Genomic DNA, 112,642 nt, shown 5'->3' with positions numbered 1-112,642 from the left:
TTGTAGTGACCCCCTTGAGTTGGACTGAAAGTCCAACTCAAGGGGGTTTTTTATATGGTTAAGTTTTCAAGTGAATTTAGGGCAAAAGTAGTTTTGGAGTATTTGGATGGAGGGGGAGGAACGCACGAACTAGCAAAGAAATATGGGATTGGTAGTCATACAACAATTCTTAATTGGGTAAATCAATACGAGAAATATGGGGCTAAAGCGTTCGAAATACGTAGTCCTAAGGTTGTTTATGATGGTAAGTTTAAATTAGAAGTATTAGAATGGATGTGGAGAAACAGAGCATCATTACCTGAGACTGCACTTCATTTTAATATATCTACACCCAGTACAATCTGGTTTTGGAAGAGGACTTATGAAGAGGAAGGTGTTGAAGCTCTGTATAAACGGAGAGGAAGACCAACTCAAATGACAGCTAAAGATAAGCACCAAAGAGGAGGAAATGAGGATTCCTCTGAACTTGAAAAACTACAACGTGAAAATCGCCTATTAAGGATTGAAAATGAATACCTAAAAAAGTTAAGAGCCTTAATTCAGGAGTCCGAGGATACCGACAAAAACAAGCGAAGGTAGTCACTGAATTAAGGGGGAAATATCGTTTAACTGAGATTTTGAAGGTCGTCGACCTTCCTAAAAGTGTATATTTTTACTATCAAAATCATGAAGAAACCAAACATGGTGACCAAAAATTAATAAAAGAAATCAAATCAATCAAAAGGGATAATCCAGCTTATGGGTATAGACGCGTTCAACTTGAATTAAGAAATCGTGGATGTAAAGTTAACCATAAAAAAGTTCAACGCATTATGCAGGATGAGCACTTACAGTCACAGGCATATATGAAAAAGAGTCGGAAATACAACTCATATAAAGGGACTGTTGGTAAAATTGCCCCTAATCGGCTAAACCGCAGGTTTAAAACAGACCGACCTTATCAAAAGCTTACAGTAGATGTCACAGAGTTACGCTGGGGAGATAAGTCCACAGAACACCGCTGTTATCTGGAACCTGTCATGGACCTTTATTCTGGTGAAATTCTGTCCTTTAACATTGATCTTCATCCTACTGTAAAATTTGCCTTAAAACCATTACATGAAGCCCTGGAGGCACTTCCCGAACTTCCTTATAGGACTACTGTTCATTCAGACCAAGGGTTTCAATACCAACATCGCAGCTAGGTAAAGGAGCTTAGGGAACATCATGTATTTCAAAGTATGTCACGGAAAGCAACTTGTCTTGATAATGCAGCAATGGAGAGTTTCTTCCACCTTTTAAAATCTGAAACAGTCCACCTTTACGACTATCAATCTTTTGAGGAGGTCGCAAAGGCAGCATCTGAATGGATTAGTTACTATAATAATTATCGAATTAAAGAAAAACTCGGTGGCAAGAGCCCTGTTCAGTACAGGCTTCTTACCACCGAGAAATCAGCGTAATATTTTTGTCCAACTTTATGGGGTCAGATCNTGGCAAGAGCCCTGTTCAGTACAGGCTTCTTACCACCGAGAAATCAGCGTAATATTTTTGTCCAACTTTATGGGGTCAGATCGTCGTTGGCGGGTTTTTTTATATCTTTTCTAAAGCCTGCTCCAGATCGGTCAGCAAGTCCTCATACGCTTCCAAGCCCACGGAAAGACGCAGCAGTGTCTCGGCAATACCCATTTTTAATCGCTCTTCCTTTGGAATTACAGCATGGGTCATCGTTGCTGGATGCTGGATTAAAGTTTCACACTCACCCAAACTAACTGCTATTTTAATTAACTGCAATTGATTCATGAATCGCTGCGCGGTATCCTTTGTCCCCTTAATCGAAAAGGAAATCATCCCGCCAGGCTGCTTCATTTGTTTTTTCATAATGTGAAAGTCGGGATGTTCCGGATCGCCTGGGTAAAAAATCGATTCAACCTTTGGATGGCTTCGAAAGAATTCAAATAATTTTTGGGCATTTTCGGAATGCCGATCCATTCGAACAGGCAATGTTTTAATGCCTCGAAGCAAGAGCCAGGCATCAAACGGGGATATAATCCCGCCGATATCTTTCTGGATACTTTTTGCCAGGTGGGAAATAAACGCCTTTCTACCAATCACCAAACCGGCAATCACATCACCATGGCCGCAAATATATTTTGTCGCACTGTGAATCACAACATCGCAACCCAGAGATATCGGTGTCTGCAAATATGGGGAGCAGAACGTATTATCGACGACGACTGGTATCCCCCTTTCCTTCGCCACCTGGGCCGCCATTTCCAAATCGATGAGCTTCATCGTTGGGTTAATTGGCGTTTCAATATAAATGCATGCGGTATTGGGGCGAAGTTCAAGTTCAAACGTATTGCGAGTATCCATATGGGAAAAACTGTGATCAATATTGTATTTCTCCTTTAATAACTGCAGCAGCCCAAAGGTACAGCCATATACCCCTTGGGAACAGAGAATATGGTCACCTGACTTGGTTAATTCGATCAGCACTGCACTGACTGCTGCCATTCCGGAAGAAAAGGCTAGCGCGGCTTCCCCTTTTTCAAGGATGGCGATTCTCTCCTGTAACATTTGGACTGTGGGATTGCCCAACCGTGAATAAATATGGCCCTCTTCCTGTCCAGAGAATCGTTTTTCTCCTTGTTCGGCAGTTTGAAAGGTAAAAGTAGAGGTTTGATATAATGGCGGCACTAAACTTCCTTGATGCTCCCGATTCCGATAACCAGCATGAATTGCTTCTGTTTCAAACCGCACATCCTCTTTTTCCAAAATTAGCCTCCTCCTTATGAAAACGATCTCAAATTTCTATAATATATGATCATGACATAATCAAAGACACCCGCTTTATGATTGGTATGTTTTGAAAACCGAAAATGTCCTTGACTTATTGGCTATTAAAATTATATAATATTCTTTGTGTAAAATATTGCAGCCTATGTGAATATCTTTAATGGTTCATTTTGTTCCTCATAAGGATATATGGACAAGCGCTTATGATGGTGCATCGCGTAACCCTCTGCTGCTAGGGCGATGGTGCATGAAAACAAAATGGCTATTTTGGAAGGTTCATAACGGTTTTTATTTTACAAATAAAAACAATAGAGGAGGAGTCTTTCATGGCTCGTTATACCGGCCCTAGCTGGAAATTATCCCGTCGTCTTGGAATTTCTCTAAGCGGCACAGGCAAAGAATTAGAAAAGCGTCCTTACGCTCCTGGACAACATGGTCCAAACCAACGCAAGAAGCTTTCTGAATACGCATTGCAATTGCAAGAAAAGCAAAAGCTTCGTCATATGTACGGAGTAACTGAGCGTCAGTTCCGCAACCTGTTTGTTAAAGCAGGCAAAATGGGCGGCGTTCACGGCGAAAACTTCATGATCCTTCTTGAATCTCGCCTTGACAACCTTGTATACCGTTTAGGTCTTGCACGCACTCGTCGTGCAGCTCGCCAGTTAGTAAACCACGGCCACATTTTAGTTGACGGTTCACGCGTGGATATCCCATCATACCGTTTAGCTCCTGGCCAAACAATCAGCGTTCGTGAAAAGTCACGCAATCTTGATGTAATCAAGGAAGCAATTGATGTAACCAACTTCATTCCTGATTATTTAACTTTCGATGCTGACAAGTTAGAAGGTACTTTCACTCGCTTGCCAGAGCGTTCTGAATTGGCTGCTGAAATCAACGAAACATTCATCGTTGAGTTCTACTCAAGATAATTGATTTGCTTATTAAATAGCAACCGCAAAAGCCCTAGAAACCGCGTTATATCAACGCTTCTAGGGTTTTTTATTTGTTCCTGCTTTGTAGACTTTTGTATTCTCCCCCAACCATTTGGGGGAGGTTTTGGGGGATATTTTTATAAAAATATACGTGGACAGACGCATCTGCTATATACAAATCCTACTAAAAATAAACTCACAGGCGTTTTTACCGACGAAATGAAAAAAAGAACTGGTAATATCAGAACCTAAATTCGATGTTCTACGAAAAGGTCTAGCTTGTGACATTAAGCCTGATAAGACAGGACTTCAAAAATCGCGGCCAATGGAAGTAGCAGCGGACATTAAATCAAGTTATCAAGAACTTTTTTTCTTTATTGATAGGATTTTAACTAGTTATTTATACATTATTTGTTGAATACACTAGCCAAAGGGACCATGGGAAATGGTACCAATTTCCTCCGGAATGGAGTGGTAATTGAATGGCTAACCAGCTTCAGCCAGGGCTAGAACTCCTGGCTAACCAGAAGATCACCGCAAACAATGGGCGGGCATTCCTGATTATGCAGGGCGATGGAAACTTCGTACTCTATGAAGTACATCGAGGCAAAAACATCTCTGTCTGGGCGTCCGGCACTAACGGCAGAGGCGGCGTGAAAGCAATCATGCGGGATAATGGCAGCCTTGTCATCTGCAATGCGAATGGCCAAACAGTCTGGGACTCAGGCACCGCTGGGAACCCCGGAGCATATCTCATCCTTCAAGACGATGGAAACGCGGTGATCTACACCAAACAGGGAAAAGCACTCTGGGATTCGGGAACATGGCGCCATAGTCGTAAGCTTGGTTTCGACCCAGCGGTTCACGGGTTTTTGTTTAGCAACAGTTTCGTCAATGCTGTGGCTAAAATTCCGGGCTATGGGCAGGTGACAACATATGGAAGGTGCGGCGGAATGACTTTTGCAGCACTCGACTACTTTCTCAAGGGCATTCCGGTTCCGAAATACACCCGGAATCTTTTCAACGCAAATGTTCCCCCGGATGGACACTGGCTTGCGGATTACATTTACAGCCGGCTTATGGACAGTTTCCTTGTGGTTTCCTCCATCAATTATGTTCGTTGGACCTTAGCGTCTGATCATTCTACCGTCCTTGGAGGAAAAGGAGTCACCCGATGGACGAAAGAGGATGAATTTCCAAAGCTGCGAGCGATTATCGACGCCGGTAAGCCGGTCGCCCTTGGTCTCATAGGCGCAACCAGCCTTGAGGAAATCGGATCGAAGAATCACCAGGTGCTAGCCTATGGGTATGAGTGGCACCCGAAGGCCGAAATTATGAAAGTGTTCGTGTACGATAACAACACGATCAGTCAGGAGGTGGTTTTGTCCTCCGAACCGGGCAACCCCCACTTTGACGCCACGAATACCAGCCCTTGGCGGGGCTTTTTCGTAGTTGACTACCAGCAAAAGAACCCTCCCGTGTTCACATCCAAGCCTCCTGCAGCCAATGCTGCGGTCCGGTACGGTCAGACCATCAAAGTAAGTCACCTTATGACAGGACTGACTCTCCATTCGCACGCACTGAACTACGGCCACAAGGGAAGTTCAGGTCAGCAGCAGGTCACCTGCTTCAAAGGAGCCGATGACAATGACTTTTGGAAGATCAAGGGGGCCAACGGAACACCAGCGAACCACAGGATCAATGAAGTAGTCCAACACGGCGATGTAATCCGGCTCGAGCATATGCCCACACAACGCAATCTGCACAGCCACCGCGGACACCCTTCCCCCGTCACAGGTCAGCAGGAGGTAACCGGCTTTGGCACCGGAGGCCAGGGAGACGACAACGATAACTGGCGGGTCGAGATTGACGGCGGTGGTCAGTGGACCGCACAGCGACGGGTGCGACTTGTTCACTTGCTCACCAACCATACACTTCACTCCCACCGAGGGTTCAGCGATGCCCGCTGGACGGCCGGCCAACAAGAGGTAACCGGCTTCGGCAACCGGGATGATAATGATTGGTGGTGGCTCCTCGAAATCCGCTGAGTGCAGCTTTGTTTCAAGATTTCCATACTTTGACCGTGAATTTCAACATCAGCTTGCCAGGATGATTAAGCTTGCAGTGTCTACGGCAAATTATTGAACGGCAAAACAGTCGCCAAGAGTGATCCGGTTCAGCTTAAGAATCAGGTAAAATCACCTAGCAGACTCATAAACAAACAGGTGAGGCAGCCCCAAGCTTTAAATCCATTACATTGGGGAAGGTTTTAAAAAATCCCACTTCACACCCCATAAAGAGTAGTGTTTTGGGAGCCGTTGAGTATCCCTCACGTTAATCGTTATCAAAACCTTGGAAACCTTGTTTCCAAGGTTTTTTTATTAAAAGGCTCTGTCATAGCTAGAGGTTGAATTCCCATATCTACACGAAATATCAACAATGAATAATAACAGAGCCTATTAAAAAGTAAAGCCGCACCGAATTTTTCGGTGCGGCTTCTATTTATTGCGCTTCGAATCCCCCAACCTCAACGACGTTGGATGGTGCAGATTCGTTACCGGCAATGTCTACTGCAGTTACATAATAAGATCCATTTATGGCGTTAAATGAAAGACTTGAACCGGCTGTAATGCTGGCTACTTTATTGGAAATGAAGCTTCCCTGGTAGACACGATAGCCGACGACATCATTATCAGGAGATGCTGTCCATGTCAATGTATTACCGGAAACTGTCAGGTAGACGCCATCCGGTTTCTTGCCATTGTCCCCCATTTTGGCACTTGAGACAAGAACTTTTCCCCAGCGGTCCCGATCCGGAATTAACTGATCAATGTTTTTGAAATCTTTTCCAACCATTCTTTCAACAAAGTCAGGGTTTAAGATTAAACCGGATTGTACAAACTCTTTCGGGGTAGAATCCAGGGCCAAATATCTTTTGCCGCCGATCGTTACAAACTGACCTTCAATCAAACTGTCATCGACCTTCGTTGGTACATCCTTCACGTTAAAATAATCACTTTCAATTAGGCCCGCTTTTGAACAGGCATCGGACGGAAGCAGTCCCGAAACGGCGCAATAACTGCGCTTAACAATGCCCTCCGGAGTCGGGAAGGTATCTTTTGGTGCGACTAGCTCTGGTTTAATTTTATAAGCGGCATTAATAAGCTGAGCCCAAAGATTATTTGTCCGCTGGCTGTAAGAGACAGGACCGCCTCGCAATGATTTCGGCGTATCATAGCCGGTCCAGATTCCAAAGGTAATGTTCGGATTCATCGCCACAAACCAGGAATCTACATACTCATTCCCTGTACCCGTTTTGCCTGCCCAATCAGCACTGAAAGCCAGCTTGCCCTTGATGCCGGCTGCTGTCCCCGAATTGATGACATCGCGCATCATATCAAGCGTCAAGAAAGCGGTCTGCGGTTTGAAAACATCTACTGGCTTAACCTCATGCTGATAAACAATTTTGCCGCTCTTATCGACAATTTTTTCAATCATATAGGCATCAATAAATTTCCCGCCGTTTGCATAAGTTGCAAATGCGTTCGTATTTTCCTCAACAGTAACGCCGTTTTTCATTGAACCGAGTGCGGTCGCCAGGTTCGTATAATCATCATTTCGAAGAGAGGTGAATCCCATCTTTTCGAGATATTTTGCCGGTTTCTGATCAAGGATTTCCGAGTATAACTTTACTGCCGGCACGTTATATGACTTCGCAAGGGCATATCGTGCGGAAACCAAGCCACTATAGCGGAAATCATAGTTTTGCGGCCACGGCTTTGCTCTTCCGGGAATAAAATTCAACGCCACGTTTGGCAACGGAGTTCCTGGAGACGCTTTGCCCAGTTCAATGGCCGGTCCATATACAAGCAGCGGCTTCATTGTCGAAGCATTTGGCCGGACTGCGCTAGTAGCATGGTTTAGCTGCTGTTTATTATAATCTCTCCCGCCGACAAAGCTGATGATTCTTCCTGTCTTATTTTCAATCAGCTGGGCGCCAACCTCTACAGGCTCCATTACGGTAATTTTTTCACCCGTATCTGGGTCTTCCTTTTCTTGCGGTTTATCCGGACCGTAGTCTCTATAATTATCCTTGATTACCTGCATGGCATCGTAAATTTCTTTGTCAATCGTTGTATGAATTTCATAGCCATTTTGGCGTAAATTTTGGCTGGCCAACCCTTTATACTTGTAAAACAGGCTTTCATCCTTTTGCAGGTCCTTTTCAGAATAGCCATCCTTTTCCGCTAATACTGTCGTGAGAACGTCAATGGCCCGCTTTTCAATCTCAAACGTCACCCACGGATAATTATCAATCGGATTGGCAGTTGGCTGCGTAAAATCCTGGGTAATATCGTAGGCCAATGCCTCTTGGTATTGGGTCTCGTTAATATAACCGCCATCCAGCATTCGTTTCAGCACGGTTTTCATTCGAGAAATTCCAGGTTCAAGATTCGTTTTTCTTTGCCCATCCCTTGTAAACGGGGTGTACCCGAAAGGACTTTGCGGCAATCCGGCAATGAAAGCTGCTTGCGGCAGCGAAAGTTCTGCAGCCGTTTTGCCAAATATTCCTTTGGCGGCGGCCTGAACTCCGGCAATATTCCGTCCGGAAGCGTTCCGGCCAAAGGTTGAGACATTTAAGTACGCTTCAAGAATTTCTTTTTTATCAAAAAATTTCTCCAGGCGGAGCGCCAGCAAAATTTCATTTGCCTTGCGCTGGAACGATACCTCGTTGGTGAGAATTTGGTTTTTGATCAATTGCTGGGTCAAGGTACTGCCGCCCGATTGAATCGGAGAGTTGGTTACCTCCTGGAAAAGCGCGCGGAATACCGCTTTTGGCACAACCCCTTGGTGCTGGTAAAAGTACTCATCTTCTGTGGCAACGACCGCATTAATGAGGTTTTCTGATACCTGATCAAGTTTGACCTCTTCCCGCTCCAAATCTGTCCTCAGTTTTCCCAAATAAACATTATCAGCAAAATATAATTCCGATGTTTCCGTATAATTATAAATATCTTTTTTCATGCTATCATAGGAACGGACAGGTTCGTCTTTTACCAGAGAAGCAAAATAACCGGCACCCACCCCTGTCGCAAAGGCGCCGCCTATAATAACAACCGACAAAATAAGCAGAAATAAATTCCAGAAGACCGAATAGGTAATTCGGACTCCTTTAACCGTTTTTTTATGAGTCAACAAATTTATGACGGATTGGGCCTTTTCCATCCAAACTTTCCATTTTTCATTCATAGCATCACCTCTAATAAAATCACCTACAATTATAGCATATGAAGCCTGTAAATATTGACAACGTTCTACAATTTTCTAAATTTTCCATTTGGCGTTTGACATTAGGATGAATATATGATAGAAATATTATTAATTTAATTTTTATAAAAAGCTTTGAAGGGAACCAATCGTAGTTCTTCTATCCCTGTTTTTAGAGAGGCAGCGGCCGGTGCAAGCTGTCACATATAGGAGAATGAATTACATCCTTGAGCTTTCTCTGTGAAGTTAGTAGCGGAGACCGGTTTAAACCGTTATTTTTTTGAGTTGGAGGAATTTTCCTCAAGCTGGGTGGTACCGCGTATATATACGTCCCTGCAATTTGCAGGGGCGTTTTTATTTTTATTTTGGAGGTCTTGTATAGTGAATTTATTAGAGGATTTGAAGTGGCGTGGCATTATTTATCAGCAAACGGATGAAGAAGGATTGAAAAACCTTTTGGATAACGAAAAAATTTCTCTGTATTGCGGAACGGATCCGACGGCAGACAGTTTGCATATCGGCCACTTAGTGCCATTTTTGACGCTGCGCAGATTCCAACAGCATGGACATCGCCCAATCGTTTTGGTCGGCGGCGCAACCGGCATGATTGGCGACCCAAGCGGAAAAAGCGAAGAGCGAAAGCTGCAAACAATCGAAGTTATTTTGAAAAATTCCGAGGGGATTAAAAAGCAACTGGAAGCCATCTTTGAGTTTGAAGGCGATAATGGCGCCATCATGGTCAATAACTATGATTGGACCAATTCCATGAATGTAATTGCGTTCCTGCGTGATGTCGGTAAGCACATCGGCGTGAACTACCTGTTGGCAAAGGATACAATTGCCTCGAGGCTCGAAACGGGAATATCCTTTACCGAGTTCACCTACACGATTTTGCAGGCGATGGATTTTAATCATTTATATGATCATTTTAATTGCAAATTGCAAATCGGCGGCAGTGACCAGTGGGGCAACATTACCTCGGGGCTTGAATTAATTCGCAAGATGCACGTGGAAGAAACAAAAGCATTCGGGATGACAATACCGCTTGTCACCAAATCTGATGGAACCAAGTTTGGCAAAAGCGAAGGCGGCGCGGTATGGCTCGATCCGGAAAAAACAACTCCATACGAGTTTTACCAGTTCTGGATTAACACGGCTGATGCCGATGTTGTGAAGTACCTGAAGCTTTTCACGTTCCTTTCTAAGGAAGAGATCGAAGCGTTAGAGGTGAGTGTACAAGAAGAGCCGCACCTCCGTAAGGCCCAAAAGGCTTTGGCTGAAGAGATGACTCGTTTGATTCATTCTGATGAAGCCTTACAGCAGGCAATCAAAATTTCACAGGCGCTATTCAGTGGCGATGTCCGCAGTTTATCGGCTAGTGAGATAGAGCAAGGTTTTAAGGATGTACCATCTTATACTGCGCAGGGGGAATCAGACCTTGTTGAACTGCTGGTTGCCGCCAAAATTTCTCCTTCGAAGCGCCAGGCCCGAGAGGATATTGGGAATGGTGCGGTAACAGTAAATGGAGAGAAGATTACTGATACTGCTTATGTTCTTCAAGATGCGGACAAAATTGAAGGTCGGTTTACGATTATTAGACGAGGGAAAAAGAAGTATACGTTAATTAAGTACTAATAACAAAAACCCAAACCGAGAATGAGGTTTGGGTTTTGTTTATATATTAGTCTTCCATCGTAGACAAATCACCGGTCGGCAAGTTCAATTCCCATGCTTTTAACACACGTCTCATGATTTTACCGGAGCGGGTTTTTGGCAACTTGTCGCGGAAGTCGATTTCGCGAGGCGCCGCGTGGGCAGCCAAGCCTTTTTTGACAAATGTTCTAATTTCTTCCTTTAACTCATCAGTTGCCTCATAGCCATCACGGAGGGCAACAAACGCCTTAATGATTTCTCCGCGGACAGGGTCCGGTTTACCGATAACGCCGGCTTCTGCAACTGCCGGATGTTCAACGAGCTTGCTCTCCACTTCGAACGGTCCCACACGCTCGCCGGATGTCATGATAACATCATCGACACGTCCCTGGAACCAGAAGTAGCCATCCTCATCCATGTAAGCAGAGTCACCGGATACATACCAGCCATTTGGCATAAAGTAGGATTCATATTTTTCAGGGTTATTCCAAATCTTATGCATCATCGATGGCCAACCCTTTTTAATTGCCAGGTTGCCCATCCGATATGGCGGAAGTTCATTGCCTTGGTTATCGACAATCGCCGCAACGACACCAGGAATTGGTTTGCCCATTGAACCTGGCTTGATTTCCATGCAAGGGTAGTTGCTGATTAACTGGGCTCCGGTTTCCGTCATCCACCAGTTATCGTGAATCCGTTTGTTGAATACCTTGGCGCCCCATTTGACAACCTCTGGGTTCAATGGCTCACCGACACTCAATACATGTCGAAGACTGCTCAAGTCGAACTTTTTAACAAGCTCATCCCCTGCACCCATCAGCATCCGGAACGCAGTCGGGGCGCTGTACCATACGGTTACGCCAAAGTCCTCTATCATTTGATACCAGGCTTCAGGGCTGAAGCGGCCGCCAATAATAACGTTAGAGGTTCCGGTTAACCACGGTCCAAAAATCCCGTACGAAGTCCCTGTAACCCACCCTGGGTCAGCCGTACACCAGTAAACATCCTCTTCTTTCAAATCGAGTACCCATTTCGCCGTTTGATAATGCTGAATCATCGCATTATGTACATGCAGTACTCCTTTAGGCTTTCCGGTTGAACCGGAGGTATAGTGAAGGATTAGGCCGTCAGTCCGGTCAACCCATTCAATTTTAAGATCCTTGCTGGCTGCTACAAATTTTTCTAGGAAGTTCACAAATGGACCCTGCTCGTCGACGTTTTTCCCAACGAGGAAAATAGTCTTTAAAGCAGGCAGTTCATTAACTGGGACACGCTCCAACAATTCAGGAGTCGTGACTAAAACCTTTGCTTCGCTGTCTTGCAAACGATCCCTTACAGCACCTTCCATGAATGCTTCAAATAAAGGGCCGACAATTGCTCCAAGCTTGATCGCACCCAAAACAGTGAAGTAAAGCTCAGGAGAACGCGGCATGAAAATAAACACGCGGTCACCCTTCTCCACATCCCCATAATTCTTTAACACATTCCCTGCTTTGTTGGAAAGCTCCTTCATTTCCTTAAAGGTATACTTCTCATTTCTTGAAGCATCACGATAATATAGGGCCACCTTATTTTTTCGGAACGTGTTGACATGGCGGTCAATGGCTTCGTATGCCATGTTAACAAGCCCGGTTTCACTCCAGGAAAAAGCCTTTTCGGTCTCCTTCCAGTCAAAGCTCTGGTAGGTCTCTTCATAATTCCGCAAGTTGTGCTCCCCTTGCACAACTGGTAACGCTTCCACTTTCATTGAATCTCCCCCTTTGAAGTATTGTAAGATTATTATAGTACAATTGATAACTATTCACAATTTTAAAAATATATTTATTTTTGAAAAACTACAAGTCTGCAGCAACACGCTAAATTTTAAGAAAATTTAGTGAAAACGCTTTTAAGCTGGTAAATTCATGTATAATAGACTTGATATTACTATAGATTTTTTTCCAGGGGTGACCAAATGGAGCATAAAAAAACCTATAATGCCAAGGAATTAAAGACTCCTCACGGGAAATTAATAATCGAAGGACCAGTTTCCTCTGAAAAACTGGCAGGCTACGATTTTCATGAAGACCTTGTTGCCTTTCGCCCGCCGGTACAACAGCATCAGGCGCTAATTGGAATTGCCGACTTGGAAGAAGGAAGAATTATTATTGCCCGCCATCAAAATACCATCGTAGGCTATGTTACATTCCTATATCCGGATCCGCTCGAACGCTGGTCGGAAGGAAAAATGGATAATTTAATAGAGCTAGGTGCGATTGAAGTAATCCCAAAATTCAGAGGGTGCGCCGTTGGAAAAAACCTGCTGATTGTGTCCATGATGGATGATGCCATGGAGGATTACATAATCATTACCACTGAGTATTATTGGCATTGGGATTTAAAAGGCACTAAATTAAATGTTTGGGAATATCGAAAAGTTATGGAAAAGATGATGAATGCCGGGGGATTAGAATGGTATGCAACCGATGATCCCGAAATTTGCTCACACCCGGCAAACTGCCTGATGGCCAAAATCGGTAAGCGCATTGACACCGAATCGATTCAGCGATTCGACCGCCTCCGTTTTATGAACCGCTTTATGTATTAATCTTAAGAACCGAGGGGATGGCTAATGATTGTTGAAGAAATCATGAAAACGGATGTAGCTACGCTCCATCCAACAGATACAATCGCAGATGCGATGGCTTTAATGGAAGTAAGGAAAATCCGTCATATTCCGATTGTCGATCATGACAAGCATCTAGTCGGACTGGTAACAGTTGCAAAAATTAGAGAAGCAACTCCATCCATTTTTCATGCAAATGAACATCCTGAAATTTTAAAAAAGACACTAGATACCATAATGGAGCGTGACGTTATTACCGGACACCCGCTGGATTTTGTCGAAGAGACTGCCGCTCTTTTCTATGAACATAAAATCAGCTGTATCCCTATTTTAAATGATAGAAAACTAGCAGGGATTGTCACGGAAACTGATTTATTGCGGACGATGATTGAACTGACAGGTGTTCATCAACCAGGATCCCAAATCGAAGTAAGGGTACCGAACATTTCAGGCGCCCTTAGCGATGTAGCTGGCATTATCCGCAAACGAAATGCCAACATTCTTAGTGTTCTTGTTTACCCGGATAAGCAAGATGGGGCATTCAAAATTCTCGTCCTCAGGGTTCAACTGATGAATCCGACCGGACTAATCCAAGACCTTAAACAGGCAGGACATCAAGTACTATGGCCAAATCTGCCGGGGATGAACATATGAAAGACAGCTGTTCCTTTATCTATTCGGAAGAATTGTTGAAATATAAATTCAGCAGCCATCATCCGTTTAATCAATTCCGGCTTAAACTGACAGTGGACTTATTAAATAAAATCAATGCACTGGACCCGCAACAGGTGATTCCACCGCGTATGGCAACAGAGGAAGAATTAACATTAATCCATGACCCAAGCTACATCGATGCAGTGAAAAAGGCTGGACAAGGTGCTCTGCCACAGGGCATTGCTGAAAACTATGGCCTTGGCACTGAAGATACCCCTATTTTCCCCAACATGCACAAAGCTAGTGCCTTATTGGTAGGCGGCACATTGACCGCTGTCGACCAGGTCATGACCGGAAAGGCACTTCATGCGCTGCATCTTGGGGGCGGCCTGCATCACGGCTTTCGGGGGAAAGCCTCCGGGTTTTGCATTTATAATGATAGTTCTGTCGCAATTAAATATCTTCAGGAAAAGTATAATGCCCGGGTGTTATATGTCGATACGGATGCCCACCATGGCGACGGCGTGCAGTGGTCCTTTTATGACGATCCCAATGTCTGTACTCTTTCGATTCATGAAACGGGCCGTTATTTATTTCCCGGAACAGGAAATATTAATGAGCGCGGCCAAGGGGCTGGTTATGGATATTCATTTAATATTCCTGTCGATGCCTTTACCGAGGATGAATCTTGGCTCTATGCTTACAAAAATGCCTTTAAAGAGGTGGCAGAATTTTTTAAGCCTGATGTGATTTTGACGCAGAACGGCGCCGACTCACATTACTATGACCCGTTAACCCATTTATCGGCTACAATGAAGATTTATCGGGAAATTCCGAAACTTGCCCATGAAATTGCCCATCAATACTGCGGCGGCAAATGGATTGCGGTTGGCGGCGGCGGTTATGATATCTGGCGTGTTGTCCCTAGGGCGTGGGCGCTTATTTGGCTTGAAATGACCGGAAATCCAAATTGTTACGGCAACTTGCCCGCCGACTGGGTAAGTCAATGGCAAAAGCAAGCTCCCGTCAATCTGCCCCTGGAGTGGGACGACCCGGAAAGCTTGTATCCTCCGATACCAAGGAAACCGGAAATCACCGAAAAGAATCTACTCACCCTCGAAAAAGCAATGTATCCAATTCGCAGCCATCCAAGAAGTGAATCGAGTTAATAGAAAAAGGCCAACCAACCTTGCCCCAAAAATTGTCGAGGAAGTTATTCTTCGGCAATTTTTTTGTCATGAGATGCAGTCCCATGACGCGTTCGGTTTGTTTTTTCCCTCAGACACGTCATGAGATGTAGTCCCATGACGCGTTAGGCTAGATGTTTCCCTCACACACGTCATGAGAAGCAGTCCCATGACGCGTTAGGCTGGTTTTTTCCCTCAGACACGTCATGAGATGCAGTCCCATGACACGTTCGGCTGGTTTTTTCCCTCGGACACGTCATGAGATGCAGTCCCATGACGTGTTCGGCTAGATTTTTCCTTCAGACACGTCATGAGATGCAGTCCCATGACGCGTTCGGCTAGATTTTTCCCTCAGACACGTCATGAGAAGCAGTCCCATGACGCGTTCGGCTGGTTTTTTCCCTAAGACACGTCATGAGAAGCAGTCCCATGACGCGTTCGGTTAGATTTTTCCTTCAGACACGTCATGCGAAGCAGTCCCATGACGTGTTCGGTTGGTTTTTCCCCTCAGATACGTCATGAGTGGCACCCATGACGTATTGAGCTAGATTTTCCCCTCAGACTTGTCATGAGAGATGACTTATCCAAGTTTAATTAGTCTTCCCTCAATTTTCGTCATTAGAGCTGTTCTTAGTAATCTTGTCATTGGTTGTATGGAGGATTCTTTTATTATAAAAACTCTGTTGGTTTGTGCGGAAGGCACGAAGACTCCTGCGGGAGTGCGGGGCAGTGGGAGACCCCGCAGGCGCATGCGCTGAGGAGGCTCCCCGGCACGCCCGCGGAAAGCGAAGTGCCTCCTCCTAAAAGCTATCGCTTTTAGTCGTGCGATGCTAATGCTGCCGAAGCTTTCCTTGTGGAGCACAAATCAACAGACAAGTTGTATCTGCTATGTATAAATTAGTAAGGAGAATAATAAAAGGATGTAAAAATTTTTTATATGTCTAAGGCCAACAGCAAGCTGTTGGCCTCTTTCAATTTTATTCTCTTGTCGATTGTCGATGTTCAATTCTATGAGGGAGCACGACAGTCTGTTCCTCTACCTTTTCCTTGTTCATCAGCTTGGTCAACAGACGCATCGCCACCGCACCGATATCATATAACGGCTGAACGATCGTGGTCAGCTGTGGGCGTACCATCAGTGACAACCGAGTGTTGTCGGAAGTAATCACTTCGAAATCCTCAGGGATGTGATAGCCTTTATCTTCTGCCCCATGAACAACACCAAGGGCCATTTCATCCGCCCCGACAAAAATGGCAGTCGGTTTGACCGGAGCTTCCAACAGTTTCTCGAAGGCTTCAATTCCGGAGTCGTAAGTATATTCTCCTTCAATAATCAGTTCCTCATTAACAGGAATATTTGCCTCCGCTAATGCCCGCTTATAGCCGTTTAGTTTCTTTACGGAAATATCCGGTTCGTAAAGAGGACTTATGACAAAAGCAATCTGCTGGTGGCCTCTATCGATAAATTCCTTTACAGAATCATAAGCAGCCTGTTCATAATCAATATTGACTGACGGGATTTGTTTTGATTCTTCAATGGATCCGGCCAGGACAATCGGAACTTGTGATCTTTCAAATTCTTCAACATGGTCTGGAGTAATATGTCCGCCCATAAATACGATGCCATCAACTTGCTTGCCGAGCATGGTATTTAATAAATGCAGCTCTTTGTCCTTATTTTGATCAGAATTGCTTAAGATGATATTGTACTTATACATGGTCGCAATATCTTCAATCCCACGTGCCAGTTCAGCAAAAAAGATATTCGAGATATCTGGAATGATGACCCCGACGGTAGTTGTCTTTTTACTGGCCAATCCTCTTGCCACAGCATTAGGACGATACCCTAATCGATCAATGACTTCCATAACTTTTTTTCTTGTAACCGGTTTTACATTCGGGTTTCCGTTCACAACACGTGAAACCGTGGCCATCGATACATTTGCTTCACGGGCCACATCATAAATCGTAATATTATTCACTAGTAACACTCCCCTAAAACGAGCATTGTTTACTTTATTTTACAACAACAACAAGGATTCTAGTCATGACTGCTTTTTGTGAGAAAGTAAACAAACTTAATTTATGTATTTAATGATACGACAAGAAGGTCAAAGCCGCAATTGCCTTTGTCAACATTTTTCGCAATAATGCCAAAAAACCTCCCGCACATAATTAAGATGCAGAAGGTTTTTTTGCAGCTTGGTTTAAAGTTTAACAAAGTTGGAAGCTAGCAGTTCATTATAGAAATGATCAAACTGCTCCAAATTCATTTGCTGCTGGGCATCAGATAGGGCCACTGCAGGATCCGGATGGACTTCGGCCATTACGCCGTCTGCTCCGATCGCAATTGCCGCCTTTGCCGCAGGAAGCAATAAATCTCTTCTTCCGGTTGAGTGGGTAACATCGACCATTACAGGTAAATGAGTTTCTTGCTTTAAGATTGGCACGGCAGAAATATCGAGCGTATTTCTTGTTGCCCGCTCGTATGTTCTAATGCCGCGTTCACAAAGAATGATTTGCCCATTTCCCTGTGCCATGATGTATTCGGCGGCATTAATAAATTCCTCAATGGTTGCCGCAAGACCGCGCTTCAATAGAACTGGTTTATTGACTGCGCCGGCAGCTTTCAACAATTCGAAGTTTTGCATATTGCGGGCGCCGATTTGAATGACATCAAGGTAATCGACAGCCATCTCGATATCGGCTGGATTGACAATTTCACTGATAACAGCCATATCGTATTCGTTAGCCACACGTTTTAATATTTTTAAACCTTCAACACCTAGCCCTTGGAAATCGTATGGAGAGGTTCTTGGCTTATACGCACCTCCGCGCAGAAGCTTAAGTCCTTTTTGCTTCATCGCTTTTGCTACGGTAGCTACTTGTTCATATGATTCAACAGCACATGGGCCGAACACAAAGTGCGGTTTACCATCGCCAATCGTTTCACCTTTTAACGTTACGATGGTATCTTCAGGCTTTTTCTTTCTCGATACTAGCAATGCCTTCTCATGATCATCTTTTTGCAGATTTAAACCTGCCTTGAAAATTTCCTTAAAAAGGTGATCGATGGTTGAATTATCAAACGGTCCGTCGTTATGTTCCTTGATGACTTCTAGCATTTTTCTTTCACGGACTGGATCGTAACGGTATACCCCCTGATTCCCTTTTACCCGTCCAATCTCTTGGACGAGGAGAGCTCTTTCATTAATCAGCCTCAATAACTCCACGTTTAATTCGTCCATACGTTCTCTTAATTGATCTAATTCATTTTTGCCCATCATCTTCCCCGTCCTTTCGTTTGTAATTCAGCTTTGTTCCCCATCATTATGAGCTAAGCATGGGAGTAAGTTACTGCCTCACAAATTGAAATTTTTCAAAAATATAATTTCTTTAATAATTAGGGTTTATTATAACGAAAATATTTATGTTTGTCACTCTTTTTTCTTTAATAATTAAACGCTTTTAAGCGTTAAAGCGTTTAAAGGAGTGATAATATATTAGTGTATGCTCTTCGTTTTAATTTGTGCCATTTTTACTGGTTATCATTTACAGCATTTTGTAATGCACGATTGGTAATCTTCCAATGGGAAGCATTCCATAGCGCTTGACCATTCAAAAATAAGATTGCCTGCGGGGACTCATGTTTGATGGCGAATTTTTCTGCTATTTGATTTGATAATGGGCGTGATTCCTGAACTGCTAGGTAGTATGTCGGAATGCCCGCGTTTTCGGAAGAAAATTTTTCGTATTCGTTATAGGCGGCCTGGCTGATTGGGCAAGTTAAACTATGTTTCAGAAAATAGAACTTATCTTCTTTGTTCAGTATTTCCTCAAATTGTTGGGCTGTTTCAATTTTTACAAGCATTGTTATAACCTCCAAAAAAATAAACGGTGAAGTAATTTTATCACTTCACCGTTGCTATCACAAATAATGTGTTTTAGTCTGCTAAAGCTTTACCTTGCTCTCTTCTTCATCGAAGGCTTTTTGAGCTTCCGCCAATTTTCTTCTGATTTCATCGCTTTTTGAAGTGCCCGCAGCTTTATTGCTGCCTGAATTGGAATTTGGGCCTTGGATGGAAATATACGCCTGTTCCGATTCCTCCAAAGCGGCATCTTGAACGTGAGGTTTTCCTTTTACCTTATTGAGCAAGTCCGTTGATTGCTGGGCAAGTCCTTGGGAAAGAGTAATGGTCTTGGCCTTCACGTTTTCCGTTAAATCCAAAATCGAATCCTTTCTGACTGAATCGCGCAGTTCCTTCCCCGTTTTGGTTGAAAAAAGTAAAGTGGCCGCCGCCCCAATCACCCCGCCAACAATCGCACCCAGCAAAAAGCTGCTTGATGAGTCCTCCTCGTTCCGGCTTTGGTTTGTTTCACGCAGTTCGTATTCCCTTTTGGTCATATTCACTCCAACCTCCTTGAAAAAATTATTGCGAACGAACTCTTTGTTTCTCTTTTACATTTTCTTCGACTTTAGCCTGTTTTCGTGCCTGCCACTTATCCTTCAATTCCAGAAATACATTGGTCCATTGGACGATTTGTGATACAGTTTCTTTGCTGTCCTCTACCTGCTGGTCGATGGAATTTGTGATATTTTTTAACGACCCATTAAACTTTTTTACGGATGTGCCGACGTCTTTGACCGCATCAACGACACTATTCAACTGCTCCGATTTTTGCTGCAAATCGTCAGCCAGAGCATTTGTTTTTTGCAATAAAGAGGTCGTTTCACTCGTCACGCCTTCAAGCTGCTTTTCCAACCCTTTCAGGGTGTCTGAGACACTGTTCAGCGTAACCTTCAGGGATTTTAATGTTGCCGATAAATAAATCACGAGCACAAAAAATGCGATCGCGACCAAGGCCGCGCTTAAGTATAAAATAATTTCCACCAATAAAACCTCCGTCAAATTCCTATCATTATGTATAACCCATCATGCCAATGATTAAACCATGACAATATCTTATACTACTTCCATTCTTTTGTCCTATTTTCCTGCCATTTGTTATAAAAATTTCCTCATAACAAAAAAGGATGCCAGCTTTTTGCTGGTATCCCCTGTTTACTATTAAACAATTTGTTTTTCATAGGATTCCTGGAACTTCTGTATGTCCCCTGCTCCCATAAAGATGATGACACTGTTTCGATGTTCTTTTAACACAGAAGTGTTATCTTCAGAAAGAATTTCCGAACCAGGAATTTTCTCCTGCAAATCCTCGATTGACAGCTTCCCATGTTTTTCCCTAGCAGAGCCAAAAATCTCGCATAAATAGGTTTTATCCGCCAAGCGCAGGCTTTCGGCAAAATCGTCCAAAAACGCCTGTGTTCTTGTGAATGTATGCGGCTGGAACACGGCCACGATTTGGCTGTCAGGATATTTTTGCTTGGCAGCATCAATGGTAGCCTTGATTTCTGTTGGGTGATGGGCATAATCGTCAATTAAGATTTGACCGCCGAGTTTTTTCTCAGTAAATCTTCTTTTTACACCTTGGAACGTTGTGAGCCGATCTTTCACAATCGCAACGTCAATTCCTTCATAATGGCAGACGCCAATGACCGCAAGAGCATTTAGCACGCTATGGTCACCAAAGGTGGGAATGGAAAACGTATCATAATAGGTATTACGGATAAACACATCGAAGCTTGTTCCTTCAGTGGTTTTTACAATATTGGCCGCCTGATAATCATTTTCCTCTTGGAATCCGTAGAACAAGACAGGAACCTTTGCTTGGATTTTTTGAAGCTGTTCATCATCTCCATAGGCAAATATCCCTTTTTTCACTTGAACGGCCAATTCCTGAAATGCCGAAAAGACATCGTCAATATTGGCAAAATAATCAGGATGGTCAAAATCGATATTTGTCATGATCGCATAATCAGGAAAATAGGATAGGAAATGCCTTCTATATTCACAAGCTTCAAAAACAAAATATTCAGCGCCTTCTTCCCCTTTTCCGGTCCCATCACCGATTAAAAAGGAAGTAGGTTTTGCCCCGGCGATCACATGCGCCAGAAGCCCTGTCGTTGATGTTTTCCCATGAGCGCCCGTAACCGCAACGCTCGTAAAATTTTGCATAAAATCTCCCAAAAATCGATGGTACCGTACAATAGGAAGTCCAAGCTTCATCGCTTCTTGAATTTCTTCATGGGTATCAGGAAAAGCATTCCCTGCAATAATCGTCATACCTGGCTGAATATTTTCCTTTTGAAACGGGAGCATTTTAATTCCCGATTGCTCAAGGGCAGCCTGAGTAAAAAAGCGCTTTTCGACATCGGAGCCTTGCACTTGAAATTTCATATCGTGCAGCACTTGTGCAAGTGCACTCATTCCAGACCCCTTTATACCTACAAAATGGTAAATTGTCATAGAAGAACCTCCAACCAACGTATCTGTAAAACAGTATATGACATCTGTCTTTATTTGTTATTCGGAATAACAACGGGTGCAGATGTACTGCCTTTAGTTAAAACATATTTCACTATTATAGCACTGTTCTTTTATAAAAACTATTTTTCATGTTCAATCCAATTCTTTTGCACTATATATTATTTGTCCACATCTATATATTTAGACTTGATCTTGAATCGACTCTAGGTCAGCTTCAGTGATTAATACTTCGCGCGGCTTACTGCCGTTTGCCCCGGTAATATAACCGTTCTGCTCGAGGATATCCATCAGTCTGGCGGCACGGTTGTAGCCAATTTTAAAGCGGCGCTGCAGGCTCGAGGTAGAGGCACCGCCCTGCTCAATAATAAATTCGCACGCTTCATAAAATAATTCGTCTTCCTCTTCGGATATTTGCGCCTTCTTTAAAAGTTCCTCTTGGTGAAACAAATAATCCGGCTCGCGTTCCGCTTTGACATGGTCCACTACATGGTCAATTTCTTCGTCAGAGACAAACGTCCCCTGCAGACGGACGGGCTTTGAAGAACCATTTTCTAAAAATAACATGTCCCCGCGGCCGAGCAGTTTCTCCGCACCGCTGATGTCGATAATCGTCCGCGAATCCACCTGTGATGAAACAGAGAACGCCACCCTGGTAGGAATATTGGCCTTAATTAATCCGGTTATGACATCGACCGACGGGCGCTGTGTTGCGATAATCAAATGGATTCCGCACGCTCTTGCCTTTTGGGCAATCCGGCAAATCGCTTCCTCGACATCTGCCGGTGACATCATCATTAAGTCTGCTAACTCATCAATTATAATGACAATGTACGGAAGTTTATCAGAGTATCGTTTATGTTCTATTGCCAATTCATTAAATCGATTGATATCACGGACACCAGTATGGGCAAACAGTTCATAGCGCCGTTCCATTTCATCCACAGCCCATTTCAAGGCAGCGGTGGCAGCCTTTACATCGGTGATCACCGGGCTGACCAAATGTGGGATTCGATTGTACGGGGCAAGTTCAACCATTTTCGGGTCAATCAAGAGGAGCTTTAAATCCTCCGGACTTGCTTTATACAGCAGACTGACCAAAATCGAGTTGATGCAAACACTTTTACCGGACCCGGTTGCCCCGGCAATTAATCCGTGCGGCATTTTCTTTAAGTCCGTGACAATCGGCTTGCCGGCAATATCGAGCCCGAGCACCGCCGTCAGTGGAGAACTTGACTCGATGAAAACACGGCTGCGAATAATTTCGCTGATCCTTACCGGCCGTGATTTTTGATTCGGGACCTCTATTCCAATCGTATGCTTGCCCGGAATCGGCGCTTCAATCCTGATATCCCTTGCGGCCAGGCTCAACTTGATATCATCACTTAAGTTCGTAATTTTATTGACCTTTACCCCTGGCTCAGGCTGGACTTCAAATCGGGTAACGGATGGGCCTTGTGTGAGATTGACAACACTGGCTCCAACATTAAAGTTTACCAGAGTTTGATTTAGCAGTTCCTCCTGGTAATGCAGCCATTCCATATCCTTTTCTTCGGAAATTGGCGGGTTAAGCAAACCTAGTTCCGGAAATTTATAGTCCCCTATCTGATCGAGACTGGGTAGATTGGTCGTTTGCTCCACTCTCAACTGTTTGCTTTCTGGAGCCTCAGCAGGCGATTGGACTAATGATCTTACCGCAGCGTTAGCAGGGGATTGGACCAATGCTCTTTCCGCAGCGTCAGCAGGCGGTTGGACCAATGATGGTTCCGGCTTATGACTTTGTTCTTGGTGTTTTTTTCGTGCTTCCCATTTTTCCCGGTCCTGCTTTAACATCATGACATTAAATGGCAAATGGGAACGCTTCGGCCGATCGGGTTTAAGCAGCGTTTCCGGTTCGTCCTGCTGGTCGGCAGCCGAAACCTCATTATGATCAGATTCCTCGAGAATTAGGTTTAATTCTTCCGAGCTTTCAGCGTCCTCGCTCTTAAGTTCTTCGGGAATCAACTCTTCTTGAATTACCTCTTCAATAATGGAGCTATTTTCTGCATGTACTGGTTCAAATTGAATCGAATCCTTTAACGGTTCTAGCTTTACCTCAGTCTGTACTAATTGACTGGCGGCATCCTCCTCAAGAAAATGGGACAATTCATGCTCCACTGCGGTACTGGGCTTTTCCGGCCTTTTAAAACCAAACACCGGAGAAGGAATTTCAGTTGGTTGAAAGGGGCGCCGGGATCTTGTTGGCTTCTCCTTTTCTGGAATCACTGCTTCCTTTTTTACTGGTTGGGTTAGCGGGAGAGCTTGTGCTTGTTTACTGACATGCCTCTCTTTTCTTTTTTGCGGAAGCTTTTCAACGGATGGTTTGATTTTATCTTTCGGGACAGGAACTGCATTTTTCGGGTATTGGTAGGAAATTCGTGTCTCTACATCCTTTACGCTTTCTTTTTGTTTAACTAGGAAAGAAACATCCGTTTTAAGATTATGTACGAACGACTCGTCAAATGCGTTTGCATCATCTCTTTTTAATTTTTGAAAAAAGTTTTGGATCCAGCTCAAAACTATCACTCTTTCTTGTTCTACTATCATTCTATTTTATCAGCATTTTGGATTTTTTCGACATAATTCTTTAGAATCGGTCAAATTCTCCCCAAATCTGGAGGTAAGTGGGAAAGAATCATGAAAAAAGACCACTATACATAGTGATCTCCCCCGTTTCCGGTTATTTGTTTTTCCCAAGAATAAAAATCGGTTCCAACTGTCCATTTTCATATAAAAACGATAACGCCGTAATCGGAACCCGGCCACTAGCAAAAAAGCTCATCGCCATTTGTGCCAAAATATCATAGCCTCTGTCATTTCTCACATCCGCCATAATTAGCACATCCTGATGCGGGACGGCCAAAACAAAAGTTCCTTCGATTCTGGTTTCCATTTCGTTTAGGAACCCTTTATTTAAGATTCTGCTTGCATCATAGCCATCGTTTGTATTTAAAAAGTAAAAAATATTCCCGGCTACCTGATCCTCTTTTACCGATGTTGATAACGAGCGTGCATTAAATAAGGCAATTTCCCTTATCCTTGAAGGATCCCATTTTTCCATTTCGATGATTTTTGAGTCAATTAACCGGTATGTCTTCCCCATATCATATGCATAATAAATTTTTGTTTCGGCAGTATGGTCATCGATGAGGAACGGTACGCCTTCTTCTGCTTCCTTTGGAAATGATGACGAGCGAATTACCGGAAAAATCCGTTTTTCATGGTCCTCGAGCTGAACAGGCTCAACCATGGCCCGCAAACCTTCTTCGACATAATAGACGATTTCATCAATAGCTTTTTCCTTTTCATTATGCCATTTAGCAACAACACCGCCCAAAGAAATGGTAATTCCTTTTCCCGCCAGCTTGCTTTCTATCCGGAGCTGGTCCTTTTCACGGTCATATGAAATCATTCTGTCCTCTCTGCTGAGTCGTGCTTCGAGTTCACGCTTCATTTTATTGCTGTCCATTTTCATTTGCTTCCCACCCGATAAGGAGTTTTATTTATTGTACACTAAAAAACCTCCAGCCCCAAAAGGAGCGGAGGCAAAGATCATTTTAAACCTGAGATAAATGCTTCAATTTCCTCTTGTGTCTTGCGGTCTTTACTTACAAACCGGCCAAGCTCTTTGCCATTTTCAAAGGCGACAAAGCTCGGGATGCCATACACATCAAGCTGCTGGCATATATCAATAAAATCGTCGCGATCGACATGGATGAATGTAAACTCGGAAAATTCGGCTTCAATTTCCGGTAAAACTGGGTCGATAAAACGGCAATCCGGGCACCAGTTAGCCGAAAACATAAAAATAGTCCTGCCATTATCCCGCAATTGTGTAAATTCCTCGATAGACTCTAAATGTTTCATGTTGCATACCTCCGTTCATAAACTCCATAAAAATAATAGCAGTCCATCCGCGGCTATGTCTAATAATCTGTTTGATCGTTTCCGGAAAAGAACTCCTTTATTGGTGAACCGACTTGGCGATTTGCATCATCACTTTTGCTTCTGATTCCAAATTGCTTGTTTTTACTTGTGATGTGAGTTTAACGCCGCCAATACCAACAGTCACTTCGTTTAAGTTATCTTCCAATTGTTTAATCGTTAGGAATCCAAGTTCCTGCCTGCCGGTGAATTTCTCATTTACATCAAGCTTCTCATATTGTTCGACTGTTGATTTATATACAACCTCACTGGCGGCTTTTTCTTGTGGATTGACAAACAGAATATAGGTCTTTGAGCCATTTTTTAAAATGATATTATTAGGAGCGGTTTCATCGATTTCATAGCCAAATGGAATGTAAAAGTGGATATTGCCGCTCTTTTTATTCGGTTTTTTTGCTTTTTCCTGAAATGTGGTTCTTACTGTCTTTATCGTTGTTTTGCTTTCTTGCGAAAATGATGGCCCGCTGCAGGCAGTCAAGAATATGGCAATTATAATCAGGATGAAGATGGCATTCATGCGTTTCATTTCTTCGCCTCCAAAAATAAGAAAATAGTCCCACCACTATCATAACTGCCAGAATATTCAAATGACAAGATTTTTGTCGATTTTTAATGTCGAAAAACAAAAAAACCAGTACCTTATCCCGGTACTGGAGAATAAATTATTTATTTGCGTGCTCCCTTTGGTAAGTAAATTGACCTACAAGAAGATTCATTACATGGGTAAACATTGCCGAACGATTGACCAGGCCGTTTGTAAAAATGCCAACCGCTCCTTCTTGCTTACTGACGTTTTTCTTCTTGGCGTAATCGTCCATAACCGGGCCAAGTTCTTCACCTGCTCTTAGTCTGGCGGCAACTTCTTCCGGCAGCAGGAATCTGGCGCCTCCAGCAATAATCGGTTCCATATCTTTGGTGGCCAGTGCCCCCCAATTGCAAAGCAGCAAGCCATGGCTTGTTTCATGGACGCCTCCTTCAAGGCCGATTCCAATATCGCCATCCCCCTGCTGCAGCGCCCTTACAGCCCGATTGACTGCCCCTTTTATCGTTTCTTCATCCGAGAAAGGTTGCTCACTTACACCGGATGGAACATCCAATGCGTGGAATTCGGCACCATGATGGCCACGAAAGCTATTCTTAACTGCGGCTATCTTTGTTGGGTTTTTCGAGCCAATAATAATTCTCATAGATGTTCACTCCTTATCGAAAAAGGGGCATGACCCTCCATGCCCCTTGAAAAATCAGCTGTTTGCTTTTATAGTATCGACTGTCGTCTTGTCGCAAGCCTTTACAAGCTTGACTAATAGTTCTTTTGCCGCAGCATAATCGTCCACATGAATGATGGAAGCATGGGTGTGGATGTAACGTGAACAAATCCCGATCACCGCACTTGGAACGCCTTCATTCGATAGATGGACGCGGCCGGCGTCGGTTCCGCCTTGAGAAACAAAATATTGATATGGAATATGGTGCGTTTCCGCCATATCGAGGACAAACTCCCGCATTCCGCGATGTGTCACCATCGACTTATCAAGAATACGAAGCAAGGTGCCTTTGCCTAATTGGCCAAATTCATTTTTATCCCCTGTCATATCATTGGCCGGGCTTGCATCAAGCGCAAAGAAGAGATCAGGTTTAATCATGTTCGATGCCGTTTGTGCCCCGCGCAGGCCCACTTCTTCCTGAACAGTAGCACCGGAATAAAGGATATTTGGCAATGTTTCGCCGTTAACCTCTTGCAGCAGTTCAATTGCCAAACCACAGCCATAACGATTATCCCATGCCTTCGCTAAAATCTTCTTCTCATTGGCCATTGGTGTGAACGGACAAATCGGCAAGATTGCCTGACCAGGCCTAATACCGATTCTTTCGGCATCCGTACGGTTATCCGCTCCAATATCAATCAACATATTTTTGATGTCCATTGGTTTATTTTTCTTCGACTCGTCTAATAAATGAGGCGGAATCGAACCCACAACTCCGATCACCGGGCCGTTATTCGTCATGACCTGAACGCGTTGGGCAAGCAGCACCTGGCTCCACCAGCCTCCAAGCGGTTGAAAACGAAGCATGCCGTTTTCGGTAATGGCTGTCACCATAAAGCCAACCTCATCCATGTGACCTGCAACCATGATGGTCGGGCCATTCTCATTCCCTTTTTTGACACCAAAGATACTTCCAAGCCGATCTTGAACAATCTCGTCAGCGTAAAGCGATAGCTGCTCTTTCATAAATTTGCGGACCTGATGCTCATTGCCAGGTGCCCCTGGAAGCTCTGTCAGTGTTTGAAACAGTTTTAATGTTTGTTCGTTCATTATGAATGCTCCTTTGGAAAATCTCTTTTATTATGTATAGTACTTATTCTACAGAAATTTTAGACGGCTTACCAATATTTGTTGTAATAATACCGGTTTATTTAAAAATACGATATACTAAAAGAAAGATTATATCGCCCATTTTTTCATTCAAATAGGGGGTTGGGTTATGAATTGGAAGTCGTTTGCACTGGGGGTTTCAGTAGGCATACTTGCGGGGTTTGCGGCAAAAACCGTTATTTCTAGCACTACAAATGTATCACCAGAAAAGGTATTGGAAAACGTGAAAGACCATTTTAAGCAAAACGGACCAATCAGCGGCTCTTGGATACATATGAAAGCAGAACCATTTGAAAAGCACCAGGTTCAATATCAAGTCTACAAGGGCGGCATATCGAAAAATAATAACGGAAAGACGGAACAATTTGAATTTATTGCAGACGCTTCAACCGGAGCCCTGCTTGACGTCCGCCTTCTTAACGAAGAAAGGGTATCTTAACCTAAAACGGCAATCGTTCAGTTACGATTGCCGTCATTTCTTCAGCGGCTTCTTTTAACGCTTTCAATGATTTCCCGTCCTTGGTCCCCCCATTTGACTGCCCGATAATAAGCATCATGGTAAAAGGTGAACCAGGCGTTTTTTTCCATCGCATACGGCACCCATTTTTCCTTTGCCGCGATAGAATCCATCGGATAGTCATCATAGGCCATCACCCATAAACTATTTTGATGTGCATGGGTTCCCATAAGGTCTCCCATGTGGATTGACATTTCACCAGCATCCTCAATCATGACAATTGAGTGGCCATTGCTGTGCCCGCCAGTGTGGACCATGGTGATTGGCCCAAGCGTCCAAGCTTCTTCAAATGGAACGACCTGTGTCTCAATCGGTTGCCAATTTTCTTTAAAGTATGTAGCTTTTGACCGGATATTGGGATTTCTCATTTCGTCCCACTCAACCTGGGAAGTGATAATTTTCGCCTTTGAAAAAGTCGACTTAAAGACACCATCCACTATTTTCGTCAATCCCGCTGCATGGTCGTTATGCATATGTGTCATGAGGATATAATTGATGTCTAACGGAGTTAACCCGAGCTTCATTAAGGATTCTTCCACGTTGGATTCCGCCGTTACGCCAAAGTTTCTTAATTGCTTTTCCGAAAGTTTCCCTTTTCCAAGCCCTGATTCCAACAAAATATTGTGACTTCCGGTTTGGATAAGAATCGGATCTGTTGGCAATTCGATTTGGTTTTTTTCATTTGCCGGATACTTACGGGACCATAGCGCCCGTGGCACAACACCAAACATTGCTCCGCCGTCGAGGTTGGTCACCCCGCCGGACAGCCATGTCAGCATAACATTTCCTACCTTTAATGTCTCCATTATGTAATCCCCCTTTCCCCTAGTTTACCATTGACAGATAATTAAAAAAACAAAAAAAGACAGCCCTAAAAGGAACTGTCCCGTTGTTCATTTTGATATTTGACTTCGCAGCGATAAATCCGATTCCCTTTTTCAGAGAATTTCTGCTCGTATTCGGTCATGATGTTTCCTTCAAAACCACTTTTATGAAGGTCAAGGCTGATAAATTTCAGCAGCAGCCCATATTCCGAAAAACTCATTAACGAGTATTCAAATAAGCCTTGATTATCAGTTTTAAAATGAATTTCTCCGCCGTCGACCATGATGTCCTCGTATAATTTCAAAAAATCCTTATAGGTCAAGCGTCTTTTTTCATGGCGAGTTTTCGGCCAAGGGTCAGAGAAGTTTAAATATACCCGTGAGATATCGCTTTTGCCAAAATATTTAGCTAAATCTGCCGCGTTAATGTGAAGCAGCCTTAGATTAGGCAAGTTGGCCTCAATCAGCCGGTCTAAGGCAGAAACAATGACACTATCATACAGTTCGACTCCAAAGTAATTAATCTCCGGATGCGCCTTGGCCATTTCTGTAATAAAGTTCCCTTTGCCGGTGCCAACCTCTATATGAATCGGGTTATTGTTGCCGAACACCTCATGCCATTTACCGCGGTACTGCTCAGGGTTTTGTACAACATATTGCGGATTTTGCTCTATTTTATCCTTTGCCCAGGGTTTGTTCCTAAGTCTCATGTTTGCCACTCCTAAAAAAATCATTCATTACAAAACTGGTAGGGTGCTCCACTCCATGATTAACATTGATAATTCCTCCGGAGTACCGCACCTTGCCAATAAAGGTGGTTTGAGCAGAGCTGTACTATACATTTTCTGAGCGGAAATATATATATTTTCCACACAGATTGTTTAAAATAAAAGCCCTATGCGGCGCTCCGCCCCTTTACCATACAACATATCACGGCACCATTTTGCATGCAAGTGTTAATAAATATAGCCTGTGAATAAATAAAAAAAGAATTCACAACCTAACTGTGAATTCTTTTTTAATCCAATGGAAAGGGTGTGCATTATGCCATTAAGTCATAATGACCAAGTTACCTTGCTAAAAGATATATTAAGCAACCACCAAACCGATTGCTGCGGTTCTGTTGCCGAGTGTGAGCAATTGGAACGATTGGTAAAATCACTAATGGTAAACACCAAGGTAGACCAAAATGTTAAGAGCATTTTGCAGGACGTTTACTCCTATAGCCAGACTGGAGCGCAAACTGCTGATTTGGATCAGCATATTTTATCCAACCAGGAAAATTTGTCGCAATGGGTAAATGATATCGATCAGTTTTCCTGACGAATAATTTCTGCTAAAAATTTTATCCATTTATCCATTTCGTCAAAACGGGCTTTGTTTTTATGCCACTGAATGGACGATAGCGTATGGAGAGCGACATACCATTTCATTCTGAGGCGCAGATTGTCGGTTAATTCGACTCCGTACATGTCCAACCAATCCTGCCAGTTCTCCTCCGGAATGTACCAGTAAAGCAACATGCCGAGGTCAATGGCCGGGTCGGCAATCATGGCCCCATCCCAATCAATTAGATACAACTGGTTGTCTTCTGTAAGCAGCCAGTTGTTATGATTCACATCACCATGGCAAACCACTTTTTCCTCACTTATAACATTTTTCGCCTCTTTTTTTAAAAGGCTTAATGTCTTTTGCACTTCAGGTAATTGGAGAACCTCTTCATCCAATTCATTGGTTACTGCCTGAAAAATTGGTTCCGGGTTCAGGGGTGATTTTTCAAGCCTTCCTAACATCCCAAGCATCGGCTCAGAACGGTGAATTTTTTTTAAAAGCTTGGCAACAGGCTCCTGATTCATTTCAGAGGGTTTAAGTTCCCGGCCTTCTAGCCACTGCTGGGCTGTTATGACATCTCCGTTTTCCAGGCGTTTGGTCCAAACAAGCTTTGGAACAATACCCTCAGCCGATAAAACCGCCAAAAAGGGAGACGAATTCCGCTTTAAAAAAAGTCTTTGATCTTCATATTGTGCAAAAAACGCTTCTCCAGTTGCGCCTCCGGCAGGGACTATTTCCCATTCTTGTCCTAATATATGTTCCAAAACAGTTCACCTTCAACTTATACCGTTCTAATAGTACAGGACGCACATTAAAGCGCCCAATCTATTTGAGAGGTAAAACCCATGCTGCTCCGAAGGTTTTACATAAACATTCATTATAATAAAAAAAAGCTATTGAACCATTTCTGCAATAGCCATCTTTATAAATTTTATCTCCAATAACCTTTTTTCGTCAAGTAATCTCGAGCAACTATTTTTTCACCAAAACATTAAGAGTAATAGGTGCGAGTTCAATTTCGCCGCTATCAATGACACATTCACGAGTAAGGCCGGCACGATTTCCATCGGCCAAAACACCCCAACTCCCCGCTGGTAATACAACTTTTTGTGTTGCAGAAGATGGATTTATCAATAAGATCATTGCGGGTGATTCCGAATGGAATAGTAATCCGATTATGGGTACTTCCACAGGCAACAAGCCGATCCTGCTACGGATTTCCTCTCCAGTTCGCATGCGGAAACAAGGATATTGCTTGCGGATTTGAATCAATCCTTTTACATACTCAACAGTTTCTTCATAAAAACTCCTTCTCTCCCAATCGAGTTGGTTTACAGAATCAGGCGACCGGTAGCTGTTTCCTTCACCTTGTTTCGTGCGAAAAAACTCCTGCCCGCTATGGATAAAAGGAATCCCCTGCGATAATAAGACCAATCCTGTTGCGAGACGGTGATACTTTTTCCGTTTCTCGTCATCGGCATTCGGAAGGCAGGCCTGGAGTTTATCCCACAGCGTATGATTATCGTGGCACTCGACATAATTGACTGACTGGCTAGGTTCATTAAATAATCCCGTGCCTTTTTTCTTAAATCCAATGCTTCCGGTTATGGCTTCCAATGCAGCCGTGAAATAATGACGGTTGCCTAATGCATACCCCTTATCATACATATTAAAGGTGCTGCCCTTAATAGAGTCACGAAATTTATCATTAAATTGGCCAATTTTTGGCAATTGGCTCTGATTTTGAATGATGGCTTTCTGTTCAAGTGGCAGTGGAGTGTTTAGATTCCAGCCTTCCCCGATGATCAAAGTATCCTCCGCAAGACCGTCGCAAACACTTCTGACTTCGTTCATCGTTTCTACATCAAGGATCCCCATTAAGTCAAAGCGAAAACCATCGATATGATACTCCTCCACCCAAAATCGGATAGAATCCGTAATAAACTTCCTTACCATTCTTCTTTCAGAAGCAATATCATTTCCTACCCCCGTCCCATTCGATGGAAGTCCTAGTTCATTATGGCGGAAATAATATCCAGGAACAATTTTTTCAAAAGGGGAATTCTCGCGAATATAAACATGGTTATAAACAACATCCATGATCATCCGGAGGCCGGCATGATGGAGTTGATCAATTAATTGCTTTAATTCGGTTATCCGTGAATATGGATTGGAGGGGTCAGTGGAATAACTGCCTTCGGGAGCATTAAAGTGAAGCGGATTATAACCCCAATTATACTCATTTTTATCGGCTAGCTCATTAACACCAGCAAAATCATGAAAAGGGAGAAATTGAACATGGGTAATCCCAAGCTCCTTTACATACGATAACCCTGTGGACTTGCCGTTTTTTTCAGTCGTGTTTAGTTCCCCAGCTCCAAGATATAATCCTTTATGAACAACACCGCTATCACAATGGATCGTAAAATCGCGAAGATGTGTTTCATAAATAATCGCATCAACAGCATCTTCAAGCGGTGGGAGCGGTATCTTAGCCCGGTTTGTCTTTTCAAAATTAACAATGACCCCAAGTTCACCATTGGCAGTAACCGCTTTTGTATACGGATCTACAGCCTCCCGCCATTCCCGATTTACCTGAACAAGGTAACTGTATTGAGATAATTCTAAATCTCCTTTAACCGATATAGCCCAAACCCCTCGTTCCTCCCGCTTCATTTTAATGATTTCCGAATGGTGACTGCTTGGTTTGCGTAATTTTAATTTTACCTTCAGTGCCGTCGGTGCCCATAACCTAAATTGGGTCTCTTCCTTTTTATAGGTTACGCCGAGATCCTCGCCATCGTAAAAAAATTGCTGATCGAAGGCTTCTGTTCGAATTACCGCACCAATTTGAAGATCGGTTTTGCCGCCGTGCTCATCGAAGATCCAGTATTGCTTTTCAAAAGAAAACTTTGAAGATAGTTCACAAATATATTTTTGATAATTTTCTATTGGCAAGCTTTTAATGATTTTTAAAGGCTGCTTTTCATCGTCACCCATGATGCAAAAAGAAGATGATTCCCCGTGGTGATAAGAAAAGGGAAGAAGGACCGTAATGATGTTCATATCATCCAAATAGGCAAGAAAAATCCTGTCAGCGGATATCATTCGATTCCCCCTCTTTCAGTTCTGCATCTTCTTTGTTTCGCAGTCTTGTAAACATCTCTAAAGCTTTTACTTGTATCTCAATATATAAAGGCGTATAACCGATATGTTCCCCATCTCCATGGACAAACATATTGGCACTCGATTGAATAGAAATTGTTTTGCCTTTAAAGGTTTTTACCTCTTTGAAATAAATGTGTTTCCCCTTAAAAACGCTCAGAAACACCAGAAGCAATTTCAAACGAGACAACTGATGAACGACGGTAACATCAAACAAACCGTCATCGGGTTGTGCTGTAGGGGCAATCATCATCCCACCGCCATAATAAGGTTGATTGGAAACCGTGACAAACCATGTTTGCTCAAACCTATGTCTTTTCCCATCAATGGATAATTCAATAACTGAGGTTTTGTAGGTAAATAATTCTTTTATTAAAAAGTAAACATAGACCAACCGCCCGAGCGAAAGTTTATTTAACATTGCCTTGACCCGAGAGTGATTTACTTTGTAAGCAATTAAAGCATCAAAACCGGCACCCATATTATTAATAAAATAATGTTCGGACTCATCCTGCATTGTCATTTTCCCGGCATCAATCATTGTGGGCTTCTGCTTCATCAGCCGAAGGAGCACTTTTAAGGCATCATCCGGAACGGAAGGGATCTGAAAACCGCGGGAAAAATCATTTCCAGAGCCGCCGGGAATAAACCCAAGTGTTATATAATTATGCTTAATCGTCCCGTTCATGACTTCATGCATTGTTCCATCGCCGCCAACGGCAACGACCAGCTTTTCTTGATTATTTCTGGAGGCGATATGGTCAGCCAGCTTTATCGCGTGCCCGGGATACTCAGTGAAAAACGCCAGAAAAGAAACGTGCTGAGCCTGAAGTATGGCTTCAATTCTTTGCCAGACTTTTAGGCAGTGGCCGTTGCCTGCTTTTGGATTGATAATAAAGTATATTTGTCTCATTGAATCAACCTTTGCTGTTTTTTATGTTTGCAGAGGGTATACGGATATTGCTTCATATTTCGGCGTTTTTGTAAGATGGGTTTGGTATAGCACGACCTCTTTTGCTGTAAAAGCTAACGTCTCTGGCTGAAGCTCTGTCCATTTTTCCAGCCATTTCATTTGAAAAGGCTGATCGCCGCTCCACTTTCTCGCCAAGGTAATATGTGCCTTAAATGGCCTAGTCTCCAACTGAAACCCGGCTCGTTCACAAGCTGTGAAAACCTTTTTTCGGATATCCTGCAGTTCATGGTTTTCCTCAGTATCCGCCCAAAATACACGTGGTGATTCTTTCATGCCAAAGATTCCAAGCTTGTTGATTTTTAATGTAAATGGTTTCTCGCCATTTAAAATTTCTGCCACATTTTTTTCCGCTTGTTGTAACTTGTCTTGCTGTGCTGCCCCCAAAAACGCCAGTGTAATGTGCAAGTCCTGATGGTGTACCCAACGTTTGAAAGGGAATAATTCCTTTAATCGATCCATTTGTTCTTTCATGTTCATTTTTGTTGTTTCCGGAATTCGAATTGCATAGAAAAAATGTGTTTGGTTGTTCAATTATATGTCAGCCCTTTACATAATTTTAGTCTATTTTAGCTAATATGAAATAATAAAATTTTATTAAATTTTATTATTTCCTAACGCATAAATTCAACTACGCCTCTGTCTTCGTCCTTACGGCCTCGCACAAAAAAAACGTGGAAACTATGAGTTCCACGTCTTTCTTAGGGATTATAGTGTTCCGCACTGATTTTCGACTTCAGCGACAAACAGCTCCTGCAATTTTCTTGTGACTGGACCTGGTGCCCCATTGCCTACTTTTTTACCATCGAGCTCGACAATCGGCATCACTTCACTCGTTGTGCTAGATAAGAATACTTCATCGGCTGCAGCCAGTTCATCTAGTGTAAATGTCCGCTCCTCAACAGGTATATTATTCGCCGAGCATAATTGCAAGATAACATCCTTTGTAATTCCTTTTAAAATCAGATTATCTGACTGGTGTGTGGTGATAATACCATTTTTCACAATGAAGATATTAGATGAGCTACCTTCCGTCACATCCTGGCCGCGATGCTGAATCGCTTCATAGCAGCTTTGTTCCGCCGCTTTTTGTTTCGCGAGAATATTCCCCAGCAAATTCAGGCTTTTGATGTCACAGCGGAGCCAGCGAATGTCCTCTGTCAAAATGGTTTTTACACCATTCGCCAAGCCTGCCAGCGGTCTTGGCATTTCCCTTGTAAAGGCCGTAAGAGCCGGGGTTACATTCTGATCTGGGAAGGCATGAACCCGGGGTGCAGCTCCCCTTGTAACTTGCATATAAACGATTCCAAGCTGCAAATTATTTTTTTCAACAAGCTCCTCCAGCATGCCCGTTATTTGTTCTACATCATAGGGAAGATGGATCCCGATATTGGCGGAACTTCTTTCAAATCGCTCCAAGTGTTCCTTTACAGTGAACATTTTCCCGTTGTAAACGCGAATGACTTCATAAACACCATCACCAAATACATAGCCGCGGTCTTCAATATCTACTTTAGCTTCCGCCCGGTTGACAATGTCCCCATTTAAGATCGCAAATGTCATCTTTCTTTCCCCCTATAAAATATGTATGCATTAATTTAACAATACCATTATTGCAAATGAGTTATCAATTTCTACCATCGAGCCATATGCTTAATAAGGATAATCCTATTTCACTAAAAATTCAAATAATTATCATAATTTTGATTCCACGCCTTATAATCTATAGTAAGAAACTTAAAGGGAAGGTGGTAAACCAGTTTTTTACCGAGCGGGCAAGATAATTTGTAAATTTTTAGTATAGTGGTAGAAATTTTCTGAAAGTATGGGTAAAATAAAATTAGATGTATGACATCTAAGTGCCTGCTTCTACATCTAGGAAAAGGAGATGTCAGCGCGGAAAAGAAAACTACATATTCTTGAAGATTTTCTTCAAAGAGGCTGTTGAGAAGGATATTCGCCAAAGGTTTGAAAAAAGGATAGGGAGTGGTTCTTTGAAACCTTCAACTAACCGAATGTTAAACCGCATCAAATGTATCTACATGTTTATTCGCGATCACGGCACAGTCACTACGCAAGAACTTGTAGAGGAATTTGGCATCACTCCTCGCACAATACAACGAGATTTAAATGTTTTGGCCTATAATGACTTGGTCATCAGCCCAAGCCGCGGAAAATGGACAACGACCCAAAAGAAAGTGAAGTTGTCATCTTAATAGAATGTCATGTGAAATAGCACGTGCAAATGCGCGTGCTATTTTTTGCTTTCATTTATTGGCCTGATTGGTTATTGTACAGCAACGCTTGAGCAATTCCAGTAAAGTATTCTGATTCACGGATAATATGAACTAGCACCACTTTGGCGGTTGGATTGCTGCTGACTGCCGCGCTTTCATTTTTAATTTGTTCGCAAAGTTTGATAAACTGGTCACTTTGCTGCAAACAAAAGGTAACGAGTTGCATAACATGCTGATACAATTCCTGAGTAACCTGGGCACCTGAACGAATCACAGTTTCAATATACCGTACAACCTGCTGATGTGTTTCAGCAAGCGCTGCCTCCCATTTTTTCAATGCATCGACAAACTCCTGTTCCAGTCCCTTGACGAGTTCGCGAATAACGACCGTATGCTCTTCTTCCTGATGCTTCCAAAATTCCGCTTCATCCAATATCCGTAACGGCATTTGATTTCCATAATAAAATTGCATGGACATCCCCCTAATTTAGACTCAGTTCAATGTATGGGATGAGCTATGAAAATATTCGTTTGTTTATCCCAAATAGGTTTTCGGGAGTGGTACAATAGTGGAAAAATGGTTAGAGGTCATATTTATGGACTTGATGAGAAATCGATATTTAAGAGGCTTTCACATTAAAAGAAATGAGATTCCTTCCTTTAAAAAATATCCATTTAACCTGCCATGTTTAAAAGAATTGGAGGATCTGAATTTTCATCCAAAGGTGACATTTTTAATAGGTGAAAATGGAATGGGAAAATCCACTTTATTGGAGGCGATTGCCGTTGCACTGGGATTTAACCCGGAGGGCGGCTCATTAAACTTCAATTTTTCTACCTTTGATTCACATTCATCGCTGAGCGATTATATACAAATTATCAAGGGGATTGATAGACCCAGGGATGGATTTTTCCTTCGGGCTGAAAGCTTTTACAATGTTGCTTCCAATATTGAAGAAATGGACAGTCAGGGAGGACTCGGTCGACCTGTCATTGATTCATTCGGCGGGGTATCCCTTCATGAACAGTCACATGGCGAGGCGTTTTTCGCTACGTTTATCCATCGGTTTGGCGGCGGTGGCATTTATATCTTGGACGAGCCGGAGGCTGCCTTATCCCCGCTCCGTCAAATGTCGATGCTAACAAGGATCCATGATTTGGTCGAGGCGGATTCGCAGTTTATTATTGCAACTCATTCGCCGATTATTATGGCCTATCCGGATGCAAAAATTTTTGAATTTACTGAGGAGGGTATCAAGGAAAACAGGCTTGAGGACACGAACCATTATCGGATCATGAAACAGTTTTTTGAGGATAAAAATCGGATGATTCACCATTTGTTAAATGGGTAAATAACTGAGCTCAGGTCAACTGAGCTCTGTTGTTTTGTTAAATGATGTTTTTACCGTAAAAAATCTCATCCATCTCGAACTTGATTCTTTCAGTAATTTCAATATGCTCTTCCGGTGTAAGTTTATCTTTTGTATAGCCAAACAGGTAATTGTTCAAATCAAATTCCCGCAGTTTGCATTTTGTGTGAAAGATGTTCTCCTGATACACATTAACGTCAATCATATCAAACATTTCAATCAAATCGTCTGGGATGTAGTTTTGGATTGAGCTGATTTCATGGTCAATAAATAGCTTATACCCATCCTTGTTCCTAGTAAAACCGCGAACCCGGTAATCAATCGTCATGACGTCGGTTTCAAACGAGCGAATCAAATAATGAAGCGCCTTAAGCGGTGAAATTTCGCCACAGGTAGAAACATCGATATCCGCCCGAAACGTACTGATCCCCTCATCCGGATGATATTCAGGATATGTATGAACAGTTATATGGCTTTTATCCAACTGGAGCACTACAGACTCCATTAGAGGACCCGGCGATTCTTCAAAAATTTCAGAAGGCGGATTCTCGACAGGAGCTTCTGAAACTAACAGCGTTACACTTGCCCCAGCAGGTTCAAAATCTTGGCTTGCGATATTTAGAACATGGGCCCCAATAATATCGGCCACATTTTTTAAAATTTTGGTCAACCTATCTGCGCTGTATTGCTCATCAATATATTGCAAATAGGCTTCCCGCTCTTCCCTTGTCCTTGTAAAACAAATATCATACATATTAAAACTCAACGATTTCGTCAGGTTATTGAAGCCATGCAGTTCAAGTGCCTTTTCATGTGTTAATTTCATAAACACTTCCCCCTATTTTCCAAAAATAAAAATTGCTTTTTCGTCTGTAAATATTATTAATTTACCCATATCCCCCCATTTTTATGGAAGCTTTTTTGGAAAACAGGAGAAACTTCCTGTTTTTCTTTCATATTCGGCGGCAATGAAGAGAAAAATAATTGGAGGTCTGACAATGAGGTGACATGATGAAAAAACAACTTGCATTATTTCTTATGTGTTTGCTTCTATTACCTGCTTACACAAAAGCAGAAACACCTATGGACAAAGTAAAGGTGGCTTTTGTCAGGGACGGCTTCCTCTGGACGAAAATCAACGGAAAGGAAGAAAAAATTACAAAAGAGCCATACAAAATGATGGACCCGCCGCAATGGTCCCGTGACGGGAAATGGATCCTGTATCAGTTTGAGCCAAAGGAAAAAATCAGCCCGAATCTGGAATCCCAAACGGAAATTTGGGTCTATAACACTGAAACAAAACAGCATAAACGGATTACCTATGATGGTTCAAACCCCAAATGGTCACCAGTTGAAAACATTGTTGCCTTTAAAAGCGGCGGGGTGTTGAATGTCTCGAACCTTGATCATTTTTATAATATTGCGCTAGGTGTAGGCGATTACAATTGGTTCCCGAACGGACAAGCCTTTATTACTTCCTCCGGCGCAACCTTAAGGCCTGACGGATGGACCAACCCAGTTCTTTATAAAATAAGGCTTGAAAAGGATTTAGATAAAATCAAGAGTCTGACGGAAAATGTTGAAAAGTTTTACACTATCCCGAGCGAGCTCAAAAAAGGAAATATAAGCCTTTTGTCAATTGACGCCACCGGGTTCAAATTTTCACCTGATGGAAAATGGATATCGTTTATGGTCAGCCCGACCGCTTCCTGGTCGATGGACAGCAATTTTGTTTGCGTTGTTTCATCCGACGGGAAAACCTTCGAGGTCCTCGACGAAATCATTTGGGAAGTCGGCGCGCCCAAATGGGCATATCAACAAAATCGCATCGGCTACATAGCCGGCGGCGGCAGAATTGTTTCCGGTTTTAAAAATAAGGATATGAAAGTAACCGACTTGCCGGCGTTTCAGACTATCAGCCTGACACCAGCCCATTTTGCGGAATTAGGATTCACTTGGAAGGATGATCAGTCTCTTTTTGTCTCACGGGTCAGGGAAAGCGAATGGTCCAACAATGAAAAACTAAGGCCAGACCCGTCATTGGTTTATATAAAAATTGGTGACCAAAAGCAAACTCAAATTACCCATCCGCCTAAGGAATATGGTGATTACAACCCGATCTTTCTTGTGTCAGTCAATAAATTAACCTGGCTGAGGTACAAAGATATTGCTGACTTAAAAAGAGATTTATGGATCGCCGATGCAAATGGGAAAAATTCAAAGCTTTGGATTAAGGATGTCGATGGATATGATTTTTTTGAAATGAAATGAGTAACCTTATTTATAATTATTATAATTTAATATAGATTTTAAAATTATATATGTTATAATTAATGCAGATGATAAATAGGAGGAAATATAAATGACAATAGAACAAGCTCTAAACCAACAAATCGCGAACTGGAATGTATTATATACAAAGCTGCACCATTTCCACTGGTACGTAAAAGGCCCTCACTTCTTTACGTTACATGCGAAATTTGAAGAATTATATGAGGGAGCTGCACAAACAATTGATGAATTTGCTGAACAATTGCTGACCATTGGCGGCAGCCCGGTTTCCACTTTAAAAGAATATCTTGAAATTGCAACAATCGAAGAAACAACTGAAAAATTAACTGCTGAAGAAATGGTTCAAGCAATTGTTAAAGATTTCGAACAAATCATTAGCGAGCTAAAAGCGGGGATTGAAATCGCTGAAACAAACCATGACGATGTCACCAGTGATATGTTCGTGGACTTAATGGGTAAACTCAGCAAGCATAATTGGATGTTAAAATCATTCTTAGGTGCTTAATATTAAAGGTCCATATAAAAAGCAGCCATTTACACGGCTGCTTTTTTACGTTACTTGATAATCTTTTAAGAGTTCGACTTCTTCATCAGTTAACTCCCGGTATTCACCGAGCTCCAGCGTTTCATCCAGCTTCAATGGTCCCATTGACATTCGCTGTAAATAAACAACTCTTTTCCCGACGGCTTCAAACATCCTTTTCACCTGATGAAATTTTCCTTCGGTAATCGTTAATTCGATATCGGAACGGATCCCCGATTTTAAAATTTTCAACTCTCCAGGCTTGGTATGATATCCGTCATCCAGTACCACACCTTTTGCAAAAGCTTCAACATCCTCTTCTGTTACCTCTCGGTCAATCACCGCAAAATACGTTTTGGGGACATGCTTTTTCGGTGATAGAAGACGATGTGCCAGCTGCCCGTCATTGGTAATCAACAGCAAGCCCTCCGTATCCTTGTCCAGCCTTCCGACCGGAAACGGCTCATACACTTGGTCCTCAAGCTCCAACAAATCGATCACGGTTTCATCGTGATGGTCTTCCGTAGCGGAAATGACTCCTGGCGGCTTGTTCATCATTAAATAGATATATTCCTTGTATTGAATCGCTTCGCCATTTAAAGTTACGGTTTGTATATTGGGGTCGACGTGCTGTTTGGCATCCTTGACCACGGCATCGTCCACTTTGACCGCCCCGCTTTTTAACAGCTGCTTGACTTCCTTGCGGCTTCCAAAGCCCAGGTTGGCAAGCAATTTATCAATTCTCAACGCCCCGTCTCCTTCCAGGTCTTAATTTTGTCAGTATCTTATCCAACCTGTCGCCAAATAGCCGGCGGGCAAGGCCAGATTTTAAGCCAAGATAAAAATAAATCGCCGCCCCGGCTCCGGCACTAATTAGGATCATGATCACAGATTGAATTTTGGATTCTGGTGAAAGAAATAACAATAATAGTTTGTAGACAATTCCTGTTCCGCCCCACATTAAGCCAACAAAAATGGCAATCAGCAAACTTCTTCGCCAAACAAGTCGGAATGGATAACCGGAATAAATCTTTATTACAATTAAGTTGATTAAAATAGCCGCAGTGTATCCCAAAGTAGTGGCAAGGATGGCCCCTTTAATTTCCATCGTTTCAATCAAAGGAATGTTTAACGTTAATTTTACCAACAACCCGACCAATAAACTTAAAATCGTAAACCGCTGCTCGTTAATGCCCTGCAATATTGCGGCGGTGACGGAATAAAGCGAAAACAAGATGGCAACCGGAGCATAGGTTCTCAATACTTCAGTACCAATTAAATCATGTTGATAAAAAGCCGTATAAACGGGTTCGGCTAACAATGAAAGGCCAATTGAAGCCGGAAGAGTCAAAAATAATAATACTTGAAATGTCTGATTGAGCTGCCTGTTTAAGCTTTTCTGGTCTCCCCCGACAAATGCCTTGGTGATGCTGGGAACAAGCGTTAGCGAAAATGCCGTTGCCAAGGACATCGGGATGATGACAATTTTATGCGATTCAAAGTTTAAAATGGAAAAATATGAATCAGCAACCTTTGAAACGATTCCGATCGTTCCCATCGCTCTATTGAAGGTAAATTGGTCGATGGCCTGAAACAAAGGATTAGCGATACCTACCAGAACAAACGGAGCTGAATAGAGTAAAATTTCTTTATAAATTTCTTTTAAAGAGACATCCATTGTGCCTTTATCCTGCTTTAGCAGCTCATCCAAATATGGCTTCCGTTTATACCAATACCAAAATAGAACAAGCAGGCCACCAATCGCCCCAATAAAGGCAGCAAAGGTTGCTACGCTAGCAGCGGTGACAATCGATCCGTCCAAAAAATGCAGCACAACATAGGCACCGAGAAGAACAAAGGCGATGCGAACAATTTGCTCAACAACCTGGGAAACTGCAGTCGGTCCCATTGACTGATGTCCCTGAAAGAAGCCTCTGATTAAACTCATAAATGGAACGACAATCAACGCAAAGCTGACAGCCCGCATAACGGTAGTAACATCTTCAAGATCCGCCTTTTTACCACTTGTGCTCATTTCCGCAAGTGTCGGGGCAGCCAAATACATAATCAGAAACGATACAATACCCGTTGCCAACATGATGATCAGGCCGGATTTAAATAGCTTTCGGCCAACGGCATATTCCTCTAGCGCATTATATTTAGATATGAACTTTGACACAGCAAGTGGAATCCCTGCCGTTGCGACACTGATAAAAACTGTATAGGGAACATAAGAGTATTGATAGAGTACCGTTCCCTCACGGCCTACAATTTGGAAAAAAGGAATAACGTAAATTAATCCGAGAACTTTTGAAAGTATAGTTCCTATTGTTAAAATAAATGTACCTCTTAATAGCTTTGACTGCATATAATCCCTTCCTATTAGAAAGCATAAGCATTCTGGATAGCCCTAACACATATTCGTATGCATTTTAACAAAATAAATTCGACTTTTTTTGCACACTATGGATAGTTTACAACTTCTTAACTCACTATGCCACTCACAATAGAAGTAAAATGATGAAAAATAGTTTAATTTGTTCATGAAATGTTTATAATTAGTTGAATCTAGTTAAAGTTGGTGGAACGTATGGAATTTGATTGCATTGTCATCGGAGGAGGGCCTTCGGGGCTGATGGCTGCCATTTCAGCTGGGGAAAAAGGGGCAAAAGTATTGTTGATTGATAAAGGAGATAAGCTTGGCCGCAAGCTTGCCATATCCGGCGGCGGCCGCTGCAATGTCACTAATAGGCTCCCCGTTGATGAAATTATTAAGCATATTCCGGGAAACGGCAAATTTTTATATAGCGCCTTTTCTATTTTTAATAATGAAGATATCATTCGCTTCTTTGAAGGCTTGGGGATTGCCTTAAAGGAAGAGGACCACGGCCGGATGTTCCCCGTGTCCGATAAAGCCCAGTCCGTTGTCGAGGCATTATTACAACAATTGGATAAATTACAAGTTAAGGTTTTCAAAAATAGTCCGGTTGCCGATGTACTATATGAAAACGGACAAGTAACAGGGGTTCTCTTGAAAGACGGTCAAAAAATCAAGGCAAAATCTGTCGTGCTTGCTGTTGGCGGCAAGTCGGTCCCGCATACCGGGTCCACCGGTGACGGGTATGCCTGGGCGGAAAAAGCCGGGCATACAATTACTGAATTGTTCCCGACTGAGGTGCCAGTTACCTCCGCTGAACCATTTATCAAAGATAAAACGCTGCAGGGTTTGTCATTGCGGGATATTTCATTAAGCGTTTTGAACCCGAAAGGAAAGCCGCTTATCAGCCATCGGATGGATATGATTTTTACCCATTTCGGCATCAGCGGTCCAGCCGTGCTGCGCTGCAGTCAGTTTGTTGTCAAAGCCATGAAAAAGTGGAATCTATCGCAAGTAACGGTGAGCCTTGACGCCCTGCCGGACCGGAACGAAGAGGAGCTTTTTCAAGAAATCGTCAAACTGGTTAAAGAAGAACCGAAGAAAAGCATCAAAAATACGTTAAAAGGTTTATTACCGGAACGGTACCTCCTGTTTTTATTAGAACAAAACGAGATTGACCCTTCTTCACAAGGGGGAGTCATCTCAAACGAAAAAATCCGGGTTTTTACAAAGAACTGCAAACAATTTCAATTCAAAGTAAATGGAACCTTGTCAATTGAAAAAGCCTTTGTTACGGGGGGAGGCGTTTCTGTTAAAGAAATAGACCCAAAAACGATGGAATCAAAACTGATGAACGGTTTATTCTTCTGTGGGGAAATCCTTGATGTCCACGGATATACCGGCGGCTATAACATAACTTCCGCATTTGTAACGGGTAGGCTTGCCGGGACGAATGCAGCCATAACCGCAAAAAATAATCGGGCCTGACTTATGAGTGTCAGGCCCGGTAAATAATCATCGCCGAAAAACAATATACCTGGTCATCATCTTCGTCCTCCTGGAAAGCCGTGACATTATATTTAATGTCCAAGAGACTCTTTTCATCCAACCTTCGCAAAAACCGGTTCATTTCACTTTCTAAATCTTTTTCATGTTCTCGGTCAAATAGTTTAACCTGGATCATTGCCCTCTACCTTTCTGTTTTTCTATCATTATTGACAGTTTTTCAGAAAATTAAAAATAGAAGGTTAAAAAAAACGGCTCCTTAAGAACCGTTATTCCGTTTCACCTGTCCATTCAAGCATACCGCCTACCATGTTGCGGACCTTGAAGCCTTGCTCTTGCAGGTAGTAGCAGACATTCCCACTGCGTGCGCTGGAACGGCAGATAAAGATATATTCCTTGTCTTTGTCAAAATAGTCGAGGTGTGCCGGGATATCGTTCATGCGAATATGCTTAGCCCCGGGAATCATGCCCATCGCAACCTCAAAGTCTTCCCGCACATCTACCAGCTCAAGCTTTTCCCCTGCTTCAAGCTTCTTTTGTAACTCCTCTGTTGTTATCGTTTTGATTTCTTCCATTCGTACCCAGCCCCTTTAGAAAAACATCCCCCTCTATACTTGGGGGATGTTTTATAAAATTGTCTAGCTCCAGCGCCTGGTCAAGTCGCTTCCGCTTTTCGTTTTAATTTGCCACAATATTAACCAGCTTGCCAGGAACAGTGATGACCTTGCGAATGGTTTTACCTTCAATCTGTTCCTTCACGCGGTCATCGTCCATCGCGATCCCTTCCATTGCTTCTTTGCTTGCATCAGTCGGTACCAATAGCTTTGCCTTCACTTTGCCATTGACCTGTACCACAATCTCCACTTCATCATCAACCAGTTTTGCTTCATCATATGCTGGCCAAGCCTCATAGGCGATTGTGCCATTATGACCCAGTCTTTCCCATAGTTCTTCGGCAATATGTGGAGCAACCGGGGAAAGAAGTTTGACGAACCCTTCGACAAAGTGCTTTGGCATAACCGTTGCTTTATAGGCTTCATTAATGAATACCATCATTTGTGAGATAGCGGTATTAAACCGCAGACCCTCGTAATCCTCGGTCACTTTTTTCACTGTTTGATGATAGACTTTATCAAGATTTGAGGCTTCCTCATCCGGTTGAATTTTTGGATTCAGTTCCCCATTTTCCTCCACAAATAAACGCCAGATGCGGTCAAGAAAACGGCGTGAGCCATCCAACCCGTTGGTTGACCAGGCTATCGATGCATCAAGCGGTCCCATGAACATTTCATAAAGACGCAGTGTATCTGCACCATGGCTATGAAGGATGTCATCAGGATTGACCACATTGCCTTTTGATTTACTCATTTTTTCATTGCCTTCGCCCAGAATCATTCCTTGGTTAAACAGCTTTTGGAACGGTTCCTTCGTAGGCACTACGCCGAGATCATATAAAAATTTATGCCAGAATCGGGCGTACAATAAGTGAAGCACTGCATGCTCGGCACCGCCAATATAAATATCAACTGGAAGCCAGTGCTTTAATTTTTCTGGTGACGCTAATTGTTCGTTATTGTTAGGATCAATATACCTTAAATAGTACCAGCAGCTGCCGGCCCATTGCGGCATGGTGTTCGTTTCGCGGCGGCCTTTTTTGCCAGTTGCCGGGTCGACAACATTCACCCATTCCTCAATGTTGGCAAGCGGTGACTCACCTGTGCCAGAAGGTCTGATATCGGTTGTTTTTGGCAGCATCAATGGAAGTTCTGATTCTGGAACGGCGGTTGTTGTGCCATCCTCCCAATGAATGATTGGAATCGGCTCACCCCAATAACGCTGGCGGCTGAATAACCAGTCGCGCAGGCGGTAAGTGATTTTTTTGGTGCCAATGCCCTTTTCCTCCAGCCAGGAAATCATTTTTTGAATGGCGTCCGTTTTGTTTAATCCATTTAAGAAGTCCGAATTGACATGTTCGCCATCTCCGGTATAAGCTTCTTTGGCAACATCGCCGCCGGCAACAACCTCCACAATCGGAAGCTCGAATTTTTTTGCGAATTCATAATCGCGCTCATCATGTGCAGGAACCGCCATAATCGCACCGGTTCCGTAGCTGACCAATACATAGTCGGCAATCCAGATTGGCATTTTCTCGCCGTTTGCCGGATTTACCGCATAAGCCCCGGTGAATACGCCAGTTTTTTCTTTTGCCAAGTCAGTGCGCTCAAGGTCGCTTTTTGACTTCACTTTTTCCAAATAAGCATCTACAGCGGCTCGTTGTTCAGCTGTTGTAATGTCATCGACCAATGCATGCTCAGGTGCAAGCACCGCATATGTCGCTCCGAAAAGTGTATCAGGACGGGTTGTGAATACAGTGAATGTACCTTCGTGTCCGTCTATTTGGAAGGTTACCTCGGCACCTTCGGAACGGCAGATCCAGTTACGTTGCATTTCCTTCAAGCTTTCCGGCCAATCAAGTTCTTCAAGGTCTTCCAATAATCGGTCGGCATAGGCGGTAATTTTTAGAATCCACTGCCGCATCGGACGGCGTTCAACAGGGTGTCCGCCACGCTCACTTTTTCCATCGATGACCTCTTCATTGGCTAATACTGTTCCAAGAGCAGGGCACCAGTTGACTGGCACTTCATCTACGTAGGCTAGCCCTTTTTCCCAAAGCTTTAGGAAAATCCATTGCGTCCATTTATAGTATTCCGGGTCAGTAGTGTTCACTTCGCGGTCCCAGTCATAGGAAAAACCAAGGGCTTTAATTTGTCTTTTGAACGTTGCAATATTTTTCGCAGTGAATTCAGCCGGGTCGTTGCCGGTATCCAATGCGTATTGTTCTGCCGGCAGACCGAAAGCATCCCAGCCCATTGGATGAAGCACGTTGTAGCCCTGCATCCGCTTCATCCGGGAAAGAATATCGGTTGCGGTGTAGCCTTCAGGGTGTCCGACGTGAAGGCCGGCCCCGGATGGATATGGGAACATATCAAGCGCATAGAATTTCCGTTTATCGTATTCTTCGTTTGTTTTGAATGTTTTTTCTGTTTCCCACTTTTTTTGCCATTTTTTTTCGATTTGCTGATGATCGAAGCTCATGTTAAGTCCTCCTAATTGAATAGCTCACCCAGCTTTCGCTATTCCAATTTTTCTTTTTAAAAAATAAAAAACCCCTCATCCCAAAACAGGGACGAGAGGATTATGTATCTTCCCGCGGTACCACCCACATTAGTGCATATGCACTCGCTTCATTGAACCTTAACGCGGCAAACGGCTAGCATTACTGTTTGTTCATGCTTGCAACTCCTAGGCGAGTTCATGATTTCCCCGGTTGACTTTCACCAGCCGTCAACTCTCTACATGCGGGTTTGACCACTACTACTCCTACTCACTGTTATTACATATTAATGTAATTGTTATTTTATTGTATTTTCTTGCAGGATGCAAGTAAACTTGCGCCTAATTTCATCTTTGGCAAGATATCTTCTTTTTAAACCCTACAATTCAAATCCTGCAATCCCGAATCCGCCAGGTCCAGCGTGTGTAGAAATCATCGCACCGGCTTGAATCCATTTTACATTTTTGAAACCAGCTACTTTTGCCATTTCATCCATCCTTCGCTTGATATCCTCATCGAGTCCGATAGAATAAAGCAGATAAAGTTGTTCTCTATCAATGTTATATTGATGTAAATAATCCTGCATGAGTTTTTCGGCTACCATATTCATTTTTCCACGGTATTTTTTGGTAGATACAAGTTTTCCTTCAATTAATTCAATGCATGGCTTTATTTTTAACAATGCCCCTCCCAGATAAGCAAAATTACTGACCCTTCCACCTGCTCGTAAAAACTCTAAGCTTCCGGGAATGAACGCTAACCTTGCTTTAGGTACCATTGCTTCTATTTTTTCAATTAAGCGCATAGGTTCAATCGCAGGTTCTTTCTCCAGCAAAGTAACCGCATACATGACAATCGCTGCTAATCCACCAGTAACATTCAAAGCGTCAATTAGATAAAGATCAGTAAAGGCTTCTGCTGCGATTATTGCGTTTTGGAAGGAAGAGGATGCCTTAGATGTATAACCAATATGAATAATGATGCAATCAGGATAATCATCTTTTATTTTCGAAAAAAAATCATGATACTCATGGGGATTTGTGGCTGTGGTAGAAGGTATTTTTTTGGTCCGATCATAATAGTCATATATATCCTGTACCGGTAAAAAACCATCTAAATAATCCTGTTCATCCATGATGATGTGCATCGGGACCACTTGAACTACATGTTTGTCAGCTAAATCCTTTGGTAAATCCGCACCGCTTTCTGTCGATAAAATAATCCTTCTCATTGTCTGCCCCTCTCATCTAACCCCGTCATAACCGTTCACGTTTCAATGATTTTGACTTACTCTAACTATACATTAAAAGGGTAAGCAAAGGGATGGATTTTTACACTTTATTCCGTGTTTCATTAATGAAGTTCCTTCCGTTCGTAAAAGGTCATTAATATTCTTTCTCAAATTTCCCGGTACTCTTTCAAGAAAGGATTCTTTTCGCCTCTAATAGTCGTTGGATTCCTGTTATTAATTCCACTGCGATAAAGACAATCGTCCATACTACTAATTGTCCCTGAAAAAGCACAAGTAATGAAAACAGGATGAATCCTTCTGTCCTCTCTGCCAATCCGGGCTGATAATAAAAAGATTTGTAACTTTCTTTTTCAGATAAAGCTCCTACCGTTAAAAAAATGGTCATTGTAAAAATAATCGAGATGGCCAATAGGAGGAATAGCAGCAATATGGTTGGTTCCGGATGCCTAAGTGCCAATGCCACGAGAATCCCCGCTTCTACCACCCTGTCGAAGGTGACATCCAAAACGGTCCCCCATGACGATGAAGACTTACTCATTCGAGCCATACTACCATCTACCGCATCGAGAAAACCTGAAAGCCAAAGGACAGCCACACCGATAATCGGCTGTCCAAAATAAACGAGAACACTTGCCATAATCCCGACAAAAAAGGCAAGATAGGTGATATGATTGGCCGTCAATCCCATTTTCAAGAAAGACTGTGCCGTTTTTGAAATAATCGGCTGGACCGCAGCACGACCATGTGTATCCAACATACAATTTTCCTCCTTCTATTACGCCAGATACCAGTGAATTTGATCCACCGGCACCCTTACATAAATCTTTTCATCGATGACAGGAACCCTTTCCCATCCCGTCATGGTTACTTCCATTTCAGCCCCGTCAACTGCTACTGTGATGGAAAAGCCCTCACGGCTCGGTCGAACCTTCGTAATTATCCCTGTAAGAATACCCGCTCTTTCCTCAAAAGAATCCGTCTCGCCGATCATCTCTAGCTGGCTAGGGTCAATCCAGCCCCTGTTAAACTTCTCTGGCAAAGCAAACTTTCCTTTAAACCAACCGGACCATCGTTCTTTTGAAAAACGATTGGGCAACGATAAAAAACGGGCGATTTTTTCAGAAGCAGGCTGTTGGAAAAGCTCTGCCGGCGTTCCAACCTGCCGCAACTGACCTTCCAGCATCACTCCCACCATATCGGCAACTGAGAGTGCCTCATCTAGGTAATGGGTTACCCACAGGATTGAAAAACCAAGCTTTCTTTGCAAATCATAAAGCCAACTAATTAAATCCTTCCTTAACGAAGTATCTAATGAAGCAAAAGGCTCGTCCAGCAAGAGCAAGTCAGGATTTAGAACCAGCGCTCTTCCCAAGGAAACACGTTGCTGCTGTCCTCCTGATAATTGATGGGGATATCGATTCTCCAAACCTTCGAGCTGAAGATATGTTAAAAACTCCAACGCCTTGGATCGTCTCTCTTTAGCAGGAATTCCTCTCACTTTTAAGCCAAAACTGATATTTTCCAAAACGGTCAGGTGAGGAAAGAGCCGCGGTTCCTGAAAAACCAATCCAGTTGAGCCATGTCCTTTTTCCCAATTGATTCTGCCAGATGTCACCGGAACAAGTCCTGCAATTCCCTTTAGCAAAGTTGTTTTTCCGCTGCCTGAAGGACCCATTAACACAAAAATTTCCCCTGGGTTTATTAATAAATCCAGAGAATGAATAATTTTCACCTTATTTATTTCAATCTGCATCTTCTCTAACTGCACCCTTCCACACCCCCTCACTGGAACATTTTTTGGAATGAATACGATATAAGAGAAAATAAATCAATAGAAGAAATAATATCGGCATAAAGAATAACAGGCTATATGCGGCAACGATGGATGAATTGCCGCTGTCCGCAAATGGAAAAATAACTAATGGGATGGTCATCAACGTCCCGCCGCTCATGATCCAGGTAGGCAAATACTGACTTAAAGAAATAACTAACACCAAAAAGCTTCCCATTAAAACAGAAGGAACGAGCAAGGGCCATTCAATCCAAAGGAAAATTCGCCAACTGCCAGCTCCAAGACTAAAAGCAGCTTCTTGATATTTCTGCCCAATCAGCCGAAACTGGAACCAAACTGCAGCAATAAAATATGGCAGAGTCACCAATACATGGGCAATGGCTACAAGCACATATTCATTTAAAAATTCAAATTGTATCGCAAAATCATGCATCCCCATAATTGACACCGTATAGGGAATGAATAATGGCGCCAGCAGAATCGCAAACACTACCATTTTACCTTTGAATTCATGCTGGGCTAACGCCTTTGCTGCAGGGATGCCTAGCAAAAGATTCCCTAACAGGGTTAAAAAAGCCACTAGCAAACTATTTTTCAGTCCCTCTCCGGCCCTTCCGGAAATGGAGAAAAGATAATTCCAAGAATCCAAGCTCCATTTTTCCGGGAGCAGCAAAGGCCATGGCCAGTGTTTGGTAAAGCTCCAAATAAGCAACGGAATAAAAGGGAGAATAATAAACAGAGCAACGATGGTCATAAAGATTTTTTGAAAAATGGACGATTTCACCATACTCTTCTCCCTTTTTGATACCATCTAAGCTGGAGGTAAATTAAAAGTAGACCCACTAGAAGCGAGATTGCAGCGAGAACAACATTCATGGCAATAGCAACGGGCTGCCGCTCCAAACCAAATTGGGTATATTCCTGAAAACCCATAACCGGTATCGAACCAAGTGAGGTCCTCGCCAGGAGCGCCGGAATTTCATATGCCCCTAACGTGAAGGCAAAGACAACCCACATCCCGCCTGCCCACATTGGCAGCAAAATCGGCACAATCACCCAACGCACCGTCTGGCTGAATGTACCTCCCAAAACAGTTGCCGCTTCCTTCCAATCTGCTATTAATTTTACAATAAACGGATAGATTAATAAGACGATAAACGGGACTTCTTTCCATAAATAAGCCACGATCACCCCAACGCCCCAATCATCATGGACAAGAATAGGAAAGGCCTCCATGGAGTCAATGATGCCCAAATGAAAGGCAATTCGAGCATACCAACCGCTCTGCATGAATACCTGCATGAAGAGATAGGCCGATAATAAATGAGGGATACCAATCGGCAGTTGAAAAATAATCTGAAGCCATTTCCATTTATGGGACATTTTCGCTAAATACAAGGCAGCAAGCAAACCAATTCCCCCGGATAAAAGCGCTACAGCCGCCGCAATCCCTACTGTTACACCGATAGATTGAATAAATGATTCGTTTAGCAATTCGTTATAAGCCCAAAATTTATTCCCGACTGTCTCACCTAAAAAATCACTTTCTGGACTTTCTAAACTAATGATTAGTGCGTGAACTAATCCGCCGACAAAAAACGCAAGCATAAACAAAAGGGCTGGCAGGATTCCCAGCAGCCCTTTGTTTTTATGGATGTTTTGACTTATCTTATTTTTTTGCCACATTCTCCATCCATCCTCGTTCCAGCCACTGAACATATTCTGCTCCAATCTCCGGAATCCGGTGGCTGGATAACTCTTCTTGTGACAGCGTGGCTGGTCCCCTGTCAATTGATTCCACGCTTTTTTGATCTTTCTCTGAAAGACGATCCACGGATAATGCCATATTTTCTCCCCAATACTCCAGTTCCATCTTTTTCATTTGCGCTTCCGGTGATAACAGGAAGTTAATCAAAGTTAGGGCTCCATCTGGATTTGGAGCATTATAAGGAATCGCCAAAAAGTGTGTATTTGCTAAAGTTCCTTTATTAAGGACAAATGTTTTTGTAGAAGCCGGGAATTCACCTGATTGAATTAGGTTGGAAGAGTTGGCCTCATCATAGCCCATCGTCATCCATACTTCTCCATTTTTGTATAATTGTTCTAGTTGAGCAAGTGAACTTGGGTACGATTTCCCTTCCCTCCATAAATAGGGCTCCATATCATTTAAAGTTTTCCACACCTGATCCGCTTCACCCTTGACCAGTGACACATCAAACTTTTCTAAATAAGCATTATAGTCCTTGCTTTCTTCGTGAAGAACATGGCGGATAAACGCACTGCCCGTAAAATCTGGCGGAGCGGGATATGTAAACTTGCCAGGATTTTGTTTTACCCATTGCTTTAGTTCAGCAATCGACTTCGGCGGGTTGGCCACCTTGCTTGAATCATAAGCAAAGACAAATTGCACCTTTCCCCAAGGGGCTTCGTAGCCTTCTGTCGGGAAGCCAAAGTCGTAGTTTACATCCGGACTTTTCGTATCGACAAATTGCTCAAAGTTTGGCAGTTTCGAAGTAAATGGCCCCAAGAGCAGTTCCTGTTGTTTGGCAATCTTGAAATTTTCGCCATTTACCCAAATTACATCCATTTCGCCTGATTGTTTTTTTGCCTTTTTTTCTGTTTTTAACTTATTTATAAACTCAACCGCATCCATTGGATAACGTTTCAATTCGATATTATATTGTTCCTTTAATCTTGGAGCAACCCACTCATCTATATATCGGTTGATTCCTTCGTCTCCGCCCCACATAAAAAAGTTTACCTTGGTGCCTTTAGCATTGGCGGTAATTTCCTTCCAATCGCTTTTCAAAGTAGTTTTTCTTGGTTGTTCCGTTTTATTCTTGGAGTCAAAGCTGCATCCTGCTAACAGCAGTAACACGGCCAAAATGAGAACGCCAATTTTTTTCATGATAACTTCCTTTCTACGTACGACAGTTCGCTTTACAATCAAAATAGTTTTCCAACATCCCCATTAAAGAATATAAGCCAAAAATCACGCCATTAGTAGGGAGAAATAATGAAATTTTAAAAGAAAACAACAAACAATAGAGATTATAGGCGATGAATCCACTAAGCAGCACCCAGCGGGCATGCCAAAGTACTCTTTGAACTTTCTTTGCATTCATTTATTTTTTCCTTTCCATTTATAAGGGAGCTTAATCATCGTTTCTGGTTTTTCAATCTCTTTTAAATAATGGATACTATCTAAAAGAATTTGCTTTTGCATCTCGACTTCTCCTGCCCGGCCAAAACTGCGTCCTAAAGGAAAGCGTAAGTGCAATGACCTGGGAACTCTTACCTTACTCGTCAACTCCGCCAAATGGGTGATTGAAATCGTCGGAATCCCCGCTTTTTCAATCGCATATTGAATCAATCCCACGGATTGATGGCAGATATATCAGCCGGGATTTAAAATGACGGCATCTACTTTTTCCTCTTTTAACCTTTTAAGAATCAAGGGAATCGTTTCTTCAACCAAAGCAGTTGAATTTGGGATATAACCCATTAATCCGTAATGCGTCTCGGCAACATTACCAACGAGCCCTTCAGCTGCCAATTCCTTTAACCGAAATAACGGAAAAACACAGTTCACATCCCGGTCGGCGTCACTTCGGTCGAAATGGGTATGGCTAATCATCAACTCTTCTTCCATTACCGTCTCCGGTATGAAGCGAATCGAATGGTCTCCAGCTTCGACATCAAAAACCGGCTGTGTTTGTACATGAACACCTGCAGTTGTAATAAGGGCAAATTTCGCCTGATTTGCCGGTTTCCTAAACCTCACAAATGGAATTTCACCCTCAATCGATTTTACCATTGTCCTGGCTTTTTTACTGACAATGGATTCGATTAACCGGTTGCCAGATAACTTCATGTTTGTTTCCCCCTTTCAACCATCCAAAAAATGCCTCCAGCCAGGCTCGATATTGAAACCAATACAAAAAATAATAACGAAACTGTTACTGCAATTTCCACGGGAACGCCCATCTCACGAAAGAATAGCACATAACATCCTTCACGCACACCTAATCCATTAACACTGACTGGCAGCATTGTGATGACGGAAATCAAGGTAATGATCATCAATAGTTCCAGCCAGGGAATATCAATCCCCAAGGATAAAAACAATAAATCATTAATCCAGGCAAGACCTACCTGAAATAAGATTGAGTAGATCACAATCATGATCCACCATTTAAGGTTTTCCTTGCGGTAATTCAAGGCAACAGAGAATGTTTCCCTCATTCCGCTCTTTAATAGCCACTTTTGCATGTTGGTATTGGATTCGCTGCTTGTTTTTCCAGTCTTCTTTTTGCTTGTCCATATTCTAATCAACCAAATCAGAACAATGACCACCCCTATTGCGGCTAAAAGGGGCAGCAGAAATCTCCTCGCGGATTCGATATACAGCGACGAAAAAATAGCAATCGCAACAAGCGCCCCCCCGCTTGTCAGGCGTTCAAAGGCCACAGAAGCGGTGGCAGCCGGAACCCCTGTTATTCTTCCCAAATAGAAAACACGAACTACATCCCCGCCTACACTTCCCGGCAAGAAATTATTAAAGAATAATCCAATATAATAGAAACGCCCCAATTTTGACAATGAGGCGTTCTTCTCTTGATTTTGATGTAAGGAAGAATCGACAAGCATTTTCCATTTGAGAATACTCGAAACAACCGTTACTTGAATGGCGAGAAAAGCAGCGGCAAAATAGACAGCAGACCCATCCTTCGCAACCTCCACCACTTTGCTCCACTCAATTTTCGTGAGGATCCAGTACATTAATGCGGTACTCCCGGCAATTCGTACCAGAATCCCCTTTTTATCTGATTTTGCGTCCATTATCCTTTTGCTCCTTGGTTCCTTTACCCCTCGTCCGAAATTTGGGCCGAAGTATCATCCCTATAACCACCAGTGCAATCACAATACTAAAGATGGTAAACAAAATTTTTACGGTGCTGGTAGCGTTTTGACCTAGGTAGGAATACAAAATGGTTGCCGGTAATTGCCCAAGGCCTGTTGCCCAGAAAAATTGCCAGAAAGAAATCGATGTCACACCTGCAGCATAGCTGACAAGGTCAAACGATACAATCGGGACTAGTCTGGCAATAAATACAGCATGTTTCCCGTATTTTGCAAAAAATTGATCCCACCAATTCAGGGCTTTCTTAGTTACAATTTTCTCCACTATCGGCCGCCCCATGATTTTTGCCATATAAAAACAAAGAATCGCTCCTGCCATGGCGCTGCTCCAAGAGAGCACGGCTCCCCAAAACCAGCCGAATAATAATCCGTTGGCAAATGTAATAACGAAGGCCGGCAGCGGCGCAATAATCGATTGAAATACCATTACTAATGCTGATACAACGGCCGCCATTGATCCAAAGGATAAAAGGTAATCACGAAATCCCTCTACATCGGCATTCTTCAGATATTGAGCGGAATGATTAATTGCATCGCGAATTTCTCTATGCCCAAAATAAGCAATCAGGATAAATGCGATTAAGTAATACAGACCGATCATCCAAAATCTTTGGGACTTTTTCATGTATGTCTCCTTTTTATCCATTTAACAAGTAAGGATTAATTAGTTTTTCGATATGACCTTATACACCAACCATATTGGAAGGCAATCACAATAAATATCCCAATCAGGAAAAAGTGATAAGCATCTAGTTCCAGGTTCATGTGAATGGCCATGATTCCTATACTATTGGCCAACACCGCAAGTAACAGTGAGACCATACGCTTGCCACTTTTCCATTTTATGAGAAGGAGGGCAAAACAGACAATTGCCCCTCCTGCCAGGATCAATGTATAGACGTTCATATAAGCAGGAGCAAAGTAGCCTGCGGCAAATTCTTGCTTTTTAAAAATCAAATAGCGGGCTACTCCCATTTTTTCATCATATAAATCCTCCAGAATAATCGCCAAGATTATCCCTGAAAACTGTAAAACAGAAAGAAGGAACACTATAATATATTTCATCATTCGCCATTCTCCAGTCATAGATAAAGAGACAATACTCCTTGCTGTATTGTCCCTTTTTATAATCCTTATTTAGGTTCACCGGTTTCAACTGGATTAGAAGAGTCCATACTCCATTCATTCCAGCCGCCATCGTATAGGGAAATGTTTTTCAGGCCTAAAACATCCGCATAAAATAATACTTCAGCAGCCCTCCATCCAGTTCCGCAATAAAAAGATAGAGTTTTATCTGGATCGATTTCATCCTTTTCCCACATTGCCAAGATTTCTGAACCATTGCGCATTGTAGTATCGATATTTCTAAAGTCTTCTAGATTACTTGAATCAGAGCCGGCATGTCCCCAAATAGATCCGGCCGGGCGCCCCTTAGGTTCAATATAATCATAGCCAGAAGTTTTCCCGATATATTCATCCCAGCTTCTAATATCAACTAGGGTGCTTCCAGCCTTGTCAGCAAGAATCTTTTTCGCTTCAGGCAGGTCAATAATATAATTCGGATTAACAGGTACTTCCGCGCCAAATGCAGCAACAGATTCCTTGGCATTTACCTTTGTCTCTACTTGATAGCCGGCATTTTTCCAGGCGGTATATCCACCGTTTAATACTCTAACATCCTTGACACCCATATACTTCAAAATGACAGCTGCACGGTAAGCCGGCATTGAATCACTGCCATATAGAACAACGGTTGTGTCAGTTGTAATGCCATTTTTTAGTGCAAATTTTTCCAGCTCTTTATCTTTCAAGCGATTCCATACAGGGCCTTCTTCTACTTCATCTGTATTAATATGGACTGCCCCAGGAATATGGCCCGCCTTATAGTCCTTTGCTTCATCGCCCCAGCTGACTTCAAAAATCTTGTACGGGTTTCCACTGTTTTTATCGCTGATTAAATCATTCACCCAAGTTGGCGGTACTAGCATTTGGTAATTGGGATACGATTCGAGTGCCAACTCTTGATTTGCGGCCCATTCTTTCACATTATAATTATAAATCGTTTTGTAGCCATTTTCTTTTAGAAATTCAGCAACCAATTGTGTATCTTTCCCATTTGCGTCGTAAAGAACCACATTTTTCTCAGCAGTGATCCCTTTCGTTTTCAATACGTTCGTTAATGCTTTTTTATCAGCATCAACCTTAAGCCAATCCGCAGAAAAATCCACGGCTCCTTTAATGTGTCCGCCTCTTTCGACTCCATCCAATGCCCAGCCGTTGAACGCATCATTGGATCTTGTATCGACGATAACCCAGTCATCCTTACCAACATATGATTGAACATCCTCGGTTTTAACGGTTTGAATTCCTTCTGATGCTCCTTTTTTGTCTTTTCCCGAAGCAGCTTTATCATTAGAGCAGGCGCCCATTACAATAGTGCTGCATAGCAAAAGCAGGAGTAATGCTTTTTTCATTATCTATTTTCCTCCTAATTGTTTGCAATTACAAACATTCATTCCTTTATTATTATAATTAAAATTGTATTTGATAAGAAATTCATTTTTTCTATCTAATCGATAGATATTAATCGGTTTTTTATTTATTACTGTGTTGATGTTGTTTTAAAAAAATAAAAACCGTGTCCTAAGACTGGGTTATCATGATCATTCATTAGGCTGTTTATGGTAAGCTCTTGCAGCATACCCCATCGTGCCAAATACATTCATCGTATTGGAACTCATCGGCCCGTCAGTTCCTAATCCCATTCTGATTCCTGCTTGATCAATCTTAATCGCTGGTGCGACACCTGTCGCTCCTTTCGTATTTGCGATTGGATTATGAGCAATTGAAGCTCCTCGTTCTTTAATACTGTTAATATCTTCTTCCTTTATATGGATGGCATGGGCAAGCATTGTATTTTTGTCCAATGTCCCTAGAGAGTCCAAGTATTTAATGACAGAGTCGAATTTTTGCCCATATTTATCTTCCACCCTTTTTGCTTCATCAGCAAACTCAGCAGTCTTGTTATAAAAAAAGGCATCGAGAAAACTCGTTCTCGATGCCTTTTCATTAATATAAATTTTAAGATACTTTTACAGAGGCTGAACCATTCAGCTTGATTTGCCGGTCATAAACAAGTGTCGTTACAACTGCAACTAGGAATAATCCAATAAGAATAGTGAACAAGGCCGACATGCTATAGAGGTCAACAATGATTCCACCTAGTAATGGACCAATCATCCTTCCACCGGTTGCCACACTGGTGACGATCCCCTGATAAAATCCTTCACGCCCCTTTGGCGCGAGTTCAAATGCGATCGTTGGTACCGCCGGCCAAACGAACATTTCGCCAATCGTTAAAATAATCATAGCAACCAAGAATCCGGTAAAGGCATCTGCCTTGCCACCCACTATAAATGAAACGATGAATATTGCAATCCCAATGAGAATTTGCAATTTAAGTGATGCAGACAAATGCTTTAAGACTCCATTTAAAATTGGCTGCCCAAGTACAATAATCGCCCCATTGATGGTCCACAAGAAGCTGTATTGAGTCAGTGAAATATTAATTTCCTGTGTGTATGAAGCAATGGTTGTTGTCCATTGACTATAAGCCACCCAGCATAATAAATACCCCGAGCATAGAATGATTAAGGCCTGGAGATTTGCTTTGTTTTTTACAGTATTGGCAGCAGACTCTTTTGTTTTTTGCGCTGCTTGAGAAACAGTAATTCCCCGATATCCAAAAACAGCAATGCCTAAAAATAGAATGTACATAATTGTATTTGCTAAGAAAATTAGCTGGAATGAGTAGCCAGCCACTAATCCGCCAAGGGAAGCGCCGACCGCAACACCAAGGTTTTGCGCGACATAAAGGGCATTAAACGCTCTCCGGCCGCCCTCTTTCCAAACCGATCCGGCCATCGCGTACATCGGTGGAAAAATAATCCCGGTGCCAAAGCCGGCAATGGCGAGGAAGACAACATATTCCGGCCATCCGTGCCAGAAAGTTAATCCTACTAGAGCCAGAAGCGAAATGGCGATTCCGAGAAGAATCGATTTGTAGCCGCCAATTTTATCAAATAAATGGCCGCCATATAGACTGCCGATGACATTTGCCCCCGAGTTGAGCATGAGGACAAGCCCGGCAACAGATAAAGACTTTCCTAAATGATCGTGAATATAGATTGTATTTAAAGGCCATAAAAAAGAAGAGCCTATTACATTCACTGCCATCCCAATGATTAAAAGCCATAAGGCACGTGGCATGAAAATTGCTCCTTTGTAAATAAATATTTCGATATCCTTGGATATTTTAGACCTTTTTCTGTTAGACTGCAATCATTTTTGTTTACCAGTTACCGACAGTTTACAACAAAAAGGAAAACACTGTCCTCAATATGAACAGTGTTTTCTGAAAGAACTATTTTTTTGGCGGTGCCGGCACGACAGGAGCCTGAGCAGGGAAATAGCTGTTTACCGCAGCGTCCTTCTTCTTCTCGTTTACCTTTTCATCGAATACAGCTTGTTTCGCTTTTTCAATTTCGTTGGTAAGCTCTTCTAAGTTTACTCCCTTTTTCACTAGTTCTGCTGTCGCAATTTGGATCGCTTTGTTGGACCTTTCAATTGAAATCCTTAAAGAATCCATTGAACCTTGCGGGTTATGGAAGCCTGAAGAGTTCTCGGCAGCAACAATATCCCAGAACCATTGACCTTGACGGACAAATTCCTGTGCCTCTTTAATCTTCGCTTGATCAACACCAGATGTAATCATTTTGTTCACATAATAGTGGGCTGAAGTAGAAACATCCTGCGCATCATGTAATGCGCTGACGTTTGCTTCTTGAATTTCAAGCACGCGGTCCTTCAGCTTGTCCAAATCACGGTCGCCGTGGCACTGGCCGCAGGAAGTTTGCATCGTCTTAAGCGGTGAAGTCCACCAGTGCGATGAAATTTTCTTCTTCCCGTCTACACGTTCATATGGCATATGGCAATCTGCACAGGATACGCCAGCCTTGCCATGGGTACCTGAACTATGTGTTTCGAACTCAGGGTGCTGGGATTTCAGCATTGGCGTGCCGGAAATATTGCTAACCCAATCTTTTTCAAAACCATTATCTTTGGCAATCGTGTTGTAATATTCATACATGTCTTCTGGCTTGAACCCTTTTGTCCAAGGATAGATGACTTCGCTGTTACTGGCAGCAAAATAGTACTCATCATGACATTGTCCGCATACATACGTACGCATGTCGTTTTTTGTAGGATTAGAAGTATCAACACCCTTTGCTTCCAATGCTTTATAGAAGCTTGGACGGGTTACCCGTAAATCCATCGTTTTTGGATCGTGACAGTCTGAGCAGCCGATTGGCGAGTGGCCCATTTCTTCACCCTTAGGCCAAATCACTTGGTTGAAATTGGCGCCCCAATAATCATCGCCCATTTCCTCAATCATCTGCGGAACAGCTGTTGATTTACATGTATAACAAGAACCGACCGATTTATCGGTAATCCGTTTGACATTGCGGATATCTTCCAAAGCATAAACGTGGCCGCGGTCTTCGTTGTATTCTGTAGCAAACCCATACCCGTTAAAAAGGATTGGCAGCAAAGGCTCTTTATCTGGATCATATTTGCTTCGCTTCACAGAGCCATTGTATTTCGTATCTTCCATTTTCTTATTTTTCATATAGCTGTTGTATTGCAATGGAAATTGGTCCTTGAATGCTTCATTGCTGATTTCATCTGCTGAGAGGCCCGTCGTCTTCTTGCCTGTGGCGTTAGCTGTCTTTTCGCCGGGATCATTACTGCAGCCAGTGATGATCAGCACAAACGCCAGTAGGAGAAGATATGCCCCGTATCTAACCCTGCTCATTCTTAAAATCCTCCCTTATTTTCTAATAGCTCTCCTGATCTTGGCGGCTTGTTGAAATGATCATCCTTAAATCCTTTGCCGTGCGGTACTGTTTTGTGGCAGGAGATGCATTTTTCTTTTGCATCATGCGATACATTGTTCACCGTACTCTTGTGGCAGGAGATACAGTTATCGTTCATGATATTTTGTGTACGTTCCGTCGCTCCAATCACATCAGGAATTTTCTCTGTGCCCAATGTGTTGTAATAAATATGCGTCATTCCGGCCCGGCCTTTGAAAAATAATTTTCCCACTTCACTTTTGTGTGGCAAATGGCAGTCATTACACTGCAATTCGGCATGGGTAGAATCCATAAACGATGTATAGACCGATTGCATTGTGTGGCAATTTTGACAGAAACCCGGTGAGTCCAAATAGGCCATTGTTTTTACAGTTGAGAACGATAAGGCTACACCAATTAGCAACGCAACAACAATCAACACTTTTTTGTCGATTTTCAATATTTTTTTGAACACATTTTTCACCTCCCATAACTTGCTATCTCTGTATCTATGTTAAAGTACTGAAGTACGTCTAACCCCAATTACCGCGCTTGTTTCCTATTTCTTCGAATCAAAAGGCTCAATGCCCCCACAGAAACAAGACTGACGCCGCCGAACGTTCCAACGGCCAGATAGTTGATTTTTTTATCGCTTTTTTCTTCAACATTTTTTTCGATACTTAATAATTCGATTGTCGTTTTTTTCTCAGACCGTTGATAAGTAAGTTTAAAGCTCTTCTGGTCGCCTGCTTTTACATCTTGGAAGTGATAGGCATAGGTGTCTTTTCCATCTCCATGGCTTTGCTCCTCCGGTTTCGGGCTAAGCTTCATGTCTTTTGCCTTATTTGGCTGCAAGAAATTCACATTTACCAGCCCGATATCCACGAAGCTTTTAAATTGATAGGCTAATGATTTCTTTGCGCCATCTACCTTTAGGCTGTCAGTATAGTATTCAACCACAAATTTATATCGTTCCTTAGGAGATATTTCTTCCGAAGTGGTCCATGAAATTGTTCCGCGATCCTTGTCAACGGCGTATTCAATCTCATACACTTGTTTTAAATCTGCCGAATAGTCAGCAATATAGCCAATCCTGAAGCCGGGATCATTCATTGGAAGGGGAATTTCAATTTGTCCTATTTGCGGCTGTTCCGAATTGTTAATCATTGAACCATGATAGCCGATCAACAGCGGTGCATGGTCTTTTTCCTGATCGTTTGGGTGGTAAGCAAACTCCGGCATTACCTGAATGGTTAATTCCTCCAGGCTTAAGGCTGGTTGATGAGTTCCCTCCGCATAGCAAATGGATGGGCTTACAACCGCAAAGAGAACGAGTATGATTAACAGTATCTTTTTCATTGTTAAAACTCCTTATCGATTTTTCGAATATATTGTGAACGAGTTCACATATTCTTCATTAAAATTAGGTTAGGCGACACTTTTATATGTAGGTATACCTAAGGAGAAATCAGGGTTTTAGCGAAAGTTTCGCTTGTTCTTATCCTATTTAAACCATAGAAAAAGAGGGTCACTCTGTGACGTGCATCACACATTAAAAATTGAGTTATTACCAAATTGTGAACGTGATTTTCACTATATCGAAAAGGTTATTAGGGTAAAATTGATGCAGCCACGAATTTTATTATTAATAAACAAAAAAAATCCCTCAACAGCATGTCGAGAGATTTGTGAACATTTTATGAAGATTGATCTTTTTCTTGATGGAACTTTGATTTGACTGGCTGACCGCCCGTTTGCTCATATTTCTTTTTTGCTTGTTTAATCAAATCAACATCTTGTCCGAGTTCGAGATCATTGCTATTGGTCCCATTTCGAGTTTTCTGTTCGGGGTTTTGCTGCTTCGAACGCTTTTTCAAAACTGTTCTCCTCCTCGTGACCCTTGCAAAATCAGGCTATTCTGAAGCTGCTGGACCTGAAGTCTCATCCGGTGCAGCTGTTCCCGCTGCGGTCCGTTGGCACTATGGGCCATTGTACAGATATCCTGGTAGGTTGTTTCAAGCTTTTGCAACGCCTGTGTATAATCAGTATCGTTGTAATGCTCTTGCAGACTGCTTTGCTTGTATTGTTCCTCGGCAAAACGAACCGTGTCCTCAACCTGCTGGGTTAAAGTATCCATCGAAGCACGAGTAGCCATCTAAAGAACCCCCTTCTTGGTCTGGCACTTCCTTTGAAGCAGATTGCTTCATTTCTTATTGTGTTCCCCATTTTTTTTCCTATGACAACAGCAAATTGATAATTACTGGCAAAAAACAAGAAACAATTACAATTGGATAACCCCATCATTTTTTGTTAAAATAAATTTTATGCATACGTAGTTGAGATAGAATAATAAAAAAAGGAGGTTTTCTGAATGCTTCAGACCAAACCTTTTCCATATGCTTCTGATGATAAACGTTATCATACATGGAATTATCATCTTCGCCAGCAATTCGGCCATAAGGTGTTTAAAGTGGCATTGGATGGCGGCTTTGACTGTCCTAACCGGGATGGCACTGTTGCCCACGGGGGCTGTACGTTTTGCAGTGCCGCCGGTTCAGGGGACTTTGCAGGAAACCGTGCCGAACCATTAGTCAAGCAGTTTAACGATATTAAAGATAAAATGCATACCAAATGGAAAGACGGCAAATACATGGCCTATTTCCAGGCATTCACGAACACACATGCACCACTGGATGTCCTTCGTGAAAAGTATGAAACCGTCCTTAATCTGGAAGGTGTCGTCGGGTTATCGATTGCCACTCGTCCTGACTGTCTTCCTGATGATGTAGTTGAATATTTGGCGGAACTAAACAAACGTACCTATCTATGGGTGGAACTAGGCTTGCAGACTGTCCATGAACGCACAGCACTGCTTATCAATCGTGCCCATGATTTCGAGTGCTATATCGAGGGCGTAAATAAACTGAGAAAACATGGTATCCGCGTTTGTTCCCATATCATTAACGGGCTGCCGCTTGAAAATTATGACATGATGATGGAAACTGCTCGTGAAGTGGCGAAATTGGATGTTCAGGGAATCAAAATCCACCTGCTTCACTTGCTAAAAGGCACGCCAATGGTCAAGCAATATGAAAAAGGCATGCTTGAATTCCTATCCCAAGAGGATTACGTAAACTTAGTATGCGACCAATTGGAAATACTGCCGCCGGAAATGATTGTTCATCGTATCACCGGCGACGGACCGATTGACCTAATGGTCGGACCGATGTGGAGTGTCAACAAATGGGAAGTTTTAAATGCGATTGATGCGGAATTGAAACGGAGAAACAGCTGGCAGGGCAAGTTTTATGCCGGAGAGCCTGTCGGACGATGAAACTGGAGCGAATTCTTTCATTTGCCAGGCTATTGCTTGAAAAAGCGGTGGGCCCAGGTGATGTAGTTGTCGATGCGACATTAGGAAATGGGCATGATACATTATTTTTGGCACAGCTTGTCGGCGAAACAGGCAAAGTGTACGGCTTTGATATTCAGGAACAAGCCGTTGCTGCCGCCTATGACCGCCTAAGCGGGCATGGGGTATCGGACAGGGCTACACTTTTTCACGCAGGCCACGAAAAAGCGGCTGACCTTATACCGGATGAGAATCATGGAAAAATAAGGGGGGGTATATTTAACCTAGGATATTTGCCTGGCAGCGATAAAACAGTTGTTACCAAACCGGAAACCACCATTTCCGCGATTGCACAGCTTCTCGAGATGATGGCACCTGAAGGAATCATCGTTCTTGTGATTTATCACGGTCACGAACAAGGTGCTGTCGAACGTGATGCTATTCTGGAATACTGCCGAACATTAGATCAGAAGACAGCCCATGTGCTAAAGTACCAATTTATTAACCAACAGAATAATCCCCCGTTTATTATTGCAATTGAAAAAAGGTAAAAACCAGGCCGCAAGCCTGGTTTTTATTTTGCCATCATTCTCATCACGAATGCCGGCACTGCCTTTTGCAGCGAGCGGTAGGCCAGTCCATTAATATAGAAGAAATAGCTTGCCCACCCTCCTGTCTTAATAATCTTTTTCGCCAGCCTGCGGACATTTTTCTGCTTACGGACTTTTGCATCCGATAAATAAATACCCAATAAACCCCGGTTAATCAACTGATGGAATTTTTTATGTGGCAGGAATTCGGTATGGCGGTCAGCCTCAATCATAAAATGGGTTAACCGATTGAACAGGCTTTCCTGATTTTTATAGTAAAAGCAAAAATTCAAATCACCCCCGGCCCGATCTTCCTCTTGGTCAATAAAGTAATCAAGCAGGATATGGAGCCCCTGTATGTAGGGGAAATAACCTTTATAGATATTCTCGGCATCGCTTGCCTTGAAATCTTCGCGCATTGCGTAGGAAATGAGGCAAAAAATCCCAAGCGTTGAGCCAGAGCAAGCCGAAAATTCATACCATTCCATCTCTGGGAGCTTACTTTGATAATGCTGAAACCAATTTTCGAGCCGCGGTACCCGCTCTTCCTTTTTCACATGCTTATGAATTTGCAAGTCACAATAATAACGGCATAGTTCCAAAAGATAATCTCTGATTAAATGGTAATGCTCAAGTTCTTTTAAAACGGACCGGCATGTTTCCGATAATTCGTATAAATAGCCATTATCGTTTTGATCCGTGCGCAGGCGGTAATAGTTTTTCCTCTTAGCATCGGGCACCAAAGCATCCTCCATTGATTCATGAAGTGCAGCAAAATCGTTTGGATCTAACGAAGTACTCCGGTCACAAAGATTATCAAGATAATCGCTGATAGTTTGATAAGCCACAATAAATTTCACTGCTTTTGGGAAATTCTCACCAGCAGTGAGTGCAAGAATGGCCCCGCCCTCACAATGAAATGTTTTATGTTCAATGCTAGCTAGTGCTTGTTTTCTTAACTCGGGATTTGGAATTTCTTCAGCCCTGCTTCTCCAATAATCCAATTCTTGATGAACTGCTGGCAGTATTTTGCGGTAGACCCTTGACATCAGGGTTATTGGCTGCATGGAACATACCACCCTCTCTATACGATGTAGCCAATTGCTTTTAACTGGCTGTTGACAAAATCCTTGGCATATTCAAAAACCTCTTCACGCTCTGGTTCATTAAATATTTCATGATAGCAATTTGGCCATTCTTTAAATCTTTTTTCTGATAACGGAACATGGTTAAACCATTCTTTGACCGTTCGTTTATTGACAATTTTATCATCTCCGCCCTGCATAACAAGCATTGGGACATCTTGAGTGTTCGGGATATTCTCAAACGCCTCCTTAATTGCCTGAACGAGCTCGCGGTACCATCTGACGGATACCTTTGTTATGTAGAGCGTATCATTCGAATCTGCTTCCCTTACATCTTCATTCCTAGTCGCCATTTGAACAGTCAGCCCTGAATTCACCCGGAACGATGGAAACACCATGTTCAAACCGTAGGAAAGAAAGTTCATAAATTTAGATGGGGTATGAACAAGTCCCAAACATGGAGACGAAAGAATGACTCCGGCAATGTTTAACCTTTCTTCCTGTAATAGACGGATCGTGATTAACCCTCCCATACTATGGCCAATGACAAAAACCGGCAAATCATAACGGTAGGCGGCTTGCACCCAATCCTTTACTTCTATTATGTATTCATCAAAGGAATCAATATGACCGCGGTTGGCTCTTGTTGTCATCCCTTGTCCGGGAAGATCGGACATAATGACGTGAAAGCCGGACGAACGCCACATCTCAATCAGCCAGCCATAACGGCGATGGTGCTCCATCGCACCGTGAACAATCACGATTACGGCCTTTGCAGCCCCTTCTGCTTCCCACTTCCACATTTGTTGTTCCTCCTGCAACACTGCATCGTTTTTAGTATTTTACCATATATCTGTACCCGATGTTGTTATTAGCCTGCGCAAAATAGTTTGTTACTTAGTTTATTTTTTGATATTTAATGAACTTATTCGTTAAAATAAAATCATCATTTTTGAAGGAGAGAAAATCATGATTTATCCTTTTAAAGGTCAATATCCTAAAATTGCTGATTCGGTATTTATTGCGGATTATGCCACCATTACCGGCGATGTTGAAATCGGCGAGGAATCAAGTGTCTGGTTTAACACCGTGATTCGCGGCGATGTTGCGCAAACTAAAATTGGCTGCCGTGTCAATATCCAAGATAATTCCATTTTACATCAAAGCCCCAATAATCCGCTAATTTTGGAGGATGAGGTTACTGTCGGCCATCAAGTGATTTTACATAGCTGTATCATCCGAAAAAGAGCGTTGATTGGGATGGGTTCTATTATTCTCGACCAAGCCGAAATCAGTGAAGGAGCATTCATTGGGGCCGGGAGTTTAGTCCCGCAGGGCAAAAAAATACCGCCAAATACGTTAGCTTTTGGCAGACCAGCCAAGGTAATCAGAGAATTAAATGAAGATGATATTAAGGACATGGAGCGGATTACCAGGGAGTATGCCGAAAAAGCACAATACTATAAAGGTTTGCAAAAAAAATAACTAAAACCAAGTAGAAGTTCCGAAAAAATAAAACGGGAGCTACATGTATTCGTAACTCCCGTTTTTAACTAATTAACGGCCTTTAGCCTGCTCGCGAAGCGTTTCCGCTTTATCGGTACGCTCCCATGGAAGATCCACATCGGAGCGACCAAAATGGCCGTAAGCCGCGGTTTGTTTATAAATCGGACGGCGTAAATCAAGCATTTTTATGATTCCTGCTGGGCGGAGGTCGAAGTTTTGGCTGACTAGGTCAACTAAAACATCTTCACTAACTTTACCGGTGCCAAAAGTGTCAACAGAGATGGAAACAGGTCTTGCTACACCGATCGCATAAGCAAGCTGAACCTCACATTTGTCGGCAAGACCGGCAGCGACAATATTTTTTGCCACATAACGTGCTGCATACGCAGCAGAACGGTCAACCTTTGTCGGATCCTTACCGGAGAAAGCTCCGCCGCCATGGCGCGCATATCCGCCGTAAGTATCAACAATAATTTTACGGCCGGTTAATCCAGCATCGCCCTGCGGTCCGCCGATCACGAAGCGGCCGGTAGGGTTAATAAAATATTTTGTGTTGTCATCAATTAATTCTTTTGGAACCACTGGGTTAATCACATATTCTTTGATATTTCGCTGAATTTGTTCTAAAGTTATTTCCGGATGATGTTGTGTTGAAATGACAATGGTGTCAATACGGACTGGCTGGTTATTCTCATCATATTCAACGGTTACTTGAGTCTTACCGTCCGGACGAAGGTATGGAAGAACATCATCTTTTCGGACTTCTGACAGTTTCCGGGCAAGCTTATGGGCAAGAGATATTGGCAGCGGCATAAGTTCTTTGGTTTCATTGCAGGCGAATCCAAACATCAGGCCTTGGTCACCGGCGCCGATCGCTTCAATTTCCTGGTCTGTCATTTGCCCTTCACGTGCTTCCAACGCCTGATTCACACCCATGGCAATATCAGGTGACTGCTCATCAATTGAAGTTAAAACGGCGCAAGTATCGGAATCAAACCCGTATTTGGCACGATTATAGCCAATCCCTTTAATCGTTTCACGAACTATTTTTGGAATGTCCACATAGGTGGAAGTAGTGATTTCGCCAGCAACCAGCACCAATCCGGTCGTTACGGAAGTTTCCGCAGCAACACGGGCATTCGGATCTTTCGCTAAAATGGCGTCTAAAATGGAATCAGAAATCTGGTCACAAATTTTATCGGGATGACCTTCAGTTACTGATTCAGAAGTAAACAAACGGCGTTTTGTTGACATCTGAATTCCTCCTAAAAATATGAAATAAATGAGGCAGTCGGTAAAGCAGATCACCTCAGAATTTGATACGGAACTCATTCCCTTTTATAGTATGAAATAAACACTGGGTTTTTATGAAAAATTAAAACCCGATTACTTTCTCTGGATGAATTAAAAGCGATTATGTAATGCAGAAAAAAAGAAAAACCTTTCCATATTGAGGAAAGGTTAAATGCAACGTTCTGCGTCCTTTCACTCTTATCGTTCAAGGCTGCCAGCCTTGCGTCAGGTTTAGCACCTTTGCCTAGAAAATTGCTGATAAACATCTTGCCTATCAGCGCATTCTTAGTTTGCAGGTTGCTGGGTTTCATAGGGCCTGTCCCTCCACCAGCTCGGGATAAGAGAGTATCCGTTCAAGGTTAAATCATAACCCCTCCATCAATGCATGTCAATGGATATTTTAGCAAATTTTGGTCAATAATAAGAACTTTTCGAAAGTCTGAAATCATAAGCCTTTTTTAGTACTTTTCATGACTTTTTTGAATTATATAGAATATTGTATAAAATACAGCTTAAATTGATTCATTAGTATAGACTAATGAATCAATTGTGTTATACTATTGCTTAAGAATATTTATAATATAAAAATCTTTAAAAGGTAGGTTTCAATTAATGAATTCCGTCCATATTCCAAATGAATTAAAACTTTTTCTGGATGAAAGCAACACCCATATTCAATTATCTGTACCGCAATTGGTGGAAAAAATTTTAAGCCGTAACGAAGGTTCATTAACCGCTACAGGCGCAATACGGGTATCTACGGGGAAATATACTGGCCGTTCCCCTGAAGATAAATTTATTGTTTCCGAACCATCTACAAAAGACAAGATTGCCTGGGGGCCGTCGCTCAATCAGCCAATTTCGGAGGAAGTTTTTGCCAACTTGTATCATAAGGTCTTGGAATATTTGAAACAACGAGATGAGGTTTTTGTGTTTAAGGGCTATGCCGGAGCTGATCAAAAGTCGCGCCTGCCAATTCAGGTAATTAATGAACTTGCCTGGCATAATTTATTTGCACACCAATTGTTTATCCGGCCTAGCGAAAATGATCTTTTATCGCACGAAGCGCAGTTTACGGTTATTTCCGCACCTAACTTTAAAGCAGACCCTGCTGTGGACGGAACAAATTCAGAAACCTTTATCATTATTTCCTTTGAACGGCGTATTGTCCTCATTGGCGGTACCGAATATGCAGGTGAAATGAAAAAGTCGATTTTCTCAGTCATGAATTATTTGCTGCCTGAAAACAATATATTCTCGATGCACTGTTCAGCAAATGTTGGTCTCGAAGGCGACGTAGCCCTTTTCTTTGGTCTTTCTGGAACCGGAAAAACGACTCTGTCTGCCGACCCTAATCGCAAGCTGATCGGCGATGACGAGCACGGCTGGTCTTCAAATGGAGTATTCAATATTGAAGGCGGCTGCTATGCAAAATGTATCAACCTCTCAAGGGAAAAAGAACCGCAAATTTTTGATGCCATCCGCTTTGGAACAGTGCTTGAAAATGTGGTAATCAATCAAGAATCAAGAATTCCTGATTACGATGACGGCACCTTGACTGAAAATACCCGTGCTGCTTATCCGATCGAGGCAATTGATAATATCGTCCAGCCTAGTGTTGCGGGGCATCCAACCACGATTGTATTTTTGACAGCTGATGCATTCGGTGTTTTGCCTCCAATCGCAAAATTAACGAAGGAACAGGCCATGTACCACTTTTTAAGCGGTTATACATCCAAGCTTGCCGGAACCGAGCGCGGCATTACTTCACCGCAAGCAACCTTCTCCACTTGCTTCGGTGCACCGTTCCTGCCGCTGCCTGCGACCCGTTATGCCGATATGCTTGGCGAAAAAATTCTCGAGCATAATGTAAATGTATTCCTTGTCAATACAGGCTGGACCGGCGGAGAATATGGTGTCGGTAATCGGATGAAACTCAGCTTTACAAGAGCGATGGTACAGGCGGCCCTTGAAGGGGAACTAAATCATGTTGAAACCGTCAAGGACGAAATTTTTGGTTTAAATATCCCACTTCATATTGCTGGAGTACCTGATGAGGTACTTCAACCGGTAAAGACTTGGGCTGACCCTGAGGCATATCACAACAAGGCGAAGGAATTGGCATCGAAATTCCGTGAGAACTTTAAGAAGTTTACTAACGTTTCTGCTGACATTGAGGCAAAAGGCGGGCCAATCGCCTAATCTAAAAAAGGCAAAAAAGCGATTCAAATACGAATCGCTTTTTTATTATTATTTTTGATCAATTGGTTTTCGCACTTCTATTTCCCGTGATTCTTCTAATACACTGAATTGATATTGGCCACTTTTTTCAAGCGTGAAGGCTCCGCCATAATGGGAAATCTTTTTTCCATCGGTGGTAGTGTAATCTGCAACCTTCTTAAATAGAAACGTGGTTGTTTTGGCGTCATTATTTTCTATTTCCGATATCTTTAACTCGATTTCTTCAGGTAGATTCTCGCCCTCTACTTCAATAAATTCATGCTCGTATTCACCCGCATAAAGGTCCTCTGGCGAGGTTAATAATGTCGCCTTGCCGATCGTAATATAACCTTCCTTTACATAAATGGAGAATTCGCCTATTTTTTTATTTCCAACCGAGAACTGCAGGTTCCAAACCCCGGGAGCACTGAAAGGTTTAAAGGATGTCAACGCGTGCGCATCCGACCCATACAATCCACCCGAGATAACCGCTTCGGTAAGCCGCTCTTTTTCCCCCGTTTTTACATTGACGGCGTCTACATTTAGAGGTTTATTGGCAAACTCTTTATAGTCTCCCCACAAAAAAATCATAATCTTGGCAACGGAACGCTTATCGTTTGCAATCCATTCCTCCGGTGCCAGCAGGCTTACCTTATTGGGAATCCCAAAATTGCTCGTGGCATAAAGCGGTTTTCCGTCTTGATCCTCCAAGGCAAAGTAATTAGCCTCCTGCACATCTGTTGTTACCGAACCACTCCGGGAATCGTTTCCCCCGGTTGTGTTTGAAAAATAAAGAATTGGGCCGATAAAGGCTAGAAAGAGTACGGCTGCCAGGGCACTCATTTTTTGATTGTTAACCGGCCGTTTTCGCTTTGTCGAGACGTCCTCGCTAATCTTTTTTAACACTTCCGTTCTTCCCTTCGTCGAAAGTTCATGCTTAGGAAATTTAGCCATCATTTCCAGCAGCTCTTTATCCGATAAATTGCTCAAAATACTCACCCTCCTTTAAACGTTCATTTAGCTTTTTCACGGCCCGAAAAAACGTTACGTTCACCTTATTTTCCGACCAGCCCAGAACCTGACCGGCTTCCTGCGCCGACAGTTCCGATATTCCTCTCAGCAAAATCACGTCACGATAATTGGGCTTTAGCTCATTGATCGCATCATATAGAGTCGCATATTCGATTTTCTTTAACAGCCTTTCTTCGGTTTGCAGTTCAAGATGCGTTGGTGTCTCCTGGTCGAGACGTTCCTTCAGTTTCTGCCATATTGATTTTTTTCGATAAAGGTCGATAGCGGTATTTCTGGCAATGGAGATCAACCATGTTTTCGGACTTGATTCATGTTTGAAACGTTCAAAGGCACGAAACGCCCGTAAAAACGTTTCCTGGACTAGATCCTCCACATCGGTTGAGCCTGTATAATAAACTAAATAATTGGTAACATCCTTTTCATATTGAATAAACCAGTTTTCAATTTGGCGGGCCCGTTCCAATTGCTTTACCCCCTTCCCAAAAGCCTTGGAAAAATTCAATTCATAAATAAGACGGCCGTAGGTTCAATCTATTACACTTTTTGCAAAAAGAAAAAGCAGGATTTTCATGCCTGCTTTAGTTCGTAGAATTTAATGAAATTAATTGATACGTAATAGTCGTCGTATTTTTCTCCAACTCGACCTTCTTTATCAAGGCTGTACCACTTGAACTGCTGTCCAATGTTTTTCTTACATCAACCGGAATTTCAATCGGATAGAGGCGATAGCCTTCTTTTTGGAGAACAAACAAGTTTTCTTCCACCCGCTTCTCATATCCTTTTGTGACAATCAGTGTATTTAATTCAAGAGGCATACCCATTAAAATCCGCTCCTCTACAATTTATAATTCTATCATATCATTTTTTGCTATGCTTTTTCATCCAATTCGTTAAATCGAAAACCACTTTTCGATTGATCGCCGGGGGGAAGTAATGAGTAAACTCGTCAAAATACCAGGATTCCACAGGTTTAACTAAAGCGCGGAGCCTTCTTTCCAGCCTGTAGGCATGCTCGACCGAGACATTTTCATCCTTGACTCCGTGAATAATTAGCACGGGAGCCTGAAGTTTTTCCAATTGGTATAACGGGGTTCGCTCCTGATACCGTTCAGGAAATTTCTCCGGTGTACCGCCAATAACCCGCTTCATCATTTTTCTGAGGTCCTCACGCTCATAATAGGTTAAATTCATGTCACTAACCCCGCCCCAGGTGACCAGCGAAGCCGCATCGGGAAACATGATCCCGGTCAAAAGCGCCATTACCCCACCGCGGGAAAAACCGAATATATGTATGTCCTTTACCCGAGGGAGCGCTTTTAGCAGCATATAAGCAGAAAAGGCATCTTCTCTGTCTTCTCCGGCAAAATCTTCATTGCCCTCGCCCCCTTTATTTCCTCTGTAATAGGGCGCAAACACAATAAAGCCTTCCTGGGCAAACTGGGCAATCCGCGCCGGCCTTACCATGCCGACATTCTTGATTCCGCCTCGTAAATACAGAAACCCGTCATATTCCTGTTCGTCCTTTGGCTCCGCAAGAAGACCTTTCACCCGCAGCCCGTTTGATAAATAAGTAATCTCCTTTAGGAGGACGCGGGGGTTGGGTGACGGAACCCGCTTTATCTCAACTATTTTTCCATTTACTTCGTTCATTTTAATCGATCCTTTTTATGCTTTATAAATAATTTGGAACTGGGCATACACACATTTTTATCCCCATCATACGATATCTTAGGCTATTAGCCCAGATAAAGGAGGTTAATTTTCAGATGAAAAAATGGTCAAAAATCAGTTTGTCCTTTCTCCTCATCACTATACTTATGTTTTCCTTAATCGCTTGTAATAAAGATACAGGAAAGGAACAGGAGAAACTGGAAAAGGTTCGGATTGCAGAAGTCACCAGATCCATTTTTTATGCTCCACAATATGTGGCCTTGACACAGGGCTTTTTCAAGGAGGAAGGGCTTGATGTCACATTGACGACAACTCCCGGCGGCGATAAGACGATGACCGCGCTGATCTCCGGAGGAGCCGATGTAGCTCTAGTAGGGTCGGAAACTTCGATTTATGTATATGCCCAAGGCTCGAGTGATCCGGTGATTAACTTTGCCCAGTTAACCCAAACAGACGGCACTTTCCTTGTCGCCAGGGAAAAGATTGATAACTTCTCCTGGGATCAATTAAAAGGCAAAACCTTCCTTGGCCAGCGGAAGGGCGGAATGCCGCAAATGGTCGGTGAATTCGTATTAAAGAAGCATGGCATTGACCCGCATCAAGACCTTAACCTGATCCAAAACATCGATTTTGCAAACATTGCCAATGCTTTCGCCTCAGGAACCGGTGATTTCGTGCAATTATTTGAGCCGACTGCCAGCATTTTTGAGAAAGAAGGAAAAGGTCATATTGTTGCTTCATTCGGCAAAGAATCAGGTCATGTTCCATATACGACCTTTATGGCAAAAGACAGTTACATGAAAGAGAATAAAGACATTATCGAAAAATTCACTCGTGCCGTTTACAAGGCACAGCAATGGGTCGAGACCCACTCTGCTGAAGAAATAGCAAAGGCGGTGGAGGAATTTTTCCCTGACACGGACCCTCGAATTATGACAACCGTGGTAGAACGCTATAAGAGCCAAGGTTCATTTGCCACCGATCCAATCCTTGATGAAGAAGAATGGAACAATTTAAAAAATATCATGAAAGAAGCAGGAGAGCTTCCGAAAGATGTAGAGTACAAAACACTTGTGAACACAGACGTGGCCAATAAAGTCATGAAAAAATAACCAAGAAAGGGAGGCCGGCACCATGAGCTTCTTGAAGGTTCAAGATATTCATCACACCTACTTCACCAAAGACACTGCCACCACGGCCCTCTCCGAAGTTTCACTTACGGTTGAGGAGGGGGAGTTTGTTTCCTTCCTCGGCCCCAGCGGCTGTGGGAAAACCACCCTGCTCTCCATTATCGCCAGTTTAATTAAACCAACAGAGGGAACGGTCTTATTAGAAAATAAGCCCGTTTCTACATCAAACAATGACATAGGATATATGCTGCAGCAGGATTATTTATTTCCATGGAAGACGATTGAAGAAAACATCCTGTTAGGACTTAAATTATCAAAGCAATTGAATGATAAAACAAAGAACTACGCCTTAACGCTGTTAAAGCAGATGGGTTTAAATGAAGATGTAAGAAAACAGTTGCCCAAACAATTATCTGGGGGCATGCGTCAACGGGCTGCGCTTGTCCGGACACTGGCAACCGAACCAAAACTGCTCATGCTTGATGAGCCCTTTTCAGCACTTGATTACCAAACAAAGCTGAAGCTTGAGGACCTGGTATCAAATACCCTTGATGAATTCGGCAAAACAGCGATCCTTGTCACCCATGATATCGGCGAGGCTATCGCAATGAGCGATCGCGTCTTTCTGCTTTCCCCCCGCCCAGGCAGGATTCATAAAACGTTTGAAATGCCGAAGGAGCTGCGAGAATCATCCCCGTTTGCAGCAAGAAATCATGAAGCATATCCAAGCATTTTTCAAACAATCTGGAAGGAGTTGGAGTCTCTTGAACAAGGATAACAAAAACGTTGAACTCCTCCATAACCAGTACATTCAGTCATTAAAGCTTGAAAATAGATGGGTTCGATTCTATCAAGCGATTATTTTCCTGGTGTTTTTTTCCGGGTGGCAATTGTTAAGCGAAAAGCAGTGGATTGACCCGCTAATTTTCAGCTCACCAGCGAAAATTACAACACTTTTAATTGATAAAATTCAAGATGGAACATTAATCACCCATATCGGTGTTACCTTAACTGAAACCGTATTTGGCTTTATTTTAGGAACATTGCTAGGTACCATCCTGGCAGCGATTCTATGGTGGTCGCCATTTCTCTCGAAAATACTGGACCCTTATTTGGTCATTTTAAATGCGATGCCAAAGGTGGCGTTAGGACCGGTTTTAATCGTTGCGTTAAGCCCAGGGTATCCTTCCATTATTGCCATGGGTGCCATCATCTCGGTCATTATCACAACTATTGTCGTCTATACGGCTTTTAAGGAAGTGGATCCCAACTATTTAAAAGTCCTGCAAACATTTGGGGCAACGAAGTTCCAATGCTTTAAGGAAGCGATTCTCCCTGCATGCTTTCCTACCATCATATCAACCCTAAAGGTGAATGTCGGGCTTTCATGGGTCGGAGTCATTGTTGGGGAATTCCTAGTTTCGTCAAAAGGACTCGGCTACATGATTATATACGGTTTCCAAGTCTTTAATTTTACACTTGTATTTTTATCACTGTTCGTCATCGCTATTTTCGCCACGATTATGTATCAGCTTGTTGAATTATTGGAGAAAAAGCTTATTAAAGAATAGTGCTGTGCCGCTATTCTTTTTCACATTGTAAGATGCTTAATGTAATTTAGACATTCTTCCACCACTCGGTCCTTCATGATAAAGCTGTAATCGGGACCAAACCTTATTTTGAGCAAATCGCCTTTAATAAGCTGGGGGCCATTTGTTTCGAAGTAATTCCGCGTGTTTTCCAATCTTGCCACTCTTCCCCAAAACACAGCCTTTACAAATGATCCTGTCTCCTCAGTAACCTTATATTCCGCCAAATACGTCAATTTTGAGAAAATGGCACCTGTCTCTTCATATGCCTCCCTTTTGGCAGCGTCTTCGGGTGTTTCCCCGCGTTCCCGTTTACCGCCCGGGAACTCAAGTCCTCTTTTTTTATGCTTTGTCAGCACCCAGTGGCCTTCAAATTGAGAAATGACCAAAACATGCCAGGCCTCTATATCAAATGCATGTTTTGAAAAGCTAAGCTCTACCTGATTGCCATTGTCATCCAAGAATTGTATCATATTGTCCCCACCAATTTGATTCATATGGTATTATTTTAAATGAAAAGGGAAAATCCTGCATGTCCCGGATTTTCCCTCCTGCTCCTATTGCGTTTTCGGCAAAATATTCATGGTTTCAATATGATTCTTTGCTTCTTGATCGCCCAATTTGTGAATCATGCCATAAATTTGTTGAATTTTGTTATCGTACTCATCATTTTCTCTGTCATAATGGTATTGTACATATGGGACATGGGCCCTCCAAAAGGCTTTCCATTCAGTGGAGTAATTTTGATTAAACAACTCCCGCAGCTGGGTAATTTCCTCATCATTGGCCTGGATTTTAAAGCTCCATGTCGAAGAAGTCGCACTTTGTGAAATCTCGCCTGTTCCTACATCTATATAATATGTTTTCTTCTGATTGTCCATGCTGTCATCCCCTTTTAAATTTAGAGTCTGCCAAAAGAAAAAATTTATTCTTTTGCAAATTTCGATACATTTTTTAGAATGTAATACGATATAATAATCATACACTCAAAAGAAGCAGATTTTTCAGTTAATTCTGAAAATATCTTGACTGGAATCATTTTTCTATATTGGGGTATGGATAAAAATTATTAGTCAATTTTCGTAGGAGGTGAACAAAGTGAAACTGGTTGATGAATTGTACGAAATGTACCGAACCAAGCTTACAGGTGATGAAGAAGATATCGATATGCTGGCCTTTGCTTTTTTGGAAGAGATGTCCCACGAGGATTTACTTGCTTTGATTCGCGATATGGATAAGCAGGAACTTTATGACCTGATGGGTCTATATCTCATCGAAAGCCTAAAGGGAAAATTTGCCCAAGAACAGTACGGACAACAGCGGGCTTCTGCGTTTCACCCCCGTAACATACATTGATTATACATAACCAGGAATGAATCCGCTCGGAAGCTGAACAAATCGGCTTCCTTTTTAATTACAAATTATTGTGAAGCCATGTTACAATAAGGGGGTAAAGGGGGAGAAGAAAGTTGTATACAGTTATGGTAGTATCTTTTATTATTGTCATCGTGGTTCTGCTGCTTGCTGTGATTACCACATCCAAAGCCTATGGCTTCAAGCATACGGTAGATCCGTTAGAAAATAACCCTCATCTTGACCAAACTAGCGACGAGCATAAGCAGTCATAAAAAAAATCCTATTCAGCACGAATAGGAATTTTTTTATGCAGATTATGCAAATACTTGTTTTAATTCTTCCTTACTTTGCTCAAGCCAGTAGCGCATCAGCCGCTTAGCACCTTCCAAATCATGAAGTTTTGCTTGACCACATTGGCGCTCATTGGCCGCCGGCACTTCGGTAATTTCCACTGCTTCCTTCATTGTATCTTCAAGAAGGTCAATGATTTCTTCAACGGTTGGTTCGCCACTGACAACAAGATAATAGCCTGTTTGACAGCCCATTGGCGAGATGTCAATGATATCAAAGTGGTTATATTTCTCGACATGCTTGCGGATATTGAATGCTAGCAGGTGCTCCAATGTGTGAATCGCATCAGGCTTCATTGCTTGCTTGTTGGGCTGACAGAAACGAATATCATATTTATTCACAACGCCATCACTGCCTACTTTATGGACACCGCAATGTCTGACATAAGGGGCTTTCACAGCATTATGATCCAAGTCAAAGCTTTCTACTGAAGGCATAAGATCACTCCTTTAAACAATCTTTACTTATCATACTATAAATCCCGATGATTTTCATCAGCTTTGGCACAATTACCAATTTAGACGAATTTCACTTTCTGTGATATCTTGATGGTAGGTGAATAAAGGAGATCATTTTATGCTAAAAAAATTTTTTATTGGAATCATACGTTTTTATCAGGTAGCGATTTCACCGTTAAAACCACCGACATGCCGTTTTTATCCAACCTGCTCGCATTATGGCTTGGAAGCGATACAGCGTTTCGGTCCCTTGAAGGGCGGCTATCTGACTGTTAAAAGAATTTTAAAATGCCATCCTTTCCATCCCGGGGGGGTGGACCCGGTACCCGAAACCTGGAAAAAAAGAAAATAAGCTTAATTTTGATATCCATCAACGACTAGATCAAGCTGGCCTGTTTTCGGGTCAATTACAAGGCCGTGCACTGGTACTCCAACAGGCATCAGCGGATGATTTTTGATGGTTTCTACACTATGTTTTACACTATCAGTTACCGAATCAAATCCGTGAAGCCATTGCTTGAAATCGATACCCGAGTACTCTAGAGTTGCTAGTGTTTCTTCGGAAATTCCCCGTTCCATCATACTGTCGATCACCGGCTCCGCCTTTAATCCGCTCATTCCGCAATCATGGTGGGCAATCACCATGACCTCTTTTGCCTGCAGCTGATAGATGGCAATCAAAATACTTCTCATAATGCTTCCAAACGGATGTGACACTAGGGCACCGGCATTCTTGATAATTTTCGCATCACCATTTCCCAAATTCAATGCCTTTGGCAGCAATTCCAACAGCCGTGTATCCATACATGTGAGAATAACCATTTTTTTATTGGGGAATTTTGTGGTCTCGTATTTTTCATATTCCCGGTCTTCCACGAATTTTTTATTGTAATCAAGAATATCCTTCAACAGTGATTGGTTTTCCATACGATCACACCCTTCATTTTATCTCATTTAAGAATACACAAACTTTCACAATAAAAACAATTTTTTTACTTGCCTAAGTGGGCCTTTTCTTGTTAAGATACATAAGTAAATCGGAATTGTTACGGATTAGATTCGCAATATTTAAAATTTTTTATTTTGTAAATCGGAATTAATACGATTTATCGGAGGTTTCAATGAAAAAATTATTTCAATACTTAGCATTACTTTTACCATTTACTATTGCCTTATCGGCTTGTTCAGATAATAAAGAAACAGCACCACAAAAAAACAACCAATTATCAGTGTATACGACCGTTTATCCCCTGCAATATTTTACGGAGAGAATTGGCGGTGCATACGTAGATGTTGAGACCATTTATCCTCCTGGTGCTGATGAGCATACCTTTGAGCCTACGCAAAAGGATATGATTAAGCTTGCCGATTCAGACTTATTTTTTTATATTGGCTTGGGCCTTGAGGGTTTTGTAGAAAATGCCAAAAAGACATTAAAAAACGAGCAGGTGACAATGGTGGCCACTGCCGACAGTCTTGAACTGCCCAAGGATGACCATGCCCATGAAGATGAGCACGATGATCAAGAAACACATGTGGACGTTAACCCGCATGTTTGGCTTGATCCCATTTACTCAAAGGAAATGGCTGCAGTTATATTGCAACAGTTAGAAGAAAAGCTGCCGCAGTATAAAGAAATTTTTAAAGAAAATTATCAAAATCTTGCTGGCGAGCTAGATGAATTGAATCAGCAATATGATAAAACGATTTCATCTGCCAAACATAAGAATATCATTGTCACCCACGCAGCCTTTGGTTACTGGGAGCACCGATATGGCATAGAACAAATCAGCATCTCGGGCCTCTCTACCAGCAATGAGCCTACGCAAAAGGGGCTAGAGAAAATTATCTCATTGGCTGACCGCGAAGGTTTGCATTATATCCTGTTTGAACAAAATGTCCAGTCAAAGCTTGGGAAAATTGTTCAAAAAGAGATCGGCGCCCGGGCGTTGCCGGTTCATAATTTGGCCATTTTGACAGAAGAAAATATAAAAAATAAGGAAACGTATTTTACCTTGATGGAGAAAAATCTTAAAACCTTGGAGACAGCCTTAAACGATTAGAATTATATAGATAGGCAGTCATTATCACACTTTCATTCCAGTTGATTACAGACATGGACACGGCCGATTCATCAAAAGATATGTTTGTATTACCACAACTTGAAGGAGTGATACGCATGGCACAGGATGTTTTATGTGAAGTGAACAATTGCACATATTGGGCAAAAGGAAATAAATGTAGTGCTGACAGCATCTATGTAGTGAGCCATAAAGGTAAAACCGCTGATTCGAGTAAAGAGACAGATTGCAAAACATTCGAACCGGGCGATTTATAAAAGAATTTGACCCAGAGGCCAAAAGCTTTCTGGGTCTTTTATATCGTAAATGTCTTTTTCGTTAACAGGACCTGTTGCAGTCTTTTTTCGTTTATGTCGTATCCGATTCCCGGCCCATCGGGCACTGTTACAAAACCTTTTTCAACCTTTACTTCCGGCGTAATGATGTCCTCATCCCAAAACCGGCTTGAGGCTGAGATATCGCCAGGAATCGTAAACCCTGGCAGTGAAGCTAACGCAATATTATGTGCTCTGGAAACACCAAACTCAATCATTCCGCCGCACCAAACCGGAATTCCTCTCTCATAGCAATAATCATGAATCTTAATCACCTCGTGCAGACCTCCAACTCGGCCAATCTTGATGTTTATTACTCTGCAGGCGTCAATCTCAATAGCCTTCCGGGCATCTTCAAAAGAAACTATACTCTCATCCAAACAAATCGGGGTAACCAATTTCTCTTGTAAAATTGCATGTTCAATAATGTCATCGTGGGCCAGCGGCTGTTCAATCATCAGCAGGTTAAAGTCATCCAGTGCTTTAAGCTGTTCTATATCCTTTAAGGTATAGGCAGAATTGGCATCCGCCATCATTGGAAGATTAGGATAATGGCGCCGAATCGCACTAAGAAACTCATAGTCTTGACTTGGATTAATTTTCACTTTGATCCGTTGATATCCGTCCTCAAGATACCCTTCAATTTGCTTTAATGCCTTTGTAATTGTGTCAGTGGCAATAACTACCCCTGAGGAAATTGCGTCCCTAGTGCCGCCGATCATTTTGGCAAGAGACTGACCTTGACCTTTCGCATATAAATCCCAAAGAGCAGTTTCCAGTCCGGACTTCGCCATCGGATTCCGTCTTATTGACTGAAATAGACCCGCAGCCTCTTCCGGATGGTTGATTGGATGTTTTTGCAGTAACGGTATCAAAAAATCCTCAAGCATATGCAGACTGGTCCTAACTGTTTCTTCCGTATACCAAGGGGTTGAAAAAGCCACTCCTTCACCGAAGCCCTCGACACCGTCCTTATCGGTTACTTTTATTATAATCCCTTCCCGCTCCCGCACTTCCCCCAAATGGGTAACAAACGGCGACTTTAGCGGCATGCTGATCACAAACAGTTCAATAGTTGCGATGTCCATCTTTAGTCCACTTCCTCTTGAACCCACTCGCGGAGAGTTCTGCGCAGCAGTTTTTTGGATGCATTTCTTGGCAATTCGTCAACGAAAAAAAATTCCTTTGGTACTTTGTATTTGGCCAGCCGGGTTTGGCAAAACTCCAAAAGGTCGTCCTCCGTTACAACAGAGCACTTATTTCTGCTGACTATAAACGCAACCGGAACCTGGCCCCATTCACTGTCATCCATACCGGTAACTCCTGCCTCTGCCACTTCCGGATGGCTCAATAACACCGCTTCTATTTCCGCCGGGTAGACATTTTCGCCGCCTGAAATAATTAAATCGGAGCGCCGGTCCAACACATACAAAAATCCATCCCCGTCTAAGTAACCAATATCACCAGTATATAGCCAGCCATCGCGTATTTTTTCGGCGGTTGCTTCCGGTCGATGCAAATACCCATGTGTCACGTTTGGACCCTTGACTACAATCTCGCCGGCATCCCCCGCCTGGGCTAACCCTTTGTCGTCCAGTTCAATTCTTATTTCCGATGGAAATAACGGTTTTCCTGCAGAACCAAGTTTTGTCAGGCTGTATTCCGGTGACAATGTGACAATTTGCGAGGAGGTCTCTGTCATTCCATATGATTGAAATACAGGAACCCTTTTCTCTACGCACCGCTCCAATAAAGGCATTGGTGCTGGACCGCCGCCCAAAAGCATACAGCGAAGATGCTCGGGAAGCTGTTTTTCACCTAATGAATCAACAATTCTAGTCAGCATCGTCCCGACAACTGACATAATCGTAACCTGCTTCTCTGCTATATCCAACAGCGTTTTTTCAACATCGAACTTTTCATGGAGGACAATCGGCATTCCGTAGATCACACTGCGCATAAGGATGGAATAGCCACTGATATGAAAGAGAGGTACAGAGCATAGCCAACAATCGTTTTCCGTGATACCCAGGTTTAGGGCCGATCCAATTGCACTCCACCAATGATTTCCGTATGTCTGCATGACACCCTTTGGATGGCCGGTCGTCCCTGATGTGTACATAATCGTGCAGATTTCTCCAAGATTGGTTTCATCCTGGATTTGTGGCTCACCCGGCTCATACTTGAAAAGCTCACTTTTTGTAACAGCCTTCAGGAATGGAGCCCTTTCTTTCATTTCTAAAAAGGAATCTTCCAAAATCAAATACGAAGCATGCGAATCTTCCAGTTGCCACACTAATTCCGCCTGAGTTAATCGATTATTCAAGATGACCGTCTTCAATCCAAGCAGCTGCAACGCAAATAAAATGATCACCGTATCAAGATGGTTTTTTAATAGGACGGCGACAAACTCATCCTGTTGAATTCCAAGCCCCTGCAGCCTGCCAGCAGTGTCATACGAACGCTCGTACAGTTCCTTAAATGTGACCGTCTGATCCTGAAAATGCACGGCTGGTCGCTCTGGAGTGAGAAACGCACGTTTTATTAAAAAATTTTGCATCGATTCTTGTCGCATTTGTTGCTCACCTTCTTATTAGCTAAAAACAGCCTGATGGAGGCCATCAAGCTGCTTTAAAATATGTTTCATCAAGGGAACCGCGGGAATTGACCGAAGTCCGGCTTACGCTTTTCTTTAAAGGCATCGCGGCCTTCCTTGGCTTCTTCCGTTGTATAGTATAGCAGTGTTGCATCTCCTGCCATTTGCTGAAGTCCTGCAAGTCCATCCGTATCAGCATTCATTGCCGCTTTTAAGAAACGTAGTGCAGTCGGGCTCTTTTCAAGCATTTCCTCACACCATTTAATCGTTTCTTCCTCAACCTGCTCCAAAGGAACAACCGTGTTGACCAAGCCCATATCAAGCGCTTCCTGGGCATTGTATTGACGGCAAAGAAACCAAATCTCACGCGCTTTCTTATGGCCGACGATTCTTGCAAGGTAGCCTGATCCGTATCCGGCGTCGAAGCTGCCCACTTTAGGACCTGTTTGTCCAAAAATAGCGTTGTCTGCTGCAATCGTTAAGTCACAGACCACATGAAGTACATGGCCGCCGCCAATTGCGTAACCTTTAACCATCGCAACTACCGGCTTTGGAATAACGCGAATCAGGCGCTGAAGGTCAAGAACATTCAAGCGGGGAATTTGGTCCTCACCGACATAACCGCCATGACCGCGGACCTTTTGGTCACCCCCAGAACAAAACGCCTTATCTCCTGCACCTGTCAGAACAATGACACCAATGTTGGAATCATCGCGTGCGTATGCAAAAGCATCAATTAATTCCATTACCGTTTTTGGGGTAAATGCATTATGTACGTGCGGACGGTTGATTGTAATTTTAGCAATTCCGTTATACGTTTCATATAAAATTTCTTCGTATTTACGTTCTGGAATCCATTCTACTGCCAAGATAAAAAACCTCCTTCAATTTTTTTACTTTGACAAAAAGTCACTTACTATTGTACCAAACTTTTCTTGATCTTCCACATGAATTGCATGGCCACAATTTGCAATCATTACTAATGAACTATTTTTAATCGTTACAGCCATTTGTTCAGCAATACTGCAAAACTTTTGATCTTTTTCACCGACCATCAACATGACATCACAGGAAAGTTTGTGAAGGCTCTCCCACCAGGAAGGCTGTGATCCTGTTCCCATGCCAAGCAGGCTGTTGCCAAGTCCAATCGGGGAATTTTGCAGACGCTGTTCTCTGATTTTTACCCTAACCTTCTCAGGCAGACTCTTCATCGAAGCAAATAATGGAATATTTTGCCAGTAGTCAACAAATGCGGCAATCCCGTTTTCTTTAATAAAATTTGCAAGTTTCGCGTCATTCATACGGCGCTGCTTTCTTTCATCTTCTGTTAACAGTCCCGGTGATGAGCTTTCCAAAATTAATTTTCTCACCCTTTCGGGATAAGCAAGCGCAAACGTAAGGGCTAGACGGCCACCCATGGAATATCCCAGCAAATCGATCTGACTGATGGCCAAATGATCAAGAATGCCTGCGATAGCCCGGGCAGCAGCTTCCATTGTATAAAGGTTAACATCCTCGGGCGAGTCTGACTCACCGTGTCCAATAATATCAGGGATGATTAATTGTGAATGACTCCCCCAGCTGTCGCAAAAAGGACTCCAGGTAGAAGAATCCCCGGTAAAACCATGCAATAACAAGAGCGGGAATCCACTTCCACATTGCTCAACGTGGTAGCGAACGCCGTTAATAACTATATTCACTTACTCTCACCATCGACAAAATTTGATATTTCCTGGGAAACAGATGCCCAAAATCCACGGTGTTCATCGCGATTTGTGTCTCTTTTTGTCCTAACCTCATAAACATGGATGCCTGCCGCACCTGACGAATTTCCTAATTCCTCTTGTAAGTGGTCCCAATCGGTAACCTTAACAAAGCGGCCGTTAAACATTTTAACCGCATGTTCAAATTCAATATCGAGCGGCGTTCCAAATAGCAGCTCAAAATGCTTCGGATGTTCCGATTGCGGCAAGAACGAAAAGATCCCTCCGCCATTATTGTTTACAAGAATAATATGGATATCAATCTTAAATTGCTTGGCTGCAAATAAACCATTTAAATCATGGAAGAAGGTTAAATCACCAAGGACCAAGTATAATGATTTGGAATATAAGGCAGCACCCAAAGCGGTAGAAACAGTTCCGTCAATTCCGTTTGCTCCTCGATTGGCCATAATTCTAATGCATTTATTGTTATGTAGAAAAAAACTGTCCAAATCGCGAATCGGCATACTATTTCCGACAAACAGCGTTGCCCCTTCAGGAACCATCTCGGCCAACTGGTAAAATAGCTTCCCTTCGCTTAATTCAGTTATATCCCTTACAGAAGCCATATTTTCCTTCGTCAAGGCATTGATGTTGTTCCAATCCTCAAAAAATTTCTGATCCGAACTAGGCTTCGCAACCGTTGCAAGCTTTTCGCAAAACAAGGTCTCATTGCAGAAAACCATATCCGTTGATAGCGAGCCGGGATCACGCCAGCCACCGCCGCCATCAATGACAAACTGGTCAGCAGCTGGATTCTCTTTTATAAAAATCGTCAGCGCTTTGGATATCGGCATCGCCCCAAATCGGATAATCACATCAGGCTTTAGGAATGACTTAGCATCTTTATTGCGCAAAAACGTATCATATGTGTCGATGATATGTTCACGATTATGTTTGCCGCTTCTTAGCTGTGATAGTGGGTCAGCCAAAATCGGATACATTAATAATTTCGATAATTGTGTTACGGCATCCGCAAATCTTTCGTCCGCAATATTGCCACAGACAATTATTCCTTTGCTTTTTCCCTCTAGGCGGTTAGCAATTTCTTGAATCAGCCAATCACCGATCGTCAGTTCACCATTATGGACCTTTACAAATCCATGCGGCCGTTCGGCCATACGGAAAATGCTCTCATCAAGCTGTGGTATCAGCGGTTCGCGGAAAGGGAAATTCAGATGAACCGGTCCAGAAGGGGTACCAGCACAATAGGCGACAGCACGGGCACAAATGGTTCGGGCATAACGAATCATTTCAGCTCTGTTTTCGGGTAGGGCCATTTCCGCAAACCATTTGACATGCTTGCCATACAATTCTATTTGATCAATTGCCTGTGGAGCACCGACTTCTCGAAGCTCATGCGGACGGTCAGCCGTTAACACGAGAAGTGGTACCCGTGAATAGCGTGCCTCCACAATCGCCGGAAAATAGTTGGCAGCAGCGGTCCCTGAAGTACATAGAATTGCCACAGGCCGGTTGGAAGCCTTCGCAATCCCTAAGGCAAAAAAAGCTGCCGAACGTTCATCCACATGAATATGAACATTTAATTCAGGATGTTCCGCCATAACCATTGCCATTGGTGTTGACCGTGAACCCGGGCTGATGACCACATCTTTAATTCCCGAAAGAACAAGCTCCGCAACAAAAGCGGCAAGGTAAGCCGTTAAAGATTCTTGATGACTCATTTTATTTTCCCCCAAGCGCTCTTAACATTGGTCTAAACTTTAAACCGGTCTCCAAATATTCGCTTTCCGAATCGGAATCAGCTACTACACCGCAGCCGGCAAATAGGGAAGCCTCGCTTCCTTGAATTAAACCGGAGCGAATCGCCACCGCAAACTCCCCATTCCCTTGATAATCCAGCCAGCCAATCGGCGCTGCATAAAATCCGCGGTCCAGTTCTTCCACCTGGCGAATTTTTTCCACAGCTTCCTGTTTTGGAAGCCCGCCAAGCGCCGGGGTTGGATGCAGCCTTTCGACCAGCAGCAGCAAAGACGTATTATTGCCGCACTTACCAATAACAGGTGTATATAAATGTTGTATATCCCTGTTCTTCATCAGCCGTGGTTTTTCCGGCAGGATGATTTGATCACAGTATTCTTCCAATGCCTCTTTAATCATTTCTACAACATATTGATGCTCAATCAAATTCTTTTGATCATGCAGCAGCTGCTCCCCAAGCATTGCATCTTCTTCCGTTGTCTTTCCACGTGAAATGGACCCAGCAAGGCAGGTTGAGAATATTTCATTTCCCTGTTTTTTTACCAACCGTTCGGGGGAAGCACCTAGAAAACAGTCGCCATTTGCTTCAAGAGCAAAAATATAGCTTTCATGCTGCTGCTCATTTAACCGCTCAAGCACCATTCCCGCTTCCACTTTACTGTCAAATTTCAAGCGCAGTTCCCTGGCTAGAACCACCTTCTTTAGCGGCCCGTCGTTTAATTCATTTACGATTCCGGTCACAGCCTCTTTCCAGGCTTCCGGTGAAATCTCTCTCGTTTCCAAAAGCTCTGCCGGATCAGAATCTGCAGATTGATAAAGAGAAGCTAACAGTTGATTCCGCTCATCCAACATTTTCGCCATAAGAGTATGATTGTCATCCGGTGTGCACACGATATTAGTGGTTAAATAAGCCTGCCCCCTGATTATGCTTACCATATAAACCGGCAAGTAAAATAACGATTCTGCATACTGGGACCATAATCTCGTTTTTTCTTTGTAAGGATCAAAGGAAAAACCGCCAAAAATAACAGGCCCGACCCCAATTTCAGAATCCGGATTAAAGACGATACTGTCCTTCAGAAAGCGTTCCCACTCCTGTTCAACGTGAACAAAGCGGTCAGCAGCCTGATCAGATTGAATTTGATGGGTAATCCCCAGTCCAATCAGCAAAATTTCGTCGCTGGGATCCTTCCAGAAAAACCGTTCCCCGTAATAGCAATCCTGCCCTTTATTGAAAAATGAAAGCGGGTTTATTTTGTCCATTTTCCGAACTTCACTTAGTAAAATGGGCCGGCCGAGTTCTTTCGCGCGATTTATGGCCATAATACCCCTTTCGATTATTTCTGTTTCCTGTATGGTAACCAAAAAAATCCCTCCAAAACAGCTAAAATGGCTGTTTTTCTTAGCAAACCCTATTTAAGATACTACTCCCATTGTAAAGAAGTCAATAATACTTGTCACTATCCCTTTTGGATTCATTCCTTATTATATGTCAAAGACAAAAATATCGGATAAAATCTGCTTTTATGTCATTGTATATTCATTTTTCCACGAACCTCTGATAATTATCGGGAAGGTATTATCTTCTAGTTTTGATAATAAAAATTCATTGACCTGGCGCAGTGTTTTTCATACACTAAAGTTTGGGAAACCAATCTTTCAAAATTTATCGAAGATAAGAAGTTAAATATTATAATAGAAGAAACTGCAATAAGGGAGGAGAACATATATGCAGCCAAATTTACAGCAAGGTTCGAAACCTGTTGTTAAGTCAAACCGCGGCTTTGGGGTTTGGTGGCAAATGACCCGTCCCCATACCTTAACAGCTGCGTTCGTACCTGTTTTGCTCGGTACTGCACTTTCGCTTAAATATGGAAACATTCATTTTGGCCTGTTTCTTGCGATGTTGATTGCCAGTTTGTTAATTCAGGCAGCAACAAATATGTTTAATGAGTATTATGATTTTAAACGCGGGCTGGATACGGAACACTCCGTAGGTATTGGAGGTACAATTGTCAGAGATGGCATCAAACCTAGAACTGTCATGAACCTGGCATTAGGGTTCTATGGAATCGCGTTATTACTGGGCGTATATATCTGTGCCAATAGTAGCTGGTGGCTTGCCATTGTCGGTCTTATCTGTATGGCCATTGGATATCTCTATACGGGCGGGCCGTTGCCAATTGCTCATACACCATTCGGCGAACTGTTTTCTGGCTTTTTTATGGGAATGATGATTATTTTAATCGCTTTCTTTATTCAAACGGGGACGGTTGACAGCACAAGCATTCTTGTTTCCATTCCGAGCTTTGTGTTAGTCGGGGGGATCATGATGTCCAATAATATCCGCGATCTTGACGGCGATAAAAAATTTGGCCGTAAAACATTAGCTATCCTACTGGGCAAAGAAAATGCGGTCTACTTTTTAGCCGGAATGTTTATTTTCTCCTACGTTTGGATTTTTGCATTAATTATTGCAGATATCGTTCCGATTTGGACAGCGCTCGTATTATTAAGTACACCGAAACCAATTAAATCGGTTAAAGGCTTCTTTAAAGGGACAATACCAATTGAAATGGCGCCGGCGATGAAGGCAACAGCCCAAACTAACACAATCTTTGGATTTTTGCTGGCCATCGGGATTTTTGCCGGTCACTTCTTTTCATAAAAAAAGAGCTTCTGCCTTAACACGGCTGAAGCTCTTTTTGCTTTCCTATATGATCGGATGAATGTCCCAAATGTCCTTAGCATATTCCTTTATGGTGCGGTCGCTTGAAAAATAACCAGCATGGGCGATATTCACAAGGCTCATTTTTTGCCATTTTAGTCTGTCGGTAAAAGCATCGCCGATTTTGCGCTGAATATCGGTATAGGAAGCAAAATCCTTTAATACAAAATACTGATCATTCTCTTCCAATAGCGAATCAAATATCGGTTCAAATTCATTATGAACTCCTGGAAAGAATCCATTAACAAGTTGGTCGACAACCTGTTGAATCCGCCGGTCCAGATGGTAATAGCCAACCGAATCATAACCACCATGCTTGTAATAGTGAAGCACCTCTTCGGCGGTCAACCCGAAGAGAAAAATGTTCTCATCCCCAACAAGCTCATGAATTTCAACATTTGCCCCATCTAAGGTTCCAACTGTTAAAGCACCATTTATCATGAATTTCATGTTGCCTGTTCCCGATGCCTCTTTACTTGCGGTTGAAATCTGCTCACTGACATCCGCAGCCGGAAATATGTTTTCAGCCAATGATACACGGTAATTCTCTAAAAATATAACCTTCAGCTTGTCTCCAACCAGCGGGTCATTATTGACCGTTTGGGCTACCGTGTTAATCAATTTAATAATTTTTTTTGCATAATAATAACCAGGTGAGGCTTTGGCGGCGAATATAAACACCCTAGGAGTCATGTTGAAGCCGGAATCCTCTTTCATTCGGTTATAGAGATGCATGATGTGCATAACATTTAATAACTGCCGTTTATACGCATGGAGACGTTTTACCTGAACGTCAAAAATAGCGGAGGTATCCACAGCAATCCCGGTTTGTCTTCCAATAATCTCGGCAAGCCTTTGTTTATTTGCACTTTTCACCTTAGCCAATTGGTCCAAAAATCCTGAATCATTTTGATAATCAAGCAGATGAATTAGGTCATGGGCGGAATGGGTCCACGACGAACCAATGGTTTCGGTGATAAGCGATGACAATTCTGGATTAGCTTTTAACAGCCAGCGCCTATAGGCAATTCCATTTGTCTTATTGTTAAATTTCTCGGGATACAGCTGGAAAAACGGTTTCATTTCCCGCTCTTTCAGGATTTCTGTATGGAGCCTTGCTACCCCGTTGACACTAAAGCTGCCGACAATGGCCAAATGAGCCATTTTCACAAAACCATCGGAAATAATCGCAAGCTTGCCAATCCGCTCCCATTCCCCTGGGGTCTCTTCCCAAAGCTCCTTGCAAAATCGCTCATTGATTTCTTCGACAATCATATAAATCCTTGGGAGCAGCGGCTTAAAGATATGTACCGGCCATTTCTCAAGTGCTTCCGATAAGGTAGTATGATTTGTATAGGAAATCGTATTAGTCGTAATATGCCAGGCTTCATCCCAGTCGAATTTGGCCTCGTCCAACAGGATTCTCATCAGTTCCGGAATCGCCAGTACCGGATGGGTATCATTGATATGGATACAAACATGTTGATGCAGTTCTTTTAGGCTTCCATGCTGCTTTTTATAAGCTCTGATGATTGACTGCAGGCTGGCGGACACTAAAAAATATTGCTGTTTTAGCCTTAAAATCTTCCCTTCATCATGAGTATCATCGGGATAAAGGAATTCAGAAATCGCTTCCGTTCTCCGTTTATACTTTAAAATATCCGTGTCCAGCGGGAACTGTGCCGGTTCCGCATTCCACAACCTTAGCGTATTTACTGTATCAGATTCAAAACCGACTACCGGCATATCGTATGGCACAGCTGTAACGGTTTCGGCATGGGAATGATGAAATACCAAACGGCCGTTTTCCATTTTGGCCTCGACCTTTCCCCAAAACGGGATCCGCACCGCCAAATCTGCCTTACGGATTTCCCAAACATTGCCGCTTCTCAGCCATTGCTCGGGCAGTTCGACCTGATAGCCGTCCACTATTTTCTGCTCAAACAACCCATGCTTATAGCGAATCCCGTGACCGTGGCCAGGGAGATTCGTTGACGCCAGTGAGTCCAAAAAGCAGGCGGCTAGTCTGCCCAAGCCGCCGTTCCCCAAGCCTGCATCCGGTTCAAGTTCCTCCAGGTCACCCAAATCAATTCCCAGCTCATGAAGGCCTTCCGCAATCATTTCCTCAACACCAAGATTAATTAAATTCTGCCTAAGCAGCTTTCCCAGCAAATATTCAATTGATAAATAATAAACCTGCTTTGCTTTGGTCGCTAGATACCGTTCATTAGTAGCAATCCAGTCATTGCTGACAAATTCACGGATCATTTGTCCAAGTGTTTGGTAATGGTCACGGGCCGTACTCTCCGAAAAACTTTTTCCGCAAAGCATCTCGACCCGTTTTATGAATGCCGCTTTAAACATTTCCTTATTAGAAAACATGGGTTTCACTCCTTGCCATCAACTCAGCGTATAGCTGATTATAGCTGAATGCTGATTGCGCCCAGCTGTAATCCTGTTCCATCGCCTGCTTTACGAGCGAATCCCACACATTTTTATCCTGGTAGATCCTAACTGCCCGTTGAATCGTATAAAGCATATCGTGGGCATTAAAATGGCTAAACGAAAAGCCATTGCCTTCACCGGTAAATTCATTCCATGCTGTTACTGTATCGTTTAAACCGCCAGTCTCGCGAACAATCGGGATCGCTCCATATTTCATCGCAATCAATTGGCTAAGCCCGCACGGCTCAAATAGGGATGGCATTAGGAACAGATCCGCGGCAGCATATAGTTGGTGGGCCAGCCGTTCATTAAAGCCGGTGTGGACCTTCAACTTTTCAGGGTAAATCCGCCCCGCCTGACGCAAGAATTCCTCATACTGATAATCACCTGTCCCTAGAATGATGAACTGGATGTCTTCCTGCAGCATTTCCCTTAGAACACAATTGATAAGATCAAGGCCTTTTTGCTTGGTAAGCCGGGAAATCATGACCAGTAATGGTGTATTGGCGCTTTGTTTCAAACCAAATTGTTTTTGAATTTCTTTCTTATTTATTGCCTTTTTCTCAAGTTCTTTGGCATTATAGGTCTGAAAAAGGAATGGGTCTTGCGCCGGATTATAAAAATCCTCATCAATTCCATTCAAAATGCCAACTAGATCTTCATTCCTTGCCTTTAGCAGCCCATCCAGTTTTTCACCATAAACCGCCGTTTGTATTTCATTTTTATAAGATGGGCTTACGGTGGTAATTTTGTCAGCAGCTACCAGCGCCCCCTTCATGAAATTGATGTTGCCGAAAAATTCAAGATGCTCCGGATGGAATGAGCTGTCATCAAGCCCCAGTAAATCCCTCAACGCCTCTTTTGGGAATATTCCCTGGAACTGCAAATTATGAATCGTAAATACGGTCCTGATTTGCCCATAACTTTTTTGTCTCCGGTAGTACTCCGTTCTAAGCAGATACGGAATCATCGCCGTATGCCAGTCGTGGCAGTGCAGCACATCCGGAAAATAGTCAATTTGTGCCAAAGCTTCAAGCACAGCCCGATTGAAAAAGGCAAACCTTTCGCCGTCATCAAAATAGCCGTAAAAACCTTCCCGTTTAAAATAATATTCATTGTCGACAAAATAATAGGTAATCCCTTGATACTCAAGCTCTTCAATGCCGCAATACTGCTTGCGCCAGCCAACATTCACCGAGAACTCCTTGATTTTTTTCATATTTTGTTTAAATTCATCGGAGATGGTTCCATATTTGGGCAAAATAACCCGCACCTCAGTGCCAAGGCTTACTAATTCTTTTGGCAGCGAGCCGGCGACATCGGCAAGCCCGCCCGACTTTGCAAATGGTCCACACTCCGAAACAGCAAATAATACTTTCACGAGTTCATCAACGCTCCTTGCTTAGTCCCTTTGCGAACGACAAATGGCAAATGGGCTGTGCCGGATAATCTCGTTCCGGCCTCGACCCTCACGTCCTTATCCAAAATAACCGTATCTAAATGAACGCCTTCTTCAATTTGGCACTTTTGCATAACAATACAATTTTTTATGACGGCACCTTTGCCAATTTTTACTCCTCTGGAAATAATGCTGTTTTCCACAGTGCCATTAATGACACAGCCATTGGCAATCATCGAATTTTTAACAAGCGAACCTTTTTCATATTTTGTCGGCGGTTCATCCTTCACCTTCGTTAATATCGGCTGGCCTTTGACAAACAGGTTTCCCCATACATCAGGCTTAAGCAGGTTCAGGCTCGCGTCATAATAGCTTGCAATCGAATCGACCATAACCGCATAGCCGTCATAGTCATAGCGGCAAATTGAATATTCATTATGCATGTCTTGAACGACATCTCTCATGCATGTATATCCGGTTTCATTTCTGGACTGGATCAGCTTTATTAGCAGTGACGTCTTGATCAAATACATCTCCATCGACCTGCCGTCGCGATGATGGATTTCGGTAATATCGCAGTGCATATCATGATGCCATTCCAGAATCGGTTTATAGTCCATATTAATAATCGTATAGCAGTTTGATATAATCGCATACTCCTGGGTACTGCGATAAAAATAGTCCATATTAGCCGCAAACAGGTCGAACGACCCGACTCGATTAGGATTGCTATCCACCACAGGGGATGGGAAGAAGAACAAGCCATCCCGCTTGCGATTTAAGTCCCAATTTTTTCCCGACCCTAAATGATCCATTAACGAGCGATACTGCATTTTTGGAAAAATAGCGACGCTCCTGATCCCCGAATTCACCATATTGGACAGTACAAAATCGATAATCCTGTACCTCCCCGCAAACGGCAGCGCCGCCAAGGAACGATGAATTAACAATTCCTCCAAATCATCATGGTAGGTTGTAGCATCTATAATACCTAAAAGCTTTCTTTTCACGCATTTTTTCCCCTTCCGGATTATCTATTAAAGCCCCCGAGCCTTTTTCCCACCGACGCCTAATTTTATGGCTAGTAAGCGGGATTAAGCCCGCTAAGCATTTCTTTTGTTACAAGGACAATTTCATCATCCAAAGAACGAATTACCGTACCATCCGGTATATTGACATCAAAAGGAACAATCGCTTTTTCAATAAAACAGTTTTGCCCAATTGTGACATCCGGCATAATGACCGACTCTTTTACCCGCGATTCCCTGCCAACATTGACACCCTGGAATAACACGGATTTTTCTATTTTGCCTTCAATTGTGCAGCCTTCGTTAATGAGTGATTCCTGAACGATTGCGTCCGGAGAAATGTATTGCGGCGGACGATTTGGATTAACCGAATAAATGCGCCAGTCGTGGTCAAATAAGTTCAGTTCACATTCCTCTTTTAGCAGGTCCATATTTGCTTCCCACAGACTTTGGACCGTGCCGACATCCTTCCAATAACCCTTAAATGGGTAGGCGAATAATTTCTTTTTGTCATCCAAAAGGGAAGGAATGACATCTTTCCCGAAATCGTGACTGGAGTCGGGATTTCGGGCATCCATTTCCAAATATTCCTTCAGTATATTCCAACTAAAGATATAAATGCCCATTGATGCTAAATTATTCTTAGGCGAGACCGGCTTTTCCTCAAATTCTATAATTCTCATATCCTCGTTTGTATTCATGATCCCAAATCGGCTGGCCTCGGCCCATGGAACTTCGATCAAGGAAATCGTGACATCAGCCCTTTTTTCAATATGGTACTCCAGCATGGTTTCATAATTCATCTTGTAAATATGGTCGCCAGAAAGAATCAAAACATAATCTGGTTGGTATTGTTTGAGATAATTTAAGTTTTGATAAATGGCACTGGCTGTTCCTGTATACCACTTTACTTCCGAAGACTCACTGTATGGCGGCAATACGGTTACCCCGCCATTCTTGCGGTCCAAGTCCCAGGCACTGCCGATGCCAATATAAGAGTTTAGGAGGAGCGGCTGATATTGTGTCAACACCCCTACCGTATCGATCCCTGAATTTGCGCAATTGCTAAGTGTGAAATCAATGATTCTATATTTACCGCCAAACGGCACCGCAGGTTTTGCCAAATCCTTGGTCAGGGCATTAAGCCTGCTCCCTTTTCCCCCTGCCAGCAACATGGCGACGCACTTTTTCTTTCCCATTGCCTTTTCTCTCCTTTCGTTTTTTAACCGGTCTTAATATATGAAAGCCAAACGGAGCAATCGCCATTGAAAGGGAGCATGGTTTCCCATGGTATGGTTCAGTAGTTGCCGCGATGATTTTCTTATTGACTACACCTGAACCCCCAAACTCCAGGTCATCGTTTGTTAAGATTTCTCGATACTCGCCCGCTTTTGGAACCCCAATTTTATAATCTGGATAGCTCATTCCAGTAAAATTACAAACTACGACTAATGTATCCTCTTCTTTTTTCCCTTTACGGATAAAGGAGAAAATGGATTGGTTGCGGTTATCGACCTCGATCCATTCAAAACCGGGATACAAATGGTCTAGCTCATAAAGCGCTTTTGACCGTTTATATAGTTTTATTAGCACTTTTACAAAAGTATTAAGTTTTCGGTGCAATTCATAATCGAGCAGGTGCCAATCGAGTTGTTCTTTGTCCTTCCATTCCGCAAACTGCCCAAGCTCAAAACCCATAAACAACAGTTTTTTCCCTGGATGGGTAAACATATAGCCAAGCAAAAGCCTCAACTGGGCAAATTTTTCCCAATACTCTCCCGGCATTTTATCAAGCAGTGACTTCTTCCCATGCACGACCTCATCATGTGAAAACGGAAGCATAAAGTTTTCCGAAAAGGCATATAAAAGTGAAAAAGTCACTTTTGAATGGACACTTGATCTAGCAAACGACGGGGTTTCCATATATTCCAGCATGTCGTTCATCCAGCCCATATTCCATTTGTAATCAAAGCCCAATCCGCCATAGTGGACAGGTGCGGTAACATTAGGGAAATCGGTGGAATCCTCCCCAATCATTAACACATGTGGGTTGAACTCGTGAATCACTTTATTCAGCTTTTTTAAAAAATGGATCCCATATGGGTTTTCAGACATGCCTTCGTTTGCATTTGGCCAGAAAATGATATTGGCGACTGCATCCATCCTAAATCCGTCAATATGGAATTCTTCCATCCAAAAGACTGCATTAGAAATGAGAAAGCTTTGTACCTCTCCTTTACCTAGGTCAAAATTCGCTGTCCCCCAGACATGGTTTTCCCTGTCATGGGTAGTGGAGTAGGAATAAAGATGTGTGCCATCAAAGTTATACAGCCCGTGGGCATCCTTACAAAAATGCCCTGGTACCCAATCAAGAATGACCCCAATCCCATGCTGATGGCATCGGTCGATGAAGAATTTAAAATCATTCGGGGTGCCATACCTTGATGTTACTGAAAAATACCCGGTACCTTGGTACCCCCAAGAGCCATCAAAAGGATGCTCGATAAGCGGCATTAGTTCGATATGGGTAAAACCATGCTCAGCAACATAAGGGATTAAGTCCTCTGCCAGTTCCCGATAGGTTAAAAATCTGCCATCCTCGTGTGTTTTCCACGATCCTAAATGAACTTCATATATGACTGTGGGTTCCGAGAAGTTATTTTTCTGTGCCCTTCGTTCCATCCAATTAGCATCATGCCATTGATAAGCTTCGAGTTGATGCACAATTGAGGCCGTATTTGGCCGTAATTCTGAATAGAAAGCAAATGGGTCTGATTTTAACAGCCTTTCGTTTGAGTGAGTAAAAATCTCGTACTTATACGTACAGCCTTCAAGATTTTGTTTTATCAGAAAAACCCATACGCCTTCATCATTAACCTTTTGTAATTCATATCCTTCACTATTCCAGTTATTGAAATCCCCTGCGAGCCTCACCTTGACGGCATTCGGGGCCCATACGCAAAAACGGGTATATGCCTGGTCGGAATCTTTAAGGATATGAGCGCCAAAAAGGTGATGACTGTTGTAATAGCTTCCTTCATGAAACAAGTGAAGCTGATAGTCTGTCGGAAACAATGTGTTCACTGCCATGGCTCTCCTCATCCCCAATGAAAATATGTATTTCAAAAACCAATTATAAGTGCTAATAACAAATAATCCCCGAAAAACTTTTTTATCTTTTCTGACAATAGGTGAGAGATGGTACCAAAAAGAGGCAAATTAGTACAGCTTTCATTTCATTCCGACAAGAAATCGTCCAAAATACGACAAAAATCTAGTAAGTTTTTTTGAAATTTTTAAGATTTTAGGCTGGAAAAGTTATGTAATCTTTAGAAAATTGAATAATTTTATTGAGGCTGAAAAATATGGATGAAAGCGGTTTTTGTAAGCGATTTCAGTATTTTACTGAAATGATAAGGGAAGAAAATATTATATTAATATTATATTTTTATTGATATTTTTATGAGTTGAATAATAAATTCAGAGCCTAGACAGACTGGATTTTTTTAAACTACAAATATAAAATCATAACTTTGTCCAGCAAAATATAAAATAGTCCAGACTTCTACCCAGTAGTTCCATGTTATAATTTTGGTTGTATTGAAAACGCATACATGTCGAAAGGAGGACCGGTTATTGGGATTAAATTCCCCAAAAACTCGTATTCTAGGAGGTATTAAATGAAGAAAAAATTTGCATCAAAACTCTCGTCTTTACTCTGTATTGTATTAATAATGTCTCTATTACCTGCCTCACCGATACCTTCATCTAAGATTAATGCAGCCACAGCAAATGATTTCTCTACTTCTTTTGAAAATACCGACCTGCAGCCAACCTGGCAAAACACAGCAGAAACGGATAGTAAAGGCAATAAGAAATCCTCTGGGGTGATTGGGGAAATTCCTTATGACACGATTCAAGGGGATATCACTAGTAAAGTAAAAAAAGTCACCGCAAGTGCCAACAATCCCCCGAATGAAGTTGAATCAATGTTAATCGACCAAAACCCACAAACAAAATGGCTGGCGTTTCAACCAACCACCTGGATTGAATTCACCTTCGACGAACCACAGAACGTAGTCAAATATGCATTTACCTCAGCAAATGACGCATCAGGAAGAGATCCAAAGGATTGGACACTTTCCGGCTCAAACGATGGCCAAAACTGGGTTGAATTAGATAAACGCACCAATCAAAAATTTGAAAAACGATTTGAACGAAAACTATTTGAATATGAAAATAAGGACAAGTTTACCCACTTTCGTTTCAACATTACTCAAAATTCCGGTGATGGGCTAACCCAATTGGCCGAAATTGCCTTATCAAACGGGATTGATGTCCCGCCTCCTCCGCCATCGGACATGAAGGTATACGTAGGCGATGGGCCGACAAGCAGCTATACGGGCAAAACTAAGGCGGGCTGGACCGGAAAACAATCGTTAATATATGAGGGCCGCCATGAAGCAACTGGTGAGGGCTATGCCTATAACAAAGTCTTCGATGTGGACATTAAGATTACACCTGATATGCAGCTTTCCTATTATATTCATCCACAGTTTATGGACAGCAATGAACTGGATTATTCCAGTACCTATGTTTCGGTGGACCTTGCCTTTACGGATGGAACCTATCTAAGTGAATTAAATGCTATCGACCAGCATGGTGTTGCCTTAAACCCGAAGGAACAAGGAGAATCGAAAACACTTTACGCCAATCAATGGAACTACAAAGAAGCCAACATCGGTAAAGCTGCCGAAGGAAAAACCATTGACCGCATCTTGGTTGCCTATCATAACCCAAAAGGTCCAGGGGTCTTTAAAGGCAGCATTGATGATATCAAGATCATTAGTAGTCCCGCCAAGAAAAACTATTCCAGCCTTGTTGATTATGTAAATATTTTAAGAGGTACAAACTCAAACGGTACATTTTCCCGCGGGAATAATTTCCCTGCAGTTGCTGTACCGCATGGGTTTAACTTTTGGACCCCAGTCACAAATGCGGGTTCAACGAGCTGGCTTTACAGCTATCAGCAAAGTAATAACGCGGACAATCTACCGGTTTTACAAGCCTTCTCCCTCAGCCATGAAACGAGTCCGTGGATGGGTGACAGGCAGACATTCCAAGTGATGCCTTCAACTCAAGTAAAGCCAAGCGCGAACCGTAATACTAGAGCGCTGCCATTTAAACATGAAAATGAAATCGCCAAGCCCCATTACTACAGTGTTACATTTGAAAATGGTATCAAAACGGAAATGACACCGACCAATCGGGCTGCGATGTTCCAATTTACGTTTACAGGTAATACCTCAAGTCTCATCTTTGACAATGTAAATAACAACGGAGGCTTAACATTAGACCCACAAAATAATACCGTAACAGGTTATTCAGATGTAAAGAGCGGACTTTCGACCGGCGCAACCAGAATGTTTATCTATGCGACATTTGATAAACCAATTGCTGTAGGTGAAAAGTTAACGGGAGAAGGAAGAAATAATGTTACCGGATACGTACAATTTGATACTTCCGGTTCCGACAAAACTGTCACGATGAAAATTGCCACCTCCTTAATAAGCGTTGAACAGGCGAAGAAAAACCTGGAGCAGGATATTAAGTCTTCCGATACATTTGACACGATTAAAGACAAGGCAAAACAGCTTTGGAATGAAAAGTTAGGCATTATTGAGGTAGAGGGTGCAAGCGAAGACGACCTTGTTACGCTGTATTCTAATATGTACCGTTTATTCTTGTATCCAAATATTGCATTTGAAAATACCGGCACAGTAGACAACCCTGTTTACAAGTATGCAAGTCCATTTTCTCCAGCCTCCGGCCAAAATACCGCAACGGAAACTGGAGCCAAAATTGTTGAAGGAAAACCATATGTTAACAATGGGTTCTGGGATACGTATCGGACCACCTGGCCAGCCTATTCCTTGTTAACACCAACCCATGCCGGAGAAATGATTGATGGATTTGTGCAACAATATCGAGATGGCGGATGGGTTTCCAGATGGTCATCACCGGGTTATGCCAATTTAATGGTTGGAACCAGCTCTGATGTGGCCTTCGGAGACGCCTACCAAAAAGGTGTCACAAACTTTGATCTAGATGCCTACTATGAATCCGCGATTAAAAATGCTGCAGTATTTAGTAAAGATCAAAGTGTTGGCCGTAAAGGGTTGTCTACATCGATCTTTAATGGCTATACAAGCACTTCCACTGGGGAAGGCATGTCTTGGGCAATGGATGGGTATATCAATGATTTTGGCATCGCCAATATGGCAAAAGCCTTGCTTGATAAAACAGACAAAAATGACCCGAAATATGAACAGTATTTAGCCGATTATCAGTATTTTCTATCCCGTTCACAAAATTACGTTGAGATGTTCAATAAAGAAGCTGGATTCTTCATGGGCCGAAATGCCTCAGGAGATTGGAGAGTTGCAGCTAAAGATTTCGACCCAAGGAACTGGGGCGGGGACTATACTGAAACAAATGCATGGAATATGGCATTTCATGTTCCTCAAGATGGGCAGGGCTTAGCCAATCTATATGGAGGCAGGGATGGATTGGCCAAGAAACTGGATGAATTTTTTAATACTCCAGAAACAGCCTTATATCCGGGCGGTTACGGCGGCATCATCCATGAAATGCGTGAGGCTAGAGATGTCAGAATGGGCATGTACGGGCATAGCAACCAGCCTTCCCATCATATCCCTTATATGTATAACTATGCAGGCCAACCATGGAAAACACAGGAAAAGGTAAGTGAAATTCTTTCCCGTCTTTACATTGGCAGTGAAATCGGGCAAGGATACGCTGGTGATGAAGATAATGGAGAAATGTCAGCATGGTATATTTTCAGTGCTGCAGGCTTCTACCCATTACAAATGGGTCTGCCAGAATATGCGATTGGAGCTCCTTTCTTCAAAAAAATGACGATTCATTTAGAAAATGGTCAGGATCTTACCATTAAGGCACCAAATGTGAGTAAAAAGAACAAATATGTTCAAAGCCTCAAGATGAACGGTAAAGATTACAACAAAACGACTATTTCACATAAGCTACTTGCGGAAGGCGCAGTGCTGGAATTCGAAATGGGCTCAAAACCATCTAAGTGGGGAACAAGTATTGATGCATTACCAACCTCCATCACGGACAGTTCTACGGATGGATCTTCAATAATGCCTGACCCATTACAGGATTTGACCAATGCTGCCAACGGCAAGTCTTCACATAGCGATCAAGGTGTGGCTAGCCTTCTGTTTGATAATAACTCGGAAACAAAGGTAACTTTAGCAGGCGATAAACCTTGGGTGCAATACAAATTTGAGAATGGCGCAAAAAGAGCGGTTATGTACACGATTACATCAGGAGACAAGCAAGCACAAGATCCGCAAAGCTGGGAACTAATCGGATCAAACGATGGAAAAGAATGGACTGTCCTCGATAGACGATCCGATATCGGCTTTAAATGGCGTTTATTTACCAAGCCTTTTGCAATTCAAAATCCGGGTGAATATGCATATTACAGATTGCGTGTTACTGGGAATGGCGGCGATGCTTCGACAACTTTTGCTGAAATCGAATTACTGGGTTTTGAAAATATTGCCGGCCAGTTTAAAGAGGTACGAAAAGCATATGAAAAATATTTAGGCTCCGGGGATATTAAAGGTTCTCTTGCCACCCAGTTCGATGCAAAGTTTACTCAGGCAGAAGATCATTTTTCAAAAGATGACTTTACTCAATCAGCGAAAAAGCTCGAGGATCTACTAAATTTCCTTAATACTAGCAAACCTGAAAATATCAGCAAGAAAGCAAAAGAGAGATTAAGTGCGGAGGTTAGTGCGCTGCGTTTCTCAGTAGAAAGATTAATCATAGGGGGCAATCCAGGCAAAGGTGCATGGAAAAATGATGAAGAAGTAACTCAGGTTCCTATTTTTGAAATTTCACAGCTATCTTCCGCTACCGTCGCACCTGGAGAAGATGCCACTATCTCAGTAAAAGTAGAAAACATCGGTCTATTAGCTGGTGAGAAAAAACTAGACTTTTATTATGAAGGCGAATTTAAAGAATCAAAGACCGTTTCGCTGGATGCAGGTAAAAGTGAGACGGTGTCCTTTATGGTCAATGATGTGCCACTAGGCTTGCACCCGTTTAAAATCAATGAATTAACTGGGGTTGTGAAAGCTCTCCACCCTGGGCCTGTTTTATCACTTAGTTTCGATGAAAGCAGTGGCACAGTTGCAAAAGATGCCTCTCCATATGGGCACAATGGGACATTAAACGGCAGCGCCTCCTTTACTCAAGGCAAATATGGCAATGCGCTGAAACTGAATGGCGGCTATGTAGAAATCCCAACTTCTACATTGTTAAATGGAGATGACGAATTCACAATTGGCCTATGGGTCAATCTGCCAAATCCAAGTGCCGACCAGAAACTCATTGGGAATACACCAATTGGAAGCGGATATGTGCTTGGCATTCAAGGTGGTCTTTATCCTGAAATGTGGGATACAAGCGGCAGCAGGTTTAGCTTCAATAAGGGAACAATACCTGCGAACCAATGGACTCATTTGGTGCTGACATGGAAGCAAAATGGAAAGGTCATTGGCTATATCAATGGCGAGGAAGTGATGAACATTTCAGCAGGACCTAATCCTATTGCACCGACAAATAGGCCAATCATTATTGGCGGTGCGCCATGGGGTCCAACAGGACTTCAAACGATCGGTTTGGTCGATGAAGTGAAAATATATAAGCAGGCTCTTACGCCGGAACAAGTAAAGCAACTGTATAACAGCAACTCAATTCAATGATTCACAGAATCCCGGAGAAGAATGTTTCTTCGGGATTCTTTTTTTCGATGTACATGTCCTGAGAAATAGAAAAAAGCCCCATGGTACCATGGAGCACGGTTGCAACTATTTATCCTTTTACGGACCCGGCGAGCAGTCCCTTTACAAAGAATTTCCCGAGGAAAATATAAACAAGCAGGGTTGGCAAAGCCGCAAGAATGGCACCTGCCATTTGGACATTCCATTGCACAATTTGGCTTCCTGAAAGATTTTGCAACGCAACCATAATGGGCTGCTGATCGGAGGTTGTAATCGTAACAGCAAATAAAAACTCATTCCAAATATTTGTAAACTGCCAAATCCCTACCACTACAAAGCCGATAATCGAAAGTGGAATCATGATATACCGAAATATAGTGAAAAATCCTGCTCCATCAATTTGCGCTGATTCAATCATTTCTCCTGGAATACTGGCATAAAAATTACGGAACATTAAAGTTGTAATTGGAATGCCGTACACAACATGTACAAGGACCAGTCCAGGAATTGAATTATACAGGCCGATTTCCCGTAAAAACTGGATTAGCGGAATTAGAATGCTTTGGTAAGGAATAAACATTCCAAATAACACAGCTGTAAAAATCCAATCCGCCCCTTTAAATTTCCACTTCGACAGGACATATCCATTTAAGGAACCCAATAAAGCGGAAAAAATGGTAGCAGGAATCACGAGATAAATGGAATTCACAAAGTTGGGCGCCAGTTTTTCAAACGCTTCTTTGTAACTAGTAAAATCTATCGCCTTTGGAAGCTCCCACATTTGCGCCAGCGTAATTTGATCCAGGGGCTTAATGCTTGTAATAAACATGAGATAGACTGGCATTAGAAAAAACAAACTAAAGGCAATCAATAATGCATAAAGAGCCGGGCGGGTTACTACTCGAATCGACATCAGCTTCCACCCTTTCTGCTTGAAATCAAATACGGGATAATAAAAATCGCAACAGATAGCAACATAATAATGGTAATCGCTGCACCGTTTGCATAATAATTGCCGCGGAAGGTGGTTTCAAACATATATACCCCCGGGACATCAGTAACAAAGTTGGCCCCTGGGCCAGTCATTGCATAAATTAAATCAAAGATCTTAAGCGAGATATGGGCCATAATAATAATGACACTAACCGTAATTGGCATTAACAATGGAAAAATAATCTTTAAAAAGATTTGGAATTCAGATGCCCCATCGATCCGGGCAGCTTCCCGTAATTCTTCGGGAATTCCACGCAGTCCAGCCAAGTACATGGCAACTGAAAATCCTGTCATTTGCCACATGGCCGCAATCACCACCGCAATAATAGCCACAGGAATACCAAATTCGATTTTTCCCCACTCAATACCCGGGATAATGGTGACACTCGTATACCACTTCGGTGAAATTCCAAAATTTTTCAAAATCAGATTCACACCTGTTGAAGGATTCAAGATCCATTGCCAGACAACACCTGTCACAATAAAAGATAAGGCCATTGGAAAAAAGAAAATATTTCGAAACAATGATTCCGCCCGAATTTTTTGATCAAGTAAAATAGCAAGCACAAGTCCGGAACCAAGAACCGCAATGATAAAGAACAATGTAAAGAAAAGCGTATTTCTTAAATCAGCCTGGAAGCGAAAATCACTGAACAAATAAGCATAGTTTTTTAATCCCGCAAAGGAAAAATCCGGAACAAGAGAATTCCAATTGCTTAGGGAGACATACCCTGTCCATCCAATAAACCCGTAGACGAAAATGGCAATTAAAATGATGGAAGGAAGGAGACATAAAAAAGCCTTTACCCTGTCATTCATCAGAGGGCGGTTTCTCTTTGTTTCCGTAATCATTAATGGTTTTGATTGATTTTTCAATGGTGCAGATGGTTTAACAGATTCCACTTATATCCCCCCTTGCGTTAAATGTATACTCGCCGACCGACAAGTCCGTATGGACGAAGGCAAAGGTGTAGTTGAATTTATGCGTGCGAAGCTGAGATAAAAAATTCTGATTAGCAAAAAAATAGGGAAGAGAGACACCTTCCTCTCCTCCCCACTTGTTTTACTTTTTAAGCTCACTAGATGCAGTTTTCAAGGAATCCACAAATTGGTCCGATTTTTGTTGCGTTACAAATATGTTGACTGCTTGGTTTACCTTTGTTAAAAATCCTTCTGGCGCTGCCGAACCGTGTGCCAAACTTGGAGCCAGTTTTGCTTCTTTAAATTCTTCAATTGTTTGCTGGCCATAAACATCGTATTTTGATTTATCTGCATCAATTCGTGCAGGAATGGATCCTTTCAATGGATTGAAAGCATCTTGTCCTTCAACAGATCCTAAGACAGAGAGCCATTTCTTTACATCATCTGGATTTTTAACACCTTTTGGCAATCCGAATGTATCTGTAACTACCATAAACATGCCATCAGTTCCTGGTGTAGCCACCCAGCCAAAGTCTTCATTTGCCTTCAACTTTAAATCATTAGAAAAATAGCCTTTTGCCCAGTCACCCATTACATTCATCGCGGCGTCACCAGTTCCCACTAACTGAGAAGCATCCTGCCAGTTTCTTGAGCTATGGTCTTCATTTACGTAAGACAACATTTTCTTAAATGTTTCAACCGCATCTTTCACCTTTGCATCATCAAACGCGAGATCGCCAGTCCATAATTTCTTGTAGTCATCTGCTCCAAGCGTACCTAATAGGACACTTTCAAACAGATGAGTGGCTGTCCAAGGCTCCTTATCCCCAAGCGCTAGGGGAGTAATCCCTTTTGCTTTAAGAGCGTCAGCCACCTTAAAGAATTCATCAAATGTTTTTGGTGCTTCCAAATTGTTCTCTGTAAAAATCTTTTTGTTATACCAAAGTACATTTCCACGATGAATATTTACAGGAACAGAATAAATATGTCCATCCTTGCTAACAAGGTCAATTAAATCCTTTGGAAATTTATCTTTCCAGCCTTCCTTTTCATAAAGGTCATCGAGTGTCTCCATTTTACCGGCCGCAACCCAGCCTTCATTTAATTCGGCACCGCCATGGACCTGGAACGTTGCAGGAGGATCATTCCCTTGCATCCTACTTGCAAGCACCGCTTTTGCATTCGTACCTGCACCACCAGCTACAGCTGCATTTTCAATTTTCACATCCGGGTGCTTTTCCTTAAACAATTCAATTAATGCTTTTAATCCATCTTCTTCCCCAGCACCTGTCCACCAGCTAAAAATGTCCAGCTTTGCATCTCCTTTTTCGGACTTTTTACCGGAATTCCCTCCAGACGAAGTATCGGAGCTGCATCCTGCTAATACAAATGAGGCCATAAGCAAAACAGTTAACAAAATCGACCATGCTTTTTTCATTAATTTCCCCCCTCATCTCTTATGAAAGCTCTTTCATTTACCACTATAACACTAATATTCAGACTTCTGTTCCAGAATTTCCTTTAATCTTTTGCATTCATCTTCACTTTTTTGTTAATTATTGATAATGTCATTCGATTACCCAATAAATAACCGCTTTCTGTATTCACTTGGGGAATAACCGGTTGTCTTTTTAAATACTCTACTAAAATAGTTAGGGTCCTTATATCCGACGTTAAAACAGATCTCCTTCAAGCTGCTTTCAGGATTTTTCATCAAATCCTTGGCCTTATTTACTCGTAATTGGGTAATGTAATCAATAAAATTAACAGAAAATTTTTCTTTAAACAATTTACTTAAATAAAAGGGACTTATACCGACATATTCTGCTGCATCCTCTAATGAAATGGTCTTTGTAAAGTTTTCCTCAATAAAATCTTTTATTTTCTTCATCTTTTTGTCATCATAATACAGGTCCCAAGCTACTTCTTCATTTTCCGAAGGGGAAATCGCTAACCGAAGATTTTTTCTTAAATTCTCTTGTTCTTCTTTTTCCCGTCTTTCCATATTAAGTTCGGAAATTACCCGCTCTACTGCTGCAACAAGTTCATCTTTTCGGGCAGGTTTTAATAAATATTCTTTAACACCCTGCTGCATTACTTGTCTAGCATACTCAAATTTATCAAATGCAGATAGCATAATCACTTTTATATCTGGTTGCTGGTCTTTAATCACTTTTACCGCCTCAATGCCAGTAATCCCTGGCATTTTAATATCCATAATGATGATATTAGGAGCGAATTGGTTTGCGAGTTGAATGGCTTTTCTCCCATTTTCAGCCTCGCCAATAATCTCTATATTTTTTAGTTTTGTTGATACAATCATCCTAAGTGCCTGTCTTTCTAGCATCTCATCATCTACAATTAATAATTTATACATGGTCTTTTGCGAGAACCTCACTTTCAGAAACACAAGGGAGCATTAGCCGAATTACTGTTCCCTCGTCCATTTTGGACTGAATCTCAACCACCTGATCCTGTCCATAAAATAATTGCAATCGCTTAATTACGTTTATTAACCCAATCCCCGTCGAATGCCCGGTATGTTTCGAGGATTTTTGACTGGAATGTACCCTATCAACTTGCTCTACTAATCTTTTTATCGTTAGCTCGTCCATTCCAACTCCATTGTCTGCCACTTCAATAATGACCTGACTATTTTTTTTATAGACGCAAAGGCTTAAAACTGCACCGTGTTCATATGATTCAACGCCATGGATAAATGCATTCTCAATAATCGGTTGCAATGTTAAAACCGGTATTGGAAGTGATAGGCATGACTCATCAATCTCTGTCCTAAACTGCACCCTATCACCAAACCTGGTCATTTGAATAAAAAAATAATTATGAACGACGGCGACCTCATCTTTCAATGTCGTGGGTTTGTCCAAATTGCCCAGATTATACCTTAATAAAGCCGCTACGGAATCAATTAAATCACTTGTCCGTTCTGCACCTTCGATATAGGCCATTCTCGAAACCGTATTTAATGTATTAAAGAGAAAATGAGGATTAATTTGATTTTGCAAACTTTTTAGTTCCATTTCTTTTAACAAGTTATCCAGTTCTGATTTCTGCTTGATTTCTTGAATTAATCGACGAATATTTTCCCTCATATTATTAAACGCTTCAGCCAGAAAGCGAAGCTCGTCCTTTGTAGGTGCTTTTACATCAGGACCGTCAAATTTCCCGGTGGAAATTTCCTTTGCTGCCTTAGATAAAAGGCTGATGGGCTTCGTCATCCCTTTTGAAAACCACAGGGCAAATAGTATACTTATAAGAATGGTCAAAACAAAAATAATAATACCAATCGTGCTGAAAAGCTCATTTCTTTTATGCATTTCCCTGTAGAATGTTTGATAATTCGTTAATTCATGGTTTATTAATGCCAATGTCGCTTCCTGTATGTAGATGGATATTCTAGATAATTCCGTTAAATGGGATGAGTAAACCTCAATCTCATTACGATTATATGCATTTAATATCACCGTGCACTCGCCTAGGAAGCTTTCAATTAAGTAATAATAATTCTTTACGACAATATCTTGATTTATATGTGGTTTTAATTGAGATTGTAACCGCTTTAATTTTTGCCGTTCTGACGAATAGATATCAAATTTATCAATAGAGTGATCGAGTAAATAGTCATCTAAAGACTCATAAACGGATTTTGTACTCATTGACAAGTCATTTAATAGAAAGAATCTTTGTAAAATCGCATTATACTCATCACCAGATTTCTGGCTGCTTTGAAATAAGAAAAACGAAACACTATTAATTAATAATACGAGAACCATGGAGTACCCAATAATTTTTGTTCGGATGGAAATCACAGAATCTATCCTCTCTTTCCTTTTTATGGTTCAATTTTAGTTTAAACCCAAACTGATCCCAATTCAATTAAATCAAGAAGATTCAAATTACTCCTTTTTTTAGTGTTTTATTCTTAAAACAATCAAATAAAATAATCTTGAAACACAAAAAAACTGATGACAAAATGTCATCAGCCTTTTTGTATGACCCCTACGGGATTCGAACCCGTGTTACCGCCGTGAAAGGGCGGTGTCTTAACCGCTTGACCAAGGGGCCAATCAACAGAGAAGAAGGGATTCGAACCCTCGCGCCGCTTACGCGACCTACTCCCTTAGCAGGGGAGCCCCTTGAGCCACTTGGGTACTTCTCTATATGGCTCCGCAGGTAGGATTCGAACCTACGACCGATCGGTTAACAGCCGATAGCTCTACCACTGAGCTACTGCGGAATAATATATGGTGGGCCTAAATGGACTTGAACCATCGACCTCACGCTTATCAGGCGTGCGCTCTAACCAGCTGAGCTATAGGCCCATAATGGAGCGGGTGATGGGAATCGAACCCACAACAACAGCTTGGAAGGCTGTGGTTTTACCACTAAACTACACCCGCATTATATGGGGCGGCTGATGGGAATCGAACCCACGAATGTCGGAACCACAATCCGATGCGTTAACCACTTCGCCACAACCGCCATAATATTTACAATAATCAAATGGTGGCTCAGGACGGAATCGAACCGCCGACACATGGATTTTCAGTCCATTGCTCTACCGACTGAGCTACTGAGCCAACAAATGGCGGTCTGGACGGGACTCGAACCCGCGACCTCCTGCGTGACAGGCAGGCATTCTAACCAACTGAACTACCAGACCGTATTGCGGGGGCAGGATTTGAACCTGCGACCTTCGGGTTATGAGCCCGACGAGCTACCGGACTGCTCCACCCCGCGACAATAAAAAGTATAAAGTTTACGTCATGCTAAGAGCTAACGTAGGACTGTATCAAAATCAGGAAGCATATTCAATCAGCAGCTCGATTGATACAACTCGCAGAATATTCATCGAAGCAACGCTCGTTGCTCCACCTCGCGACAATAAGAAGTATAAAAAATGTGAGACTATATGGCGGAGGAAGAGGGATTCGAACCCCCGCGCGGTTTAACCCGCCTGTCGGTTTTCAAGACCGATCCCTTCAGCCAGACTTGGGTATTCCTCCATATTATATAAAGCTATTGGTGGACCTTGTAGGACTCGAACCTACGACCGGACGGTTATGAGCCGTCTGCTCTAACCAGCTGAGCTAAAGGTCCAAGTTAAGGTTCATTAACCTATATGGTTAAAATCTGTCTGTCCCCATCTCAGAAAGCTTATTCAAGAAGCAGCTCGATGGGTACAACTCGAAATTTATTCAAGGAGCTTCGCTCGTTGCTCTAACCAGCTGAGCTAAAGGTCCTAAAGACATTGGTAGCGGCGGAGGGGATCGAACCCCCGACCTTACGGGTATGAACCGTACGCTCTAGCCAGCTGAGCTACACCGCCAAATTTTTAATTAAGTTATGGTGGAGCCTAGCGGGATCGAACCGCTGACCTCCTGCGTGCAAAGCAGGCGCTCTCCCAGCTGAGCTAAGGCCCCATAATCATGTGGATGGTCGGGAAAACAGGATTCGAACCTGCGACCCCTTGGTCCCAAACCAAGTGCTCTACCAAGCTGAGCTATTTCCCGTCTTTTAAAACAAGTGGCGCGCCCGACAGGAGTCGAACCCATAACCTTCTGATCCGTAGTCAGACGCTCTATCCAATTGAGCTACGGGCGCGTATGAAATTTCATGGTGCCGAGGACCGGAATCGAACCGGTACGGTAGTCACCTACCGCAGGATTTTAAGTCCTGTGCGTCTGCCAGTTCCGCCACCCCGGCATTTTGGAGCGGAAGACGGGATTCGAACCCGCGACCCCCACCTTGGCAAGGTGGTGTTCTACCACTGAACTACTTCCGCATGAAAGAAATGATGCGGGTGAAGGGAGTCGAACCCCCACGCCTTGCGGCGCCAGATCCTAAGTCTGGTGCGTCTGCCAATTCCGCCACACCCGCAATATTTAAATGGTGAGCCATGAAGGACTCGAACCTTCGACCCTCTGATTAAAAGTCAGATGCTCTACCGACTGAGCTAATGGCTCATAACATTAATTTAAGTGGTGCCGGCTAAAGGACTTGAACCCTCAACCTACTGATTACAAGTCAGTTGCTCTACCAATTGAGCTAAGCCGGCACATTAATATGGTGGAGGATGACGGGATCGAACCGCCGACCCTCTGCTTGTAAGGCAGATGCTCTCCCAGCTGAGCTAATCCTCCATAAAGCCTGGCAATGTCCTACTCTCACAGGGGCTTTCGCCCCAACTACCATCGGCGCTGAGAAGCTTAACTTCCGTGTTCGGGAT

General features: G+C 42.6%; 101 protein-coding genes, 21 tRNA genes, 1 rRNA gene, 1 pseudogene, 1 riboswitch and 2 other annotated features. Of the genes and pseudogenes, 28 read left to right on the top strand and 96 right to left on the bottom strand.

Annotation, left to right across the window (positions count from 1 at the left end; translation table 11 throughout):
- Window positions 1-54 precede the first annotated feature (54 nt).
- Window positions 55-1,442 (top strand): annotated as a pseudogene (locus AR334_RS28895) (IS3 family transposase).
- A gap of 130 nt (window positions 1,443-1,572) precedes the next feature.
- On the opposite strand, the gene megL reads toward AR334_RS28895, so the two are convergent.
- A complete protein-coding gene (gene megL / locus AR334_RS12940; protein WP_066311193.1) occupies window positions 1,573-2,757 on the bottom strand; it encodes a methionine gamma-lyase in 1,185 nt (394 codons plus the stop codon).
- 347 nt (window positions 2,758-3,104) lie between these two features.
- Between megL and rpsD the strand changes: the two genes are divergently transcribed.
- Together rpsD and AR334_RS12930 are read left to right on the top strand one after the other, a co-directional pair.
- Window positions 3,105-3,707, top strand: coding sequence for a 30S ribosomal protein S4 (gene rpsD / locus AR334_RS12935; protein ID WP_066311186.1), 603 nt, complete (start codon window positions 3,105-3,107; stop codon window positions 3,705-3,707).
- Window positions 3,708-4,192: 485 nt separating this feature from the next.
- On the top strand, window positions 4,193-5,758 hold the full coding sequence (locus tag AR334_RS12930) for an MIR domain-containing protein (protein WP_066311184.1): 1,566 nt from the start codon (window positions 4,193-4,195) through the stop codon (window positions 5,756-5,758).
- 454 nt (window positions 5,759-6,212) lie between these two features.
- Here AR334_RS12930 and AR334_RS12925 read toward each other — a convergent pair whose 3' ends face one another.
- Window positions 6,213-8,960, bottom strand: a complete 2,748-nt coding sequence (locus AR334_RS12925; RefSeq protein WP_066311182.1) for a transglycosylase domain-containing protein — start codon at window positions 8,958-8,960, stop codon at window positions 6,213-6,215.
- Between the two features lie 144 nt (window positions 8,961-9,104).
- Window positions 9,105-9,316 (top strand) — a binding site (T-box leader).
- Window positions 9,317-9,359: 43 nt separating this feature from the next.
- On the opposite strand from AR334_RS12925, the gene tyrS reads away from it, so the two are divergent.
- The gene (gene tyrS / locus AR334_RS12920) at window positions 9,360-10,613 is read left to right on the top strand and encodes a tyrosine--tRNA ligase (RefSeq protein WP_066311179.1); all 1,254 of its coding nucleotides are present in this window, start codon (window positions 9,360-9,362) and stop codon (window positions 10,611-10,613) included.
- Window positions 10,614-10,659: 46 nt separating this feature from the next.
- Here tyrS and acsA read toward each other — a convergent pair whose 3' ends face one another.
- Complete coding sequence (acsA, locus tag AR334_RS12915) at window positions 10,660-12,378, bottom strand: acetate--CoA ligase (protein ID WP_066311173.1); 1,719 nt, start codon at window positions 12,376-12,378, stop codon at window positions 10,660-10,662.
- Window positions 12,379-12,585: 207 nt separating this feature from the next.
- On the opposite strand from acsA, the gene AR334_RS12910 reads away from it, so the two are divergent.
- From AR334_RS12910 to AR334_RS12900, 3 genes are read left to right on the top strand one after another with little or no spacing between them, the layout of a single operon-like run.
- Window positions 12,586-13,218 carry a GNAT family N-acetyltransferase gene (locus AR334_RS12910; RefSeq protein ID WP_066311167.1) on the top strand — a complete coding sequence of 211 codons (633 nt, stop codon included), beginning with the start codon at window positions 12,586-12,588 and terminating at the stop codon, window positions 13,216-13,218.
- 24 nt (window positions 13,219-13,242) lie between these two features.
- Window positions 13,243-13,890, top strand: a complete 648-nt coding sequence (locus tag AR334_RS12905; protein WP_066311159.1) for an acetoin utilization AcuB family protein — start codon at window positions 13,243-13,245, stop codon at window positions 13,888-13,890.
- Window positions 13,887-15,059, top strand: a complete 1,173-nt coding sequence (locus AR334_RS12900; RefSeq protein WP_066311153.1) for an acetoin utilization protein AcuC — start codon at window positions 13,887-13,889, stop codon at window positions 15,057-15,059. Before AR334_RS12905 ends, AR334_RS12900 begins: the two co-directional genes overlap by 4 nt.
- A gap of 995 nt (window positions 15,060-16,054) precedes the next feature.
- On the opposite strand, the gene ccpA is transcribed toward AR334_RS12900, so the two are convergent.
- The 12 genes from ccpA to AR334_RS12840 form a co-directional block, all read right to left on the bottom strand.
- Complete coding sequence (ccpA, locus tag AR334_RS12895) at window positions 16,055-17,059, bottom strand: catabolite control protein A (protein ID WP_301337165.1); 1,005 nt, start codon at window positions 17,057-17,059, stop codon at window positions 16,055-16,057.
- 225 nt (window positions 17,060-17,284) lie between these two features.
- Window positions 17,285-18,361 carry a bifunctional 3-deoxy-7-phosphoheptulonate synthase/chorismate mutase gene (locus AR334_RS12890; RefSeq protein ID WP_066311148.1) on the bottom strand — a complete coding sequence of 359 codons (1,077 nt, stop codon included), beginning with the start codon at window positions 18,359-18,361 and terminating at the stop codon, window positions 17,285-17,287.
- 254 nt (window positions 18,362-18,615) lie between these two features.
- A complete protein-coding gene (gene ytxJ / locus AR334_RS12885) occupies window positions 18,616-18,948 on the bottom strand; it encodes a bacillithiol system redox-active protein YtxJ (RefSeq protein ID WP_066311143.1) in 333 nt (110 codons plus the stop codon).
- Between the two features lie 81 nt (window positions 18,949-19,029).
- Complete coding sequence (locus AR334_RS12880) at window positions 19,030-19,482, bottom strand: YtxH domain-containing protein (RefSeq protein WP_066311135.1); 453 nt, start codon at window positions 19,480-19,482, stop codon at window positions 19,030-19,032.
- A gap of 25 nt (window positions 19,483-19,507) precedes the next feature.
- A complete protein-coding gene (locus AR334_RS12875; RefSeq protein ID WP_066311131.1) occupies window positions 19,508-19,969 on the bottom strand; it encodes a DUF948 domain-containing protein in 462 nt (153 codons plus the stop codon).
- A 177-nt stretch (window positions 19,970-20,146) separates the two neighbouring features.
- A complete protein-coding gene (gene murC, locus AR334_RS12870; protein WP_066311126.1) occupies window positions 20,147-21,445 on the bottom strand; it encodes a UDP-N-acetylmuramate--L-alanine ligase in 1,299 nt (432 codons plus the stop codon).
- 201 nt (window positions 21,446-21,646) lie between these two features.
- Window positions 21,647-24,019, bottom strand: a complete 2,373-nt coding sequence (locus AR334_RS12865) for a DNA translocase FtsK (protein ID WP_253701293.1) — start codon at window positions 24,017-24,019, stop codon at window positions 21,647-21,649.
- A gap of 163 nt (window positions 24,020-24,182) precedes the next feature.
- Window positions 24,183-24,971, bottom strand: a complete 789-nt coding sequence (locus tag AR334_RS12860) for a DUF1444 domain-containing protein (protein WP_066313795.1) — start codon at window positions 24,969-24,971, stop codon at window positions 24,183-24,185.
- Between the two features lie 83 nt (window positions 24,972-25,054).
- Window positions 25,055-25,369: a thioredoxin family protein gene (locus tag AR334_RS12855; RefSeq protein ID WP_066311120.1), complete on the bottom strand. Its 315-nt coding sequence runs from the start codon at window positions 25,367-25,369 to the stop codon at window positions 25,055-25,057.
- Between the two features lie 97 nt (window positions 25,370-25,466).
- On the bottom strand, window positions 25,467-25,973 hold the full coding sequence (locus AR334_RS12850) for a hypothetical protein (protein ID WP_066311117.1): 507 nt from the start codon (window positions 25,971-25,973) through the stop codon (window positions 25,467-25,469).
- A gap of 136 nt (window positions 25,974-26,109) precedes the next feature.
- A complete protein-coding gene (locus tag AR334_RS12845; protein WP_066311111.1) occupies window positions 26,110-26,634 on the bottom strand; it encodes a DUF84 family protein in 525 nt (174 codons plus the stop codon).
- Between the two features lie 54 nt (window positions 26,635-26,688).
- On the bottom strand, window positions 26,689-27,762 hold the full coding sequence (locus AR334_RS12840) for a M42 family metallopeptidase (protein WP_066311109.1): 1,074 nt from the start codon (window positions 27,760-27,762) through the stop codon (window positions 26,689-26,691).
- 169 nt (window positions 27,763-27,931) lie between these two features.
- Between AR334_RS12840 and AR334_RS12835 the strand changes: the two genes are divergently transcribed.
- Complete coding sequence (locus tag AR334_RS12835; RefSeq protein WP_066311102.1) at window positions 27,932-28,261, top strand: PepSY domain-containing protein; 330 nt, start codon at window positions 27,932-27,934, stop codon at window positions 28,259-28,261.
- A 41-nt stretch (window positions 28,262-28,302) separates the two neighbouring features.
- Here AR334_RS12835 and AR334_RS12830 read toward each other — a convergent pair whose 3' ends face one another.
- Window positions 28,303-29,145, bottom strand: coding sequence for an MBL fold metallo-hydrolase (locus AR334_RS12830; protein WP_066311096.1), 843 nt, complete (start codon window positions 29,143-29,145; stop codon window positions 28,303-28,305).
- Between the two features lie 65 nt (window positions 29,146-29,210).
- Window positions 29,211-29,873 (bottom strand): tRNA (guanosine(46)-N7)-methyltransferase TrmB, encoded by a 663-nt coding sequence (gene trmB, locus AR334_RS12825; protein WP_066311083.1) that lies wholly within the window; start codon window positions 29,871-29,873, stop codon window positions 29,211-29,213.
- Window positions 29,874-30,207: 334 nt separating this feature from the next.
- Here trmB and AR334_RS12820 point away from each other — a divergent pair, with 334 nt between their 5' ends.
- The gene (locus tag AR334_RS12820; protein ID WP_066311080.1) at window positions 30,208-30,486 is read left to right on the top strand and encodes a YtzH-like family protein; all 279 of its coding nucleotides are present in this window, start codon (window positions 30,208-30,210) and stop codon (window positions 30,484-30,486) included.
- Here the strand turns inward: AR334_RS12820 and AR334_RS12815 are convergent.
- The 5 genes from AR334_RS12815 to dat all read right to left on the bottom strand — a co-directional run bounded on the left by AR334_RS12815 (window position 30,474) and on the right by dat (window position 36,193).
- Window positions 30,474-31,259, bottom strand: coding sequence for a phosphotransferase family protein (locus tag AR334_RS12815; protein WP_066311076.1), 786 nt, complete (start codon window positions 31,257-31,259; stop codon window positions 30,474-30,476). The genes AR334_RS12820 and AR334_RS12815 overlap by 13 nt on opposite strands.
- A gap of 208 nt (window positions 31,260-31,467) precedes the next feature.
- Entirely contained in the window at window positions 31,468-33,603 is a 2,136-nt protein-coding gene (gene pulA, locus AR334_RS12810) for a type I pullulanase (protein ID WP_066311074.1), read from the bottom strand.
- Window positions 33,590-34,573: a diacylglycerol kinase family protein gene (locus tag AR334_RS12805; RefSeq protein ID WP_066311071.1), complete on the bottom strand. Its 984-nt coding sequence runs from the start codon at window positions 34,571-34,573 to the stop codon at window positions 33,590-33,592. Before AR334_RS12805 ends, pulA begins: the two co-directional genes overlap by 14 nt.
- A 21-nt stretch (window positions 34,574-34,594) precedes the next feature.
- Window positions 34,595-35,164, bottom strand: coding sequence for an RNA 2',3'-cyclic phosphodiesterase (gene thpR / locus AR334_RS12800; protein WP_156431272.1), 570 nt, complete (start codon window positions 35,162-35,164; stop codon window positions 34,595-34,597).
- Window positions 35,165-35,338: 174 nt separating this feature from the next.
- Window positions 35,339-36,193 (bottom strand): D-amino-acid transaminase, encoded by an 855-nt coding sequence (gene dat / locus AR334_RS12795; protein WP_066311068.1) that lies wholly within the window; start codon window positions 36,191-36,193, stop codon window positions 35,339-35,341.
- A 431-nt stretch (window positions 36,194-36,624) separates the two neighbouring features.
- Between dat and AR334_RS12790 the strand changes: the two genes are divergently transcribed.
- Window positions 36,625-36,846: a DeoR family transcriptional regulator gene (locus AR334_RS12790; RefSeq protein WP_066313787.1), complete on the top strand. Its 222-nt coding sequence runs from the start codon at window positions 36,625-36,627 to the stop codon at window positions 36,844-36,846.
- A gap of 55 nt (window positions 36,847-36,901) precedes the next feature.
- Here AR334_RS12790 and AR334_RS12785 read toward each other — a convergent pair whose 3' ends face one another.
- Complete coding sequence (locus AR334_RS12785; protein ID WP_066311065.1) at window positions 36,902-37,339, bottom strand: DUF2935 domain-containing protein; 438 nt, start codon at window positions 37,337-37,339, stop codon at window positions 36,902-36,904.
- A 124-nt stretch (window positions 37,340-37,463) separates the two neighbouring features.
- On the opposite strand from AR334_RS12785, the gene AR334_RS12780 reads away from it, so the two are divergent.
- Window positions 37,464-38,219: an AAA family ATPase gene (locus AR334_RS12780; RefSeq protein WP_066313785.1), complete on the top strand. Its 756-nt coding sequence runs from the start codon at window positions 37,464-37,466 to the stop codon at window positions 38,217-38,219.
- A gap of 37 nt (window positions 38,220-38,256) precedes the next feature.
- Here AR334_RS12780 and speD read toward each other — a convergent pair whose 3' ends face one another.
- Complete coding sequence (gene speD / locus AR334_RS12775; protein ID WP_066311061.1) at window positions 38,257-39,063, bottom strand: adenosylmethionine decarboxylase; 807 nt, start codon at window positions 39,061-39,063, stop codon at window positions 38,257-38,259.
- A gap of 182 nt (window positions 39,064-39,245) precedes the next feature.
- Between speD and AR334_RS12770 the strand changes: the two genes are divergently transcribed.
- Both AR334_RS12770 and AR334_RS12765 read left to right on the top strand, forming a co-directional pair.
- The gene (locus tag AR334_RS12770; RefSeq protein ID WP_253701292.1) at window positions 39,246-40,508 is read left to right on the top strand and encodes a TolB domain-containing protein; all 1,263 of its coding nucleotides are present in this window, start codon (window positions 39,246-39,248) and stop codon (window positions 40,506-40,508) included.
- A 91-nt stretch (window positions 40,509-40,599) separates the two neighbouring features.
- Entirely contained in the window at window positions 40,600-41,034 is a 435-nt protein-coding gene (locus AR334_RS12765; RefSeq protein WP_066311055.1) for a Dps family protein, read from the top strand.
- Between the two features lie 45 nt (window positions 41,035-41,079).
- Here the strand turns inward: AR334_RS12765 and AR334_RS12760 are convergent, their stop codons facing one another.
- Together AR334_RS12760 and AR334_RS12755 are read right to left on the bottom strand one after the other, a co-directional pair.
- Window positions 41,080-41,799, bottom strand: coding sequence for a pseudouridine synthase (locus AR334_RS12760; RefSeq protein WP_066311051.1), 720 nt, complete (start codon window positions 41,797-41,799; stop codon window positions 41,080-41,082).
- The gene (locus AR334_RS12755) at window positions 41,789-43,420 is read right to left on the bottom strand and encodes a polysaccharide biosynthesis protein (RefSeq protein WP_066311046.1); all 1,632 of its coding nucleotides are present in this window, start codon (window positions 43,418-43,420) and stop codon (window positions 41,789-41,791) included. Before AR334_RS12755 ends, AR334_RS12760 begins: the two co-directional genes overlap by 11 nt.
- A 222-nt stretch (window positions 43,421-43,642) precedes the next feature.
- Between AR334_RS12755 and AR334_RS12750 the strand changes: the two genes are divergently transcribed.
- Window positions 43,643-44,917: an NAD(P)/FAD-dependent oxidoreductase gene (locus tag AR334_RS12750; protein WP_066311041.1), complete on the top strand. Its 1,275-nt coding sequence runs from the start codon at window positions 43,643-43,645 to the stop codon at window positions 44,915-44,917.
- 10 nt (window positions 44,918-44,927) lie between these two features.
- Here AR334_RS12750 and AR334_RS12745 read toward each other — a convergent pair whose 3' ends face one another.
- The 21 genes from AR334_RS12745 to AR334_RS12640 form a co-directional block, all read right to left on the bottom strand.
- Window positions 44,928-45,113, bottom strand: coding sequence for a sporulation protein Cse60 (locus AR334_RS12745; protein WP_066311039.1), 186 nt, complete (start codon window positions 45,111-45,113; stop codon window positions 44,928-44,930).
- A gap of 91 nt (window positions 45,114-45,204) precedes the next feature.
- Window positions 45,205-45,510, bottom strand: coding sequence for a rhodanese-like domain-containing protein (locus AR334_RS12740; RefSeq protein WP_066311038.1), 306 nt, complete (start codon window positions 45,508-45,510; stop codon window positions 45,205-45,207).
- Between the two features lie 103 nt (window positions 45,511-45,613).
- The gene (gene leuS, locus AR334_RS12735; protein ID WP_066311034.1) at window positions 45,614-48,031 is read right to left on the bottom strand and encodes a leucine--tRNA ligase; all 2,418 of its coding nucleotides are present in this window, start codon (window positions 48,029-48,031) and stop codon (window positions 45,614-45,616) included.
- Window positions 48,032-48,115: 84 nt separating this feature from the next.
- Window positions 48,116-48,333, bottom strand: a binding site (T-box leader).
- Between the two features lie 96 nt (window positions 48,334-48,429).
- Window positions 48,430-49,281 carry a DegV family protein gene (locus tag AR334_RS12730; RefSeq protein WP_066311032.1) on the bottom strand — a complete coding sequence of 284 codons (852 nt, stop codon included), beginning with the start codon at window positions 49,279-49,281 and terminating at the stop codon, window positions 48,430-48,432.
- Window positions 49,282-49,468: 187 nt separating this feature from the next.
- The gene (locus tag AR334_RS12725) at window positions 49,469-50,059 is read right to left on the bottom strand and encodes a CDP-alcohol phosphatidyltransferase family protein (protein WP_066311029.1); all 591 of its coding nucleotides are present in this window, start codon (window positions 50,057-50,059) and stop codon (window positions 49,469-49,471) included.
- 18 nt (window positions 50,060-50,077) lie between these two features.
- Window positions 50,078-51,070 (bottom strand): ABC transporter ATP-binding protein, encoded by a 993-nt coding sequence (locus AR334_RS12720; RefSeq protein ID WP_066311025.1) that lies wholly within the window; start codon window positions 51,068-51,070, stop codon window positions 50,078-50,080.
- The gene (locus AR334_RS12715; RefSeq protein WP_066311021.1) at window positions 51,045-51,881 is read right to left on the bottom strand and encodes an ABC transporter permease; all 837 of its coding nucleotides are present in this window, start codon (window positions 51,879-51,881) and stop codon (window positions 51,045-51,047) included. Before AR334_RS12715 ends, AR334_RS12720 begins: the two co-directional genes overlap by 26 nt.
- Window positions 51,875-52,780: an ABC transporter permease gene (locus AR334_RS12710; RefSeq protein ID WP_066311020.1), complete on the bottom strand. Its 906-nt coding sequence runs from the start codon at window positions 52,778-52,780 to the stop codon at window positions 51,875-51,877. The genes AR334_RS12715 and AR334_RS12710 overlap by 7 nt, the downstream gene beginning before the upstream one ends.
- Window positions 52,764-54,002: an ABC transporter substrate-binding protein gene (locus AR334_RS12705; RefSeq protein WP_066311019.1), complete on the bottom strand. Its 1,239-nt coding sequence runs from the start codon at window positions 54,000-54,002 to the stop codon at window positions 52,764-52,766. The genes AR334_RS12710 and AR334_RS12705 overlap by 17 nt, the downstream gene beginning before the upstream one ends.
- 213 nt (window positions 54,003-54,215) lie before the next feature.
- Window positions 54,216-54,968 carry a glycine/sarcosine/betaine reductase selenoprotein B family protein gene (locus AR334_RS30370; RefSeq protein WP_253701291.1) on the bottom strand — a complete coding sequence of 251 codons (753 nt, stop codon included), beginning with the start codon at window positions 54,966-54,968 and terminating at the stop codon, window positions 54,216-54,218.
- Entirely contained in the window at window positions 54,965-55,936 is a 972-nt protein-coding gene (locus AR334_RS12690) for a lysylphosphatidylglycerol synthase transmembrane domain-containing protein (protein WP_066311000.1), read from the bottom strand. The genes AR334_RS30370 and AR334_RS12690 overlap by 4 nt, the downstream gene beginning before the upstream one ends.
- On the bottom strand, window positions 55,917-56,642 hold the full coding sequence (locus AR334_RS12685; RefSeq protein WP_066310998.1) for a TVP38/TMEM64 family protein: 726 nt from the start codon (window positions 56,640-56,642) through the stop codon (window positions 55,917-55,919). The genes AR334_RS12690 and AR334_RS12685 overlap by 20 nt, the downstream gene beginning before the upstream one ends.
- Before the next feature lie 35 nt (window positions 56,643-56,677).
- Window positions 56,678-57,085 carry a hypothetical protein gene (locus tag AR334_RS12680; protein WP_066310989.1) on the bottom strand — a complete coding sequence of 136 codons (408 nt, stop codon included), beginning with the start codon at window positions 57,083-57,085 and terminating at the stop codon, window positions 56,678-56,680.
- Window positions 57,086-57,150: 65 nt separating this feature from the next.
- Window positions 57,151-58,491, bottom strand: a complete 1,341-nt coding sequence (locus AR334_RS12675; protein ID WP_066310985.1) for a sulfurtransferase — start codon at window positions 58,489-58,491, stop codon at window positions 57,151-57,153.
- 189 nt (window positions 58,492-58,680) lie between these two features.
- Entirely contained in the window at window positions 58,681-59,007 is a 327-nt protein-coding gene (locus AR334_RS12670) for an amidohydrolase family protein (protein WP_066310979.1), read from the bottom strand.
- A gap of 91 nt (window positions 59,008-59,098) precedes the next feature.
- Window positions 59,099-60,286 (bottom strand): MFS transporter, encoded by a 1,188-nt coding sequence (locus tag AR334_RS12665; protein ID WP_066310976.1) that lies wholly within the window; start codon window positions 60,284-60,286, stop codon window positions 59,099-59,101.
- A 154-nt stretch (window positions 60,287-60,440) separates the two neighbouring features.
- Window positions 60,441-61,892 (bottom strand): ammonia-forming cytochrome c nitrite reductase subunit c552, encoded by a 1,452-nt coding sequence (locus AR334_RS12660; RefSeq protein ID WP_066310973.1) that lies wholly within the window; start codon window positions 61,890-61,892, stop codon window positions 60,441-60,443.
- A 2-nt stretch (window positions 61,893-61,894) separates the two neighbouring features.
- Window positions 61,895-62,407: a NapC/NirT family cytochrome c gene (locus tag AR334_RS12655; protein ID WP_066310965.1), complete on the bottom strand. Its 513-nt coding sequence runs from the start codon at window positions 62,405-62,407 to the stop codon at window positions 61,895-61,897.
- Between the two features lie 68 nt (window positions 62,408-62,475).
- Window positions 62,476-63,291: a hypothetical protein gene (locus tag AR334_RS12650; protein WP_066310962.1), complete on the bottom strand. Its 816-nt coding sequence runs from the start codon at window positions 63,289-63,291 to the stop codon at window positions 62,476-62,478.
- A gap of 338 nt (window positions 63,292-63,629) precedes the next feature.
- Window positions 63,630-63,809 carry a glycogen biosynthesis protein GlgD gene (locus AR334_RS12645; RefSeq protein WP_066310959.1) on the bottom strand — a complete coding sequence of 60 codons (180 nt, stop codon included), beginning with the start codon at window positions 63,807-63,809 and terminating at the stop codon, window positions 63,630-63,632.
- Complete coding sequence (locus AR334_RS12640) at window positions 63,806-64,087, bottom strand: YtzC family protein (RefSeq protein WP_066310956.1); 282 nt, start codon at window positions 64,085-64,087, stop codon at window positions 63,806-63,808. Before AR334_RS12640 ends, AR334_RS12645 begins: the two co-directional genes overlap by 4 nt.
- A gap of 216 nt (window positions 64,088-64,303) precedes the next feature.
- Here AR334_RS12640 and AR334_RS12635 point away from each other — a divergent pair, with 216 nt between their 5' ends.
- Entirely contained in the window at window positions 64,304-65,266 is a 963-nt protein-coding gene (locus AR334_RS12635; RefSeq protein ID WP_066310953.1) for a TIGR01212 family radical SAM protein, read from the top strand.
- Window positions 65,263-65,835 carry a class I SAM-dependent methyltransferase gene (locus tag AR334_RS12630; protein ID WP_066310951.1) on the top strand — a complete coding sequence of 191 codons (573 nt, stop codon included), beginning with the start codon at window positions 65,263-65,265 and terminating at the stop codon, window positions 65,833-65,835. The genes AR334_RS12635 and AR334_RS12630 overlap by 4 nt, the downstream gene beginning before the upstream one ends.
- 23 nt (window positions 65,836-65,858) lie before the next feature.
- Here AR334_RS12630 and AR334_RS12625 read toward each other — a convergent pair whose 3' ends face one another.
- Window positions 65,859-66,941 (bottom strand): tetraprenyl-beta-curcumene synthase family protein, encoded by a 1,083-nt coding sequence (locus tag AR334_RS12625; RefSeq protein ID WP_066310947.1) that lies wholly within the window; start codon window positions 66,939-66,941, stop codon window positions 65,859-65,861.
- 17 nt (window positions 66,942-66,958) lie between these two features.
- Window positions 66,959-67,762 (bottom strand): alpha/beta hydrolase, encoded by an 804-nt coding sequence (locus AR334_RS12620; protein WP_066310945.1) that lies wholly within the window; start codon window positions 67,760-67,762, stop codon window positions 66,959-66,961.
- A 166-nt stretch (window positions 67,763-67,928) separates the two neighbouring features.
- Here AR334_RS12620 and AR334_RS12615 point away from each other — a divergent pair, with 166 nt between their 5' ends.
- The gene (locus AR334_RS12615; RefSeq protein WP_066310941.1) at window positions 67,929-68,444 is read left to right on the top strand and encodes a gamma carbonic anhydrase family protein; all 516 of its coding nucleotides are present in this window, start codon (window positions 67,929-67,931) and stop codon (window positions 68,442-68,444) included.
- 72 nt (window positions 68,445-68,516) lie between these two features.
- Here the strand turns inward: AR334_RS12615 and metK are convergent, their stop codons facing one another.
- The gene (gene metK, locus AR334_RS12610) at window positions 68,517-69,719 is read right to left on the bottom strand and encodes a methionine adenosyltransferase (protein WP_066310939.1); all 1,203 of its coding nucleotides are present in this window, start codon (window positions 69,717-69,719) and stop codon (window positions 68,517-68,519) included.
- A 234-nt stretch (window positions 69,720-69,953) separates the two neighbouring features.
- Window positions 69,954-70,102: riboswitch (SAM riboswitch) on the bottom strand.
- Between the two features lie 268 nt (window positions 70,103-70,370).
- Here metK and pckA point away from each other — a divergent pair.
- Window positions 70,371-71,960 (top strand): phosphoenolpyruvate carboxykinase (ATP), encoded by a 1,590-nt coding sequence (pckA, locus tag AR334_RS12605; RefSeq protein WP_066310927.1) that lies wholly within the window; start codon window positions 70,371-70,373, stop codon window positions 71,958-71,960.
- Between the two features lie 48 nt (window positions 71,961-72,008).
- On the opposite strand, the gene AR334_RS12600 is transcribed toward pckA, so the two are convergent.
- The 4 genes from AR334_RS12600 to AR334_RS12585 all read right to left on the bottom strand — a co-directional run bounded on the left by AR334_RS12600 (window position 72,009) and on the right by AR334_RS12585 (window position 74,660).
- Window positions 72,009-72,968: a hypothetical protein gene (locus tag AR334_RS12600; protein WP_066310919.1), complete on the bottom strand. Its 960-nt coding sequence runs from the start codon at window positions 72,966-72,968 to the stop codon at window positions 72,009-72,011.
- Complete coding sequence (locus AR334_RS12595) at window positions 72,949-73,473, bottom strand: RNA polymerase sigma factor (protein ID WP_066310916.1); 525 nt, start codon at window positions 73,471-73,473, stop codon at window positions 72,949-72,951. The genes AR334_RS12600 and AR334_RS12595 overlap by 20 nt, the downstream gene beginning before the upstream one ends.
- A gap of 115 nt (window positions 73,474-73,588) precedes the next feature.
- Entirely contained in the window at window positions 73,589-73,831 is a 243-nt protein-coding gene (locus AR334_RS12590) for a DUF2584 domain-containing protein (protein WP_066310908.1), read from the bottom strand.
- Window positions 73,832-73,868: 37 nt separating this feature from the next.
- The gene (locus tag AR334_RS12585; RefSeq protein WP_066310905.1) at window positions 73,869-74,660 is read right to left on the bottom strand and encodes a S9 family peptidase; all 792 of its coding nucleotides are present in this window, start codon (window positions 74,658-74,660) and stop codon (window positions 73,869-73,871) included.
- Window positions 74,661-74,776: 116 nt separating this feature from the next.
- Here AR334_RS12585 and AR334_RS12580 point away from each other — a divergent pair, with 116 nt between their 5' ends.
- The 3 genes from AR334_RS12580 to AR334_RS12570 are packed head-to-tail and all read left to right on the top strand — an operon-like array spanning window position 74,777 to window position 77,382.
- Entirely contained in the window at window positions 74,777-75,793 is a 1,017-nt protein-coding gene (locus AR334_RS12580; protein ID WP_066310897.1) for an ABC transporter substrate-binding protein, read from the top strand.
- A gap of 22 nt (window positions 75,794-75,815) precedes the next feature.
- The gene (locus tag AR334_RS12575) at window positions 75,816-76,589 is read left to right on the top strand and encodes an ABC transporter ATP-binding protein (protein WP_066310890.1); all 774 of its coding nucleotides are present in this window, start codon (window positions 75,816-75,818) and stop codon (window positions 76,587-76,589) included.
- Window positions 76,576-77,382: an ABC transporter permease gene (locus AR334_RS12570; RefSeq protein ID WP_066310888.1), complete on the top strand. Its 807-nt coding sequence runs from the start codon at window positions 76,576-76,578 to the stop codon at window positions 77,380-77,382. The genes AR334_RS12575 and AR334_RS12570 overlap by 14 nt, the downstream gene beginning before the upstream one ends.
- A 20-nt stretch (window positions 77,383-77,402) precedes the next feature.
- On the opposite strand, the gene ytkD is transcribed toward AR334_RS12570, so the two are convergent.
- Both ytkD and AR334_RS12560 read right to left on the bottom strand, forming a co-directional pair.
- Entirely contained in the window at window positions 77,403-77,873 is a 471-nt protein-coding gene (ytkD, locus tag AR334_RS12565; protein WP_066310884.1) for an RNA deprotection pyrophosphohydrolase, read from the bottom strand.
- An 84-nt stretch (window positions 77,874-77,957) separates the two neighbouring features.
- Window positions 77,958-78,281 carry a hydrolase gene (locus AR334_RS12560; RefSeq protein WP_066310879.1) on the bottom strand — a complete coding sequence of 108 codons (324 nt, stop codon included), beginning with the start codon at window positions 78,279-78,281 and terminating at the stop codon, window positions 77,958-77,960.
- A gap of 217 nt (window positions 78,282-78,498) precedes the next feature.
- On the opposite strand from AR334_RS12560, the gene AR334_RS12555 reads away from it, so the two are divergent.
- Together AR334_RS12555 and ytzI are read left to right on the top strand one after the other, a co-directional pair.
- A complete protein-coding gene (locus AR334_RS12555) occupies window positions 78,499-78,756 on the top strand; it encodes a DUF6154 family protein (RefSeq protein WP_066310877.1) in 258 nt (85 codons plus the stop codon).
- Window positions 78,757-78,869: 113 nt separating this feature from the next.
- Complete coding sequence (gene ytzI / locus AR334_RS28890; RefSeq protein WP_082692928.1) at window positions 78,870-79,028, top strand: YtzI protein; 159 nt, start codon at window positions 78,870-78,872, stop codon at window positions 79,026-79,028.
- A gap of 42 nt (window positions 79,029-79,070) precedes the next feature.
- Here ytzI and AR334_RS12550 read toward each other — a convergent pair whose 3' ends face one another.
- Window positions 79,071-79,544, bottom strand: coding sequence for an S-ribosylhomocysteine lyase (locus AR334_RS12550; protein WP_066310875.1), 474 nt, complete (start codon window positions 79,542-79,544; stop codon window positions 79,071-79,073).
- A 139-nt stretch (window positions 79,545-79,683) separates the two neighbouring features.
- Between AR334_RS12550 and yidD the strand changes: the two genes are divergently transcribed.
- Complete coding sequence (gene yidD, locus AR334_RS12545; protein ID WP_066310872.1) at window positions 79,684-79,917, top strand: membrane protein insertion efficiency factor YidD; 234 nt, start codon at window positions 79,684-79,686, stop codon at window positions 79,915-79,917.
- Between the two features lie 2 nt (window positions 79,918-79,919).
- Here the strand turns inward: yidD and AR334_RS12540 are convergent, their stop codons facing one another.
- Entirely contained in the window at window positions 79,920-80,492 is a 573-nt protein-coding gene (locus AR334_RS12540; RefSeq protein WP_066310868.1) for a carbonic anhydrase, read from the bottom strand.
- Window positions 80,493-80,686: 194 nt separating this feature from the next.
- Between AR334_RS12540 and AR334_RS12535 the strand changes: the two genes are divergently transcribed.
- Both AR334_RS12535 and AR334_RS28885 read left to right on the top strand, forming a co-directional pair.
- Window positions 80,687-81,628, top strand: coding sequence for a zinc ABC transporter substrate-binding protein (locus AR334_RS12535; RefSeq protein ID WP_066310863.1), 942 nt, complete (start codon window positions 80,687-80,689; stop codon window positions 81,626-81,628).
- 116 nt (window positions 81,629-81,744) lie between these two features.
- Entirely contained in the window at window positions 81,745-81,903 is a 159-nt protein-coding gene (locus tag AR334_RS28885) for a DUF1540 domain-containing protein (RefSeq protein ID WP_082692927.1), read from the top strand.
- A 38-nt stretch (window positions 81,904-81,941) separates the two neighbouring features.
- Here AR334_RS28885 and menC read toward each other — a convergent pair whose 3' ends face one another.
- The 6 genes from menC to AR334_RS12505 form a co-directional block, all read right to left on the bottom strand.
- Window positions 81,942-83,048 (bottom strand): o-succinylbenzoate synthase, encoded by a 1,107-nt coding sequence (gene menC / locus AR334_RS12530; protein ID WP_066310859.1) that lies wholly within the window; start codon window positions 83,046-83,048, stop codon window positions 81,942-81,944.
- Between the two features lie 2 nt (window positions 83,049-83,050).
- Complete coding sequence (locus AR334_RS12525) at window positions 83,051-84,535, bottom strand: o-succinylbenzoate--CoA ligase (RefSeq protein WP_066310855.1); 1,485 nt, start codon at window positions 84,533-84,535, stop codon at window positions 83,051-83,053.
- Between the two features lie 71 nt (window positions 84,536-84,606).
- Complete coding sequence (gene menB, locus AR334_RS12520; RefSeq protein WP_066310852.1) at window positions 84,607-85,425, bottom strand: 1,4-dihydroxy-2-naphthoyl-CoA synthase; 819 nt, start codon at window positions 85,423-85,425, stop codon at window positions 84,607-84,609.
- A gap of 24 nt (window positions 85,426-85,449) precedes the next feature.
- Window positions 85,450-86,256: a 2-succinyl-6-hydroxy-2,4-cyclohexadiene-1-carboxylate synthase gene (gene menH / locus AR334_RS12515; RefSeq protein WP_066310850.1), complete on the bottom strand. Its 807-nt coding sequence runs from the start codon at window positions 86,254-86,256 to the stop codon at window positions 85,450-85,452.
- Entirely contained in the window at window positions 86,253-88,004 is a 1,752-nt protein-coding gene (gene menD / locus AR334_RS12510) for a 2-succinyl-5-enolpyruvyl-6-hydroxy-3-cyclohexene-1-carboxylic-acid synthase (protein ID WP_066310847.1), read from the bottom strand. Before menD ends, menH begins: the two co-directional genes overlap by 4 nt.
- A 1-nt stretch (window position 88,005) precedes the next feature.
- On the bottom strand, window positions 88,006-89,406 hold the full coding sequence (locus AR334_RS12505; protein WP_066310844.1) for an isochorismate synthase MenF: 1,401 nt from the start codon (window positions 89,404-89,406) through the stop codon (window positions 88,006-88,008).
- Window positions 89,407-89,770: 364 nt separating this feature from the next.
- Here AR334_RS12505 and AR334_RS12500 point away from each other — a divergent pair, with 364 nt between their 5' ends.
- On the top strand, window positions 89,771-90,709 hold the full coding sequence (locus AR334_RS12500) for a 1,4-dihydroxy-2-naphthoate polyprenyltransferase (protein WP_066310838.1): 939 nt from the start codon (window positions 89,771-89,773) through the stop codon (window positions 90,707-90,709).
- Window positions 90,710-90,754: 45 nt separating this feature from the next.
- Here AR334_RS12500 and AR334_RS12495 read toward each other — a convergent pair whose 3' ends face one another.
- From AR334_RS12495 to glgB, 5 genes are all read right to left on the bottom strand, one after another.
- Window positions 90,755-93,151, bottom strand: coding sequence for a glycogen/starch/alpha-glucan phosphorylase (locus AR334_RS12495; protein ID WP_066310835.1), 2,397 nt, complete (start codon window positions 93,149-93,151; stop codon window positions 90,755-90,757).
- Window positions 93,141-94,595, bottom strand: a complete 1,455-nt coding sequence (gene glgA, locus AR334_RS12490; protein ID WP_066310832.1) for a glycogen synthase GlgA — start codon at window positions 94,593-94,595, stop codon at window positions 93,141-93,143. Before glgA ends, AR334_RS12495 begins: the two co-directional genes overlap by 11 nt.
- Entirely contained in the window at window positions 94,592-95,623 is a 1,032-nt protein-coding gene (locus tag AR334_RS12485; RefSeq protein WP_066310830.1) for a sugar phosphate nucleotidyltransferase, read from the bottom strand. Before AR334_RS12485 ends, glgA begins: the two co-directional genes overlap by 4 nt.
- A 71-nt stretch (window positions 95,624-95,694) precedes the next feature.
- Window positions 95,695-96,840, bottom strand: coding sequence for a glucose-1-phosphate adenylyltransferase (locus AR334_RS12480; RefSeq protein ID WP_066310829.1), 1,146 nt, complete (start codon window positions 96,838-96,840; stop codon window positions 95,695-95,697).
- A complete protein-coding gene (gene glgB, locus AR334_RS12475) occupies window positions 96,782-98,731 on the bottom strand; it encodes a 1,4-alpha-glucan branching protein GlgB (RefSeq protein ID WP_066310827.1) in 1,950 nt (649 codons plus the stop codon). The genes AR334_RS12480 and glgB overlap by 59 nt, the downstream gene beginning before the upstream one ends.
- Before the next feature lie 590 nt (window positions 98,732-99,321).
- Here glgB and AR334_RS12470 point away from each other — a divergent pair.
- Entirely contained in the window at window positions 99,322-104,460 is a 5,139-nt protein-coding gene (locus AR334_RS12470) for a GH92 family glycosyl hydrolase (RefSeq protein ID WP_066310823.1), read from the top strand.
- Window positions 104,461-104,569: 109 nt separating this feature from the next.
- Here the strand turns inward: AR334_RS12470 and AR334_RS12465 are convergent, their stop codons facing one another.
- The 27 genes from AR334_RS12465 to rrf all read right to left on the bottom strand — a co-directional run.
- The gene (locus AR334_RS12465) at window positions 104,570-105,391 is read right to left on the bottom strand and encodes a carbohydrate ABC transporter permease (protein ID WP_066310821.1); all 822 of its coding nucleotides are present in this window, start codon (window positions 105,389-105,391) and stop codon (window positions 104,570-104,572) included.
- Window positions 105,391-106,290 carry a carbohydrate ABC transporter permease gene (locus tag AR334_RS12460; protein ID WP_253701304.1) on the bottom strand — a complete coding sequence of 300 codons (900 nt, stop codon included), beginning with the start codon at window positions 106,288-106,290 and terminating at the stop codon, window positions 105,391-105,393. The genes AR334_RS12465 and AR334_RS12460 overlap by 1 nt, the downstream gene beginning before the upstream one ends.
- A gap of 244 nt (window positions 106,291-106,534) precedes the next feature.
- The gene (locus tag AR334_RS12455) at window positions 106,535-107,830 is read right to left on the bottom strand and encodes an ABC transporter substrate-binding protein (protein ID WP_066310818.1); all 1,296 of its coding nucleotides are present in this window, start codon (window positions 107,828-107,830) and stop codon (window positions 106,535-106,537) included.
- Between the two features lie 138 nt (window positions 107,831-107,968).
- A complete protein-coding gene (locus tag AR334_RS12450) occupies window positions 107,969-108,769 on the bottom strand; it encodes a response regulator (protein ID WP_066310813.1) in 801 nt (266 codons plus the stop codon).
- Entirely contained in the window at window positions 108,762-110,222 is a 1,461-nt protein-coding gene (locus AR334_RS12445) for a sensor histidine kinase (RefSeq protein ID WP_066310811.1), read from the bottom strand. Before AR334_RS12445 ends, AR334_RS12450 begins: the two co-directional genes overlap by 8 nt.
- Before the next feature lie 184 nt (window positions 110,223-110,406).
- Window positions 110,407-110,478, bottom strand: a tRNA-Glu gene (locus tag AR334_RS12440).
- A gap of 6 nt (window positions 110,479-110,484) precedes the next feature.
- Window positions 110,485-110,572, bottom strand: a tRNA-Ser gene (locus AR334_RS12435).
- Window positions 110,573-110,575: 3 nt separating this feature from the next.
- Window positions 110,576-110,650 (bottom strand) — tRNA-Asn (locus tag AR334_RS12430).
- Between the two features lie 8 nt (window positions 110,651-110,658).
- Window positions 110,659-110,735, bottom strand: a tRNA-Ile gene (locus tag AR334_RS12425).
- A gap of 4 nt (window positions 110,736-110,739) precedes the next feature.
- Window positions 110,740-110,813, bottom strand: a tRNA-Gly gene (locus tag AR334_RS12420).
- Window positions 110,814-110,819: 6 nt separating this feature from the next.
- A tRNA-His gene (locus tag AR334_RS12415) sits at window positions 110,820-110,895 on the bottom strand.
- 22 nt (window positions 110,896-110,917) lie between these two features.
- Window positions 110,918-110,993: transfer RNA gene (locus tag AR334_RS12410), tRNA-Phe, on the bottom strand.
- 6 nt (window positions 110,994-110,999) lie between these two features.
- Window positions 111,000-111,076: transfer RNA gene (locus AR334_RS12405), tRNA-Asp, on the bottom strand.
- 3 nt (window positions 111,077-111,079) lie between these two features.
- Window positions 111,080-111,153: transfer RNA gene (locus AR334_RS12400), tRNA-Met, on the bottom strand.
- A gap of 173 nt (window positions 111,154-111,326) precedes the next feature.
- Window positions 111,327-111,419 (bottom strand) — tRNA-Ser (locus AR334_RS12395).
- A 17-nt stretch (window positions 111,420-111,436) separates the two neighbouring features.
- A tRNA-Ile gene (locus AR334_RS12390) sits at window positions 111,437-111,513 on the bottom strand.
- 152 nt (window positions 111,514-111,665) lie between these two features.
- Window positions 111,666-111,742: transfer RNA gene (locus AR334_RS12385), tRNA-Met, on the bottom strand.
- Window positions 111,743-111,760: 18 nt separating this feature from the next.
- Window positions 111,761-111,836, bottom strand: a tRNA-Ala gene (locus AR334_RS12380).
- 13 nt (window positions 111,837-111,849) lie between these two features.
- Window positions 111,850-111,926, bottom strand: a tRNA-Pro gene (locus AR334_RS12375).
- Window positions 111,927-111,940: 14 nt separating this feature from the next.
- Window positions 111,941-112,017: transfer RNA gene (locus AR334_RS12370), tRNA-Arg, on the bottom strand.
- A 13-nt stretch (window positions 112,018-112,030) separates the two neighbouring features.
- Window positions 112,031-112,119, bottom strand: a tRNA-Leu gene (locus tag AR334_RS12365).
- 4 nt (window positions 112,120-112,123) lie between these two features.
- Window positions 112,124-112,198 (bottom strand) — tRNA-Gly (locus tag AR334_RS12360).
- A gap of 13 nt (window positions 112,199-112,211) precedes the next feature.
- Window positions 112,212-112,293 (bottom strand) — tRNA-Leu (locus tag AR334_RS12355).
- 10 nt (window positions 112,294-112,303) lie between these two features.
- Window positions 112,304-112,379 (bottom strand) — tRNA-Lys (locus AR334_RS12350).
- A gap of 16 nt (window positions 112,380-112,395) precedes the next feature.
- A tRNA-Thr gene (locus tag AR334_RS12345) sits at window positions 112,396-112,471 on the bottom strand.
- Between the two features lie 9 nt (window positions 112,472-112,480).
- A tRNA-Val gene (locus AR334_RS12340) sits at window positions 112,481-112,556 on the bottom strand.
- 5 nt (window positions 112,557-112,561) lie between these two features.
- Window positions 112,562-112,642, bottom strand: a 5S ribosomal RNA gene (rrf, locus tag AR334_RS12335); the annotation flags it as partial.

The sequence above is a fragment of the Bacillus sp. FJAT-29814 genome (genome assembly GCF_001510715.1).
Lineage (GTDB): Bacteria > Bacillota > Bacilli > Bacillales > Cytobacillaceae > Neobacillus.
This window is presented reverse-complemented; position numbering and strand designations above follow the sequence as displayed.

Bases quoted from the DNA above. Each gene is read 5' to 3' on its own strand.
- rpsD (WP_066311186.1), top strand. From the start codon at position 3,105: ATGGCTCGTTATACCGGCCCTAGCTGGAAATTATCCCGTCGTCTTGGA.
- AR334_RS12930 (WP_066311184.1), top strand. From the start codon at position 4,193: ATGGCTAACCAGCTTCAGCCAGGGCTAGAACTCCTGGCTAACCAGAAG.
- AR334_RS12925 (WP_066311182.1), bottom strand. From the start codon at position 8,960: ATGAATGAAAAATGGAAAGTTTGGATGGAAAAGGCCCAATCCGTCATA.
- acsA (WP_066311173.1), bottom strand. From the start codon at position 12,378: ATGAAAGTGGAAGCGTTACCAGTTGTGCAAGGGGAGCACAACTTGCGG.
- AR334_RS12910 (WP_066311167.1), top strand. From the start codon at position 12,586: ATGGAGCATAAAAAAACCTATAATGCCAAGGAATTAAAGACTCCTCAC.
- AR334_RS12905 (WP_066311159.1), top strand. From the start codon at position 13,243: ATGATTGTTGAAGAAATCATGAAAACGGATGTAGCTACGCTCCATCCA.
- AR334_RS12900 (WP_066311153.1), top strand. From the start codon at position 13,887: ATGAAAGACAGCTGTTCCTTTATCTATTCGGAAGAATTGTTGAAATAT.
- AR334_RS12890 (WP_066311148.1), bottom strand. From the start codon at position 18,361: ATGGGCAAAAATGAATTAGATCAATTAAGAGAACGTATGGACGAATTA.
- ytxJ (WP_066311143.1), bottom strand. From the start codon at position 18,948: ATGCTTGTAAAAATTGAAACAGCCCAACAATTTGAGGAAATACTGAAC.
- AR334_RS12880 (WP_066311135.1), bottom strand. From the start codon at position 19,482: ATGACCAAAAGGGAATACGAACTGCGTGAAACAAACCAAAGCCGGAAC.
- murC (WP_066311126.1), bottom strand. From the start codon at position 21,445: ATGACAATTTACCATTTTGTAGGTATAAAGGGGTCTGGAATGAGTGCA.
- AR334_RS12860 (WP_066313795.1), bottom strand. From the start codon at position 24,971: ATGGACAGCAATAAAATGAAGCGTGAACTCGAAGCACGACTCAGCAGA.
- AR334_RS12855 (WP_066311120.1), bottom strand. From the start codon at position 25,369: ATGAAACATTTAGAGTCTATCGAGGAATTTACACAATTGCGGGATAAT.
- AR334_RS12850 (WP_066311117.1), bottom strand. From the start codon at position 25,973: ATGAAACGCATGAATGCCATCTTCATCCTGATTATAATTGCCATATTC.
- AR334_RS12845 (WP_066311111.1), bottom strand. From the start codon at position 26,634: ATGAGAATTATTATTGGCTCGAAAAACCCAACAAAGATAGCCGCAGTT.
- AR334_RS12840 (WP_066311109.1), bottom strand. From the start codon at position 27,762: ATGAACGAACAAACATTAAAACTGTTTCAAACACTGACAGAGCTTCCA.
- AR334_RS12835 (WP_066311102.1), top strand. From the start codon at position 27,932: ATGAATTGGAAGTCGTTTGCACTGGGGGTTTCAGTAGGCATACTTGCG.
- AR334_RS12830 (WP_066311096.1), bottom strand. From the start codon at position 29,145: ATGGAGACATTAAAGGTAGGAAATGTTATGCTGACATGGCTGTCCGGC.
- trmB (WP_066311083.1), bottom strand. From the start codon at position 29,873: ATGAGACTTAGGAACAAACCCTGGGCAAAGGATAAAATAGAGCAAAAT.
- AR334_RS12820 (WP_066311080.1), top strand. From the start codon at position 30,208: ATGCCATTAAGTCATAATGACCAAGTTACCTTGCTAAAAGATATATTA.
- pulA (WP_066311074.1), bottom strand. From the start codon at position 33,603: ATGATATCCGCTGACAGGATTTTTCTTGCCTATTTGGATGATATGAAC.
- AR334_RS12805 (WP_066311071.1), bottom strand. From the start codon at position 34,573: ATGAGACAAATATACTTTATTATCAATCCAAAAGCAGGCAACGGCCAC.
- dat (WP_066311068.1), bottom strand. From the start codon at position 36,193: ATGACATTTGCGATCTTAAATGGGGACATTGTCAACCGGGCGGAAGCT.
- AR334_RS12785 (WP_066311065.1), bottom strand. From the start codon at position 37,339: ATGCAATTTTATTATGGAAATCAAATGCCGTTACGGATATTGGATGAA.
- AR334_RS12780 (WP_066313785.1), top strand. From the start codon at position 37,464: ATGGACTTGATGAGAAATCGATATTTAAGAGGCTTTCACATTAAAAGA.
- speD (WP_066311061.1), bottom strand. From the start codon at position 39,063: ATGAAATTAACACATGAAAAGGCACTTGAACTGCATGGCTTCAATAAC.
- AR334_RS12770 (WP_253701292.1), top strand. From the start codon at position 39,246: ATGATGAAAAAACAACTTGCATTATTTCTTATGTGTTTGCTTCTATTA.
- AR334_RS12765 (WP_066311055.1), top strand. From the start codon at position 40,600: ATGACAATAGAACAAGCTCTAAACCAACAAATCGCGAACTGGAATGTA.
- AR334_RS12755 (WP_066311046.1), bottom strand. From the start codon at position 43,420: ATGCAGTCAAAGCTATTAAGAGGTACATTTATTTTAACAATAGGAACT.
- AR334_RS12750 (WP_066311041.1), top strand. From the start codon at position 43,643: ATGGAATTTGATTGCATTGTCATCGGAGGAGGGCCTTCGGGGCTGATG.
- AR334_RS12745 (WP_066311039.1), bottom strand. From the start codon at position 45,113: ATGATCCAGGTTAAACTATTTGACCGAGAACATGAAAAAGATTTAGAA.
- AR334_RS12740 (WP_066311038.1), bottom strand. From the start codon at position 45,510: ATGGAAGAAATCAAAACGATAACAACAGAGGAGTTACAAAAGAAGCTT.
- leuS (WP_066311034.1), bottom strand. From the start codon at position 48,031: ATGAGCTTCGATCATCAGCAAATCGAAAAAAAATGGCAAAAAAAGTGG.
- AR334_RS12730 (WP_066311032.1), bottom strand. From the start codon at position 49,281: ATGAGAAGGATTATTTTATCGACAGAAAGCGGTGCGGATTTACCAAAG.
- AR334_RS12725 (WP_066311029.1), bottom strand. From the start codon at position 50,059: ATGTTGGATACACATGGTCGTGCTGCGGTCCAGCCGATTATTTCAAAA.
- AR334_RS12715 (WP_066311021.1), bottom strand. From the start codon at position 51,881: ATGGTGAAATCGTCCATTTTTCAAAAAATCTTTATGACCATCGTTGCT.
- AR334_RS12710 (WP_066311020.1), bottom strand. From the start codon at position 52,780: ATGTGGCAAAAAAATAAGATAAGTCAAAACATCCATAAAAACAAAGGG.
- AR334_RS12705 (WP_066311019.1), bottom strand. From the start codon at position 54,002: ATGAAAAAAATTGGCGTTCTCATTTTGGCCGTGTTACTGCTGTTAGCA.
- AR334_RS12690 (WP_066311000.1), bottom strand. From the start codon at position 55,936: ATGGACGCAAAATCAGATAAAAAGGGGATTCTGGTACGAATTGCCGGG.
- AR334_RS12685 (WP_066310998.1), bottom strand. From the start codon at position 56,642: ATGAAAAAGTCCCAAAGATTTTGGATGATCGGTCTGTATTACTTAATC.
- AR334_RS12680 (WP_066310989.1), bottom strand. From the start codon at position 57,085: ATGATGAAATATATTATAGTGTTCCTTCTTTCTGTTTTACAGTTTTCA.
- AR334_RS12675 (WP_066310985.1), bottom strand. From the start codon at position 58,491: ATGAAAAAAGCATTACTCCTGCTTTTGCTATGCAGCACTATTGTAATG.
- AR334_RS12665 (WP_066310976.1), bottom strand. From the start codon at position 60,286: ATGCCACGTGCCTTATGGCTTTTAATCATTGGGATGGCAGTGAATGTA.
- AR334_RS12660 (WP_066310973.1), bottom strand. From the start codon at position 61,892: ATGAGCAGGGTTAGATACGGGGCATATCTTCTCCTACTGGCGTTTGTG.
- AR334_RS12650 (WP_066310962.1), bottom strand. From the start codon at position 63,291: ATGAAAAAGATACTGTTAATCATACTCGTTCTCTTTGCGGTTGTAAGC.
- AR334_RS12640 (WP_066310956.1), bottom strand. From the start codon at position 64,087: ATGGCTACTCGTGCTTCGATGGATACTTTAACCCAGCAGGTTGAGGAC.
- AR334_RS12635 (WP_066310953.1), top strand. From the start codon at position 64,304: ATGCTTCAGACCAAACCTTTTCCATATGCTTCTGATGATAAACGTTAT.
- AR334_RS12630 (WP_066310951.1), top strand. From the start codon at position 65,263: ATGAAACTGGAGCGAATTCTTTCATTTGCCAGGCTATTGCTTGAAAAA.
- AR334_RS12625 (WP_066310947.1), bottom strand. From the start codon at position 66,941: ATGCAGCCAATAACCCTGATGTCAAGGGTCTACCGCAAAATACTGCCA.
- AR334_RS12620 (WP_066310945.1), bottom strand. From the start codon at position 67,762: ATGTGGAAGTGGGAAGCAGAAGGGGCTGCAAAGGCCGTAATCGTGATT.
- AR334_RS12615 (WP_066310941.1), top strand. From the start codon at position 67,929: ATGATTTATCCTTTTAAAGGTCAATATCCTAAAATTGCTGATTCGGTA.
- metK (WP_066310939.1), bottom strand. From the start codon at position 69,719: ATGTCAACAAAACGCCGTTTGTTTACTTCTGAATCAGTAACTGAAGGT.
- pckA (WP_066310927.1), top strand. From the start codon at position 70,371: ATGAATTCCGTCCATATTCCAAATGAATTAAAACTTTTTCTGGATGAA.
- AR334_RS12590 (WP_066310908.1), bottom strand. From the start codon at position 73,831: ATGGGTATGCCTCTTGAATTAAATACACTGATTGTCACAAAAGGATAT.
- AR334_RS12585 (WP_066310905.1), bottom strand. From the start codon at position 74,660: ATGAACGAAGTAAATGGAAAAATAGTTGAGATAAAGCGGGTTCCGTCA.
- AR334_RS12580 (WP_066310897.1), top strand. From the start codon at position 74,777: ATGAAAAAATGGTCAAAAATCAGTTTGTCCTTTCTCCTCATCACTATA.
- AR334_RS12575 (WP_066310890.1), top strand. From the start codon at position 75,816: ATGAGCTTCTTGAAGGTTCAAGATATTCATCACACCTACTTCACCAAA.
- ytkD (WP_066310884.1), bottom strand. From the start codon at position 77,873: ATGATACAATTCTTGGATGACAATGGCAATCAGGTAGAGCTTAGCTTT.
- AR334_RS12560 (WP_066310879.1), bottom strand. From the start codon at position 78,281: ATGGACAATCAGAAGAAAACATATTATATAGATGTAGGAACAGGCGAG.
- AR334_RS12550 (WP_066310875.1), bottom strand. From the start codon at position 79,544: ATGCCTTCAGTAGAAAGCTTTGACTTGGATCATAATGCTGTGAAAGCC.
- yidD (WP_066310872.1), top strand. From the start codon at position 79,684: ATGCTAAAAAAATTTTTTATTGGAATCATACGTTTTTATCAGGTAGCG.
- AR334_RS12540 (WP_066310868.1), bottom strand. From the start codon at position 80,492: ATGGAAAACCAATCACTGTTGAAGGATATTCTTGATTACAATAAAAAA.
- AR334_RS12535 (WP_066310863.1), top strand. From the start codon at position 80,687: ATGAAAAAATTATTTCAATACTTAGCATTACTTTTACCATTTACTATT.
- AR334_RS28885 (WP_082692927.1), top strand. From the start codon at position 81,745: ATGGCACAGGATGTTTTATGTGAAGTGAACAATTGCACATATTGGGCA.
- menC (WP_066310859.1), bottom strand. From the start codon at position 83,048: ATGGACATCGCAACTATTGAACTGTTTGTGATCAGCATGCCGCTAAAG.
- AR334_RS12525 (WP_066310855.1), bottom strand. From the start codon at position 84,535: ATGCGACAAGAATCGATGCAAAATTTTTTAATAAAACGTGCGTTTCTC.
- menD (WP_066310847.1), bottom strand. From the start codon at position 88,004: ATGAGTCATCAAGAATCTTTAACGGCTTACCTTGCCGCTTTTGTTGCG.
- AR334_RS12500 (WP_066310838.1), top strand. From the start codon at position 89,771: ATGCAGCCAAATTTACAGCAAGGTTCGAAACCTGTTGTTAAGTCAAAC.
- AR334_RS12495 (WP_066310835.1), bottom strand. From the start codon at position 93,151: ATGTTTTCTAATAAGGAAATGTTTAAAGCGGCATTCATAAAACGGGTC.
- AR334_RS12480 (WP_066310829.1), bottom strand. From the start codon at position 96,840: ATGGGAAAGAAAAAGTGCGTCGCCATGTTGCTGGCAGGGGGAAAAGGG.
- glgB (WP_066310827.1), bottom strand. From the start codon at position 98,731: ATGGCAGTGAACACATTGTTTCCGACAGACTATCAGCTTCACTTGTTT.
- AR334_RS12470 (WP_066310823.1), top strand. From the start codon at position 99,322: ATGAAGAAAAAATTTGCATCAAAACTCTCGTCTTTACTCTGTATTGTA.
- AR334_RS12465 (WP_066310821.1), bottom strand. From the start codon at position 105,391: ATGTCGATTCGAGTAGTAACCCGCCCGGCTCTTTATGCATTATTGATT.
- AR334_RS12460 (WP_253701304.1), bottom strand. From the start codon at position 106,290: ATGAATGACAGGGTAAAGGCTTTTTTATGTCTCCTTCCTTCCATCATT.
- AR334_RS12455 (WP_066310818.1), bottom strand. From the start codon at position 107,830: ATGAAAAAAGCATGGTCGATTTTGTTAACTGTTTTGCTTATGGCCTCA.
- AR334_RS12450 (WP_066310813.1), bottom strand. From the start codon at position 108,769: ATGTATAAATTATTAATTGTAGATGATGAGATGCTAGAAAGACAGGCA.